At 64.3% G+C, this 97060-nt stretch carries 91 protein-coding genes (1 of these 91 running past the window's edge); 47 read left to right on the top strand and 44 right to left on the bottom strand.

All coding sequences use genetic code 11. The annotated features are described in order from the left end of the window. From NDO48_RS12700 to NDO48_RS12710, 3 genes are all read left to right on the top strand, one after another. Positions 1-354, top strand: partial view of an extracellular solute-binding protein gene (locus NDO48_RS12700; protein WP_018429239.1) — the 3' end only. Its footprint begins 669 nt before the window's first position; 354 of the gene's 1023 nt are visible here — the last part of the coding sequence; the start codon falls outside the window, past its left edge; its stop codon occupies positions 352-354. A gap of 69 nt (positions 355-423) precedes the next feature. Further along, the gene (locus NDO48_RS12705) at positions 424-1620 is read left to right on the top strand and encodes a serine hydrolase domain-containing protein (RefSeq protein ID WP_267321568.1); all 1197 of its coding nucleotides are present in this window, start codon (positions 424-426) and stop codon (positions 1618-1620) included. 32 nt (positions 1621-1652) lie between these two features. Continuing rightward, on the top strand, positions 1653-2831 hold the full coding sequence (locus NDO48_RS12710; protein WP_018429237.1) for a serine hydrolase domain-containing protein: 1179 nt from the start codon (positions 1653-1655) through the stop codon (positions 2829-2831). A gap of 71 nt (positions 2832-2902) precedes the next feature. On the opposite strand, the gene NDO48_RS12715 is transcribed toward NDO48_RS12710, so the two are convergent. Further along, a complete protein-coding gene (locus NDO48_RS12715) occupies positions 2903-3889 on the bottom strand; it encodes a LysR family transcriptional regulator (protein ID WP_267321569.1) in 987 nt (328 codons plus the stop codon). A gap of 276 nt (positions 3890-4165) precedes the next feature. Here NDO48_RS12715 and chvE point away from each other — a divergent pair, with 276 nt between their 5' ends. From chvE to NDO48_RS12740, 5 genes are all read left to right on the top strand, one after another. After that, positions 4166-5233, top strand: coding sequence for a multiple monosaccharide ABC transporter substrate-binding protein (gene chvE / locus NDO48_RS12720; RefSeq protein WP_018429235.1), 1068 nt, complete (start codon positions 4166-4168; stop codon positions 5231-5233). A gap of 101 nt (positions 5234-5334) precedes the next feature. Beyond that, the gene (gene mmsA / locus NDO48_RS12725) at positions 5335-6870 is read left to right on the top strand and encodes a multiple monosaccharide ABC transporter ATP-binding protein (protein WP_267321570.1); all 1536 of its coding nucleotides are present in this window, start codon (positions 5335-5337) and stop codon (positions 6868-6870) included. Beyond that, positions 6867-8123, top strand: coding sequence for a multiple monosaccharide ABC transporter permease (mmsB, locus tag NDO48_RS12730; RefSeq protein WP_018429233.1), 1257 nt, complete (start codon positions 6867-6869; stop codon positions 8121-8123). The genes mmsA and mmsB overlap by 4 nt, the downstream gene beginning before the upstream one ends. Before the next feature lie 153 nt (positions 8124-8276). After that, positions 8277-9272 (top strand): AraD1 family protein, encoded by a 996-nt coding sequence (araD1, locus tag NDO48_RS12735; protein WP_026227455.1) that lies wholly within the window; start codon positions 8277-8279, stop codon positions 9270-9272. Positions 9273-9285: 13 nt separating this feature from the next. Next, positions 9286-10056, top strand: coding sequence for an SDR family NAD(P)-dependent oxidoreductase (locus NDO48_RS12740; RefSeq protein WP_267321571.1), 771 nt, complete (start codon positions 9286-9288; stop codon positions 10054-10056). A gap of 7 nt (positions 10057-10063) precedes the next feature. On the opposite strand, the gene NDO48_RS12745 is transcribed toward NDO48_RS12740, so the two are convergent. From NDO48_RS12745 to NDO48_RS12765, 5 genes are all read right to left on the bottom strand, one after another. Continuing rightward, entirely contained in the window at positions 10064-11083 is a 1020-nt protein-coding gene (locus NDO48_RS12745) for an aldose epimerase family protein (protein ID WP_267321572.1), read from the bottom strand. Positions 11084-11257: 174 nt separating this feature from the next. Beyond that, positions 11258-12109 (bottom strand): formyltetrahydrofolate deformylase, encoded by an 852-nt coding sequence (gene purU / locus NDO48_RS12750; protein WP_018429229.1) that lies wholly within the window; start codon positions 12107-12109, stop codon positions 11258-11260. 107 nt (positions 12110-12216) lie between these two features. Then, entirely contained in the window at positions 12217-13443 is a 1227-nt protein-coding gene (locus NDO48_RS12755; protein WP_157632783.1) for an NAD(P)/FAD-dependent oxidoreductase, read from the bottom strand. Positions 13444-13448: 5 nt separating this feature from the next. Continuing rightward, a complete protein-coding gene (locus NDO48_RS12760; RefSeq protein ID WP_018429227.1) occupies positions 13449-13763 on the bottom strand; it encodes a MocE family 2Fe-2S type ferredoxin in 315 nt (104 codons plus the stop codon). Between the two features lie 43 nt (positions 13764-13806). After that, positions 13807-14895: a fatty acid desaturase family protein gene (locus NDO48_RS12765; RefSeq protein WP_018429226.1), complete on the bottom strand. Its 1089-nt coding sequence runs from the start codon at positions 14893-14895 to the stop codon at positions 13807-13809. 161 nt (positions 14896-15056) lie between these two features. Between NDO48_RS12765 and NDO48_RS12770 the strand changes: the two genes are divergently transcribed. From NDO48_RS12770 to NDO48_RS12825, 12 genes are all read left to right on the top strand, one after another. Continuing rightward, positions 15057-16088, top strand: a complete 1032-nt coding sequence (locus NDO48_RS12770; RefSeq protein ID WP_018429225.1) for a LacI family DNA-binding transcriptional regulator — start codon at positions 15057-15059, stop codon at positions 16086-16088. Between the two features lie 164 nt (positions 16089-16252). Further along, positions 16253-17068, top strand: coding sequence for a TIM barrel protein (locus NDO48_RS12775; protein WP_026227453.1), 816 nt, complete (start codon positions 16253-16255; stop codon positions 17066-17068). Positions 17069-17376: 308 nt separating this feature from the next. Further along, positions 17377-18312 (top strand): substrate-binding domain-containing protein, encoded by a 936-nt coding sequence (locus tag NDO48_RS12780; protein WP_018429223.1) that lies wholly within the window; start codon positions 17377-17379, stop codon positions 18310-18312. 101 nt (positions 18313-18413) lie between these two features. Next, entirely contained in the window at positions 18414-19952 is a 1539-nt protein-coding gene (locus tag NDO48_RS12785) for a sugar ABC transporter ATP-binding protein (RefSeq protein ID WP_018429222.1), read from the top strand. Between the two features lie 32 nt (positions 19953-19984). Continuing rightward, positions 19985-21028, top strand: coding sequence for an ABC transporter permease (locus tag NDO48_RS12790; protein ID WP_267321573.1), 1044 nt, complete (start codon positions 19985-19987; stop codon positions 21026-21028). A 103-nt stretch (positions 21029-21131) separates the two neighbouring features. After that, complete coding sequence (gene iolG / locus NDO48_RS12795) at positions 21132-22121, top strand: inositol 2-dehydrogenase (RefSeq protein WP_026227451.1); 990 nt, start codon at positions 21132-21134, stop codon at positions 22119-22121. 171 nt (positions 22122-22292) lie between these two features. Next, entirely contained in the window at positions 22293-24221 is a 1929-nt protein-coding gene (locus NDO48_RS12800) for a bifunctional 5-dehydro-2-deoxygluconokinase/5-dehydro-2-deoxyphosphogluconate aldolase (protein ID WP_018429219.1), read from the top strand. Positions 24222-24282: 61 nt separating this feature from the next. Continuing rightward, positions 24283-26133 carry a 3D-(3,5/4)-trihydroxycyclohexane-1,2-dione acylhydrolase (decyclizing) gene (gene iolD, locus NDO48_RS12805; RefSeq protein WP_018429218.1) on the top strand — a complete coding sequence of 617 codons (1851 nt, stop codon included), beginning with the start codon at positions 24283-24285 and terminating at the stop codon, positions 26131-26133. A 284-nt stretch (positions 26134-26417) separates the two neighbouring features. Next, complete coding sequence (gene iolE / locus NDO48_RS12810; RefSeq protein WP_018429217.1) at positions 26418-27335, top strand: myo-inosose-2 dehydratase; 918 nt, start codon at positions 26418-26420, stop codon at positions 27333-27335. A gap of 160 nt (positions 27336-27495) precedes the next feature. Then, positions 27496-27696: a hypothetical protein gene (locus tag NDO48_RS12815; RefSeq protein WP_018429216.1), complete on the top strand. Its 201-nt coding sequence runs from the start codon at positions 27496-27498 to the stop codon at positions 27694-27696. 6 nt (positions 27697-27702) lie between these two features. Further along, positions 27703-28515 (top strand): 5-deoxy-glucuronate isomerase, encoded by an 813-nt coding sequence (gene iolB / locus NDO48_RS12820; protein ID WP_267321574.1) that lies wholly within the window; start codon positions 27703-27705, stop codon positions 28513-28515. A gap of 91 nt (positions 28516-28606) precedes the next feature. Further along, entirely contained in the window at positions 28607-29413 is an 807-nt protein-coding gene (locus NDO48_RS12825) for a 3-methyl-2-oxobutanoate hydroxymethyltransferase (RefSeq protein WP_018429214.1), read from the top strand. A 109-nt stretch (positions 29414-29522) separates the two neighbouring features. On the opposite strand, the gene NDO48_RS12830 is transcribed toward NDO48_RS12825, so the two are convergent. The 5 genes from NDO48_RS12830 to NDO48_RS12850 form a co-directional block, all read right to left on the bottom strand. Then, on the bottom strand, positions 29523-31145 hold the full coding sequence (locus tag NDO48_RS12830) for a GNAT family N-acetyltransferase (protein ID WP_018429213.1): 1623 nt from the start codon (positions 31143-31145) through the stop codon (positions 29523-29525). 21 nt (positions 31146-31166) lie between these two features. Next, positions 31167-32504 (bottom strand): HlyD family type I secretion periplasmic adaptor subunit, encoded by a 1338-nt coding sequence (locus NDO48_RS12835; RefSeq protein ID WP_018429212.1) that lies wholly within the window; start codon positions 32502-32504, stop codon positions 31167-31169. Between the two features lie 12 nt (positions 32505-32516). Continuing rightward, entirely contained in the window at positions 32517-34985 is a 2469-nt protein-coding gene (locus NDO48_RS12840) for a type I secretion system permease/ATPase (RefSeq protein WP_018429211.1), read from the bottom strand. Positions 34986-35005: 20 nt separating this feature from the next. Then, on the bottom strand, positions 35006-37039 hold the full coding sequence (locus tag NDO48_RS12845) for a type I secretion protein (protein WP_267321575.1): 2034 nt from the start codon (positions 37037-37039) through the stop codon (positions 35006-35008). A 137-nt stretch (positions 37040-37176) separates the two neighbouring features. Continuing rightward, positions 37177-38997, bottom strand: coding sequence for a hypothetical protein (locus NDO48_RS12850; protein WP_018429209.1), 1821 nt, complete (start codon positions 38995-38997; stop codon positions 37177-37179). A gap of 773 nt (positions 38998-39770) precedes the next feature. Between NDO48_RS12850 and NDO48_RS12855 the strand changes: the two genes are divergently transcribed. Together NDO48_RS12855 and NDO48_RS12860 are read left to right on the top strand one after the other, a co-directional pair. Beyond that, the gene (locus NDO48_RS12855) at positions 39771-40514 is read left to right on the top strand and encodes a helix-turn-helix transcriptional regulator (RefSeq protein ID WP_018429208.1); all 744 of its coding nucleotides are present in this window, start codon (positions 39771-39773) and stop codon (positions 40512-40514) included. 7 nt (positions 40515-40521) lie between these two features. Continuing rightward, positions 40522-41004 (top strand): hypothetical protein, encoded by a 483-nt coding sequence (locus NDO48_RS12860; protein ID WP_018429207.1) that lies wholly within the window; start codon positions 40522-40524, stop codon positions 41002-41004. A 297-nt stretch (positions 41005-41301) separates the two neighbouring features. Here the strand turns inward: NDO48_RS12860 and NDO48_RS12865 are convergent, their stop codons facing one another. Beyond that, entirely contained in the window at positions 41302-41541 is a 240-nt protein-coding gene (locus tag NDO48_RS12865) for a hypothetical protein (RefSeq protein WP_051091915.1), read from the bottom strand. A 2-nt stretch (positions 41542-41543) separates the two neighbouring features. Here NDO48_RS12865 and NDO48_RS12870 point away from each other — a divergent pair, with 2 nt between their 5' ends. After that, positions 41544-41894, top strand: coding sequence for a hypothetical protein (locus NDO48_RS12870; protein ID WP_018429205.1), 351 nt, complete (start codon positions 41544-41546; stop codon positions 41892-41894). Between the two features lie 57 nt (positions 41895-41951). Here the strand turns inward: NDO48_RS12870 and NDO48_RS12875 are convergent, their stop codons facing one another. Together NDO48_RS12875 and NDO48_RS12880 are read right to left on the bottom strand one after the other, a co-directional pair. Next, positions 41952-43667: a GNAT family N-acetyltransferase gene (locus tag NDO48_RS12875; RefSeq protein WP_018429204.1), complete on the bottom strand. Its 1716-nt coding sequence runs from the start codon at positions 43665-43667 to the stop codon at positions 41952-41954. A 94-nt stretch (positions 43668-43761) separates the two neighbouring features. Beyond that, complete coding sequence (locus tag NDO48_RS12880) at positions 43762-45357, bottom strand: ABC transporter substrate-binding protein (protein WP_018429203.1); 1596 nt, start codon at positions 45355-45357, stop codon at positions 43762-43764. A gap of 325 nt (positions 45358-45682) precedes the next feature. On the opposite strand from NDO48_RS12880, the gene NDO48_RS12885 reads away from it, so the two are divergent. The 4 genes from NDO48_RS12885 to NDO48_RS12900 all read left to right on the top strand — a co-directional run bounded on the left by NDO48_RS12885 (position 45683) and on the right by NDO48_RS12900 (position 48939). After that, positions 45683-46606 (top strand): sulfurtransferase, encoded by a 924-nt coding sequence (locus tag NDO48_RS12885; RefSeq protein ID WP_267321576.1) that lies wholly within the window; start codon positions 45683-45685, stop codon positions 46604-46606. A 120-nt stretch (positions 46607-46726) separates the two neighbouring features. Continuing rightward, positions 46727-47938, top strand: a complete 1212-nt coding sequence (locus tag NDO48_RS12890) for a YeeE/YedE family protein (protein WP_018429201.1) — start codon at positions 46727-46729, stop codon at positions 47936-47938. Between the two features lie 157 nt (positions 47939-48095). After that, positions 48096-48350: a hypothetical protein gene (locus NDO48_RS12895; RefSeq protein WP_018429200.1), complete on the top strand. Its 255-nt coding sequence runs from the start codon at positions 48096-48098 to the stop codon at positions 48348-48350. Next, positions 48331-48939 (top strand): DUF6969 family protein, encoded by a 609-nt coding sequence (locus NDO48_RS12900; RefSeq protein WP_267321577.1) that lies wholly within the window; start codon positions 48331-48333, stop codon positions 48937-48939. Before NDO48_RS12895 ends, NDO48_RS12900 begins: the two co-directional genes overlap by 20 nt. Before the next feature lie 5 nt (positions 48940-48944). Here the strand turns inward: NDO48_RS12900 and NDO48_RS12905 are convergent, their stop codons facing one another. The 3 genes from NDO48_RS12905 to NDO48_RS12915 all read right to left on the bottom strand — a co-directional run bounded on the left by NDO48_RS12905 (position 48945) and on the right by NDO48_RS12915 (position 52917). Continuing rightward, complete coding sequence (locus NDO48_RS12905; protein ID WP_267321578.1) at positions 48945-50051, bottom strand: serine hydrolase domain-containing protein; 1107 nt, start codon at positions 50049-50051, stop codon at positions 48945-48947. A gap of 28 nt (positions 50052-50079) precedes the next feature. Continuing rightward, on the bottom strand, positions 50080-51675 hold the full coding sequence (locus tag NDO48_RS12910) for an ABC transporter substrate-binding protein (RefSeq protein ID WP_267321579.1): 1596 nt from the start codon (positions 51673-51675) through the stop codon (positions 50080-50082). 108 nt (positions 51676-51783) lie between these two features. Beyond that, positions 51784-52917 carry an NAD(P)/FAD-dependent oxidoreductase gene (locus tag NDO48_RS12915; protein ID WP_018429196.1) on the bottom strand — a complete coding sequence of 378 codons (1134 nt, stop codon included), beginning with the start codon at positions 52915-52917 and terminating at the stop codon, positions 51784-51786. 116 nt (positions 52918-53033) lie between these two features. Here NDO48_RS12915 and NDO48_RS12920 point away from each other — a divergent pair, with 116 nt between their 5' ends. Next, complete coding sequence (locus tag NDO48_RS12920; protein ID WP_051091979.1) at positions 53034-53657, top strand: helix-turn-helix domain-containing protein; 624 nt, start codon at positions 53034-53036, stop codon at positions 53655-53657. Positions 53658-53719: 62 nt separating this feature from the next. On the opposite strand, the gene NDO48_RS12925 is transcribed toward NDO48_RS12920, so the two are convergent. From NDO48_RS12925 to phnC, 6 genes are all read right to left on the bottom strand, one after another. Then, positions 53720-54856 carry an alpha-D-ribose 1-methylphosphonate 5-triphosphate diphosphatase gene (locus tag NDO48_RS12925; RefSeq protein ID WP_018429194.1) on the bottom strand — a complete coding sequence of 379 codons (1137 nt, stop codon included), beginning with the start codon at positions 54854-54856 and terminating at the stop codon, positions 53720-53722. Between the two features lies 1 nt (position 54857). Next, positions 54858-55565, bottom strand: a complete 708-nt coding sequence (locus NDO48_RS12930; protein ID WP_267321580.1) for a DUF1045 domain-containing protein — start codon at positions 55563-55565, stop codon at positions 54858-54860. Between the two features lie 189 nt (positions 55566-55754). Further along, positions 55755-57140: a phosphonate ABC transporter, permease protein PhnE gene (gene phnE / locus NDO48_RS12935; protein WP_267321581.1), complete on the bottom strand. Its 1386-nt coding sequence runs from the start codon at positions 57138-57140 to the stop codon at positions 55755-55757. 2 nt (positions 57141-57142) lie between these two features. Continuing rightward, entirely contained in the window at positions 57143-58090 is a 948-nt protein-coding gene (gene phnE, locus NDO48_RS12940; RefSeq protein ID WP_416377200.1) for a phosphonate ABC transporter, permease protein PhnE, read from the bottom strand. A 79-nt stretch (positions 58091-58169) separates the two neighbouring features. Then, the gene (gene phnD, locus NDO48_RS12945) at positions 58170-59081 is read right to left on the bottom strand and encodes a phosphonate ABC transporter substrate-binding protein (protein ID WP_267321583.1); all 912 of its coding nucleotides are present in this window, start codon (positions 59079-59081) and stop codon (positions 58170-58172) included. Between the two features lie 91 nt (positions 59082-59172). Further along, positions 59173-60015 (bottom strand): phosphonate ABC transporter ATP-binding protein, encoded by an 843-nt coding sequence (gene phnC, locus NDO48_RS12950; RefSeq protein WP_267321584.1) that lies wholly within the window; start codon positions 60013-60015, stop codon positions 59173-59175. 237 nt (positions 60016-60252) lie between these two features. On the opposite strand from phnC, the gene NDO48_RS12955 reads away from it, so the two are divergent. Then, entirely contained in the window at positions 60253-60597 is a 345-nt protein-coding gene (locus NDO48_RS12955) for a GFA family protein (RefSeq protein WP_018429188.1), read from the top strand. Positions 60598-60671: 74 nt separating this feature from the next. Here the strand turns inward: NDO48_RS12955 and NDO48_RS12960 are convergent, their stop codons facing one another. Continuing rightward, positions 60672-61010, bottom strand: a complete 339-nt coding sequence (locus NDO48_RS12960) for a winged helix-turn-helix transcriptional regulator (RefSeq protein WP_267321585.1) — start codon at positions 61008-61010, stop codon at positions 60672-60674. A gap of 145 nt (positions 61011-61155) precedes the next feature. On the opposite strand from NDO48_RS12960, the gene NDO48_RS12965 reads away from it, so the two are divergent. From NDO48_RS12965 to gltS, 4 genes are all read left to right on the top strand, one after another. After that, positions 61156-62070 (top strand): NAD(P)-dependent oxidoreductase, encoded by a 915-nt coding sequence (locus tag NDO48_RS12965; RefSeq protein WP_267321586.1) that lies wholly within the window; start codon positions 61156-61158, stop codon positions 62068-62070. After that, positions 62063-62470, top strand: a complete 408-nt coding sequence (locus NDO48_RS12970) for a GFA family protein (protein WP_267321587.1) — start codon at positions 62063-62065, stop codon at positions 62468-62470. Before NDO48_RS12965 ends, NDO48_RS12970 begins: the two co-directional genes overlap by 8 nt. Positions 62471-62646: 176 nt before the next feature. After that, positions 62647-63681 (top strand): Tim44 domain-containing protein, encoded by a 1035-nt coding sequence (locus NDO48_RS12975; RefSeq protein ID WP_267321588.1) that lies wholly within the window; start codon positions 62647-62649, stop codon positions 63679-63681. A 223-nt stretch (positions 63682-63904) separates the two neighbouring features. After that, complete coding sequence (gene gltS / locus NDO48_RS12980; RefSeq protein ID WP_416377198.1) at positions 63905-65110, top strand: sodium/glutamate symporter; 1206 nt, start codon at positions 63905-63907, stop codon at positions 65108-65110. A 2-nt stretch (positions 65111-65112) separates the two neighbouring features. Here the strand turns inward: gltS and NDO48_RS12985 are convergent, their stop codons facing one another. From NDO48_RS12985 to phnG, 7 genes are all read right to left on the bottom strand, one after another. Next, positions 65113-65730 carry a DapH/DapD/GlmU-related protein gene (locus NDO48_RS12985; protein ID WP_018429182.1) on the bottom strand — a complete coding sequence of 206 codons (618 nt, stop codon included), beginning with the start codon at positions 65728-65730 and terminating at the stop codon, positions 65113-65115. Then, the gene (gene phnL / locus NDO48_RS12990) at positions 65727-66434 is read right to left on the bottom strand and encodes a phosphonate C-P lyase system protein PhnL (RefSeq protein ID WP_267321590.1); all 708 of its coding nucleotides are present in this window, start codon (positions 66432-66434) and stop codon (positions 65727-65729) included. Before phnL ends, NDO48_RS12985 begins: the two co-directional genes overlap by 4 nt. A gap of 67 nt (positions 66435-66501) precedes the next feature. Further along, entirely contained in the window at positions 66502-67278 is a 777-nt protein-coding gene (phnK, locus tag NDO48_RS12995; protein ID WP_267321591.1) for a phosphonate C-P lyase system protein PhnK, read from the bottom strand. Then, positions 67275-68168 (bottom strand): alpha-D-ribose 1-methylphosphonate 5-phosphate C-P-lyase PhnJ, encoded by an 894-nt coding sequence (locus tag NDO48_RS13000; protein ID WP_018429179.1) that lies wholly within the window; start codon positions 68166-68168, stop codon positions 67275-67277. Before NDO48_RS13000 ends, phnK begins: the two co-directional genes overlap by 4 nt. After that, positions 68165-69274 carry a carbon-phosphorus lyase complex subunit PhnI gene (locus tag NDO48_RS13005; protein ID WP_267321592.1) on the bottom strand — a complete coding sequence of 370 codons (1110 nt, stop codon included), beginning with the start codon at positions 69272-69274 and terminating at the stop codon, positions 68165-68167. The genes NDO48_RS13000 and NDO48_RS13005 overlap by 4 nt, the downstream gene beginning before the upstream one ends. Position 69275: 1 nt before the next feature. After that, positions 69276-69881 (bottom strand): phosphonate C-P lyase system protein PhnH, encoded by a 606-nt coding sequence (phnH, locus tag NDO48_RS13010; RefSeq protein WP_416377199.1) that lies wholly within the window; start codon positions 69879-69881, stop codon positions 69276-69278. Beyond that, positions 69881-70351, bottom strand: a complete 471-nt coding sequence (gene phnG / locus NDO48_RS13015) for a phosphonate C-P lyase system protein PhnG (RefSeq protein ID WP_026227443.1) — start codon at positions 70349-70351, stop codon at positions 69881-69883. The genes phnH and phnG overlap by 1 nt, the downstream gene beginning before the upstream one ends. A gap of 85 nt (positions 70352-70436) precedes the next feature. On the opposite strand from phnG, the gene phnF reads away from it, so the two are divergent. From phnF to NDO48_RS13070, 11 genes are all read left to right on the top strand, one after another. Continuing rightward, positions 70437-71219: a phosphonate metabolism transcriptional regulator PhnF gene (phnF, locus tag NDO48_RS13020; RefSeq protein ID WP_267321593.1), complete on the top strand. Its 783-nt coding sequence runs from the start codon at positions 70437-70439 to the stop codon at positions 71217-71219. 90 nt (positions 71220-71309) lie between these two features. Then, positions 71310-73256: an acyltransferase family protein gene (locus NDO48_RS13025; RefSeq protein WP_267321594.1), complete on the top strand. Its 1947-nt coding sequence runs from the start codon at positions 71310-71312 to the stop codon at positions 73254-73256. Positions 73257-73642: 386 nt separating this feature from the next. Then, complete coding sequence (locus tag NDO48_RS13030; RefSeq protein ID WP_267321595.1) at positions 73643-74749, top strand: extracellular solute-binding protein; 1107 nt, start codon at positions 73643-73645, stop codon at positions 74747-74749. Positions 74750-74905: 156 nt separating this feature from the next. Continuing rightward, on the top strand, positions 74906-75892 hold the full coding sequence (locus NDO48_RS13035) for an ABC transporter permease (RefSeq protein WP_323848099.1): 987 nt from the start codon (positions 74906-74908) through the stop codon (positions 75890-75892). Then, positions 75892-76686, top strand: coding sequence for an ABC transporter permease (locus tag NDO48_RS13040; RefSeq protein ID WP_267321597.1), 795 nt, complete (start codon positions 75892-75894; stop codon positions 76684-76686). The genes NDO48_RS13035 and NDO48_RS13040 overlap by 1 nt, the downstream gene beginning before the upstream one ends. Continuing rightward, on the top strand, positions 76686-77771 hold the full coding sequence (locus tag NDO48_RS13045; protein ID WP_018429169.1) for an ABC transporter ATP-binding protein: 1086 nt from the start codon (positions 76686-76688) through the stop codon (positions 77769-77771). Before NDO48_RS13040 ends, NDO48_RS13045 begins: the two co-directional genes overlap by 1 nt. 75 nt (positions 77772-77846) lie before the next feature. Beyond that, positions 77847-79340: an NAD(P)-binding domain-containing protein gene (locus NDO48_RS13050; RefSeq protein ID WP_267321598.1), complete on the top strand. Its 1494-nt coding sequence runs from the start codon at positions 77847-77849 to the stop codon at positions 79338-79340. A 9-nt stretch (positions 79341-79349) separates the two neighbouring features. Then, positions 79350-79850, top strand: coding sequence for a CMD domain-containing protein (locus NDO48_RS13055; RefSeq protein WP_267321599.1), 501 nt, complete (start codon positions 79350-79352; stop codon positions 79848-79850). Next, positions 79847-80422, top strand: coding sequence for a peroxidase-related enzyme (locus NDO48_RS13060; RefSeq protein WP_267321600.1), 576 nt, complete (start codon positions 79847-79849; stop codon positions 80420-80422). Before NDO48_RS13055 ends, NDO48_RS13060 begins: the two co-directional genes overlap by 4 nt. Positions 80423-80459: 37 nt before the next feature. Further along, positions 80460-81068, top strand: coding sequence for a helix-turn-helix domain-containing protein (locus NDO48_RS13065; protein WP_018429165.1), 609 nt, complete (start codon positions 80460-80462; stop codon positions 81066-81068). A gap of 58 nt (positions 81069-81126) precedes the next feature. Beyond that, the gene (locus tag NDO48_RS13070) at positions 81127-82206 is read left to right on the top strand and encodes an NAD/NADP-dependent octopine/nopaline dehydrogenase family protein (protein WP_267321601.1); all 1080 of its coding nucleotides are present in this window, start codon (positions 81127-81129) and stop codon (positions 82204-82206) included. 46 nt (positions 82207-82252) lie between these two features. On the opposite strand, the gene NDO48_RS13075 is transcribed toward NDO48_RS13070, so the two are convergent. Genes NDO48_RS13075 through NDO48_RS13090 form a run of 4 tightly spaced genes read right to left on the bottom strand, consistent with a single transcriptional unit; the run spans position 82253 to position 84955 of the window. Next, positions 82253-83062 (bottom strand): anti-sigma factor family protein, encoded by an 810-nt coding sequence (locus tag NDO48_RS13075; RefSeq protein WP_267321602.1) that lies wholly within the window; start codon positions 83060-83062, stop codon positions 82253-82255. Next, positions 83059-83616 carry a sigma-70 family RNA polymerase sigma factor gene (locus tag NDO48_RS13080; protein ID WP_267321603.1) on the bottom strand — a complete coding sequence of 186 codons (558 nt, stop codon included), beginning with the start codon at positions 83614-83616 and terminating at the stop codon, positions 83059-83061. Before NDO48_RS13080 ends, NDO48_RS13075 begins: the two co-directional genes overlap by 4 nt. Before the next feature lie 19 nt (positions 83617-83635). After that, positions 83636-83968: a cupredoxin domain-containing protein gene (locus tag NDO48_RS13085; protein ID WP_018429161.1), complete on the bottom strand. Its 333-nt coding sequence runs from the start codon at positions 83966-83968 to the stop codon at positions 83636-83638. A 30-nt stretch (positions 83969-83998) separates the two neighbouring features. Further along, positions 83999-84955 carry a metallophosphoesterase family protein gene (locus tag NDO48_RS13090; RefSeq protein ID WP_267321604.1) on the bottom strand — a complete coding sequence of 319 codons (957 nt, stop codon included), beginning with the start codon at positions 84953-84955 and terminating at the stop codon, positions 83999-84001. A gap of 207 nt (positions 84956-85162) precedes the next feature. Between NDO48_RS13090 and fghA the strand changes: the two genes are divergently transcribed. Beyond that, positions 85163-85996: an S-formylglutathione hydrolase gene (fghA, locus tag NDO48_RS13095; protein ID WP_026227438.1), complete on the top strand. Its 834-nt coding sequence runs from the start codon at positions 85163-85165 to the stop codon at positions 85994-85996. A gap of 48 nt (positions 85997-86044) precedes the next feature. On the opposite strand, the gene NDO48_RS13100 is transcribed toward fghA, so the two are convergent. Then, positions 86045-86983 carry a LysR family transcriptional regulator gene (locus tag NDO48_RS13100; protein WP_267321605.1) on the bottom strand — a complete coding sequence of 313 codons (939 nt, stop codon included), beginning with the start codon at positions 86981-86983 and terminating at the stop codon, positions 86045-86047. A gap of 72 nt (positions 86984-87055) precedes the next feature. Here NDO48_RS13100 and NDO48_RS13105 point away from each other — a divergent pair, with 72 nt between their 5' ends. Then, positions 87056-88456 (top strand): MFS transporter, encoded by a 1401-nt coding sequence (locus NDO48_RS13105; protein WP_267321606.1) that lies wholly within the window; start codon positions 87056-87058, stop codon positions 88454-88456. Positions 88457-88542: 86 nt separating this feature from the next. Then, a complete protein-coding gene (locus NDO48_RS13110) occupies positions 88543-89550 on the top strand; it encodes an alpha/beta hydrolase (protein ID WP_267321607.1) in 1008 nt (335 codons plus the stop codon). Positions 89551-89589: 39 nt separating this feature from the next. Here the strand turns inward: NDO48_RS13110 and NDO48_RS13115 are convergent, their stop codons facing one another. The 8 genes from NDO48_RS13115 to NDO48_RS13150 all read right to left on the bottom strand — a co-directional run. Then, positions 89590-90546, bottom strand: a complete 957-nt coding sequence (locus tag NDO48_RS13115) for a LysR family transcriptional regulator (RefSeq protein WP_018429155.1) — start codon at positions 90544-90546, stop codon at positions 89590-89592. A gap of 52 nt (positions 90547-90598) precedes the next feature. After that, entirely contained in the window at positions 90599-92032 is a 1434-nt protein-coding gene (locus NDO48_RS13120) for an aminobutyraldehyde dehydrogenase (protein ID WP_018429154.1), read from the bottom strand. A 49-nt stretch (positions 92033-92081) separates the two neighbouring features. Beyond that, entirely contained in the window at positions 92082-93122 is a 1041-nt protein-coding gene (locus NDO48_RS13125) for an ABC transporter ATP-binding protein (protein WP_018429153.1), read from the bottom strand. A gap of 2 nt (positions 93123-93124) precedes the next feature. Next, positions 93125-93928: an ABC transporter permease gene (locus NDO48_RS13130; protein ID WP_018429152.1), complete on the bottom strand. Its 804-nt coding sequence runs from the start codon at positions 93926-93928 to the stop codon at positions 93125-93127. Next, the gene (locus NDO48_RS13135; protein ID WP_026227435.1) at positions 93921-94742 is read right to left on the bottom strand and encodes an ABC transporter permease; all 822 of its coding nucleotides are present in this window, start codon (positions 94740-94742) and stop codon (positions 93921-93923) included. The genes NDO48_RS13130 and NDO48_RS13135 overlap by 8 nt, the downstream gene beginning before the upstream one ends. 26 nt (positions 94743-94768) lie before the next feature. Further along, positions 94769-95809: an ABC transporter substrate-binding protein gene (locus tag NDO48_RS13140; protein WP_026227434.1), complete on the bottom strand. Its 1041-nt coding sequence runs from the start codon at positions 95807-95809 to the stop codon at positions 94769-94771. 42 nt (positions 95810-95851) lie between these two features. Then, positions 95852-96328 carry a DUF3830 family protein gene (locus tag NDO48_RS13145; RefSeq protein WP_018429149.1) on the bottom strand — a complete coding sequence of 159 codons (477 nt, stop codon included), beginning with the start codon at positions 96326-96328 and terminating at the stop codon, positions 95852-95854. A 525-nt stretch (positions 96329-96853) separates the two neighbouring features. Continuing rightward, positions 96854-97060, bottom strand: a 207-nt coding sequence (locus tag NDO48_RS13150) for a gamma-glutamyl-gamma-aminobutyrate hydrolase family protein (protein ID WP_267321608.1), incomplete at its 5' end; no start/stop codon positions are given.

Here is a 97060-nt window from a genome sequence, read left to right on the forward strand (position 1 = left end):
GGTGCCGGCCTGCGCATTCGCCTGGCACGCCCCGAGGTGCATTTCGGCTATCCGAAGGAAGGCTTCACCTACTGGAGCGACAACGTGGTCGTCCTGAAGGACGCCAAGAACGCCGAGAACGCCAAGCTGTTCCAGAACTTCATCATGGACCCGGAAGTGGCCGCTGGCCTGTCCGCCTTCCACCGCTATGCCAACGGCATTGCCGGCTCGGACAAGTTCATGCCAGCCGACATGAAGGATGCGCCGGAGATCGTCATTCCGGAGGAAAGCAAGGCGCATGGCAAGATGGCGCTGATGTGCTCGCCGGAAGCGGATGCGATCTACACCCGCATCTGGACCGACCTGCAGAAGTAAGCAGTTTCGACTGCGGGGTCCGGCGTTCGCGCCGGACCCCAAGCATCCCGACTGCGCGAGGGTGATGCCATGAGCTCGTACCGCAACAGCGAAAACGTGCCGCCAATCATGCAGGGCTCGCCGCCCGCAATGCCCGTGCCGAAGGTGGCATGGGACATGCCGCCATGGAATCGCTGGGCTTTCCAGCATGTGCGCGAGATGGTGCCGACGGTCGAGGTGTGGCGCGGCGAAGGCCCGGTGCGCGCCTTGCCGCGTGCGGAGATCGATCTCGACCAGCTCGCTGTGACCGACAGCGAGGGCAGGGCAACGACGCTGTCGGGCCTGCTCGATGAGACTTACACCGACGGCCTCCTAGTGCTCAAGGACGGCAAGATCGCCTATGAGCGCTACTACAACGGCATGACGCCGCGCACGCCGCATCTGTCGCAATCGGTGGCAAAGTCGGTGACGGGTAGCGTGTTCGGTATCCTCGCCGGACGAGGCATCGTCGACCCCAGGAAGCTGGTGACCGACTATCTGCCGGAGCTTGCAGCGACCGGCTGGAACGGAGCCACCATCCAGCACGTGCTCGACATGACCACGGGCGTGCGCTTCAGCGAAGCCTACACCGATCCCTATTCCGACATCGGCCAGGTCGATGTCGCCTGCGGCTGGAAGCCGGTTCCATCAGGGACCGATCCCGGCTTCCAGTGGCCGAAACATGTGTTCGAATTGATCCAGCGGCTGACAGGCACCACGCGCCCGCATGGCGCTGCCTTCGAATACCGCTCGATCGAAACCGACGTGCTTGCCTTCATCATGGAGCGGGCGACCGGCAAGCGGCTGGCGCAGCTGGTGTCCGAAGAGCTGTGGCAGAAGATCGGCGCCGAGGAGAGCGCCTATTTCACCGTCGACAGCGCCGGCTACGCGCTGGCCGACGGCGGCTTCAACGCGACGCTGCGCGACTATGCGCGCTTCGGCCAGACGATCCTCGAAAACGGCGCGGGCATCGTTCCGGCCGACTGGATCGCCGAAACGCGCAATGGCGTGCACGGCCCCAACTACAGCGCCTCGATGCCCGAGGGCAGCTACCGCAACCAGTTCTGGATCGAGGACCCGCGCTCACGCGCCTTGATGTGCCGAGGTGTGTTCGGGCAGCTGATCCATATCGACTGGGACAGCCGCATGGTGACGGTGAAGCTGTCGACCTGGCCCGAATTCACGTCCGTCGCCTATTCGGTGGCGACGCTCAAGGCCATCCACGCGATATCAGCTGCGCTCGCCTGAACGGCCGTACGATCAACAAGCAAGGACATATCATGACGACTTCCACCGCGTTCGAGCGCATGTTCGGCTTCGCCCGCAAGGATCTGAGCCTGGGCAACTGGCGCGAGCAGCCTTTCAACCGCTGGGCCTTCCAGAATGTCGCGGAGATGGTGACCAGCACGCGGATCGCGGCGCGCGAAGGCAATCTCGAGGCCGCCCCGGTCGATTTCGGCGGCCTCCTCGGCGAGACGGTCGAGATCAACGGCAAGAGCGAGACGGTCGCCGATTTCCTCGCACGCTCGTCGACCGACGCGCTGACCGTGATGAAGAAGGGGCGCTTCGTCGGCGACTGGTTCGCGCCGACCATGAAGCCAGATGCACGTCACATCATCTTCTCGATCTCGAAGTCGCTGACGGCGATCCTCGCCGGCGCGCTGGAGGGCGAAGGCAAGCTCGATCCGAACGCGCCGGTGACCGACTACGTGCCGGAGGCCAAGGGTTCTGTCTATGCCAATGCCAGCGTGCGGCATGTGCTCGACATGACCGTCGCGCTCGACTTCGAGGAGGCCTATCTCGACCCCGAGAGCCTGTTTGCGCGTTATCGCCGCGCCACGATGTGGAACCCCGGCGGCGGGGCGGAGTCGCTGCGAGAATTCCTCGTCACGCTGCAGCAGCTGAACGAACCGCACGGCCAGACCTTCCGCTACCGCTCGCCCAACTCCGACCTGCTCGGCATCATCGTCGAGCGTGCATCGGGCCAGCGCTACGCCGACCTCATGTCCGACAGGCTGTGGAAGCCGCTGGGCGCTAAGCGCGACGGCTTCGTCACCGTCGACAAGGAGGGCTCGGCGCGCGCGGCCGGCGGCGTGTCGATGGCGGTGCGCGACCTTGCCCGCGTCGGCGAGATGATGCGCCAGGGAGGTACGTCGGAAGGCGGGCGCATCGTGCCGCAGGCCTGGGTCGAGGATACGATCCATGGCGGCGATGCGGCCGCCTGGCAGCGCGGCGACATGACCAACCTGTTCGCCGGCGGCCGCTATCGCAACAAGTGGTACCAGAGCGGCAATGCTGCCCAAGCCTATTGCGGCATCGGCATCCACGGCCAGTGGCTCTATGTCGACCCGAAGGCAGAGGTGGTCATCGCCAAGATGTCGTCGCAGGCGCTGCCGGTGGACGATCCGCTCGACCTCGACAATGTGGCCTTCTTCGAGGCGCTGTGCACGAGAGTTTGAGGCGTCGGGCTTTTCGGGCCTGGTAGTCCTCTCACCGGTCACGGCTTCGCCATGCCGGTGAGGGGGCATTGTTAGGCGATCTCGCGCAGTATGTGATCGTGCAGCAGCTGCGCGGTGGGCGAGAGCGTGCGGCCACGGACGGTGATCAGGCTGTAGGGCTGGACGTTGATCTCGAACGGGATCGGCACGACCTCGATCGACCCGGCGAGGCCGTTCTTGCTGTTGACGAAATCGGCGACCTCGATGGCAATGGGCGCGATGGCGTCGGTTTGCGCCACCATGACCAGGGTGAGCAGCAGCGAACTGGTGTTGAGGACGCGGTCGGGCATGCGCACGTTGCGGCTCATGAAGATGCCCTGCATGGTCTGGCGCAACAGCGAGCCGCCCGGCTGGAACACCCAATCGTATTCGGCGAGCCTTTCCAGGTCGACGGTGCCGCCTGACGTGAGAGGGTGGCCGCGCCGGGCAATCAGACAGGCCTTTTCGACGCCGATGATGCGGCTGTCGAACAGGCGTGGATCGAGATCGTCGGGAATGCGGGCGATGATGAAGTCGTGGCGCGAAGCGAGCAGCTCGCGCGCCAGCACCGCACTTGTTTCGACCTGGACGCTGATCTCGACGCGGGGATAGCGCTCGCGGATCTTGCGGATTGCCGGCACCGCCAGTTCGATCGCTGGCGCCGTCACCGCGCCCATCGCAACCGAGCCGCCCTTGCCCGATTTGAGATCGGAAATCTCGCGGTCGACCTGCTGCATCTCGAGCAGGATGGCGCGGCCGCGACGGGCGAGCGCGGCACCATAGGAGGTGAGTCTCACGCCGCGCGGCAGCCTTTCGCAGATGTCGACGCCGATGATGCCCTCGATCTCCGCGATCATCCGCGAGGCGGCCGGCTGCGACATGTTCATGAGCTGGGCTGCGGCGCTGATCTGTCCGTGGTCGTCGAGTGCAACGACCATGCGCATGTGCCTGAGCTTGAGGCCGCTGCGCAACAGCGTCTCACTCTCGTTCAGCCGCAACTGGGCGCCGGGCACTCTGGCATCAGTGGCGAGATCGACCATGTGCGATGCTTTCCTGCAGGAGGCGATCCCACAGTCTGGCATATCGTAAATGGCATAGGAACAGCCGATATTTGCATTTGACTGTTATGGTTTCGTCCGTGAACTTGTCATCGTCGCGAGTGCGATGCCAGCCCGGTTGGCTCATCGAGCGGAGGAGACGCAGCGCTCGCGACCCTGGAGGATGACACGCAGTTCTGGCTTTGCCGCGCCATTCATGGCGAGGCCACGCGCGAGCGTTTGTGCCCGCGCGCCGGCATTTCACAAGGGAGAGAGAAGGTGAAGATCATCAAGACACTCGTCGCCGCACTCGCGGTGAGCCTCGCCGCCATGTCCTATCAGGCCCACGCCCAGGACAAGGGCGCCATCGGCATTGCGATGCCGACCAAGTCTTCGCTGCGCTGGATCAGCGACGGCAACGAGCTGAAGGCCGCGCTCGAGGCAAAGGGCTATACCGTCGACCTGCAATATGCCGAAGACGACATCCCCAACCAGCTGGCCCAGATCGAAAACATGGTGACCAAGGGGGCGAAGGCCCTGGTGGTCGCTTCGATCGACGGTACCACGCTGAGCGACGTGCTGCAGAAGGCGCATGACGGCGGCTCGATCGTGGTGGCCTATGACCGCCTGATCCGCCAGAGCCCGAACGTCGACTATTACACCACCTTCGACAATTTCAAGGTCGGTGTGCTCCAGGCCAATTCGCTGCTCAAGGGCCTCGGCTATCCCGAAAAGCCGGGTCCGTTCAACATCGAGCTGTTCGGCGGCTCGCCCGACGACAACAACGCCTTCTTCTTCTACGACGGCGCCATGAGCGTGCTGCAGCCGCTGATCGACAAGGGCGTGCTGGTGGTGAAGTCCGGCCAGATGGGCATGCAGAAGGTCGGAACGCTGCGCTGGGATGCCGCCGTTGCCCAGGCCCGTATGGACAACATCCTGTCGGCCAACTACTCGGACGGCAGCCGCGTCGATGCAGTTCTGGCCCCCTATGACGGCCTGTCGCGCGGCATCATCTCGTCGCTGCGCGGCGTCGGCTACGGCACTGCGGACCAGCCGTGGCCGATCATCTCCGGCCAGGACGCCGAGACGCCTTCGGTCAAGGCGATCATCGCCGGTGAACAGTACTCGACCGTGTTCAAGGATACGCGCGAGCTCGCCAAGGTGACCGCAAATCTGGTGGACGCCGCACTTGCCGGCGGCAAGCCGGAGATCAACGACGAGAAGACCTACAACAACGGCGTCAAGGTGGTCCCGTCCTACCTGCTCGAGCCGGTGTCGGTCGACAAGTCGAACTACGAGGAAATCGTGGTCAAGTCGGGCTACATCAAGGCCGACGACCTGAAGTGATCGTTGCGACCGGAAGGCCCTCGGGCCTTCCGGTTTCCATCCAGCCTTTGTAGGCTACAATGTCCGGCATCCGCCTGAGCTTGTCCGAACGGGAGAGGACGATGGGCCAGACCATCCTGGAGATGCGCGACATCACCAAGACGTTTCCGGGCGTAAAGGCCTTGTCGAACGTCAATCTGAGCGTCGAGGCAGGCGAGATCCATGCCATCGTCGGCGAGAACGGCGCCGGCAAGTCCACGCTGATGAAAGTTCTCTCGGGCGTCTATCCGCACGGAACCTACGAGGGAGCGATCCACTACGAAGGGCGCGAGTGCCGTTTCCACGGCATCCATGACAGCGAGCGCGTCGGCATCGTCATCATCCATCAGGAACTGGCCCTGGTGCCGCTGCTTTCGATCGCCGAGAACATCTTCCTCGGCAACGAGCAGACCCGCTTCGGCATCATCGACTGGAACATGGCGCGCCGCCGCGCCGCCGAACTGCTGCGCAAGGTCGGCTTGCGCGAAAATCCCGACACGCTCATCACCAATATCGGCACCGGCAAGCAGCAGCTGGTCGAGATCGCCAAGGCCCTGGCCAAGGAGGTGAAGCTTTTGATCCTCGACGAGCCGACGGCCAGCCTTTCGGAAAAGGACAGCGCCGCTCTGCTCGACCTGCTGCTCGAGTTCAAGCGGCAGGGCATGACCTCGATCCTGATCTCGCACAAGCTCAACGAGGTGAAGAAGGTGGCTGACCGCGTCACGGTCATCCGCGACGGCCAGACCATCGAGACCATGGGCAGGGACGAGGTGACCGAAGACCGGATCATCACCTCCATGGTCGGACGCACGATGGAAGACCGCTATCCGACGCGCACGCCAAACATCGGCGAGACCATCTTCGAGGTGAAGAACTGGACGGTGCACCATCCGCTGCACCCGGAACGCCAGGTCATCAAGGGTATCGACGTCAAGGTCGGCAAGGGCGAGGTCGTCGGCATTGCCGGCTTGATGGGTGCGGGCCGCACCGAATTCGCCATGAGCGTCTTTGGCCGCACCTATGGAACCAACATCAGCGGCGAGGTCTGGCTGCACGGCAAGAAGGCCGACACATCGACAGTGGGCAAGGCGGTCGCCAACGGGCTCGCCTACGCGACCGAGGATCGCAAGGTCTATGGCCTCAACCTCATCGACCACATCAAGCACAACGTGACCATTGCAAACCTGCCGAGCGTATCGAGGACGGGCGTCATCGACGACATGGCGGAACTGAAGGTCGCAAACGAATATCGCCGCAAGACCAATATCCGCTCGTCGTCGGTCTATCAGATCACCGGCAATCTTTCAGGCGGCAACCAGCAGAAGGTGGTGCTGTCCAAATGGCTGTTTGCCAACCCCGACGTGCTGATCCTGGACGAGCCGACGCGCGGCATCGACGTCGGCGCGAAATACGAGATCTACACCATCATCAACAAGCTGGCCGAGGAGGGTAAGGGCATCCTCGTCATCTCTTCGGAGATGCCGGAGCTGCTTGGCATCTGCGACCGCATCTATGTGCTCAACGAAGGCCGCATCGTCGGCGAGATGGCCGGGCACGAGGCGAGCCAGGAAAAGATCATGCGGGCGATCGTCCGTGGGGAGGAAAGGGCTGCATCATGAGCACTGACACCGCCGGCACGACCACCAATGCGGCCAAGGCCACGGCGCGCGATGCCATGAAGGAGAATTTGCGCCAGTACGGCCTGGTGCTCGCGCTCATGGCGATCATGGGCTTTTTCGGTGTCATGACCAACGGCATCCTGTTCCTGCCGGTCAACCTGACCAATGTGGTGCTGCAAAATTCGTACATCGTCGTGATGGCGCTCGGCATGCTCCTGGTCATCGTGGCAGGGCACATCGACCTCTCGGTCGGCTCTGTGGCCGGCTTCGTCGGCGCGGTGGCGGCCGTGCTGATGGTCGACTACGGCTTCCATCCGCTGCTTGCCGCCATCTGCTGCATCGCCGTCGGCGGCGTCATCGGCGGCGCGCAGGGCTACTTCATCGCCTATATGAAGATCCCTTCCTTCATCGTCACGCTGGCGGGCATGCTGGTTTTCAAGGGCCTGCTCTTGTGGCTGCTCGGCGGCCGCTCGGTCGGGCCGTTCCCGACCGGCTTCCAGATGCTCAGCGCCGGCTTCATTCCCGACGTGATCGGGCGCTGGACGATCATCGAGCCGCAGCTCAACGCTTCGGGCGCTGCGATCCCCAACACCGGCCTGTCGTTGCATACGACCACCCTGCTGATCGGCGTGCTGATCGTGGCGGCGATGCTGTATTTTGCGCTGCAAAGCCGCAGAAGCCGGGAGAGCCATGGCTACGAGGCCGAGCCCTTTGCCCTGTTCGTCGCCAAGAACCTGGTGATTGCAGGCATCATCATGTTCCTGATGTACAAATTCGCGTCCTACAGGGGCCTGCCCAATGTGCTGATCGTGATGGGCATCCTGATTGCGCTGTTCGTGTTCATCACCAAACGCATGACCTTTGGCCGACGTATCTTCGCCATGGGCGGCAACGAGAAGGCTGCCAAGCTTTCGGGCATCCACACCGAGCGCCTGACATTCCTCGTCTTCGTCAACATGGGCATGCTGGCAGCGCTTGCCGGGCTGATCTACGCCGCCCGCCTCAACCAGGCGACGCCCAAGGCGGGTGCGGGCATGGAGCTCGACGTGATCGCGGCCGTGTTTGTCGGCGGCGCTTCCGCCATGGGCGGCGTCGGCGAAGTGGCCGGCGCTGTCATCGGCGCGTTCATCATGGGCGTGATGAACAATGGCATGGGCATCATGGGCATCAATATCGACTGGCAGCAGGTCATCAAGGGGCTGGTGCTGCTCGGGGCGGTGGCGTTCGACCTGTACAACAAGAAGAAGACATAGGCCCGGGGAGAGGCCGAGCGCGGGCCTGCGAAAGCCGGGCGCCGCTATCTGAAAGACAAGAGTTTGAACGTGCGGCAGCTGCCGCGCGAGAAGAAGGTTTTTGCCGATCGTCGGATGCGAGGCCGGCTGTGGCGAAACGAAAGGAGTGCCGAAATGCTGATGTCCCAGATTGTCTCCGCTGACGGCAGGGGGCGGGTTGCGGTCCGTGACGGCGAGGTTGCGCGGCTGGTCAACGACGCCAAGTCGATCTATGCGCTAGCGCTCGAAGCGGTACGGGCGGGGACGACGCTTGCCGCCGTCGTTGCCGACCGCGGGCTTGGCGAAGCTGTCGATCTGGTGGCCGCGCAAAAGGCGGGGCAGCTGTCGTCGCCGGTCCGGCATCCCGATCCGGCGCATCTGCACCTCACTGGAACCGGGCTCACCCATCTCGGCTCGGCCGCGACGCGCGACAGCATGCACAAGAAGGCTTTGGCCGATGGCGAGGAACAGCTGACCGATTCCATGAAGATGTTCCGCATGGGGCTTGAAGGCGGCAAGCCGGGCCGCGGGCAGGCAGGCGTCCAGCCCGAATGGTTCTACAAGGGTAACGGCAACATGGTGGTCGATCCCGGCAAGCCGCTGGTGTCGCCGCATTTCGCGCTCGACGCCGGCGAGGAGCCGGAGATCGCCGGTGTCTATCTGGTCGGCGATGACGGTACGCCCTACCGGATCGGCTTCGCGCTGGCCAACGAGTTTTCCGATCATGTGACGGAGCGGATCAACTACCTCTATCTGGCCCACTCGAAGTTGCGCAACGCCTCCTTCGGTCCCGAGATATTGATCGGCGAGCTGCCGGCCGACGTCAGGGGCACATCGCGTATCCAGCGCGGCGGCAAGACCGTGTGGGAAAAGCCGTTCCTGTCGGGCGAGGCCAACATGTCCCACACCATTGCCAATCTTGAGCACCATCATTTCAAATATGGCGTGTTTCGCCAGCCGGGCGACGTGCATGTGCATATGTTCGGCACCGCAACGCTCTCCTTCGCCGACGGGGTGCGGGCCGAGCCTGGCGATGTGTTCGAGATCGAGGCCGAGGGCTTCGGGCTGCCGCTGCGGAATCCGCTGAAGCAGGCCAGGGCGAGCGCGCCCGTGGCCATCAGGGCGTTGTGAGGAGGCCAGGGCGATGAGCGAGAACCAGTTCGGGCGCTATCCGAGCCTCAAGGGCCGGTCGGTGCTGATCTCAGGCGGGGCCACTGGTATCGGCGAGGCGCTGGTGCGGGCATTTGCAGGCCAAGTGGCCAGGGTCGGCTTCGTCGACCTTGCGCAAGACGAAGGCGACGCCTTGGCGGCCGAACTGAACGACGGCGGCGCAACAGTGGCGTTTCGGCGCTGCGACGTCACTGACATCGAGGCCTATCGCGCCGCGATATCAGAGATCGAGGCACTGCATGGTCCCGTGCAGGCGCTGGTCAACAATGCGGCGAACGATACCCGGCACGATTGGCGCGAGGTGACGGCCGACTATTTCGACGGCCGTGTTGCGGTGAACATGCGCCATGCTTTCTTCGCCATTCAGGCCGTGGCTCCGGGCATGGCCGCCGCGGGCGGCGGCTCCATCGTCAATTTCGGTTCGATCGGCTGGATGAAGGCCTCGGGCGGCTATCCTGTCTATGCGGCGTCGAAGGCGGCCATCCATGGCATGACACGCTCCTTCGCCCGCGACCTGGGCAAGCACGGCATCCGCGTCAACACGCTGGTGCCGGGCTGGGTGATGACAAAACGCCAGCTCGATCTCTGGGTCGACGATGCCGCCAATGCCGAGATCGACAAGGCGCAGTGTCTTTCGGGACGGGTGACGCCGGAAGACATCGCGCGCATGGCGCTGTTTCTGGCGGCCGACGACTCGCGCATGTGCACGGCGCAGAACTTCGTCGTCGATGGCGGGTGGGTCTAGGCCCTGCTCACTCGACCATCGAGAAACGATATTCCGTCATCTGCGAGTAGATCTCGCCGGGCCTGAGCACGGCGCTCGGGAAATGCGGATGGTTGGCCGCGTCGGGGAAACGTTGCGGCTCGAGGCAGAGCGCGCCGTGGCGGACGCCTTCGATGCCGCCGCGCAGTGTGGGGGCGACGGGCAGGTGAACGCCGTCGTAGAACTGCAGCCCGGGTTCGGTGGTCCAGAGATCGAGACGGATGCCGGAGCGCGGTCCCTCCAGCCGGGCGGCATGCCAGGGTTCGGGCGCCGGCTGCATGGCGAGCACGAAATTGTGGTCGTAGGCTTGATGCGTTTCGTCAGGGCCGTTGCGGACGGCGCGCAGCTCGCGGAAATCGAAGAGGCTGCCGTCGACCGCCGGCACCTCGCCAGTGGGGATGCTCGCGGCATCGACAGGCGTATAGGCCTCGGCCGCGATTTTGAGGCGATGGTCAAGGATCGAGCCTGAGCCGTCGAGATTGAAATAGGCGTGGGTGGCGAGGTTCATCAGGGTGGGCGCATCGGTGCGGCCGCCGAGCGCGATGCGCAGGCGGCTCTTGTCGACCGAATAGCGGCAGGTGACGATGACTTTGCCGGGGTAACCCTGGTCGCTGTCAGGCGAGGTCAGGCCGAGCAGCACAGAGCTTTCGCTGACGTCGATAATCGTCCAGTTGCGGCGGAAGAAACCGTCCGAACCGCCATGCAAGTGGGTGCGGCCGGCTTCGTTGAGATCGAGTTGGTGTTCCGTGCCGTCGAGCGTGAAGCGGCCGCCGGCTATGCGGTTGGCCGAGCGCCCGGCGATGGCGCCGAAATAGCCGCCATGGGTCAGGTAGCCGTCGAGGCTGTCGAAGCCGAGAATGACAGAGCGCGGGCCTCCTGGCGTCGCGACGACGAGGTTGGCGAGCGTTGCGCCGAAGGTGAGCACCTTGGCTTCGATGCCCCCGGCCGCGATCGAGATGGCCTCGACCACCGAACCATCGGGCATCCTTCCGAATTCGCTGACCGGCATTTTGACACTCCTCAAGCTTGCCCCCAGAGTCGGTCCCGCGTTTCTGCGAAGCACGGATCCCACTCTGTCCTCTCAAGCAATCCGGACGGAAAACCGCTGCACGGTTTTCCTGGAATTGCTCTCGGGCAGGCAGACAGTGTCACCACTGCCGGCCGGATGCCAGTGCGGAAAGGCTTAAAACACAACGGTCCTGTGGCCGTTGATGACCACGCGGGATTCGAGGTGGTACTTCACCGCGCGGGCCAGCACCCGGCTTTCGATGTCGCGGCCGGCTGCGACGAAATCGTCCGCCGTCATGGCGTGGCTGACGCGTTCGGTCTCCTGCTCGATGATCGGGCCTTCATCGAGGTCGGAGGTGACGTAGTGGGCGGTGGCGCCGATCAGCTTGACGCCGCGCTCATGCGCCTGGTGGTAGGGCTTGGCGCCCTTGAAGCTCGGCAGGAACGAGTGGTGGATGTTGATGGCGCGGCCGTAGAGCCGCTTCGACAGGCTGTCGGAAAAGACCTGCATGTAGCGGGCGAGGATGACCAGCTCGGCGCCGGTCTCGTTGACCAGGGCCAACAGCTTGTCTTCCTGCTCGGCCTTGTTGTCCTTGGCGACCTGCCAGCAATGATACGGAATGCCCTCGATCTCGGCGGTACGGCGGCTATCCTCATGATTGGAGACGATGGCCGCGACCTCGGCGTTCAGCCAGCCGACGCGGATCTGGTAGAGCAGGTGCAGCAGGGCATGGTCGAATTTGGAGACCATGACGATGATTTTCGGCTTGCGCGCCTGATCGACGAGCGCGGTCTTCATGCCGAAGCGGTCGATGGGCGATTTCAGCGAGCGCTCGACGCTTTCACGGTCGAGCTTCTCGGGGGCGGCAAAGGCGATGCGCATGAAGAAGCGGTTGGTCTGGCGGTCCCAGAACTGGCTGCTCTCGGCGATGTTGGCGCCCATCGAGGCGAGTTCGGTGGTGACGGCGGCGACGATGCCGGGCTTGTCGTCGCAGGACAGAGACAGCACGTAGTTTCGTTCGGACATGGCTTTTCCGTAGGTTGCAGGCGGGAGAGCCGCGAAGCGAATCCGCAGCCAGGGGGCAACAATGATCTATTGGCAACGCGGCTCGATGTCAGCCGTGTGACGTCGCCTCAGAGAAGGCTTTTCAGCTTGATGGCCGATGACGCCAGGGCCTCGGGATCGGGGCTGGCCATCTTGCCGATCAGCATCTCGGCAAGCCGGATATCGCGGGCGACCGCATTGTCGGGGCCGATGCCGCTGGCGGCGACCAAGCGGCCATCGTTCTTGAGATGGAACAGGATGAAAGCACCGTCACCGAGATCGCGGCGGACAGTGCGCTCGCCTTCGTCGGGCAGGCCGGCGATCTGCAGGGTAAGGCCGTACTGGTCGGACCAGAACCACGGCACGCCGGCGTGAGGTTCTTCCGATCCGAGCATGTTGCGGGCAGCGAGTGCGCCATGTTCCTGGGCGCTGCGCCATGCTTCGAGACGGACGCGGCGGTCGCCATAGATGGCGAGCGGGAAGGAACAGCAGTCGCCGGCGGCGAAGATCTCGGCATCGCTGGTGCGCAGACGAGCGTCGACCGAGATGCCGTTGTTGAGGGCGAGGCCGGCAGTTTCGGCGAGTGCTGTGACCGGCATCGCACCGATGCCGATGACGGCGAGGTCGGCCACTATCGCGCGGCCGCTCGACAGTGTGATGCGCACGGTCTCGCCGTCGTCTTCGATTGAGGCGATGCCGTCGCCGCAGACGATCTCGACACCGGCGGCCGTGTGAGCGTCATGGACGATGGCGGCGATTTCCTCGGGCACGCCGCGCATCAGGATGCGGGGTTGTGCCTCGATGACGGTCACCTCAGCGCCGAGTTTGCGGGCCGAAGCTGCCAGCTCGAGGCCGATGAAACCGCCACCGACGATGGCCGCGTGGACACCTTGGCGAAGATGCCTGCGGATCAGGAGCGCGTCGTCGAAGGTCCGGAGATAGACCGAGCGCGGACCCATGCCTTGAAGCGGCAGTTTGCGCGGCACGGCACCGGTGGCCAGCAGAAGCTTGTCGTAGGCGAGGTCGGAACCGTCGGCGAGGCGCACCGAACGATTGGCCCTGTCGATGCAGGTGGCGTTCGTCGAGCCCTTGAGGTCGATGCGGTGCTCGGCCAGGCGCGCAGCATCGGCGATGGCCTTGAGCGAAGGCGCTTCGTCGCCCGTCATGGCTTCCTTGGAGAGCGGCGGGCGCTCATAGGGCAGGTGGGATTCGGCGCCGATGAGCGTGACCTTGCCGTCATAGCCCGCCTCGCGCAGGGCGAAGGCGGCGCGCGTGCCGCACTCGCCGGCACCGATGATCACCATTCCCGCAGTCATGTCGATCAACCCAGCTGGATGAAGACTTTGCCGCCGTCGACCTTGACCGGATAGGTCTGGAGGTTGACGCAGACGGGCGCGCCGCGAGCGGCGCCGGTCTTGTAGTTGAAGCGGCCGTTATGCTTGGGGCATTCGATGATGTCGCCCATGACCAGCCCCTGCGCGAGGTGAATCTGCTCGTGGGTGCACAGGCCGTCGGTGGCGAAGAACTCGTCTTCCGGGCTGCGGTAGATGGCGAAGCTTCTGCCCGCATGGTCAAAGCGGATCACGTCTTCCTCGTCGATGTCCTCAGTCGTACAGGCCTCGATCCAGTCACTCATGTCTCTCTCCCTGGGATTTTGGAATGCGGGGCGCCTTGGGAGGCTATTCGGCCGCAAGCGCTGCCTCGCTGTGGAACTCCTCGCGATAGGGCCGCGCCGTCGGCGGCAGCTCGCGCTTGACGAAATAGTCCTCGTTGCGGAGCTGGCGGACGAAGGCCGGCAGCATTTCGCGGTAGCCTTGCCACATGGACTGAGATGGCGCCGGCAGGTCGTGCTTGATCATCTCATGCAATTTCGGCAGTGCGTGATAGGGCACCATCGGGAACATGTGGTGTTCGACGTGGTAGTTCATGTTCCAGTAGATGAAGCGGCTGATGGGGTTCATCAGCACGGTGCGGCTGTTGAGGCGGTGGTCGACGACGTTGTCGGCGAGGCCGCCATGCTGCAACAGGCCGGTCAGCACGTGGTGCCAGGCGCCGTAAAGGCGGGGCAGGCCGACCAGCATCAGCGGCAGCCACGAGCCGAGATAAAGCGCGAGTGCCACGGTTGCCACATAGATCGCGAGCCAGATGCGGGCGATGCGGATGGCACGGGGCTGCTCGCTTTCGGGGATGAAGGTCTTCTCTTCCTTGCCGATGATGCCTGATGCGTTGCGGACCATGTCGACCATGGCGTGCCAGGCGTCGAGCAGGCCGAAGAAGTTGAGCACGACGCGCAGAAGGTCCGGCGGACGCATGACGGCGATTTCGGGATCGCGGCCGACGATGACGGTGTCGGTGTGATGGCGGGTGTGGCTCCAGCGCCAGGTCACCGGATTGCGCATGATCATGAAACAGGCGATCTGGTAGACCGCGTCGTTCATCCATGGCGTCCTGAAGGCCGTGCCGTGGCCGCACTCATGCCAGCGCGAGTCGGTGGCCGAACCGTAGAGCACGCCGTAGCAGAGGAAGAAAGGCACGCACCACCAGCTGCCCCAGAGTGCTGCACCGGCCGCACCGAAGGCGATGAGCAGGCCGAGCCAGATTGCCGTGTCGCGGATGGCCGGGCCGTCGGAGCGCTGCATCAGCTCCTTCATCTGCTTGCGCGGAATGTCGGTGTGATACCACTCGGCGGCGGCAAGGCCGCTCTCGACGGCGCGGCGCGCGCTTTCTCCCACAAGGCTGTAGTCGCGCGCCGAAGGCGTCACGGTCATGGCTCTCTCCCTGGAAGTCGGAAACAGGTCCGCGATGGGCGCCGGACATCGTTCACTGGAAGAATGGTAGCTCATGATGCGATATTTTCAATCATGCTTTGATAGTTTCTATCATTTTCTATCATGGTGCGTTAAGCTGCGACCAAATCCAGGGATTGGACATGAGCAAGCGCCCGACCATCACCGATCTCGCCCAGGCCTCGGGCGTCAGCGTCGCCACCGTCGACAGGGTGCTGAACGGGCGGCTGCCGGTACGCGAGGAAACGCAGCGTCGTGTCTATGAGGCCGCGACATCGATCGGCTATCATGCCGCCGGGCTGATCGCGCAGCGCATGCGCAAGGAGCTGCCGGTGTATCGGCTCGGCTTCGTTCTGCTGCGCCCGCAGGATGTTTTCTACCGCGCTTTCGCCGGTGAGCTGGAGAAGGCGATCGCCCAGTCGACTGGTTTTCGCGGCACTGGTGTCATCGAATTCGCCGACACGCTTGCGCCCGAGGAGATTCTGGAGAGGCTGAGACGGCTGGCGGCGACCTGCGATGCGGTGGCGCTGGTCAGTCCCGACCATCCCAGCGTGACGGCTGCCGTGGCCGAGCTTAAGGAGCGCGGCATGCCGGTGTTCTCACTGCTGTCGGATTTCGCGTCAGGCATCCGCGAGGGCTATGTCGGCATCGACAATCTCAAGGTCGGGCGCTCGGCTGCCTGGATGATCTCGAAATGTGCGCGACGGCCGGGCAAGGTGGCATTGCTTGTCGGCAGCCACCGCTTCCACGGCCACGAGTTGCGCGAGATCGGTTTCCGCGCCTTCTTCCGCGAGCATGCCTCCGAATTCACGCTGCTCGAGACCATCGTCAATCACGAGTCCCACGAGATCACGCAACAGGTGCTCGGCGATCTGCTCAAGCAGCATGACGATCTCGTCGGCTGCTATGTGGCTGGCGGCGGCATCGAGGGGGCGATCTCGGCGCTGCGGCAGGTGCGGCCCGACCCACTGCCGGCGCTGATCTGCAACGAGATAACAGCCGATACCCGCGCCGCGCTCGCCGACAATCTGGCTGTCATGGTCATTGCGACGCCGCTCGGACCGCTGTGCCGCGAGCTCGTCGCGCTGATGGCGCATTCGATCGAGGCGGGGGCGGCCAATGCGCCCGGGCAGACCTTCCTGCCGTTCGACATCTATCTGCCCGAAAACATCTGAGTGAGCCTGGCGCCGGCGTGGCTCGGCGGCGACAGCGGCCGCCGTCCATCCGAATCTATCAGCGAATGATAGATTCCGCTCAGCTTCCGGATTGACTATTCCGTTTTACGAGTAGAATGGAACGTAAATATCGAGGCCTGTCGCCCGCGGAGGAGAAATTCGGCATGACCAGCAAGCTCACATTCGCGCTGAACCATATGGTGGCTCCGGGCCTGAAGCCTGCGGCGTTCTTTGCGCTCAGCCGCGAGCTCGGCCTGAGCGACGTCGAAATCCGCAACGACCTCGCCGGCAACGCCATCGTCGACGGCACGCCGGCCGCCGCTGTCGGGGCGCTCGCGGCGGAAAATGGAATATCCATTGCAAGCATCAATGCGCTGCAGCGCTTCAACGAATGGAATACGGCGCGGGAAGCCGAGGCGATCGAACTCGCTGATTACGCGCGCGACGTAGGTGCGCAGGCTTTGGTTCTGGTGCCGGTCAATGACGGCACGGGGCAGGCGGATGGCGAGCGCCAGCGCAATCTGAGGACGGCGCTGTCGGCGCTGAAGACCATTCTCGGCGATCGTGGCGTGCGCGGCCTGGTCGAACCGCTCGGCTTCGAAATCTGCTCGCTGCGTTCCAAGCGCGAGGCCGCCGAAGCCATCGAGGATGTCGGCGGCACGGCAACGTTCCGCATGGTGCACGACACATTCCATCATCATCTGGCCGGCGAGCCCGATATCTTTCCCGGCATGACCGGACTGGTGCACATTTCGGGTGTCGATGATCCGGCCGTGACTGTGCCCGACATGCGCGATCCGCACCGCGTCCTGGTCGATGCAGCCGACCGCCTCGACAATGTCGGCCAGATCCGGGCGCTGCTTTCGGGCGGCTATCAGGGACTGCTGTCCTTCGAGCCGTTTTCGCCTGCTGTGCAGAAGCTTGCCGACCCGCGCACCGCACTTGCCGAGAGCATCGCGTTCATCCGCGAACGGCTGTAAGCCGCTGCAACGGCAGGGCGGTCCCCGTCCGGCCGGTTGCAACCGTCTGAGGTGCGCTTTTCACGCAAAGATTGATCGGCCAGCGATGGAATGCCTCTTGACGTTCACACGAAATATGGAATAAATATTTCATATACAAAAAGCACGGCCCGAACATTCTGAAATCAGGGCTGGCATCGGGAAACGGGCGGCACATTTTGCATCGCGGAGGAGCGATGGTGGCGCCCGCAGAGACGGGCCTTCGGCATGACCGCGGGCTTCCGGCACAACGGGGTGCAGCCGGACACCATTGTTGGAGGAGAGTGATCATGAAGAAATTCTTGCTCGGCGCTGCCATGACCGCGCTGATGACGGGTTCTGCATTTGCCGGCGACATCGGTGTCAGCATGGCCAATTCGGACACCTTCCTGACGGTCCTGCGCAAGGGCATCGAAAAGGCCGCAGCCGACGCCAAGCAGCCGGTCGTCATCGAAATCGCCGACGACGACGTCAACAAGCAACTCAGCCAGGTTCAGAACTTCATCGCCGCCAAGGTCGATGCCATCATCGTCAACGCCGTCGACACCTCGGCGACAGCCCCGATGACCAAGCTCGCCAACGACGCCGGCATTCCGATCGTCTATGTCAACCGCCAGCCGATCGACGTCGATGCGCTTGGCGCAAAGGGTGCGTTCGTTGCTTCGAACGAAGCCGATTCCGGCACGCTCGAGACCAAGGAAGTCTGCCGCATCCTCAAGGAAGCCGGCAAGACCGAAGCCGGCATCCTGGTGATGCAGGGCGATCTCGCCAACCAAGCAGCGCAGATGCGGACCAAGGACGTCCACGACGTCATCGCCACGCCGGACTGCTCGTTCATGAAGATCATCGACGAACAGACCGCCGGCTGGGATCCGGTCAAGGCGCAGGACCTGATGACCAACTGGATCGCCGCCGGCCACAAGCCCGACGCCGTGATCTCGAACAACGACAACATGGCCATCGGCGCCATCAACGCCATGAAGGCGGCCGGCTGGGACATGAAGGACGTCGTCGTCGGCGGTGTCGACGCCACTCAGGAAGCGCTTGCCTACATGAAGGCCGGCGATCTCGACGTGACCGTGTTCCAGGACGCGGCCGGCCAGGGCAGCGGTGCTGTCGATGCGGCGATGAAGCTCGCCAAGGGCGACAAGGTCGAAGCCAAGGTCTGGATTCCGTTCCAGCTGGTGACGCCTGCAAATATGGACCAGTTCACGTCCAAGAACTGATATGATCCACTCAATGCGCCGCCGCTCGGCGGCGGCGCATTTCCCCTGATAGACTGTGCCCCCGCGCAAGCGCCGGGCCGGGTCTGGGAGGACCGATCGCCATGAACGGCACAGGCACGATGGAAGCGGCCCCCGCAGGCGCCGCTGCGGTGAACGACGGCTATCTTCTCGAGGTCGAGAATGTGCGCAAGGAATTTCCAGGCGTGCTTGCGCTCGACAACGTCCAGCTCAGATTGAAGCGCGGCAGCGTGCATGCGCTGATGGGCGAGAACGGCGCCGGCAAGTCGACGCTGATGAAGATCGTGGCCGGCATCTACACGCCCGACACCGGCACCTTCAAGCTGCGCGGCGAGGATATCCGCCTCAAGGGCCCGCTCGACGCGCTGGAGCATGGCATCGCCATGATCCACCAGGAACTCAACCTGATGGCGCCGATGACGGTGGCCGAGAACATCTGGATCCGCCGCGAGCCGCTGACACGTCTGGGCTTCGTCGACCATGGCGAGATGCGGCGCAAGACGGCAGCGCTGTTCAAGCGCCTCAACATCGACATCGATCCCGACATCCAGGTCGGCACGCTGAGCGTCGCCAACCGGCAGATGGTCGAGATCGCCAAGGCCGTATCCTACGAATCCGACGTGTTGATCATGGACGAGCCGACATCCGCGCTGACCGAGCGCGAGGTCGACCACCTGTTCACCATCATCCGGGCGCTGCGCGAGCAGGGCAAAGGCATCATCTACATCACTCACAAGATGAACGAGCTGTTCGAGATCGCCGACGAATTCTCGGTGTTCCGGGATGGCAAGTACATCGCCACCAAAGCGTCGACCGAAGTCACCCGCGACGACATCATCCGCATGATGGTCGGTCGTGAGATCACCCAGATGTTCCCCAAGGAGGAGGTGCCGATCGGCGATGTCGTGCTGTCGGCCAAGGGGCTGACGCTCAAGGGCGTATTCTCGGACGTTTCCTTCGACGTGCGCTCGGGCGAGATACTCGGCATTGCAGGGCTCGTCGGTTCTGGCCGTTCGAACATCGCCGAAACCGTGTTCGGGGTGACGCCGTCGGACGCCGGCACGATCGAGCTGTTCGGCAAGACAGTGCGCATCGACAGCCCGGCAACGGCGATGAAGCACGGCATGGCGTTCCTGACCGAGGATCGCAAGGAAACCGGCTGCTTCCTGCTGCTCGACATCCAGGAAAACACCCAGATGGCGGTGCTGCAGTCGGGTTATGTCAAGAACGGTTTCGTCAAGCAGAAGCACCTGGCCAGGGATTCGGTCGAGATCAGCCAGCAGCTCAGGGTGAAAACGCCCGACATGGCAGAGCCGATCATCAATCTTTCCGGCGGCAACCAGCAGAAGGTGCTGATCGCGCGCTGGCTCCTGACCAAGCCGAAGATCCTGATCCTGGACGAGCCGACGCGCGGCATCGACGTCGGCGCCAAGGCCGAAATCCATCGCCTGATCTCGAAGCTGGCGGGGCAGGGCGTGGCGGTCATCATGATCTCGTCGGAGATGCCCGAGGTGCTGGGCATGAGCGACCGCATCATGGTGGTGCATGAGGGCCGCGTCACCGGCTTCCTCGACCGCGCAGAAGCCAGCCAGGTCAAGATCATGGAACTCGCGTCGCACTGATCGGCGCCAACTAGCTCAAGGGTGGAAGAACCATGTCGACGAACGAGATTGCGAGCCCCGCAAACGTCATCGGAAGCAAGAAGCGCCTGCCGCCCGAGGTCTCGATCCTGGGTGTGTTGATCGGCATCGCCATCGTCTTCGAGATTCTCGGCTGGATCTTCGTCGGCGACAGCTTCCTCGCCAACAAGCAGCGCCTGTCGATCATCATCCTGCAGGTGTCGGTGATCGGCATCATCGCGGTCGGCGTGACCCAGGTCATCATCACCGCCGGCGTCGACCTGTCCTCGGGCTCGGTCGTCGGCCTCGCGGCCATGGTGGCGGCCAGCCTGGCGCAGACATCGGTCAATCCGCGCGCCGTCTATCCCTCCTTGACCGACATATCGCCTATCTGGGCGATCCTGGCGGGTCTCGGCGTCGGTCTGATTGCGGGCACGATCAACGGGTCGCTGATCGCTCGAACAAAGATACCGCCCTTCATCGCCACGCTCGGCATGATGGTGTCGGCGCGGGGTCTCGCCAAATGGTACACGCTCGGCCAGCCGGTGGCGCTGCTCGACGACAGCTTCACCTGGTTCGGCAAGAGCTTCAACATCCTGGGCTTTCCGCTGCCTCTGCCGGTCATCGTGTTCCTGCTCGTCGCCGTCATCTTCCACATTGCACTGGGCTACACACGCTACGGCAAGTTCACCTACGCCATCGGCGCCAATCCGCAGGCGGCGCGCGTGTCGGGCATCAATATCGGCGGCCATCTGGTCAAGGTCTATGCCATCGCCGGCCTGCTTTCGGGCCTGGCAGGGGTGATGACGGCGGCGCGTGCCGCCTCCGGCCAGCCGGGCATGGGCGTGGCCTATGAGCTCGACGCCATTGCGGCGGCTGTCATCGGCGGCACCTCGTTGTCGGGCGGCGTCGGGCGCATCACCGGCACGGTGATCGGGACGATCATCCTCGGTGTCCTGACTTCGGGCTTCACCTTCCTCAAGGTCGGCGCCTACTATCAGGAAATCATCAAGGGCATCATCATCGTGGCGGCCGTGATCATCGACCAGCACCGCCAGAACAAGCGCAAGAAGGCCTGATGCAAAACCAAGGTCGCCCGGCACCCGTCGGCAGGCGGCCCTTTATCCTCCCAATTCAAGATTGCAGGCCCGGACGGCGCGGGCCAAGGAAAATGAGGTTGTCATGACAGTTCGGTTCGGTGTCCTGGGTGCAGGCCGCATCGGCAAGGTTCACGCCAAGGCGGTGGCCTCCAACCCGCAGGCGAAGCTGGTGGCGGTTGCCGATGCCTTCGAGAAGGCGGCGAACGATCTCGCCGAGGCCTATGGCTGCGAAGTGCGTTCCATCGACCAGATCGAGAAGGCGTCGGATATCGATGCGGTGGTGATCTGCACGCCGACCGACACCCATGCCGACCTGATCGAGCGCTTCGTGCTCGCCGGCAAGGCGGTGTTCTGCGAGAAGCCGATCGATCTCGATGCGGCCCGTGTCGAGAAATGCCTGGCAGTGGTCGAGAAGGCCGGCGGCACGTTGATGGTCGGCTTCAACCGGCGCTTCGACCCGCATTTTGCCGCCGTGCGCAAGGCCATCGACGACGGCGCCATCGGCAAGGTCGAGCAGGTGGTGATCACCTCGCGCGACCCCGGCCCGCCGCCGGCAGAATACATCACGCGTTCGGGCGGCATTTTCCGCGACATGACGATCCACGACTTCGACATGGCGCGTTTCCTGCTCGGCGAAGAGCCGGTGGCGGTGACGGCGACGGCCTCCGTGCTGGTCGACAAGAAGATCGGCGAGCTCGGCGATTTCGACAGCGTCTCGGTGATCCTGGTGACCGCAAGCGGTCGTCAGTGCGTCATCAGCAATTCGCGCCGCGCCACCTATGGCTATGACCAGCGCATCGAGGTGCATGGCTCCGACGGCATGGTGTCGGCCGAGAACCAGCGCGCGGTTTCGATCGAGGTCGCCGGTGCGATGGGCTACACCCGCCCGCCGCTGCACGACTTCTTCATGACCCGCTACACCGAGGCCTATGCCAACGAGATCGCGGCCTTCATCGCCTCGGTGACGAAGGGCGCAAAGATCTCGCCCGACGGCAAGGACGGCCTGATGGCGCTGAAGCTGGCTGATGCGGCGCTGAAGTCAGCCAAGGAAGGCAAGACCGTCAGGCTCTAGGCCGACGGGCAGACAGTCGCCTCGGGGCAATGGGCCTCGGGGCGGACAGTCACAATCTGTCGATGGAATGAAAATTCCGATTGACTGATTTATGGAATTGAAATTGCATTGTGTGGCCTGCGAGCGGAGCAAGCGGGCAGGCCGGCGCGGCGGAGCGACCGGGAGGACAAAATGACCGACCCCAAGAACCAGCCTACACTCGACGTCATCACCATCGGGCGCGCATCGGTCGATCTCTATGGGCAGCAGACTGGATCGCGGCTGGAGGACGTTGCGTCCTTTGCCAAATCGGTCGGTGGTTGCCCTGCCAACATTGCCATCGGCACGGCGCGTCTCGGCCTGCGCTCGGCGCTTCTGACCCGGGTCGGCGACGAACATATGGGCCGCTACATCCGCGAGCAGATGCTGCGCGAAGGCGTGTCGGACAAGGGGCTTGTCACTGACAAGGAGCGGCTTACGGCACTGGTGCTGTTGTCGGTCGAGGACGACAAGACGTTTCCGCTGATCTTCTATCGCGAGAATTGCGCCGACATGGCGCTCGTCGAAGACGACATCGATCCTGATTTCATCAAGTCGGCGCGGGCGATCGTCGTCACCGGCACGCATTTTTCGCGGCCCTCGACCGATGCTGCGCAGCGCAAGGCGATGCGGCTGATCAAGGAAGCAGGCGGCAAGGTGGTGTTCGACATCGACTACCGCCCGAATCTCTGGGGCCTCGCCGGCCACGCCGCCGGAGAGAGCCGCTACATCGCCTCCGATGCCGTCTCCAACCATCTCAAGGGTGTGCTGGCCGATTGCGACCTGATCGTCGGCACCGAAGAAGAGGTGATGATCGCCTCCGGTGAAAGCGAGCTTCTTGCAGCCCTCAAGACGATCCGCTCGCTGTCCAAGGCAACGATCGTGCTCAAGCGCGGTCCGATGGGCTGCATCGTCTATGACGGGGCGATCTCTGATGACCTTGAGGACGGCATCGTCGGCAAGGGTTTTCCGATCGAGGTCTACAATGTGCTGGGCGCCGGCGATGCCTTCATGTCCGGCTTCCTACGCGGCTGGCTGGGCGGCGAGAGCCTGGCGACTTCGGCGACCTGGGCCAATGCCTGCGGTGCTTTTGCCGTATCCCGGCTGCTCTGCTCGCCTGAGATCCCGACCTTCGACGAGCTGCAGTTCTTCCTCAAGAACGGCAGCAAGGAACGCGCGCTGCGCAAGGACGAGGCGATCAACCACGTGCATTGGGCAACGACCCGCCGACACGAGATCCCGTCGATGATGGCGCTGGCCTGCGACCATCGCATCCAGCTCGAAGACATCGCTGCCCGCACCGGCGCCGATGCGTCACGCGTCCGCGATTTCAAGGTGCTGGCGGTGAAGGCTGCGGCCAAGGTGGCCGACGGACGCGACGGCTACGGCATGCTGATCGACGAGAAGTTTGGCCGCGAGGCGATGTTCGAATTCGCCCGCCATCCCTTCTCCTGGCTTGGCCGGCCGGTGGAGCTGCCGGGCTCGCGACCGCTGCGTTTCGAGTTCTCGCAGGACATCGGCTCGCAGCTGGTGGAGTGGCCGGTCGAGCACTGCATCAAATGCCTGTGCTTCTACCACCCCGACGATCCGGCCGAGCTCAAGGCCGAGCAGCAGCAGAAGCTGCGCACGCTGTTCGAGGCGGCGCGGAAGGTGGGCCGCGAACTGCTGGTCGAGATCATCGCCGGCAAACACGGCAAGCTCGACGAGAACACCATTCCACGTGCGCTGGAAGAGCTCTACGCGCTTGGCATCAAGCCCGACTGGTGGAAGCTCGAGCCGCAGGCTTCAGCTGCCGCGTGGAAGAAGATCGAGGCGGTCATCAACACCAACGATCCCTATTGCCGTGGTGTCGTGCTGCTGGGGCTCGAGGCGCCGCTGGCCGATCTGGAGGTAGCGTTCGCCGCGACCGCGGACGCTGCGGTGGTCAAGGGTTTTGCCGTGGGGCGCAGCATCTTCGCCCATGCGGCTGAAGAATGGCTGGCCGGCCGCATGAACGACCAGGCTGCGGTCGACGACATGGCCCAGCGTTTCGAACAGCTGACCAAGGCATGGCTTGCGGCGCGCGACCGTCGGGCGGCATAAACAGACAGCCGAGGCGAGGCCGGCATCTCAGGATGCGCCGCCGAAGCGGGAGGAGAAGACGATGACCAAGACCGTTCGCCTGACCATGGCGCAGGCGCTGACGCGCTACCTGACGCGGCAGATGACCGTGATCGACGGCAAGATGGTGCCGCTGTTCGGTGGCGTCTGGGCGATATTCGGCCACGGCAACGTCGCCGGCATCGGCGAGGCGCTCTATCAGGTGCGCGAGGAGCTGCCGACCTACCGTGCCCATAACGAGCAGGCGATGGCGCATGCGGCGATCGCATTTGCCAAGGCGAATTTCCGCCAGCGCATGATGGCGGCGACGAGCTCCATCGGCCCCGGCGCGGTCAACATGGTGACGGCCGCAGCACTCGCCCATGTCAACCGTCTGCCGGTTCTGCTTCTGCCCGGCGACGTGTTTGCCAACCGCGTGCCCGACCCGGTGTTGCAGCAGGTCGAGGATTTCGGCGACGGCACGGTCTCGGCAAACGACTGCTTCCGTCCCGTGTCACGCTATTTCGACCGCATCACCCGGCCAGAGCAGATCATCCCGGCGCTGGCGCGCGCCATGCAAGTGCTGACCGATCCGGCCGAATGCGGGCCGGTGACGCTGTCCTTGTGCCAGGACGTGCAGGCCGAGGCTTATGATTATCCCGAGAGCTTCTTTGCCGAGCGCGTGTGGACGCCGCGCCGCCCGCGTCCGGATCGCGACGAGCTTGCGACTGCGGCAGAGGTGCTGAAGGCGGCGAAGAAGCCGCTGATCGTGGCGGGTGGCGGCGTGCTCTATTCCGGTGCGTCGGAAGAACTCGATCGCTTCGTCCAGGCCACGGGCATTCCTGTCTGCGAGACCCAGGGCGGCAAGTCGGCGCTGACCGATGAGCATGGGCTGAACATGGCGGCGGTCGGCGTGACCGGTACAGCGGCAGCCAACCGGCTGGCCGAGGAAGCCGACGTGGTGCTGGCCGTCGGCACGCGCCTGCAGGACTTTACCACGGGATCTTGGTCGCTGTTCAAGAACGCCGGCAAGGCCATCATCGGCCTCAATGTGCAGCCCTTCGACGCCGGCAAGCACATGGCGCTGCCGTTGGTGGCGGATGCGAGGGAAGGGCTCGTCGAACTGGGCGCCGCTGTTGCCGGCTACAAGGCGCCGGCGTCCTGGACCGAAAACGCCAAGGCAGGCAAGGCCGAGTGGCGCAAGGCTGCGGCCAAGGTGACGGCGGCGACCAATGCCGCCTTGCCGTCGGACGCGCAGGTGATTGGTGCTGTGCAGCGCACGCTGGGCAGCGACGTCATCGTGCTGCATGCGGCCGGCGGCTTGCCGGGCGAGATGCACAAGCTGTGGCAGGCGGGCGGCCCCGGCTCCTACCACTCCGAATATGGTTTCTCCTGCATGGGCTACGAGATCGCAGGAGGCCTGGGCGCCAAGATGGCGCGGCCGGACAAGGAGGTCGTCATCATGATCGGCGACGGCTCTTACCTGATGCTGAATTCGGAGATCGCGACCTCGGTCATGCTGGGGCTGAAGCTCACCATCGTGCTGCTCGACAACAGGGGCTATGGCTGCATCAACCGGCTGCAGATGGCGACAGGCGGCGCCAACTTCAACAATCTGCTGCGCGACAGCAGGCATGAGGTTCTGCCCGATATCGACTTCGTCGCGCATGCGAAAAGCTTGGGCGCCAACGCCGAGAAGGCTGCGTCCATCGCCGACCTGGAAGCCGCGCTCGACCGGGCGCGCAAGAGCGACAGGACGACGGTGGTGTTGATCGATACCGATCCGCTCATCTCGACCGGCGAGGGCGGCCACTGGTGGGACGTGGCCGTGCCTGAGGTGAGTGCGCGTGCCGAGGTGAATGCCGCCCGCAAGGGCTATGAGGAGAAGCTCAAGCTGCAACGCGTGGGCGACTAGGTGCCCGGACTTGCGAGGTCGGCGCTGCCCTTGCTTGTGATGTGCACGCTGCCCCTCACTGTCCTGCCGGACATCTCTCCCCGTGAACGGGGAGAGACCCGCTGGTCGCGCTGATTTCGCCAATCGGCACCGCTGGAAATGTTGGCGCGACGGTGGTGACAGCCACTCTCTCCCCGTCTGCGGGGAGAGATGTCCGGCAGGACAGTGAGGGGCAGCGCTACGTTGGAAGATCATGCGCCGCCTGGGGCGGGGCGCCGGAAAAGAATTGAGACTGGAGAACTGACGTGAAAGCCAAACTGGGCATGTCCCCCATCGCGTGGTGGAACGACGATCTTGCCGAACTGAGCGATGACGTGTCGCTGGAGGAGTGCCTGCGGCAATCGCGCTCGGCCGGCTTTACCGGCATGGAGCAGGGGCGCCGCTTTCCGAGCACGCCCGAGGCGATGCTGCCGATCCTGAAGGCCGCCGACGTCACGCTTTGCGGCGGCTGGTTTTCCGGCACGCTGGTCAATGAAGACCTCGCCGCCAACAAGGACCGCATCCAGCCGATGATCGACCTGTTCAAGGCGGTGGATGCGCCCTGCATCGTCTATGGCGAGGTCGGCCGCTCGATCCAGGGCGATCGCTCGAAGCCGCTGGCGACCAAGGCGGTGCTATCAGACGACGAGATGAAGGCCTATGCCCGCAAGCTGACCGAATTCGGCGAATGGTGCGCGGAGCAGGGCATGCCTTTGTCCTACCACCACCACATGGCGGCGGTCGTGCAGTTCGAGCGTGAGCTCGACGCCTTCATGAAGCATTCGGGCGAGGGCATTCCGCTGCTGCTCGACGCCGGCCATCTCGCCTTTGCCGGCGGCGATGTGCTGCGCGCCATCGACAACCACCACAAGCGCATCAGCCATGTGCATGTGAAGGACGTGCGGATGGATGTCATCAAGGCGCTCGACTGGACGAAGCAGTCGTTCCTCGACGCGGTTGCGCTCGGCGCCTTCACAGTGCCCGGCGACGGCTCGCTCGACTTCGGCGCGATCGTGCAGAAGTTCGCCGACCATGGTTATGAGGGGTGGTTCGTCGTCGAAGCCGAGCAGGACCCGAAGAAGAACCCGCCGCTGAAGATGGCTCAGGTCGGTCATGCCGAGCTGATGCGGGTGATGACGGCTGCCGGCTACACGGTCGAAACGCAAGGTTTTCCGAACGCATGACTGCGAAAATCGAAGCGGATTTTCGGACAAGACCATTCACAGGTTCAAAAAGCTACAGCATCCTTTGCGCGTCGAGGACGTGCCGCGCTGTAATGCTTGAGCCCAATGTTCCGGGCGGCTACGATCCCGAGAGTATCCGAGGCAAGGCAGTACGCGATTGATGAACGACCAGAACCATCCGTTCCTCAGGCCGCTGTGGCGGCGCGTTGCGCTCGTCGCCTTCTGTGCGGCCTGGTCTATCTTCGAGTTCGCTACCGGATCGGCCTTCTGGGGCACCTTGGCCGGCGGCATGGCGGCACTTGGCGCCTACCAGTTTCTGATCGCCTACAAGCCCGGCAACGACGCCACCGACAAGGAGTGAGAGACCATGTCGAAACTTCTCATCAAGCCGAAGCATGGCACGGGCCGGGTGACGCATGTCACGCCCGAAAGCGCTGGCTGGACCTATGTCGGCTTCGACCTGCACAGGCTGGAGCCCGGCGACACCTTCGGCGACTGGAGCAACGACCGCGAGACCTGTCTGGTGCTGGTGTCAGGCAAGGCGCATGTGCGTGCCGACGACCAGGATCTCGGCACGCTGGGTGAGCGCACGACGCCCTTCGAGGGCAAGCCGTGGTCGGTCTATATGCCGGCGGGCACGGAGTGGTCGGTACGGGCCCAGACGAATGTCGAACTGGCGGTCTGCAGCGCGCCGGGCCTTGGCGGCGGGCATGCCACCAGGGTGATCGGACCTGACGACGTCAAGCAGGAGGTGCGCGGCAAGGGCACCAACACGCGCTACGTCACCAACATCCTGCCCGAAGGCGAGCCGGCGGATTCGCTTCTGGTGGTTGAGGTCATCACCCCAGGCGGCCACACCTCGAGCTATCCGCCGCACAAGCACGACCAGGACAATCTTCCCGCTGAATCGCTGCTGGAGGAGACCTATTACCACCGGCTCAACCCGCCGCAGGGTTTTGCCTTCCAGCGCGTCTATACCGAGTTCAACGACGCCGGCCACCGTGAGATCGACGAGGCGATGGCGGTGGAGGACGGCGACGTGACGCTGGTGCCCAAGGGTTATCACCCCTGCGCTGCCTGCCACGGCTACGATCTTTATTATCTCAACGTCATGGCGGGGCCCAAGCGGACGTGGAAGTTCCACAACGCCAAAGAGCATGAGTGGCTGCTGAAGGCCTGAGGGCCCAGAGCCAATACATTCACGTTGTTAAATCCGCGCATCGTGCTTTCCGAAAACGATTTTCGGGCGATGCGCCAGAGAGGACGAAACGATGGCACGCAACAGGCCAACGGTCGCGGATCTGCGCGCGTTGAAAGGCAGACGGCAACTGTCGAAGCTGAGGGTGACGACGCTGGAGGAAGCGGAGGCCGCCGAGCGCGCCGGCATCGACCTGTTGTCGGTCACTTACGGCCTGATGCTCGATCCCCGTTTCCGCGATGCGGCACCGACCTGCTTTACCGTGCCCGGCGACGAGTACGGCATGATGGGGGCGACCTCAGACGAGATCCTGCGCACGGCGGTGAAGCTGAAGGCTGCGAGTGCGGATGCGGTCTACTGCTCGGCGAGCGCGCAAACCATTCGGCGGCTTGCCGACGAGCGCATTCCGGTGTGCGGCCATGTCGGGCTGATCCCCGTTCATTCGACCTGGACGGGTGGGTTCCGCGCCGTGGGCAAGACCGCCGAGATGGCCGAACTCGTCTGGCGGCAGGTCAAGGAGTTGGAACAGGCGGGCGCCTTCGCCGCCGAGATCGAAGTGGTGCCGGCGGAGGTGGCCGCAGCGATTTCGAAGCGCACGCCGCTGGTGATGATATCGATGGGGGCGGGGGCGGGCTGCGATGCGCAATATCTGTTCGCAGAGGACGTGCTCGGCCTCAATCGCGGTCGCTATCCGCGCCATGCCAAGGTCTATCGCAACCTGGCCGCCGAGTATGACCGCATCCAGCAGGAGCGGATCTCGGCTTTCGGCGAGTATGCCAGCGACATCGCCAGCGGCGCCTATCCGGCCGACAGCCACATGGTCGGCATCGAGGCGGAGGAACTGCGCAAGTTCGAGGCGTTTCTTGCGGCGCAAGGCTGATCAAGGCGAGTCCCGGACCTCGCAGGCAGAATCAACAAGCTCATGGCCAGATTCATCTGGCTCGGCGAAGTCCTTGTAAAGTTTGGTTTTCGCGGCCGATGTCCCCGCCCTACAGTGCCTGCATGGACGCTCGCACGGCCGGTCTCTGCAGTGGCGTGAGCACGAGGTAGTCGGAGCTTGGTTCCGGCCGCAGTTCCTTCAGCAGCGCGTCGGTGTTCGAAGCCAGGACGTTATTGCCTGGCGCTTCCTCCAGCCTGTGGTGGAGATCTTCGAGGATGTCGATTGCCTGTTCGCGCTGTCCCATGGCGGCAAGGCTCTTGCCGAGCATGAGGCGTGCGCCGGCGAAGTCCTCGTTGAGCGCCAGCGACTTGCGGAAGGCGCCAGCTGCATCGTCGTGGCGGCCAAAAGCCTGCAGGGCGGCGCCCAGCCTGAACCAGACTTTCGAGGCGCTCGGGGCGACTTCGGCGAGAGTCGCAAACAGCGCCTGCGCTTGCTGGTGGTCGCCCTTGTCGGACATCATCTGGCCAAGGCCGTAGAGTGCGCGGGCGTGCCTGGGGTCGGTGCCGAGGATCTGGCGATAGCCATTTTCGGCACGGGCAAGCTCGCCCTGCTCGTGCATGCGGGTGACCTCGGCAAAGACGCTGTCGAGCGTGCGCGGGTCGAGCCGGTCGCCCAGATTGCGGCCATCCTTGGTGGCGACGAGGGCGCAGCGGATCCTGCTTTCGGTGACGCCGAACGCCATCTTGTAGGGCTCGTCGCCGCGAAGGAAATCGTAGGTCTCCAACCCCTGTTCGATGGCCAGCCGGATGCTGTGCCCGTGCAGGATCAGGCCGACCGGGGTTGAATTCGCTGTCTCGTCGCGGCCGGAGATGTAGAAGAGCATGGCCTTCTTGACCGGATCGACGAAGCTCGCAAGCACGCCGAGCGGCCGCTCGCCCTGCCACAACACCGGCATGAACAGCGAACCGCTGTCGAAGGCCGTACGCAGGACGATGCGGTTGTGGCGGAGGATCGATTGCAGGCGGTCGCCCTTGCGGGACCCCCAGCGTGTCCGCCAGAAGGTCAGCAGCGTGTCGATGTCGCGGTCGATGGTGGTGGCATCGGCATGGGTGATCCGGAGCTGGCCTGCGTCGACCTTGCGCGTGAAGCGCTTCAGCTTCTGTCGGGTGTTGCTGCTCAGGACCGTTTCCACATAAGCGTCGAAGCTGTCGGGCAGGCTGGCTGCAAAGCAGCGGCAGTTGTTGACGTTGTCGGACTTGTTGATGCGGAGAAACTCGCGCGCGGTCAGCGTGTCCGACGGCAATTGCCCCATCATGGCCAGCAGCCGCTCCTCGGACATGTGCAGGTTCTCGAGGTGGATGCGGGTCCAGTGCATGTCGCGCAGATGGCGGCCGAAGGCCTGCATGGCGGCCACGGCAAGTTCTGGAAGGCAGACGGCCCCGGTATAGTCGGCAGCGTAGTTGCCTGCCATGTTGATCTCGTTGAAGAACTCGCCGGTCTTGATGTTCATCCGGGTCCGCAGGCGCAGGGGCATCAACGCCGCGTAGGGCGTGCCGGGCCCGCCATCGCGGGCGGCGAGCAGAAACCATGTGCCTTCATAGAGCCTGAGGTGGCGGGCCAGCCAGGTCCAGGAGAGGAAGAACTGCGCCTCGGGATCGGCCTCGTAGAGGCGGTCCCAGTTTTCCCTGAGACCGTCGAGCGCTTTCGGATCGGTGATGACGTCGACCTGCATAATGTCCCCCGGCTGGTGGTTTCAGCGCTCCATGAAGGCGCGCGACATGCTGTCTTCGATCGGCTTGGTGAGGTAGCGGAAGAAGGTCCGCTCCTGGGTCTGGAGAAGGACCTCGGCGGGCATGCCGGGCGTGGGCGTGAAACCCTGGACGCGGGCGATTTCGGTGCCTGGAAGGCTGACCCGGGCGAGATAGATTTCGCGCGGCGCCGGACCCGACATGTCGGCGATGGCGTCTGCCGAGACGTAGATGACCTTGCCGTCGAGCACCGGCGTGGTGCGGCGGTTCAAGGTGGTGAGGCGGATGGTTGCCTGCTGGCCGACATGGACGTTGTCGATGTCGGTGCGCGACACCTGCGCCTCGATGACCAGCGGCACGTCGGATGGCAGGATCTCCATGATCGGCTTGCCGCTTTCGATGACGCCGCCGGCGGTGTGGTAATAGGCGCGCACGATGGTGCCGGCGACGGGAGCGTTGATGGTGACTCGGTTGAGCACGCTGCGTGCCTGGCGCAGTTGTTCGCGGACCGTGTCGAGGTCGCCTTCGAGGTTCTGCAACTGTTCGAGGGCCTGTTGCTTGTAGGCTTCCTCCGTCTGGTTGATCTGCTGTTCGAGCTTGATGATCTCGGCGCCGGCCTCGGCGACTTCGGCGGCCAGGCGTCCGATCTGGCCTTCGGCGTCGGCCATGGCGCGCTGGATCGACTTGACCTCCGTGGCGCGCAGCAGTCCCTTGTCGAGCAAGACTTTCTTGCCGGCATATTCTTCCTTCATGAGCGCCAACTGGCGTTCGACGGCGTCGTGCTGCTGCTGGTAGCCGTCGGCGCGAAAATGGAAGGCGGCTATGTTCTGCTGCAGCAGGCCGATCTCGCTCTGCAGTTTGCCGCGTGCGGCGTCGAAGTTGCGCTGCTGGCCGTCGATGATCGGCTTGATCTCGGGGTCGCTGATATTGTCGGTGACGTCGTCGGGGAACGATATCTCGGGTGCGCGCGCCACTTCGGCATTGAGCCGGGCGGCGATGGCGTCGAGGCGCACCTGCCTTAGGAAGAGCTGCCGTTCTGTGGCCTGGGCCGCCGTTTCGTCGAGGCGGACCAGAGGCTGGTCATAGGCGACGTGGTCGCCTTCGCTGACCAGCAAGTCCTTGATGATGCCGCCCTCCAGATGCTGAACGATCTTGTTCTGACCGGAAGCGACGAACGAGCCTTGTGCGATGATTGCAGCGGCCAGTGGTGCCGTGAAGGCCCAGGTGCCGAAGCCGCCGAAGGTAATGAGGATGAGCAGCAGGCCGAGCTTGGTCTGTTTGGCAATGGAGCGCGGCACGTCGGCGTACCATTCGATGTCATGGACCTTTGCGATGTCGCTCATGGCAATACCCGCCTACTGAATCTGATGACCGAAGGAGCCGCCTTCGATGCTGAGGCCGCGCTGGGCGAGCGCCTGCAGCACCTCCTGACGGGCGCCGAACAGGGCCACCGTGCCGTTGACCAGCAAAAGGATCTTGTCGACGCTCTGCAGCAACGCCGGCCGCTGGGTGATGGTGATGACGGTGATCTTGTTGTCCTTGGCGTGCTGAAGCGCCTTGGCAAGCGCTGCATCGCCGGCCGCGTCGAGGTTCGAGTTGGGCTCATCCAGCACCACCATACGCGGGTTGCCGAAGAAGGCGCGGGCCAGCGCGATGCGCTGCTTCTGTCCGCCTGACAAGGGCGCGCCGTCGGCGGCGACGAATGTCTCGTAGCCATGCGGCAGGGTCGAGATCATCTCATGCACGTCGGCCAGCTGCGCTGCCTGGTAGATATCGGCGTCGCTGGCGTCGTCACGCATACGGGCGATGTTGGCCTTGATCGAGGCCGGGAACAGCTGCACGTCCTGCGGCAGGTAGCCGATGCTTTCGCCGAACTGGCGCTGGTCCCAGTTACGCAGGTCCATCAGGTCGAGGCGGACATTGCCCGAGGTCGGCAGGATGGAGCCGACCAGCATCTTGCCGAGCGTGGTCTTGCCGGCGCCGGAATTGCCGATGACGGCGAGCGAATCCCCTGGAGCCAGCGCGAAGGTGATGCCGTTGAGCACGACACGCTTGGTGCCCTGCGGCACGAACAGCAGGCGCTCGACATCGAGACGACCTTCCGGTCGCGGCAGGTTCAGCCGTTCGAAATTGAGCGGCGAGGTCTGGAGCAGGCTGGCGATGCGGTCATAGGCGGCGCGCGACTGGACGACGTGGTTCCAGCCCTCTATGGCGCCCTCGATCGGGCCCAGCGCGCGGCTGGCGATGATCGAAGCGGCGATCACCATGCCGCCGCTCAGGTGGCCGTCGAGCGCCAGATGCGCGCCCCAGCCGAGCATGGTGATCTGCGTCAGCAGCCGGGTCGCCTTGGACAGGGCGGCGAAGGTGATGTTGCGGTCCTGGGCGATGACCTGGGCGCGCAGCGAGTTGGCCGTGTCCTTGCCCCAGATGCGCACGGCTTCCGGGATCATGGCCAGCGCGTTGATGATCTGCGAATTCCGCGACATCGAATCGAGATGCAGGTTGGCCTTGGTCAGATGCGTGTTGGCCTCGCCGAAGGGGCCGGCGGTCGAGCGCTGGTTGATGATGGTGATGACCAAAAGGATCAGCGAGGTGGTGACGACGATGAAGCCAAGATGCGGGTGCACCAGAAACACCGCCAGCACGAACAGAGGCGCAAGCGGCGCATCGAGCAGGGTCAGCAGCGTTCCCGAAACCAGGAAGGAGCGCAGCTGCTGCAGATCGTTCAGCGTCTGGTATTCGCGGCCGTTGCTGTGGAGTGCTGCGCGGGCGGCAGCACTCAGGATCGGCGCGCCGAGCTGGGCTGCGACCTCGACGGCGGTGCGCATCAGGATCAGGCGGCGGATGGCGTCGAAGATGGTCTGCAGGATGACCGCGCCGACGATGACGATGGTCAGCATGATCAGCGTGTCGACCGAGCGGCTGGTGAGCACGCGGTCGGAAATCTGGAACAGATAGAGCGGGATCGCCAGCACCAGCACGTTGCTGGCCAGCGTGAACAGCATGACGATCAGGAGGTTGCGCTTGACGACCTTGAGGCCGGCCTTGAGCGAGGCGGAGAAATCGACCGGGCCGAGGCGCTTGTGGAAAACGCCGTCGCCGCCGCCGCCACCTCCGCCACCACCCTTTCCGCCATCGATGTCGCCGCCGTTGGGGCCCTTGGCATCAGGCAGTTTTTCACGCGCCTTGATCGGTCCGTTGTCGGCTTCGATGATCTTGCCGACCGGTTTCGACTTCATCTCGGCGGCGGGAGCCTGCGGCTCGACGATGCGCAGCTCCGGGGGCGCGACCTTCTCGGCTGCGACGGTTTCGTCCTTTGCCTGCCGGTCGGGGGCGGGAGCCTCTGACTTCTGACGTTCGGGGGCGGGAAGAGGGGCCTCCGGAGGTGCGTGCCGTGCCGGTGAGGGCGGCACGCTCGGAGCCATCGCGGCGGGGGCAGGCGCCGGGGGGCGCGAGGCCGGAATGGTCCGCTCCGGAGGGGGAGGCGCCGGCATCGCCATTGCTGGCTGGACCGGCTTGTGCGGCGTTTGGGGCGCGCCGCCTGATTTGTCTTCATGGTGCGCCTTTGCCTCGGAATGGCGCGCTGCCTTCGGCGTTTCGTGCCTGTCGCCGGCGGCATCATGCAGATCGCTGATGATGCGGTCGATGTCGCGCTCCAACAGGTCGAGCGCCTTTTCCTGATGGGCCACGGCGACCGACAGCTTTTCGTCGGGGGCTGGGCGGAGGTTCAGCGACCTCGGCCGCTCGCGCGGACCCTGGCGGTCGTCGTCGTCTTCGCGTTCGTTCTGGAGGCCGCTCCAGTCCAGTTCGCGGTCGTCGGTCATGTCGCGTCCTCCGAAACGGCTTAGCCCAGCATGTGCTGCATGACGTCGGCCGATCCGGAATCGGCAGGCTGCGGGGTGAGGTGATCAGTGTGGTGCGCGCTGCCGGTGTCGTCGGCGCCGTCGCCGAGGAAGGCGACGGCCTCGGTGACGAGAATGTCGGGGTTCTGAGCGCCGAGATGGGGATCGCTCGAGACCAGATTTGCCTGGATGAGAATTTCGTCCGAGTAGCCTTCGCCGCCGACATAGATCTTGTTGGCGCCGTCGACGTCGACGATGGTCGCATGATTGACCAGCTGGTTGCCGCCGGTCTTGATAGTCCAGTCGGCATCGTTGTTGGCGGCATACTGGTTCATGGCGAGCGCAACCTGGTCGCTGTCGCCCATGATCGTGGTCTGGTGGATATACTGCAGATTGTAGATGTCGCCGGAAATGTAGAGCACGCGCAGAAGGCCCGTGCCGGCGAAGGCCGGATCCTGGAGGATCGAGTCGGGCAGGGATTTGTTGCCGGCGGCGAGATTGTCGCCGGCGGTCCTGTAGGCGTCGGGCAGCGTCTCATAGGCGCCGGTGCCGACATTGATGATGCTCGCCTGATTCCACAGCAGGTTGTCGGCCGTGGAGATCGAGCCATGGCCCGTCGTTTCGAAGCCTGAGACGGCGCCGATCGTGTCGTTGTCGATAAGAAGGTTGAGTTGCTGGATGATGCTGGCGTCGTAGACGTGGCCGCCGACGATGATGAGGTCGTAGTTGTGGCCAAGCTCGTTGAGGTCGACGCCATTGAGTGCGGTGTTGCCACCGGTCGAAAGCATGGTGTGCACGCCCGACGAGGAGGCGATCGCGACATCGTTGTCCGTGACGAAGGCGTACTGGTTGACCCAGTTCATCATGATCAGGTCGCCGGTGACCTGGGTGACCACATAGTAGGCAGGGAAGCCGGAAGGGGCTTCGGCCGGCGTCACCTCGGCCGTCGGGTCGATGTGCTTGAACATGGCGATGTTGAAGGTCTGGTCGGCGGTGCCGCCAGGGTCGAACGGCCAGCCGCCGATGGCGCTGCCGACGCTGTCGCTGTCGCAGATCGCATTGATCTGGATGATGGCGTTGAGCGAGATGTGATTTCCCATCACCGCCATGACCGCTGACGAGGCCCAGTCGTTCACGACCACGGCGGAATTGATGACGGTGTTGCCGCCGGTCAAGATTTCGACGCTCGGGTCTGCCGTGCCGACGCCCCAGCCATGCATGAAATCGCCCGAGGTCGGTGCGGAGTGGAGGTCGAGCGGACCGTTGGGTCCTTCAGCAGTGCTGTCCTTTTCCTTCAGGTAGTCGACATAATCATCGACCTTGGGCGTGTCGGCCTCGTCGATGAGCTGGCCGTTGACATAGGTGCCCTCGATCGTCGTGCCCTTGATGCAGAAGATGTCGGCGTTGCCATGGTCGTCCGCATCGAAGCCGTCGAGCCTGGCCGCCGCGGTGGTGACGAATGTCGCCATGTCGGCCGAGTTGCCCGGTATGCCCAGGTCGTCGATGGGATTGATGTCCAATGCAGCCTGGTGAAGCGCCTGCATCTGGCTGTCGTCGACAGGAGCCGGGGTGAATTTCAATCCGCTGCCGCCGACGCTGGCATAGTCGTTGTCGGAGAGCTTGATTTCCTGGTTCAGGATGATTGCCACCGACCCCGGCGGTTCGATCTGCGGGAGGTGGAAGCCTTCAGAACCATGGATCGAGCCTGAGCCATGGTGCGTTGGTGAATGATATTGCGCGCCATGGTGGGGTGGAACGTCTATGGGCCGGAAGTGGACATTTGAAATGACCGATGTCGTTTCGACGTTCCACTTGAGGGGCAGGTAGGGAACACGCGGGTCGAAGTCCTCCATCTGGTGTGAAGCGTCGACCTTGACGGGCTGCGTTTCGTGGTCGGCAAGTTTTGGGTCGGCCTTGTGTGCGGCCCGGAACTCCGCATAAGCCTGCTTCAAGCTGGCATCTTCGCTCGCAACCTCGAAGAGCCCGACGAAATGTGCAATCGCCTCGGTGACCTTACCGAAATACGCCGAATACATGGTCTTGCCTCCGCCCGGAGTTCAGACACGATGAGGCATGGTCTTCGTCCCACCGGCCAGTAAAGACTGCGCGGGGGAGACGCCCCGCGCAGCCTGCGCACCCGGCTTCGCCGTGGCGAAGCCGGGGCTGTTGTCAGCTAGAGATTGCTGTGGTCGGTCGAGTCTTCGCCGGTCAGGATGTGATGGTAGTCGCCACCCACCACGGTCATGTTGACCGTGTTGCCCTGCAGGTTGGCACCCATCACGATCTGCTGGTTGAAGGCGCTCGGGTCGATCGTGACGTCGGAATGCGCAGTGCTCGTGCCGGTGACGTAGCCGTCATGGCCATTTTGCGAGCCCCACATGCCGCCATCGCCGCCATCGCCGCCATAGCCGGTTGTCGCCGTGCCGCCGGCACCGCCGGCCGCACCCGCGCCGCCCCATGCGAGGCCGCCCGTGGCGTCGCCGCCATTGCCATCGGCCCAGGCGCCGCTCAATGCGCTGCCGCCCACGCCGCCCCAGGCGCCTGCGAGACCGCCCGTGCTGGCGCCGCCGGTCGCGTTGCCGTTGGTCGCGTCGCCGCCGGTGCCGTCACCGCCGCCGCCGCCGCCACCACCGCTGCCGGTGCCTTCGCCGGTGCCGGAGCCGGTGCCCGAACCGGTGCCGCTGCCTGCGCCGCCTGTAGAGGAGGCCGCGCCGCCGGTCGCATCAGCTGCGCCCGAGGCCGCGTCCGCAGAGCCGGTTCCGCCGCCACCGCCACCGCCGCCGCCACCGCCGGTGTTGCCGGCGTTGCCGCCATCGCCTTCAGCATCGCCGCCGAAGCCGAAGTTAAGGATGGGAACGATCGGGACGAATGCGTCGATGCCGTCGCCGCCATCGCCATTGGCGTTGCCGCCTTCGGAATCACCGCTGTTGCCGCCGTCGGCGCCATTGCCGCCGTCGCCGCTGTCGGCCTTCGCGTCGCCGCTGTCGGCCTTGGCATCGCCGCCGTCAGACTTGGCATCGCCGCCGAGGCCGGCGCCGAGACCCAGGCCGAGCCCGAGACCGAGACCGAGGCCCACGCCGTCGCCACCGCGACCGCCGTCGCCGCCGTCGCCCTTGCCGCCGCTGGCGTCATTCTTGCCATCGCCGCCGTCGCTGTCGCCGCCATCGGCCTTGACGTCACCCTTGGTGTCGCCGCCGATCGCTGCGCTGAGCGCCGTGCCGCCGGTGCCGTCGCCGCCATCGGCCTTGCCGCCATGAGCGTCGCCACCATCGCCGCCGCCGCCGCCGTCAGCCTTGGCGTTGCCGCCACCGCCACCGCCGCCACCGCCGGCATTGATGCCGTCGCCAGCCGAGGCGTAGCCGCCCTTGGCGTCGAAGTCCTGCTTGAAGGAGCCGGTATTCTGGACGGTCGCACTGCCGAGAGTGTCGTTGTCCGTCATGTTGGCGACCTGGTTCATGACGAAGGCGGTGTTGTTGCCCTGGCCATTCAGCGAGTTGTTCAGCAGGTCCTTGAAATTGATGTCGTCGCCCGGATCGTAGGAGACCGTGCTGTCCTTGGCGATGATCATGTCGTTGATGTTGCCGCCGCCGGTGTCGATGTCGGCGAAATCGTTATCAGAGTGGTTGTCGCTCGGCGCCAGGCCTTCGTGCTGAAGGTCGACCTTGACGTCTACGTTGACGTCTACCTTGGTCTCGTTCTTGTTTTCGTTGGTGTTCTTGTTCTCGGATTTGTTCTCGTTTTCATTCTGATTCTTGTTGTCGGATCTGTTCTCGTTTTCGTTCTGGTTCTTGTTGTCCGAGTCGTTCTTGTTTTCATTCTGGTTCTTGTTGTCGGAATCGTTCCAGTTGCCGTTGTCGTTATTCGAGTCGTTCTTGTTTTCGCTCTTGTTTTCATTCTCGTTGGAGTTTTCGTTCTCGCCACCGCCGAGATCGAATTCGTTGCCTACGAATTGCAGGCCAAACGTATTGATGTTGTTGCTGTTGCGATCAGACATCGTCTTGTCCTCATTTGGGACCGCGCCTGCCGGACCGTCTTCATCTCTCACACGGCCTTGAGCTCAGCGCGGACGCTGCTTCTATTCGCTTGTTGTCTGGATGCGTGGATCTGGTGGCCGAGGGGACTGAAGGCCAAAGATCCCTGCTCGTGACTGGATGGCCATTGCCTCCCTTGGTTTCTGGGGCAGGGCGGATCCGATCTCTTCACAAAGACGTGATGATGGTGCTTGAAGCGGCCGCCATTGTACGATGTGGGAAAACCGGTTGCGCCGCGCCCTCGCTTTGCGGAACCATGAAAGTCTGTGGCTGGGCCGGTGAAATTGTAAGCTGACAGTTCGCGCTAGGCTGTTCGGGCGATCCAGAGCAAGAATTGGCAGTGTCGATCTAGACAGTCGATCGAGGCCATCAGGGCTATTTTTCTACGGCTGCGCCCGAGCAACAATTGCATTGCATTTGCAAGAGGAAAGCAGATCAGCGCGAAGTGCTTTCGGGCGCAACCATCATATTCCAAATGATGTATCAGAGCGCGCTGGGGGCAGATCGAACGAGCGGTTTTGCAAGCTGTTGCAACGCTTCGATCACAGGCCGGAAGAACTAGCGGCAAGATGGAATAGCTCGTCTTGCTTATACCGAAGCGTTAATAGCTGGTATATGATCCAGAAATAGTTGTCGGGAAGCGGCGCCCGGCGCTGGTCGCATTAGCGATTGGAGAGCGGGAGTTCCAATGTACCGAGTAGCTGTTTCCAGCTCTCGCCGCGCGTCTGCAAGCGGCGTGTCCGAGCAAAAAGCCTGCAAGACCCTGTTGATCGTTGCCCCTGCCGATTTCGTGTCGGAGACGCTGGTCTTTGCGATCGAGCGTGAATTCCCATGGCTCCGGGTGGAGTGCGTGGGCGAGTTGGAGCAGGCCTGCGCATCCTTCGAATGCCCGGTGCCACTGATCCTGCTCGAAGCCCAGCAGTTGCCAGATGTTGCTCTGTACTCCGATCGGATCCATCGCCTGCATCCAGCCGCACAGATCATGCTCATCCAGGAGGATGGGCGCCATCAGGTGGCGATCCGCGATGTGGTGACGGCCCGCAACGTGCGCGGGGTGCTGCCGATGAACCTCAAGCTCGACGTGTGGCTTTCGGTGCTCCGGCTGGTGCTGCGCGGCGGGGAGTATTTCCCGTTGTCGCTGTTCGAGCCGATCATCGCGCCTGAGCGCAGCGATGTTGCGGTCGAACTCGGCGAGGCGCCAAGGCTGCGCAATCGGCCGGAAGGCGAGGCCGACGATTTCTACGAGCTGACCGACCGGGAACTGCAGATCCTGGGCATGGTTGCGCGGGGCCTGCAGAACAAGCTGATTGCAGCGGCGCTCGGCCTTTCGGAGCACACGGTGAAGATTCACCTTCACAACATCATCACCAAGCTCGGCGCACACAACCGCACGGAGGCGGCCGCAATCTATCATGCACGTCGCGACCTGGGCGAGCGCGGCCCGAGCGAGACGTCCAAGCTGCACCAGCTGCCGGCATGAGGCCTAGATGCCACGCTTTCAGGACGTGCTGCTCGCCGTTGGCCAGCTGAACTACACCTGGACCAACACCGAGAGCCTGCTCATCCATCTGATCGCCGGGCTGGCCCGCGTCGACAAGGAAACGGCGATCATCATCTTCCTGACGCTGAACACGACGCGGGCGCGCCTTGATCTGGTCGAGCGCCTCGCCAAGATGGCGGGAACCTCGCCGGTCTGCCGCAAGGCGGTGCTGGCCGTGTCTGAACAGCTGACCCACCAGGGCAAGCTGCGCAACAAATACAGCCACTGTATCTATTCCTTCGATGAGACGGGCACACGTGCCAGTACCCAGCTCATGCGTATCTTCGACAGCAAGGATTCAGTGCGCTACGGCAAGCATGAGGAGCTGGACGACGACGAGATGCAGCGCATCGGCGCTTCGATCGAGGCGATCAGGGGCATCAATCGCCAGATCTGGCAGATCGTCGAGGACAATTCCTTCCCGCATTGAATGCAGCTGGCGAAAGGTCCCGGCATGCGACCGGCCCGAGCGCGGCCGACCGAGTGATGCGGCTGCGCGACTTCAACGTGCCGTCCGCTTTCTCCTGAGGGGCGCCGCCAATTCATTACATTAGAGCTAGATAAATCAACCGATGCGGGAGTTGATTGCACCTGATGTGAATGGGCGTATGCTTAACAAAGTGTTTCCGACGCGGAGACATTTGATCATAGCGCCAGTTTGGGGACGGGCGCATTTTTTCCCTCAGGAGGAAGAAATGACGACGTACCCGACCTGCGCACGCAGGATTCAGACGATTCTGCTGCTTTCATCCGCCTTTGCGGCCTTCAGCTTCACAGCACCGGCGTCTTCCCAGGAAATCCGTCCGCGGATGACGGCTGCACAATGCCAACCGCTTACCCAAGGCAACTTCGAGATGTGCTGCATCGCCATCAACCGGGGCAGTCTGATGTCGTCCGGCCAGTTGGCGCAATGCCCGCCCATCACGACATCGCTGATCGCCGCGGTCCTGGCCGGCAGCGAGAACAACAATGGAAATGATGGAAGCACTGGCGACGGCAACGACAATGGCGACGGCACGCCTGGTGGCGGCACCCCGGGCGGTGGTGGCACTCCCGGTGGTGGTGACACCCCCGGTGGTGGTGGAACCCCCGGTGGTGACCCTGGCGACAGTGGCGGTGCTGGCGGAGCTGGCGGCGCCGGTGGTGGTGGAGGCGGAGGCGGCGGCGCTGGTGGTGGCGGTGCTGGTGGTGGCGGAGGCGGCGGTGGCGGCGGTGCTGGTGGTGGCGGCGGTGCTGGCGGAGGCGGTGGTGCCGGCGGAGCTGGCGGAGCAGGTGGTGCCGGTGGCTGAGCCCGATTTCGCCAAATCGATTTCGCGATGAGTTCTGCCGGGCGGCCTTGCCGCCCGGCATTTTGTCGTCAGCCTGTCGGGCCGGCGGTCATTTCGGGGCCGAGTGGGGCGCCGTCGCCAGAGCGGCACGATTGGCAACGGCCTTCGCAAAAGTCGCATCGATGGCAAGTGCCCTGTCGAAGCAGGCCAATGCCTCGGTCCTACGGCCGAGTTCCCGCATCACCACACCCATGTTGTTGTGGGCTTCGACAAAACCGGGTCGCAGGGCAGTTGCCCGTCCATATGCAGCCAGTGCTTCATCGTGACGCTTCAGCGCGCGCAAGGCGTTGCCGTGGTTGTTCTGGGCGACAGCATGCGTGGGATCGGTTGCGAGGGCACGGCGCAGATATTGTTCCGCCGCATCGAATTCGCGGAACTGAAGGCAGGCGATGCCGAGCATGAAGTTGGCGCCGAAATGATGGCGGTTCTTGTCGAGTATCGCCACGTAAAGCCGGGATGCTTCGAGCGCATTGCCTGTGCGATGGAGATCCTGCGCGCGGGCGAACTGGATGTCGGGATCGCCGGCCATGTCGTCATGCAACGCGGCCAGCAATTCGGTTGCTTCAACATGTTCCGGCGCGAGCTCCAGTATCTGCCGGCAGCCTTTCTCCGCCAGTTCGAACCTGCGCTCGGTGCGCAACCGCTTCACCCAGCCAAGAGCTGCCTGCGTGGTCCTGGGATCGAGGCGGCCACCGAGATTGCTGCCGCTTCGCGTCGATATCCTGGTGCCTTCGATGCGATGTTCTTTCGATCCGAAGCTGTATTTGTAGGAAAAATCGCCTGTTCCCAGATCATAGACGGTGAAGCCGTTGGCTATCGCCCAGCGCAGCGTAAAGGCATGGAGCACGAAGCCCGGCGGCGGTTTCCTGATAGAGCGGTCACGTCCGACAAGGAAGCAGATCAGCCGCCGCTTTGCCTTGTCGATGAAGGCGATATGGACGCCGACCTGCTTGTCGCCTTGCCAGAGCACCGGTGCAAAGAGGCAGCCATCCGCAAGGCAGGGCGGCAGCATCTTCCGGCAGTTGTCGACGATGCCGCGGGCATATCCTTCGCTCTTGGAATACCACTGCTCGAGCCAGAACCGCATGAAGGCATTGAGGTCGCTCGCAGCAGTGGTGGTGTCGGCTAGAGTAATCCTGAACTCGTCGCCCGCGTCGGTCTTGCGCAGAAAATACCTGACATCGCGCCGGATCTTCGGGCCAAGCCTGGTGTCGAGAAACGCCTCCCAATCGCCGGGCAGATCGACATAGACGTAAGTGTCGTGATCGATGTCGTCGCCGGCGGCCGTGACGTGCCGCCGCCGCTCGATTTTCTCCGCTGAGAAGACATCCGGCTCGAAATATCCGGCGAAAGCCGCACGCCGCCTGTCCGACATGAACAGGTCGTCGAGATGAAATCTTCGCCAGTTGAGGGCCTTGATGCGTTGGGCGAAAGCCGGCAGGGCTGCTGCCTCCGCGTCGGGTGCGCAGAGCAAGCCGGTGTAGACGGCGAAATAGGAACCGCCCATGCGGATGCTGTTGTAAAAGCCGGTCTTCTCGTCCAGTTCGACGCGGATCTGCAGGGGCAGGAAAGCTTCGTAGCGGCCCGGACCGTCAGTGGCCCTGACTGCCAGCACCAACCAGCTGAAATTCGCCTGGTGCAGCCAGTTGGACATCCAGGTCCACGACAGAAAGAAGTGGGCTTCCGGATCCGCGCCATAGACGCGCTCCCAGTCCTCTCGCAGCGGTTCAAGCTTGTCGAAGCTATCGACCACATCGACCTGCATGCGCCGTCCCCTCCCGGTGGAGTGCGGTTCTGCCTGCTCGTACGATATTTGGCCTGTTTATCCGGCACTGCGCAAGCGCCGGGGCGAAGGTGCTTCAGAAGGGCTGCTTCGACACGCCCCAATAGCGGTCGTCGGAGAAGGTCGTGCCCATGGCAAGGCCCTTGATCCGGGCGCTGATGCCGATCTTGCGGACCTCCTGGAACATCAGGATGAAGGGCGAGGTGTCAGTATGCACCTTCTGGATGGCCTCGTACATGGCCTTGCGCTTGCCGGTGTCCTGCTCGCGAACGGCGGCCATGGCGTCGGGAGACAGGCTGCCTGCCTTCCAGCCGAAGCGATCGGCGAGGCTGTCGGAGCCGTCGGGCGCATCCTGCTTGTTGACCGCGAAGGCCTTGGCATTGGAATGCGGGTCGGGGTAGTCCGGTCCCCACAGGCCGAGCCAGATGTCGAGGTCGTGGTTGCGATAGCGCTTCAGCCATTCGCGTCCGTCGACGATTTGGAGGTTGAGGTCTATGCCGGCGGCGGCCATGTTCGCCTTGATGGCCTTGGCGAAGTCGGTGAAGGGCAGGGTATCCCACACCACCATGTCGAGCGAGAATTCGCCGCTGACGCCACCTTCGGCAAGGAGCGCCTTGGCCTTTTCGACGTCGAAGCTGAACGGCCTGTAGGCGATGGCGCCGAGGAAGCCATTGGGCACCAGCGTCTGGTGCACTTCCATTGTGCCGCGCGACACGGTGTCGGCGATGCCCTGGTAGTCGACCAGATACTTCATCGCCTCGACCACCTTGGGATTGGCCAGGTACTGGTTCCTGACGTTCAACCCCATGTAGTAGATGTTGCCCGAACGTCCGTTGACGACCCTGAGTTTCGGGTTGCTGGAGATCTGGTCGAAATCGTTGGGAGCCAGGCGGTTGGCGATGTCGATATCGCCTGCTTCGAGCAGGGCGCGCTGGGCCGAGCTTTCGGCGACGTGCCGGATCAGGATGTGCTCGACGCTGGGAGCGCTGCCCCAGTAGTTGTCGTTGCGCTTGAGCAGGATCGACTGCTTCGGCTGCCATTTGCTGAGGACGAACGGGCCGGAGCCGGCAGAGTTGTCTGCCTTCAGCCAGTTGCTGCCGTAGTCGCCGTCGACCTCGTGCTGCTTGACGATCTTGCTGTCGACGATGCCGCCAATGTAGGACGACAGGCAATAGAACAGGAAGCTCGGCGCATAGGTGTCGGCGACCTGGATGACCAGTGTGCTGTCGTCGAGCGCCTTGATGCGGTCATCGACGTTCTCGGGCGAGAAGCCGAACTGGCCGATGATGAAGGCCGAGCGCGATTTGAGGTGGATGACGCGGCGCAGCGAGTATTCGGCGTCCCAGGCGGTGACGGGGTTGCCGGAAGCAAAACGCGCCTTCGGGTTCATCTTGAAGGTGAAGGTGCGTCCGTCAGGCGAAATGGTCCAGCTTTCGGCGAGCAGGCCCATGATGCGGGTCGGGTCGTCGACATCGAAGGTGACCAGCGACTGGTAGATCTGGCTCGAGGCAAGCACGCCGCCGACCTCGCCCACTTCGTTGGGGTCCAGCGTCATGACGTCGTCGATGGCGTCGGCGACAACCAGCGTGTCCTTGGGCGTCTCGGCGATGGCTGAGGACAAGGCAAGGGCGAAGCCGAACGCGGCGACGGCTATGGCCTTGAGCAAACGCATACCGATGTCCCCTTGCATTCTTTTGTCACGGCGCGGGCTTGATGCCCGCGCGCTGGGCGCCGTCGTTTTTCGCCTGTCGGCTGGCGGTTGCGGCGCCGTTGAGAAAATCCTCGCAAAGGACCGATTTGTGAAGAGGTAATATTGTTTTTCCGAGGTCGTTGAAGCCGCAGGCGGATTGGAATGAAATTCCACACTCTTGGCGATAGAGAGAATTGCCTTCCGAAACAATCCGGAAATTAGCAGCGGCTTACCGTGCTCGGCGGTGCTGGCCATCCTATAAAGGCTACCGACTGTTGTATTTGGAATCTTTTTTCAGGAGTGGCCGATGCGCTTTTCCCTCGTTGCTGCGGCTCTGGGTGCCGCACTTGCCTTTGCCACCGGTGCCCAGGCCGAGCGCCTGACCGACCAGCCGCTGGTCGACGCCGCCTGGCTCAAGTCGCATCTCGGCAACAAGAGCCTGGTCGTGATCGACGTGCGTGACGCGGCCAAGGATGGCGCCAATCCCTATGCCAAGGGTCACGTTCCGGGTGCCGTCAGCGCTCCTTATTCGACCGCCGGCTGGCGCGCCGAAGTGAACGGCGTTCCCGGCATGCTGCCGCCGCTGGAGACCATAACCAAGACCATCGGCGACCTTGGCGTCGGCAATGACAGCCATGTCGTCATCGTGCCGAACGGCACCGACTCCTCCGAATTCGGCGGCGCCACCCGCGTCTACTGGACCTTCAAGGTTCTGGGCCACGACGCCGTGTCGATCCTCGACGGCGGTGCGCGGGCCTGGGAAGCTTCCGGCGGTGAAGTCGCGACCGATGTCGCTAAACCCGCCGCGGTCGCCTTCAAGGGTGAGCTGAAGAAGGAACTGCTGGCCACGACTGCCGATGTCGAGAAGGCCCGCGCCGAAGGCATCAAGCTGATCGACGGCCGCCCGGCCGCGCAGTTCAAGGGCGAGGCCAAGAGCCCGGTCGTCCGCGTTGCCGGCACCATCCCCGGCTCGAAGAACCTCGAAAACACCAAGCTCTATGACGCCGACAAGGCTTCGTTCGCCTCGAAGGAGACGGTCGGCAGCCTGTCGCAGTCGGTCGGCCTTGGCAAGGACGAGCAGAACATCGCCTTCTGCAACACCGGCCACTGGGCTTCAGTCGTGTGGTTCGGCCTGAGCGAGGTCGAAGGCAACAAGAATACCAAGATGTATGACGGCTCGATGGCCGAGTGGGCAGCCGATCCGGCACGTCCCGTGCAGCCCGGCAACTGATTGCCTGAAGGGCCGGCCCGAATTGCGGATGTCCAGGAGCAATCCTGGACATCTTCGTTTGAAGCGGCCACGCTTGGCCCTCCGGATTTTCCCATATCGACCTGAAATGACTGGCCTGAAATGACTGAGATAAATGCCACCGCGCCGGCGTCTGTCGCTGGCGTCAATCTCGACAAGGGCCCCGTCGTCTTTGTCGGGCTTGCCTTGATCCTTGGTGCGCTCGCCATCGGCCAGGCGATCGACACGCGCCAGGCGTTGCTGTTCGCGATCGGCGGCCTGCTCGGCCTGACGCTCTACCATGCCTCCTTCGGCTTTACCGGCGGGTGGCGCCGCTTCGTCGTCGAAAAGCGCGGTAATGCCATCCGCGCCCAGATGCTGATGATCGCGGCGGCAGCGGTCGTGTTCATCCCGCTTCTGTCGCTCGGCAGCTTCAACGGCCAGGCGCTTGTCGGCGCCTTTGCGCCGGTCGGCGTGTCGGTGCTGGTCGGGGCCACAATGTTCGGACTTGGCATGCAGCTCGGCGGCGGTTGTGGTTCGGGCACGCTGTTTACCGTCGGCGGCGGCAGCTCGCGCATGCTGGTGACGCTGGTCTTCTTCATTGTCGGCGCGGTCATCGGCACCGCGCATTTGCCGTGGTGGCTGGCGCTGCCGGCGCTGCCAGAGATCAGCCTCGGCAGGACACTTGGCGTGCCGGGCGGGGTGACAGTGACGCTCGTCGGTCTTGCCGCCGTCGCCGGTCTCACCGTGCTGGTCGAGCGCCGGGCCCATGGCAGCATCGAGAAGACAAAGCCCGCGCCGCGCCAGGGTATCGCCCGCTTGCTGCATGGCCCGTGGCCGCTGATCGGAGCGGGGCTTCTGCTCGCCGGGCTCAACATCGCAACGCTGGTCACTGCAGGCCATCCCTGGTCGGTGACCTTCGGTTTCGGCCTGTGGGGCGCCAAGGCGGCGCAGGCGGTCGGCGTTCCGGTCGAGACCTGGGCGTTCTGGAACTGGCCGGGGCCGGCCAAGGCGCTGGGCTCCAGCGTGCTCGCCGACGTCACCTCGGTGATGAATTTCGGAATCATCCTGGGTGCGGCACTCGCCGCAGGCCTCGCCGGCAAGTTCGCGCCCAAGGTGCATGTGCCCTTCGCCTCGTTCCTCGCGGCTGCCATCGGCGGCGTGCTGATGGGCTACGGCGCGCGGCTGTCCTTCGGCTGCAATGTCGGGGCGCTGTTTTCGGGCATCGCCTCGGGCAGCGTGCATGGCTGGCTGTGGTTCGCCTCCGCCTTTGTCGGCAGTCTTGGCGGTGTCGCGCTGCGTCCGCTGTTCGGTCTCGATGGGTTCAAGAAATGAGCGCGCGCAATACCCTCCTGTTCGGCACGGCTTTTCTCGCCGCCACGTCGGCCGTTGCGGTCGACCATTATCGTTTCGCTGCGGCCAAACCGGCACCGGCGGCGAGCGCGCCGGCAACGCCTTGCGCGGCTGGAAATCCGGGCGCGGCTGGAAATCCGTGCGCGGCCAACTCGCCCTGCGCTGCGGCGGCGCCCTGTTCGGCTGCCTCGCCCTGCGCTGCGGCGGCGCCATGTGCCGCGTCGCCATGTTCGGCGGCTTCTCCATGCTCGGCGGCTCCTGCCCCGGCCGCCGCCGCACCTTGTGCCGTAGCTTCGCCCTGTGCTGCGGCACCGGCGGCCTCACCTTGCGCGGCTCAGCCGCAATAGGCCAAGTTACGGCCCTGGAGGCTCGCCATGGACGTCAACAGATCTGAAGCCGCCCGGCAGGCGCTGTTCTGCGAGCATGTGCTGGCCAAGTCGGGCAGCAACGTGCTGCTCGAGACGCTGCGCGACGCCAAGTCCGTTGCCGTCTGGGAGCACTTTCCCGCGGGCGACGTGTTCGATCCGGAGACGGGCGCGCAATGGTACTACCACAGCCATCCGCCGCAGGAAGGTCTGGCCGAGCATGGGCATTTCCATTGCTTCGTGCGACCCAACGGAGCGGGCGGGCCGGTTCATCACCTCGCGGCGATCGGTGTCGATCCTTATGGCCGCCTGCTCAGGCTGTTCACCGTCAACCAGTGGGTGGTCGGCGATGAGTGGCTCGATGCGGAGGGCACGATCGCGCTTTTGCCGCGCTTCGACCCGCATTTCGCCCGGCCGTCCTATCTGGTCAATCGCTGGCTGGCGGCGGCGTTCGCGCTGTTCCGCGACGAGATCGCGACGCTGATCCACGCACGCGACGAGGCGATTGCCGCGCACCGGCCGGCAAATGAAGCTCCAGCGCGCGAAGACCGCGCGCTGGAGGTGACATCCGAGCTGGTCATCGACCTGCGCCAGGTGGCCGCCAGCCTCGGCGTCTGAACGTCCTAGATTTCCTGCAGGATGATCCCGATGGCCCGGTCGACGACCGGGTGGATGCCACTGGCATAGAAGGACAGCCTGTTGCCCGAGCCGGCATTGCTGGTCATGGCAATGGTCAGCCGGGACACGGGGTCATGTTCCATGACGGTGACGTAGCCCGGGATGCTGCCCTGGTGGCCGAGAACGAGGCGCCCGGCATATTCGCTGGCGATGAGCCCGGCGCCGGTTTCGCGCAGGCGCGTGCCGGGATAGCTCACCTTGGTGCGGCCGTCCTTCATGGTGACGAGCAGCGGAGCAGGCAGCAGCCGGCCGTCGAACAGCCCTTTCATGAAGCCGACGAGATCGCTTGGCGTCGCGGCCATGTCGCCGCAGCCATAGGCGCCCGAGTAGGGGAAGCTGTCGGAAGAATCCTGCAACGCGTCGGAATAGGGCAGCACGCCGTCCATGCGCCACATCTCGCCGCCCTCGGCCAGTGCCGAGCTGGCGCCCGTGGCTGGCTTCGGCCGATGGTAATAGCCCCTGACCATGCGCGCTTCCGGGAAGCTTTCCGTTGCCGGCGACCAGGTGTCCTTGAGGCCAAGCGGCTCGAGCACTTTCCTTCGCACATATTCGCCCAGCGTGAGGCCCGATGCCGCCTCGATCAGCATGCCGGCCAGCACATAGCCGGTGTTGTTGTAGACGGCAGGGCCGCCCGGGGCCGTCTGGCCGCCGACGCCGAAGGCAAGCTCGACCAGCTGCGCCGGCGTCCAGCTGCGGCTCGGGTCCATCGGGATGTCGTATTCGAATTCCGGCAGGCCACCGCGATGGTTGACCAGTTGAAGCACCGTCACTTCGCCCGATCGCGGCAGGTCGGGGAACCAGCTCGATATGGGTGCATCGAGTTCGGCCTTGCCGTCCTCGACCAGCTTCATCAGTGCTGCCGCCACGAAGGTCTTGGTGCAGCTGCCGATCTTGAACAGCCGGTCCGGCGTGACAGGCGCGCCCGTCGCCCTGTCGGCAAGACCCGACGTGACGGTGATCGTGTCGCCATCGCCAAGCGAGAAGGCGAGGGAGGCGCCTACCGCGCCATCGGCGCGGTAGGCTTCGAGCAGACGGTTCAGTTTTTCAAGCATTACGGTCTGCCCTCCGGTTCCTGTCGCCTTATTCGGCGATGTCGACGGCGGCGAAGTTCTGCCGGCCGAACGGATCCATCACGTAGTTGAGCACGCTCTTGCGCACCGGGATCGAGACCACCGAGTGGGCGATTGGCGCTTCCGGCACCTCGGCCTTCAGGATCGCCTGCGCCTTGCGGTAGATTTCGGCGCGCTTCTCGGGGTCGGACGTGACGCGGCCGGCCGCGAGCAGCTTGTCGAACTCGGGGTTGCACCAGCGCGAACGGTTCGAGCCGCCCTTCACGCCGTCGCAGGCAAACGAGAAGGACAGCATGTTGTCGGGATCGCCATTGTCGCTCGAGCCGCCGAGCAGATAGGCGTCGTGCTCGCCCTTGCCGGTGCGGGTCAGATACTCGCCCCACTCGAAGGTGACGACCTCGGACTTCACGCCGACGGCGGCCCAGTCGGCCTGGATCATCTCGGCCATGCGGCGGGCGTTGGGGTTGTAGGGCCGCGAGACCGGCATGGCCCAGAGCTTGATGTTGGTGCCGGCGTCGAGGCCTGCTTCCTGAAGCAGCTTCCTGGCGCCTTCCGGATCGTAGTCGATGGCCGCATCAGTGACCGCACCCAGCTGCATCGGCGGCACCATGCTGCCGGCGAGGCTGCCTGCGCCCTGGTAGACCGCCTCGACGATTGCCTGCCGGTTGATCGCCTTGGCAAGTGCGGTGCGCACGCGCACGTCGCCCAGCGGCTTGTGCTCGGTGTTGAAGCCGACGGAGCCGATGTTCTGGCCCGGCTGGCTGAGAATGTCGATGTCGGGATTGTCCTTGAGTTCGGCAAGGGCTGCCGCCGGCGGCGGGGCCGCGACCTGGCACTCGTTGGCCTTGACGCGGGTGACGCGGACGACCGGCTCCGGCGTGATGGCGAAGATCAGCGTGTCGATCTTGGGGGCGCCGTTCCAGTAGTCCTTGTTGGCGACATAACGGATCTGGGCGTCCTGCTGGTAGGCCTGCAGGATGAACGGACCGGTGCCGACCGGGTGCTGCTCGATGACATCGGGCGTGCCGGCGGCGACCATCTTTTCGGTCTGTTCGAGCGACAGGATGGAGAGGTAGTCGAGCGCTATGCCTGCGAGGAAGGTGACGTTCGCCTCGTTCAGTGTGAAGCGCACCGTGTAGTCGTCGACCTTCTCGATGTTTGCGATCATCGAGCCCATGCCGAGACCGTTGAAGTACTCGTAGGTGCCGTTTGCCAGCTTGTGGTACGGATTGTTGGCGTCGCGCTGGCGGTTAAAGGTGTAGAGCACGTCGTCGGCGTTGAAGTCGCGGGTCGGGGTGAAAGTCTCGTTGAAGTGGAACTTCACGCCCTTGCGCAGATGGAAGGTGTAGACCTTGCCGTCTTCCGACACGTCCCATTTCTCTGCCAGCGCGGGCCCGACTTCAGTGGTGCCCGGCTTGAACTCGACGAGGCGATTGAAGATCGTCTTGGCTGCGGCGTCCATGGTCGAGTCCGCCACCGTCAGCATCGGGTTGAAAGTTTCGGGGCTCGCCTCCGAGCAGTAGACCAGCGTCTTGGCATAGGCCTGGCCGGCGAAAAGGATGGTCGAGGCGACAAGCGCCGTACGCAAAATACCCAAGGATTTCATCGCGGAGTTTCCTGATGGTGTTTCAAGTTGACGTAACCGCGCGGTGGTTCTCCTCCCCCGCGCCAACCGATTGCGGAATGGATCGTGTCAAACCTCGTGGCGTTTCCGCTACGCATGAGGTGCCTGCAGGAACCGCTCCGGCGACAAGGCGCCGTAGCTGATGCCGAGATCGGCCAGGTCGGCGGGGATGGGCTCGCCGTGCATCAGCGACGACGACAGCCGTGCCAGCGTCAGCGATACCTGGAAGCCGTAGCCGCCCTGGCCTCCGAGCCAGAAGAAGCCGGGCAGGCGCGGATCGAAGCCGGCCACCGGGCTGCGGTCGGGCGAGAAGGTGCGCAAGCCGGCCCAGGGCGTCTGCGGGCGGCCGACGGCCAGTCCTGTGGCTTCCTCGATGTTGTAGGCGGCGGTGGCGATGTCGATGTCCTCTGGATAGGCATCGCAAGGCTCGGTGTCGGTCTCGTCGGCAAGCGAGCCGATCAGCCGTCCGGCGTCCGGCTTGAAATAGAAGCGTTCGTGCAGGTCGACCACCAGCGGCCATTTGCGGGCGTCGATGCCTTCGGGCGGGTCGAACAGGAAGGCGGTGCGGCGCTTGGGCTTGAAGCCGAGGCCTGACAGTCCCGAACGTTCGGCAATGACGTCGACCCAGGCGCCCGCGGCGTTGACGACGATGTCGGCCTCATGGATGCCTGACGCGGTGACGACGCGGAAGCCATCAGGCGTGCGCTTGATTTCGAGCACGTCCGCGCCGGTGACGATCCTGCCGCCGGCTGCCTTGAGGGCCGTGGCCTGGGCCTGCACCATCTTGCCGGTGTCGATGTCCTTGGCGTCGGGCTCGAACACGCCGCCGCAGGTGAGCTCGGGGGCAATGGCGGGAACGAGCGCGCTGACCTCGGCGGGGCTCAGCCGGCGCACGCTCGGCACCAGGGCGCGTTGCTCCTCGGCCATCCGGTCGATGGTCTCGCCATCGTCGGGGCCGCCGAAATGCACGGCGCCGCGGTCGTGCTCGACAAAGCCGCCGTCGATGATCGCCTGGCGGCTTGCGACCGACAGCGCCCGCACCAGCGCATTGCCGTAGGTCTCGGAAAACAGCGCCGCGGAGCGTCCGCTGGCGTGGTAGCCGAGCTGGGTTTCGCGTTCGATCACCGTGACTTCGGCCCATCGCTGCACGCAGGCAGCGAGGGAGAGGCCGGCGATGCCGCCGCCGATGACGATGACTTTTTTGGCTTGGGAGTCTGACTGCATAGCCATTCGTAAAATCAATTTCCGATACGGTCAATATTTAGCGTATAGGAAAATTCTTGGTGATTGTTGCGATGGCTGTGGAGTTGGAATAGCTAAGGCAGATGATGGAGACGTCCATGTCGGAACAGCCCAATCTCGGCGACTGCCTTCGAAGCCTCAGAAAACAGCATGGTTGGACGCTGCAGGATGTCAGTCACCTGACCGGCGTTGCGGTTTCGACCCTGTCCAAGGTCGAGAACGACCAGATGTCGCTGAGCTATGACAAGCTGCTGCAGATATGCAGCGGGCTGGGCATCCATGTGACCGAGTTGCTGAGTGGAGCAGTCCGGCAACCAATGGCGCGCACGCGCCGCTCGGTCACATCAAAGGCCAACACGCTGCGCCAGCTGACCCGCAACTACGACTATTATTACCTCGCCACCGATCTGGTGAAAAAGCGCATGGTGCCGATCCTGGCCAATGCCAGGGCACGTACACTCGAAGAATTCGGGCCACTGACCCGCCACGCCGGCGAAGAGTTCCTGATCGTGCTCAAGGGCGAGATCGAGCTCCACACCGACCAGTATGCGCCGCTCCGGCTCAAGGAAGGCGAGAGTGTCTACATCGACTCGACCATGGGCCATGCCTATCTGTCGGTGGGCGAGGGCGATGCCGAGATGCTGTGCATCTGCTCGGGCGAGGAGCCCGACATGGAAAAGACGCTGATCGGCCTCAACGACGTCGAAGCGCTGGGCTCGTAGGCGAAAACGCAGCGCATCCGGGCGGATGCACTGCGTCTTGTTCGTTGAACGGCAGCTGAAAATCAGGCGACGCGGCGGCCTTCGCGCCAGACGGTGCGGACCACAGGCACATGCTCGTCGACGCGGACGCGCACCAGGTCGGCGCGGCGGCCGGCCTCGATCACGCCGCGGTCGGTGAGGCCCACCGCATCGGCCGGATTCTTGGACACCATGGCGACCGCCTGCGGCAGCGAGATGCCCTCGACGACTTCGCCGAGGAAGAAGGCCGACTGGATCAGGCTGAAGGGGATGTAATCCGACGACAGGATGTCGAGCAGGCCCTGCTCGGCGAGCGTGCGGGCCGAGACGTTGCCCGAATGCGAGGCGCCGCGCATGACGTTGGGCGCGCCCATCAGCACGCCGAGGCCGGCGCCCTTCGAAGCATTGGCTGCCTCGAGCGTGGTCGGGAACTCGGCGACGCGGATACCCTGCGCGATCGCCTCGTCGACATGGGCGGAGGTGGCGTCGTCATGGCTCGCCAGAACGATGCCGCGCGCATGGCAGGCTGCCGAGATGGCATTGCGGTTGGGTGACGAATTGCGGGCCGAATCACCCATGCGCTTGTCGCAGAACGCCTGGAATTCGACGTCGTTGAGCTTCAGCTTGCGCTGGTAGTAGTAGGCGTAGGTCTCGAGATCGACGAACTGGCGCTGGCCCGGTGCATGGTCCATCAGCGAGGCGAGCCTGACGCGGTCGTCGCCGTCGAAATGGGCGAAGCCGGCGAGGCAGTCGGCAGCGGAGACTTCGCAGCGCAGGTGGATGAAGTGGTCGGCGCGGACGCGATCGGCGCGCACGCTGTCTTCGATGGCGTCGGCCAGCTTGCGCATGTCGGCCGCTCCCATCTCCGCATCCTCGTCCATGCCGACGCGCAGCGCGTCGAAGACAGTGGTGATGCCGGCGGTCGCCACCTGGGCGTCATGGGCGAGCACCGAGGCGATCGGATTCCAGCGCACGCGCGGGCGCGGCGCGTAATGGCCTTCGAGGTGATCGGTGTGCAGCTCGACAAGGCCCGGGATGACGAAATCGCCGCCCATGTCCTCGCCGATGGCGCTTGGGCCGGTCGAGATTTCGGCGATCTTGCCGTCGCGGACGACGATGGAGCCGTCGATCACCTCGTCGGCGAGCACGATGCGGGCGTTTTTCAGTACAAGGTCGGTCATCTCAGGCGGTCTTTCTCTCGGCTTGCTTGCCCAGGGCGTGGTAGCTCAGCACCTCGAAGGGGGCGCCGGCGGTCGGCTCGACGAAGATGGCGAGCCCGGCGACGGGCACCGGCTTGTCGAGCACGTTGCCCAGGCATTGTTCGATGGCGGCACGGACGCGTGGAGCCTCTTCGGCGGCGACGCGGCCGGTCATGGTCATGTGAAAACGGAAGGCGTCGAAGACGTATGGATAGCCCCACTGGCTGAGATAACGGCATTCCTGGGGCGTCAACGCATCGGGGTTGCGGCGGGCAAGCTCGGCGTCGGACAGCGGCGCGCGGTGCGGTTCGAAGGCTTTTACCACTTCCGCTGCGAAATCGTTCAGTTCGGGCAACTGCTCTTCCGGGACGAGGGCGAAGAAGCCGTCGATCTGGGTGAGCTTCAGGCGCGGAATGTCGAAGGGTTCGGTGCCGGCGGAAAAGGCGTCGACCGCATCGACCAGCGCCTTTTCGCTGACGCCGTCGGCAAGCCGGAACGGCGCCTTCAGCGTGGCGTGGAAGCCGTAGCGGCGCGCGGCGGCGGTGTGGAACGCAACCTCGGCGGCCGACAATTCGCCATGCGCCTTTGCGGGAATCGCCGCGCCTCCAAACGCATCGCGTCCGAGCCAGCCAGCTGCGATACGGCACAGCGGATCGTCATGCTCGGGCGTGAAATAGATGGCGTAGCGCATGGCGCGATTTCCTCCTGCCCATTTCGCTCGAAATGGGCTGAACCTTATTGTTGGAGCATGATCTGATGCGAAAACCGTCCCCATTTTTCGGGATCATGCTCTCGACGACAGCCCGATAGATGATTTGCGTGACAGTTTGACGAAGTAGTGGCCGACTTTCGCAGTTTTGCAAAGGCCGGCCACAGATGTTCAGTGGCTGGCCTTGGTGCCGATCAGCCGCTGGCGCAATGCGGTGGAAATATTGTCGAAGATGAACACGACCACCAGAATCAGCAGCACCATGTAGGCGACGTTCTCCCAGTCGGAGTTGGTGCGCATGGCCTCCCACAGCTTGAGGCCGATGCCGCCGGCGCCGACGGCGCCAATGATGGTGGCCGAGCGCGTGTTCGATTCCCAGAAATAGAGCGACTGGCTGACCAGCACCGGCAGCACCTGGGGCACCACGCCATAGCGCTGGACCGAGGCGGGCGAGGCGCCGACCGAGCGCATGCCTTCGCGCTGCTTGTCGTCGATGTTTTCCAGCGCCTCGGAGTAGAGCTTGCCGAAGGTACCGGTATCGGTGACGAAGATGGCCGAGATGCCGGCGATGGGGCCGGGGCCGAAGGCGCGGGTGAAAAACAGCGCCCAGATCAGCATGTCGACCGAGCGCAGGAAGTCGAAGAAGCGCTTGGTCACCTGATTGACGAGGCTGTTGCGGGTGATGTTGCGGGCCGCCATGAAGGCGAGGGGGAAGGCGAGCAGGCTTGCAAACAGCGTGCCGACGAAGGCCATGACGATGGTCTGGGCAAGCTTCAGCCAGACATCGCCATGCTGCCATTCCGAGTTGTTGACTATGTTGTCCCAGGCGAGCGCGGCGTTCGACATCTTGGGATCGATGCGGTCATTCGACATGACCAGCGACCAGACTTCACCCGTCGACTTGCCCCAGAAGGGCGAGTTGGCGTCGAAGAAGAAGTTTTCCCAGCCGAGGAAGCGGTGGCGGATCTTGACGTCGTCGGCGTCGATCTGGACGCTGCCGGTAAAGCCGAAATCGGCGACGATCTTTGCGCCCGGCGTCTTCTGGACGGCCCATGAGGGCAGGGTGCCGGTGACGGTGATGCTCTGAAGCGGCACCACGGCCACGTCGAGCGTTTCGCCGCCATGGCTGACCACGATACGCTCAGGCGCGATGTCGATTGCCGTGCCGGAGCCGATATGGGCAACGACGCGGTCGGCAGGCGCCTTGTTGCCTGTCACGGTGGCGCTGGCAGGTTGGGTGATGTCGAGCCAGTCGGGGTGGCGGTCGGCGCGGTAGGACGAGAAGCGCGGATAGCTGACGTCGAGGCGATCAGGACGGAAGGTGACCTGCGGCCGCACCTCGTAGCTGACCCAGTCGGCCAGATAAGTGCCGGCGATGCCCCAGTTGCCGCCGGCAAGCACCGCGCCGACGGCGAAAAACCACCAGGCGAAGACGAGATAGGCGACGATGCCCGCGCCCACGGCCCAGCCGATCAAGCTCTTGCGCCAGGAACCCGAGAAGACGCCGGGATGACGGTCGGCGATTGCCTGCATTTCGGTCATGGAAAGGGTGGTCATGATTATTCTCCGCGACCGAAGGCGAAGGCCTGTTCGCCGACCAGCTTCTTGCGCAGCCAGGCCGAGAACTGGTCGACCGCAACGATGGTGCAGAACAGGAGGATGATGATGGCGATGGTCTTGGCTTCGTGGTTGCGGCTGATCGACAGGCGCAGCGCCTCGCCGATGCCGCCGCCGCCGACAGCGCCGATGATGGTCGAGGCGCGGACGTTGATCTCGAGGCGCAGCAGGCCATAGCTGAGGAAGTTGGGCATCACCTGCGGCACGATGCCGAACCAGACGCGCTCGGGCCAGTTGCCGCCGACGGCGCGCAAACCTTCATCAGCCTTCATGTCGGCGTTCTCGACCACTTCGAAGAACAGCTTTCCCAACGCGCCGATGGTGTGCAGGGACACTGCGATGATCGCCGGGATCGCGCCCATCGAAAGCACCGCCAGGAAGAAGCCGGCAATGACGATCTCGGGAAATGCGCGGAGGATTTCGAGGAAGCGGCGGACGAAGAAACGCAGCCAGCGCTGGGTGACGAGGTTGGACGCGGCCAGGAAGCAGAGCAGGAAGCCGAAAGCGAAGCCGATCAGCGTCGAGACCAGCGCGATGTTGATCGTCTCCAGCATCTTGTAGACGTATTCGGGCAGGTAGAACGAGCCGAACAGGTACATCCGGCCATCGGGGTAATCGAACTTCAGGCTGCCGTCGGCATAGGGCGAGGGCAGGTCGAACATGGCGCGCCAGACTTCGAAGCCGTCGCGCGGGATCAACTGGTCGACGAAATCGAACAGATGCGGCAGCCGGTCGAGGAATTTGCCGGCATTGGACTCGTTCGCAAACCACAGCGAGCCGGAAAGGGCGAGGAACAGCAGGATGAGGCCGCCGATGGTGTGCAGGCGGCGACGGCTGGCGAGCTCGCGCCAGTGGCGCTCGACCGCGAGGCCGGCTTCCGTGAGTGGCATTGTCATGGGGTTCCGTCCGATTCCGGATAAAAAGGGACGCGCCGCGAGACCTCGCGGCGCGTCCGTGTTGCCTTGTGGCTTAGCTGCCGATCTGCGCCTTGCGGGCGTCGATCACGGGCTGGTAGAACTCGGGGGTGACTTCGGTGAAGCCCTTGAAGTCGCCGCCCTGAATGGCCGAGAAGCAGGCCGGATCGGTCTGCGGCAGCTTCATCATGTAGTCCTTGAACTTGGTCTTGACGTCGGCGTCGAGCGAGGTGCGAACGACGATCGGGCCGTTCGGGATCAGCGGTGACTTCCAGACTTCGACCAGGTCGTCCATGTCGAGGATGCCCTTGTCGACCATCTTCTTCAGGTTGCCCGAGGTGTAGCCATCCTTGAATTCGCCGACGCCCGAGCCGAAGGTCGTGCCGGCATCGAAGGTGCCCTTGAGCACTTCGAGGACGAGGTTCTCATGGCCGCCGCCGAAGCCGGTCTCGGCGAAGTAGTCCTTCACGGCGACGCCGCCGAGGTCCTTGGGCAGCGAGGTGACGGGGATCAGGTAACCCGAGGTCGAGTCCGGATCGGCGAAGCCGAGCTTCTTGCCCTTGAGGTCTTCGAGCTTGGTGATGCCCGAGTCCTTCTTGGCGACCATGATGGAGTAGTAGCCGGTGGCGCCGTCGGTCTGGACGGTGGTCAGGATCGGCTCGACCGCGTCCTTGTTCTGCAGGTAGATCTTGGCATAGCCCGAAGCGCCGAGCTCGGCGTAGTCGAGAGTGCCGCCGAGAAGGCCCTGGATGGTGCCGTCATAGTCGGCGGCCGGGAACAGCGACACCTTCTCGACGCCGATGGCCTTGGGGAGCTGGTCGACGAGGCACTGGAAGTTGCGCAGGCGGTCGGCTTCGTTCTCGCCACCGATCAGGCCGATGCGGAAGTCCTTGAGTTCGGCGGCATGAGCCGAGCCGATTGCCAGGACTGCGAGCGAAACGGCGCCCAGAAGTGCTTTCTTGAACATGACATGTCTCCAGATTGGCCCAGCACCTTGCTGGGTCATTTCGGTTGCTGATTGCCGGCCCTTGACGCGGGCAAGACGACCGCTGATGGCCTCAGACCGGGGCGTATGCCGGTTCGAGAGGGGCGGCGGATGCGGGAACCCTGACCTTGACAGGGCGGATGCTGGTCGAGGTGATGGCTTCGGAAATCTCGGCGCCGTCGGCATCGGCGCCGTAGACGAGGCGAACGGCCTCGATGGTGAGGTCTTCAGGCGCGCCGTCGAAGACCACCGTGCCGCCCTGCATGCCGATGATGCGGTTGCAGTAGGTGCGGGCGGTGTCGAGCGTGTGCAGGTTGGTGATGACGGTGATGCCTTCGCGCAGGTTGATGTCCTGCAACGCGTCCATCACTACCTTGGCGTTGAGCGGGTCGAGCGAGGCGATCGGCTCGTCGGCGAGGATCAGCTTGGGTTCCTGCATCAGAGCGCGGGCGATGGCGACACGCTGCTGCTGGCCGCCCGACAGCGTGCCCGCCGGCTGGAGTGCGGTGCGGGCGATGTCGAGGCGCTCGAGTGCGGCGATGGCCCGGATGCGCTCCTCGCGGGAAAAGATGCCGAGCAGGTTGAGCCCGGTCGAGCGATGGTTGAGGCGGCCGAGCAGCACGTTGGTAAGCACGTCGAGGCGCGGCACCAGGTTGAACTGCTGGAAGATCATGGCGCAGTCGCGCTGCCATCGGCGCAGCTGGGCGCCGCGCAGCGACGACACTTCGGTGCCGTCGAAGGAGATCGAACCCTCGCTCGGGTCGATCAGGCGGTTGATGGTCTTGAGCAGCGTCGACTTGCCGGCACCGGAGCGGCCGATGATGCCGACCATCTGGCCCGGCTTGATCTGAAGGTTGACACCGTTCACGGCGACATTCTTGCCGAAGCGGCGCGTGACGTTGCGGATTTCGAGCATCGTGGCTTCCCTGTCCCGTCAGGGCTTTTTCGCCCTTGTCTCAGATCGGCCTAGACCCGTGAGATGAAGCTGAAATGTCGGGACCATGTCAGTTTTGTTACGAAGCACAGGCTGAAGCGGCCCAAACGGCAGGAAAGTGCGGCATTCGCCTCGAGAGGGGCTTTGGCGGGGTGCAATTGTTTCGGCGTGGTCGCGCCTGTAACGTGTGCCTGCAATCCATCAGGGGGAGGTCATCAGATGGCCAAGGGAAGCTGTCACTGCGGAAATGTGTCGTTCGAGGTGGAGGGCGAACCGGCAAGCGCCATCGAATGCAATTGCTCGCATTGCAGTCGCAAGGGCTATCTTCTGTGGTTCGTGCCGCGCGAGAAACTGACCGTCACCACGCCCCCGGAGCGGCTTGCGACCTACAAGTTCAACAAGCACGTGATCGACCACATGTTTTGCTCGAACTGCGGCTGCGCGCCTTTCGGCATGGGCGTCAGCCCAAGCGGCGAAAAGACCGCGGCGATCAATGTGCGCTGCATTGAAGAGATCGATCTTGCGAGCTTGAAGCGCATTCCGTTCGACGGCCGCAGCCGCTGAACGCTTCGGCGCAGCGGAACCCTCTTGCAACCGGGAGCAGGCTGGTCGCCGGCCTGCTATGATCGGCGCCTTTGTCAGGCTGCCTGTCGCTGGTCCTTCCAGCTCTCGTGCTGCTTTCCCCATGTCGACATCGCCGTCACGGCATCGTTCAGGCTCAGGCCCAGCGGCGTGATCGAATATTCGACGCGTGGCGGCACCTCGTCATAGGCGTGCCGGCTGATGAGCCCGTCGGCCTCCATCTGGCGCAGTTGCTGCGCCAGCATCTTCTCGCTGACGCCCGGCAACTGCCGGCGCAGTTCGGCAAAGCGGTGGGGCCGCAGGTGCAGTTCCCACAACAACGCGATTTTCCACTTTCCGCCGATGGCCTGCATCGCGGCAGCAAACCCGCAGCTGTCTGGTTCCTTGCGCCTCATTTGGCAGCTCCTGTCATGATGCCTGTCGCTTACTTCAAGGTGCGTACTTCTCAACGTGGTGACAGTACATATGTTCGGACCGAGCGCGCGCCAAACATAAACCCGGCCCTCGTTGCGAGGGCATTCGCCTGTCGGAGAAATCATCGTGAAATCAAACGTTTGCGTGCTCGGCGCGGGCCGCATGGGCTCGTCCATCGTCCGTACATTGCTCGACCGGGGCTATCCCACATCGGTCTGGAACCGGACTGCTGCAAAGTCAGAACCCTTGGCTGCCCTGGGAGCAAAGGTGGCCGCTTCGGTGGAGGACGGTGTCGGGGCGGCCGAGGTCGTGATCGTCAACGTCCTTGATTATGCCGCCAGCAAAACGTTGCTCAGGTCCGACAATGTCGCTTCGGCACTGGTCGGTAGAACCATCGTCCAGCTCACCTCCGGGTCGCCGCGTCTGGCCCGGGAGGAAGCGCAGTGGGTAGAGGCACGTGGCGCCGGCTATCTGGACGGGGCAATCATGGCGACCCCGGATTTTATCGGCAGGCCGGAGACGACATTGCTCTATTCCGGCTCCCGCGAGGTCTATGACAGGCACGAGCCTTTGCTTCTCGAACTCGGCGGCGGCACAGGCTATGTCGGGGAGGTGGCGGGTCAGGCTTCGGCGCTCGACACGGCGTTGCTCACCCAGATGTGGGGCGGGCTCTTCGGCACGCTGCAGGGCATGGCTGTCGCCGAGGCCGAGGGGCTCGATCTGCTGACCTTCAGGGGGCATCTCGCGGCGTTCAAGCCGGTTGTCGATGCCGCGCTGTTCGATGTTGTCGACCGGACCAAGGCGCACCGTTTTGCCGGCGACGAGGCGACGCTTGCCTCATTGGGTGCCCATTACAGCGCCTTCCGGCACCTGCTCGAAGCGTGCGAGGAGCGCGGCCTCAGCGCGGCCATGCCGCGCGCCATGGATCAGATTTTCCAGAAGGCGCTTTCGCTGGGGAGCGGGACGGACGATTTCGCATCGCTTTTCCCGCTGTTTCAAAATGGCTCCGTACGGCAGGAGGGGAAGCCGGCGCATGCATGACGGCGAGAGGATACGCACCGCGGCCTGCTCCTGCCGGAACGTGAGACTCGGCCTCGCCGGGGAGCCGCGCCGCGTCTATGCGTGCAGCTGCATGGAGTGCCAGAGATGTACCGGGGCCGCATTCTCCTACAGGGCGATCTATGCGGATTCAGCTGTCGTCAGCCAAGAAGGCGAGACCAGATCCTGGCGGCGAACCGGCTCGTCGGGACAATGGTTGGAGCAGACATTCTGCACCACCTGCGGATCGGTCGTCTTCATGCGGGCCGAAGCACTGACGGGCGCGCTTTCGGTGTCGGTCGGTTGCCTGGAGGACCAGGAGTTCCCGGCCCCGACGAAGCTCCATTGGCCCGGCCGAAGGCACAGATGGCTTTGCCTGGAAGGCGTGAGCGAAGCCCCTTGAAAGGCCGCCAGGCGGCTTGCCGGGTAAATGATCTGCAATCGGGCCGCGGTTAAAATCGTTTTGATTCAACGTTTTGGCGGAATCTCGCAAGATTCCGCCAAAACTTGACGCCCGAACCCTGACACTACAGTTGTTAGACATTATATGAGGACGGACATCACTTTGAGGAGCCGCCGATGAAATTGTCCCGAACGACCCGCTTTGCCACTCTTTTCGCGGGCCTGTTCCTTGCGTTCTCGATGGTCGCGGTCGACCACGCCGATGCCCGCCGTGGCGGCAGCTTCGGCAGCCGGGGAACGCGCACCTTCCAGTCGGCGCCGCCGACGCGCACCGCGCCGCAGCCGACCGCTCCGGTGGAACGCTCGATGACGCCGAACACCGGCCAGGCGACCAACCCGGCTGCCACCAATGCCGCCCGTCCTGGTGCGGCCGCGCCGCAGCGTCCCGGTTTCCTGGGCGGTTTCGGCGGCGCGATGATCGGCGGCCTGTTGATGGGCGGCCTGTTCGGCATGCTGATGGGCCAGGGCTTCGGCGGTCTCGCCGGCCTGTTCGGCATGCTGATGCAGGTGCTTTTGATCGGCGGCGCCATCTGGCTGGCTCTGCGCTTCTTCCGCTCGCGGCAGGCTACCAATTCCGGTCCGGCAATGGCTGGTGCGGGGGCTGGCGCTGGTGGCGGCAACTTCAGCTATCGCGATGCGTCACCGTCCGAGGACGGCGGCAAGGCCAATGGCGGCAGCCGCTCGTTCAGCATTCCGAACATTGGCGGCAGCCGCGCCAACGCAGCACCGCAGCAGCCCGTGAGCCAGGAGATCACTGTATCCGGCGACGATCTCGACACCTTCCAGCGCCTGCTGACCGAGGTGCAGGAAGCCTTCGGTCGCGAGGACCACAAGGCGCTGCGCCGCCTGGTGACCCCCGAGATGGTGTCGTATCTCTCGGAAGAACTGGCCGACAACGCCCAGAACGGCGTGCGCAACGACGTGACCGACGTCCAGCTTCTGCAGGCCGACATTGCCGAAAGCTGGAGCGAGGGCGATCGCGACTATGCGACCGCTGCGCTGAACTATCAGTCGATCGACGTGACCCGCAACCGCACCACCGGCGAGGTTGTGGAAGGCGATGCGAAAGAGCCGACCGAGACGACCGAACTGTGGACCTTCGTGCGCCAGAATGGCGGCGACTGGCAGCTTTCGGCGATCCAGCAGGCCTGAGTTTTTTTCAAGCTGCCGGAGTTCTTTCCGGCTGAATGACGCCCGCGGTCTTGCCCCTTGAAGGGGCGGCCGCGGGCGTTTTGTTTTGAAAGGTGGCCTCCTCTCTGGCGCCGCAATTCCGATTGCTCTCGAAATTATTCTAGGCAAGGTTGAGGGCCAGGGGAGATCGGGATCGTCCGACCCGGCACCGGCCGCCCGGTGTCCAAGCGAAGCTCGGATGGCCATGGCCGACAATGTTCTCGTTTCGCCCGATTTCCTGACGCTCACGCTCGGCATCGTCGTCTACTTCGTCGGCGTTCTGCTCAACCGCCACGTTGCCTTCCTGCGCAACTACAACATCCCCGAGCCGGTCACCGGCGGGTTTCTGGCGGCCGCGGCCGTGTGGGCGTTTTACAAGCTGTCGGGGATGGAGATCGTCTTCGAGATGACCACGCGCGACAGGCTGCTGGTCATTTTCTTTGCCACAGTCGGCGTCAATGCGCGGCTGGCCGACCTTTGGGTTGGCGGGCGGGCTCTCGCGGTGCTGTGCGTGCTGACGGTGCTTTTCGTGTTCCTGCAAAATGGCGTCGGCACGCTCGGGGCCTGGCTGTTCGGACTGCCTTCCGCCGCAGGCGTCATCATGGGGTCGATCGCCTTTGTCGGCGGCCATGGCACCACGATTGCCTGGGCGCCTGCGATCGCGGCCGAACACGGCTTTCCGGCCGCGCTGGAAGTCGGGACCGCTGCTGCGACGCTAGGGCTGATCGTCGCCAGCGTCCTTGGCGGTCCTGTGGCAAAATTCCTCATCGAGCGCGGCAAGCTGACAACGCGCAATAGCGGGCCTGACGCGGAAGCGGCTGTCGCTCAGGCGGAGGCTGTACCTATCGACAAGTCGAATTTCATGCAGGCGGTTCTGCTGGTCAACATAGCCGTGGTGCTCGGTTATCTGGTTCACGGGCTGGTCACGGCGATGGGCGTGAAGCTGCCGCTGTTCGTGCCGTGCCTGATCATGGGGGTGGTTCTGTCGAACACGATCCCCTACCTGTTTCCGCGCCTGCCCTGGCCGGCGCGTTCGCCGGCGATGTCGTTGATCTCGGACTATTCGCTCTCGGCCTTCCTCGCCATGTCGCTGATGAGCATGCAGCTTTGGACGCTTGCCGGGGTCGCGGGCCCGCTGTTGGTCGTGGTCGCCATGCAGGCGCTGCTCGCGGTCGCCTTCATCCTGATCGTGCTGTTCCCGCTTTTGGGCCGGGACTATCAGGCGGCGGTGCTGAGCGCCGGCTTCACCGGCCTTTCGCTTGGCGCCACGCCCACCGCGATTGCCTCGATGACGGCGGTGACGAAGCACTATGGCCCGTCACCGAACGCCTTCATCATCCTGCCGCTGGTCTCGGCGTTTTTCGTCGACCTGGTCAACATGATCGCGATCCAGTTCTTCCTGGCGGGGTGAGCTCAGCCGTCGTGCTTTTCCAGAAATTCTTCCGCTGAGAGATTGCGGAAGTCGTCGAGGGCGACGCGCAGTCTGGCATGATCCCAGTCCCACCAGGCGAGCGCCTGGAAGCGCTCGGCGGTCTTACGGTCGAAGCGTTCGCGCAGCGGCCTGGCTGGCACGCCGGCGACGATGGTGTAAGGCGCAACGTCCTTGGTGACGACCGCGCCCGAGCCAACCGCAGCACCGTCGCCGACGGTGACGCCCGGCAGCACCGTCGAGCCATGGCCGAGCCAGGTGTCATGGCCGATGGTCACCGCGTTGGAACGGCGCCATTCGAAGAACTCGGTCTCGTGGCTGGCGTCCTCCCAATAGTCCGACGCGCGGTAGGTGAAGTGGTGCAACGTCGGCCGCCAGGTCGGGTGGTTGGTGGCGTTGCAGCGCACCGCGGCTGCGATATTGGAGAATTTGCCGACCGTGGTGCACCACAGGCTGCAGTCCTGCATGACGTAGGAATAGTCGCCAAGCGAGCTCTCGCTGATGCGGGTGCGCTCGGAGACCTCGGTCCAGCGACCGAGCGTCGACTGCGTCACCTCGGCCGACGGATGGATCCAGGGCTGTTCGGACAGCTTGCGGCTCATGCTGCAACCTTTCCGGCGGCGAAGGCGGTGACGTCGATGATGCGGTCGGCGACCGCCTCGCGCACGTCGGCGTCGTGGAAGATGCCGAGCAGGGCTGTGCCCTTCAGCTTCTTCTCCTCGATCAGGCCGATCACCACCTCGCGGTTGGTGGCGTCGAGCGAGGCCGTCGGCTCGTCGAGCAGGAGCACCGGATGGTCGGTGATGAAGCCGCGGGCGATGTTGACGCGCTGCTGCTCGCCGCCGGAGAAGGTGGCCGGCGGCAGGCTCCACAAGCGTTCCGGCAGGTTCAGCCGGCCAAGCAGTTCCGAGGCGCGGGCATGTGCCTCCGAGCGTTCGGTGCCGCGGGCAACCAGCGGCTCGGCGACGACGTCGAGCGCCGAGACGCGCGGCACGGTGCGCAGGAACTGGCTGACATAGCCGATGGTGTCGCGGCGCACCGAAAGCACCGTGCGCGGATTGGCGGTGGCGAGATCGACCAGCTGGCCGTGGTGCTCGACGATGATCTGGCCCTGGTCGACGCCGTAGTTGCCGTAGACCATCTTCAGGATCGAGCTCTTGCCGGCGCCCGACGGACCGCCGAGCACGGCGCATTCGCCTGCCCGGACCGAAAACGAGACATTGGTGACCACGGGCAGGCGGATGCCGCCGCGCAGGTGCATGGTGAAGGCCTTGGCGACCTCCGAGACGATGAGTGGCGTGGCCATGGTTACAGCCTTTCCTTTGAGAGCATGATCTTGTCCGAAAACCGGGAACCACTTTTCGGGATCATGCTCAGACCTGAAGGATGGAGGAGACGAGGAGTTGGGTGTAGGGCGCGCGCGGATCGTCGAGCACGCGGTCGGTGAGACCGGCTTCGACGACGTGGCCGTCCTTCATCACCATCATGCGCTGCGACAGAAGCCGGGCGACAGCGAGGTCGTGGGTGACGACGATGGCCGCCAGCCCGAGATCGGTGACCAGCCCGCGCAAAAGGTCGAGCAGGCGCGCCTGTACCGATACGTCGAGACCGCCGGTCGGTTCGTCCATGAACACCAGCCGCGGGCCGGTCACGAGGTTGCGGGCGATCTGCAGGCGCTGGCGCATGCCGCCGGAGAAGGCGCGCGGCTCGTCGTCGATGCGCTGCTCATCGATCTCGACGCGGCCGAGCCAGTCGATTGCGGTTGCACGGATGTTGCCATAGTGGCGGTCGCCGATGGCCATCAGCCGTTCGCCGACATTGGCGCCGGCCGACACCGTCATGCGCAACCCGTCGGCCGGGTTCTGGTGGACGAAGCCCCAGTCGGTGCGCATCAGGAAGCGGCGCTCTGCCTCGCTCATGCGGTAGAGGTCGCGCCACTGGCCGTCGCGCATGCGGTAGCTTGCAGTGCCCGACGTCGGCAGCAGCCGCGTCGACAGGCAGTTGAGCAAGGTGGTCTTGCCCGAGCCCGATTCACCGACGATGGCCAGCACTTCGCCGGGCCAGAGGTCGAAGGAGATGTCCTCGCAGCCGATGCGCGAGCCGTAATATTTGGACAGCGCCGTGACGCGCAGAAGCGGTTCGTCGGTCATTGTGCGGGCTCCAGGATTTCAGGCGAGAGGTGGCCGCGGTGGCCGCAGGCCTGGCGTGTCTCGCAATGGTCGGTGTCGGAACAGACGAACATGTGGCCGCCCTTGTCATCGAGGATGACCTCGTCGAGATAGACCTGCTCGGCCCCGCACAGGGCGCAAGGCTGGTCGAAGGTCTGGATCTCGAAAGGATGGTCCTCGAAGTCGAGGCTGACGACCTTGGTGAAGGGCGGCACGGCGTAGATGCGCTTCTCGCGGCCGGCGCCGAACAGCTGGAGTGCGGGCGACATGTGCATCTTCGGATTGTCGAATTTCGGCGTCGGCGAGGGGTCCATCACATAGCGGCCCTCGACCTTGACCGGATAGGCGTAGGTCGTGGCGATGCGGCCGTGCCTGGCGATGTCCTCGTAGAGCTTGACGTGCATCAGGCCATACTCCTCGAGCGCGTGCATCTTGCGCGTCTCGGTCTCGCGCGGTTCGAGGAAGCGCAGCGGCTCGGGGATCGGCACCTGGTAGACCAGCGTCTGGCCCTCGGTCAGCGGATACTCCGGAATGCGGTGGCGGGTCTGGATGATCGTCGCCTTGGCCGTCTCGGTGGTAACAGCGACATCGGCGACCTTCTGGAAGAAGGCGCGGATCGAGACCGCATTGGTGGTGTCGTCGGCGCCCTGGTCGATGACCTTGAGCACGTCGTCGGGACCGATGATGGCGGCCGTCACCTGCACGCCGCCGGTGCCCCAGCCATAGGGCATCGGCATTTCGCGGGATGCGAACGGCACCTGGTAGCCGGGAATGGCGATGCCCTTGAGGATGGCCCGGCGGATCATCCTTTTGGTCTGCTCGTCGAGATAGGCAAAGTTGTAGGTTGCGATGTCTGGTGCTGCGGTGGTCATTCTGCCGCCTCGCGCTGGTCGGTGTCGGTTGGTTGGTTGCGCTTTTCGTGCTCCGAGCGCATGCGGCGGACGAGGTCGAGCTCGGCCTGGAAGTCGACATAGTGCGGCAGCTTCAGGTGCTCGACGAAGCCGGTCGCCTGGACGTTGTCGGAGTGCGAAATGACGAACTCCTCGTCCTGGGCCGGTGCGGTGATGTCTTCTCCCAACTCGCCGGCGCGCAGCGCCCGGTCGCACAAAGACATCGCCATCGCCTTGCGTTCCGACTGGCCGAAGACCAGGCCATAGCCGCGGGTAAACTGCGGCGGCGCCTTGGCCGAGCCCTTGAACTGGTTGACCATCTGGCACTCGGTGACGCGGATGCGGCCGAGCGTGACGGGGAAGGGCAGTTCCGGCACGTCGAGTTCCAGCTCGACCTCGCCGATGCGGACCTCGCCGACGAAGGGATGGCTGCGGCCATAACCGCGCTGGGTCGAGTAGCCGAGCGCAAGCAGAAAACCCTCGTCGCCGCGCGACAGCGCCTGCAGGCGGATGTCGCGTTCCATCGGGAATTCAAGCGGCTCGCGGGTGATGTCGCCGGTGAGGTGGTCCTCGGGCAGCTCGCCATCGGCCTCGATCAGGCCTTCATGGGCAAGGATCTCGGAGACGCGCGCCATGCGCTGGCCGTCGCCCTCGCGCTGTTCGGGCTCAGCGATTGTGGGATCGTTTGCCAGTTCCGGGTCGAGCAGGCGATGGGTGTAGTCGAAGGTCGGGCCGAGCAGCTGGCCGCCGGGCAGGTCCTTGTAGGTGGCCGACACCCGGCGCTCGACCTGCATGGCGGCAGTGTCGATCGGCCTGGTGTAACCGAAACGCGGCAACGTCGTGCGATAGGCGCGGACGAGGAAGATCGCCTCGATCAGGTCGCCGCGCGACTGCATGACGGCAAGGGCGGCAAGCTCGCGGTCGTAGAGCGAGCCCTCGGCCATGACGCGGTCGATGCCGAGCGCCAGCTGTTCGACGATCTGGTCGATGCGCAGCGCGGGCACCGAGCGGTCGCCGCGGCGACGGTCGGCGAGCAGGCGATGGGCATTGGCGATGGCTGTTTCGCCGCCTTTGACAGCAACATACATATCAGGCCTCCATCGTCTTGATGCTGGTGGTTCGGGGCAGGCAGGCGACCGCATCGGGCGCCGCCAGGATGACGTCGACGCCGCGTGGGAAGCGGGCGCCGTTCTGCTTCCACTGCTCGACGAAATGGCGCGGCAGTGGCGTCGGCGCGATCGTGGCCGTCGTCTCGATGCCGGGGCCTTTGAGCTGGAGCGGCTCGCCTGCGGTCAGGCTTTCGACCTGCAGGATCAGCGTCGTCGACCGATCAGGATATTCCTGCGTGCCCTGAGCAAAGTTCTCGAAAGCGATCAGCGTCGCCGGATTGGCGACGAGGGCGAAATGCGCATCCGCTGCCGTTGCCGCCAGCGGCGCGCCGCTGTGGAAGGCGAGCCAGGATCTGGCCGCCGAAGCCTGGAGGCCGGTGTCGAGCCAGAGCGGCGCGTCGTGGTCGCACAGGGTGAGCGCCACAGCGCCCGCAGTCGCCGACAGCGGCGCTGGCGGCTGGGCCAGTGCCGCAACCGGCTGGATCGTGCCCGGTCGCGCCATGGCGTCCATGACGGCGCGGAAAACCGTCTGCGCGTCGAAAACGGGAGCGGTAAAACCGCCGTCGATAACGTCCATCTGTTCCATCAATCCTCTCCGCGAACCATGGTGAAGAAGTCGACCTTGGTGGCCGCCGTCTCGGCGCGCCGCGTGGCATCGGCCTCGATCTGGGCTGCACGCAGGGGGGCAAGAATCTTGTCCTCGACCTCGGCGCGGCGGGCCGGGTTCTGCCAGAGCGCATCGGTTATGGCCGAAAGCCTGGCCTTCTCCTTGTCGCGGCCGAGCGCATAGGCATGGCCGATCTCGCCGGTGGCCAGGCGCACCGTGGCGCGGGTCACGGTTGCCTCGCCGAAATTGAAGGGCGCGCCGCCGCCGCCGATGCGTCCGCGCACCGACACCAGGCCCGTCTCCGGCCCGCGCAGCATCTCGGCTTCGCCTGAAATGCCGGCTGCCGCGCACAGCCGCTTCAACTCGTCCACTGGCGCCAGCGAAAGCGCCGCCATGGCAGCCTTGCGCTGAGCCTCCAGTTCTCTTTCTTGCCGTCGGTCCATCTTCATCGCCGCTCCGTTCGTGTATTTGTCTATTGTTCTATACAAACGAACAACATACAATGGGCTTGTAGCGACGCTCCGTGACGGGCACATGACAGGTGGCAAGGCAGGGACGGCGGATTTGATCGGGCAGGGACAAAAACAGGCGGTGACGCGCAAGAGCGGGGTGGCGCTGTGGCGCCAGATCGCCGACCAGATCAGACAGGCGATATCGGCCGGCACCTTGGGCGCCGACGGCAAGCTGCCGCCTGAAATGGTCCTGTCCGAGCGCTTCGGCGTGAACAGGCACACACTGCGCAGCGCCATTGCGGCACTGGTGCAGGAAGGTGTGCTCAGGGCCGAGCAGGGCAGGGGCACCTTCGTCGAAAGCCGCCAGAAGCTGTCCTATCCGATCTCGGCGCGCACCCGCTTCTCCACCGGTCTGCGCGGCCAGACGCGCGACCGGCGCAGCAATCTTCTCGCCCATGCGGTGGAGCCGGCGGCGCGGCGTGTGGCCGAGGGACTAAGCCTCGCCGAGGGCGCGCCGGTGGTCCGGCTGGAGACGCTGAGCGAGGCCGACGAACGCCCGGTGTCGCGCGCCACCAGCTGGTTCGACGCGGCGCGGTTTACCGGCTATGCCGAAACCTATGCCGAAACCGGCTCGATCACGCTCAGCTTCCAGCGCTATGGCATCGAGGACTATTTCCGCAAGTCGACGCTTGTTTCGGCCCGCCATGCCGACGCCGCCGACCTCGCCGACCTCAAGCTATCTGCCGGCGCCATCGTGCTCGTCGCAGTCGCCGTCAATGTCGATGCCGAGGGCGTGCCGATCCAGTATGCCGAAACCCGCTTCGCCGCCGACCGGGTCGAGCTGAGCGTCTCGACCGAGGCGTGATCGGTTTGGCTCCGGCAGCTGACTGTCGTTGCTGCCAAGCCTGGGGCGCGCTATCAACACGGGGTCGACTGCCAGGCAGAGAAATCTGTGATGCAATATCGTCCCGAGGTTGACGGCCTTCGTGCTGTCGCCGTGCTGCCCGTACTGTTTTTCCATGCCGGTTTCACAAGTTTTTCGGGCGGCTTCATCGGGGTCGACGTCTTCTTCGTCATCAGCGGATATCTGATCACGTCCTTGATCGTCGAGGACATCAAGTCCGGTTCCTTCTCTCTTCTTGGATTCTACGAGCGGCGGTTCCGCAGGATTTCGCCGGCGCTGCTGCTTGTCTGCATGGCGACGATACCATTTGCCTGGGTGTGGATGGCGCCGCGCGAGTTCAATGACTACGGCCAGAGCCTGTTTGCGACCAATCTGTCAGTGTCCAACTTCCTGTTCTGGAGGGAGGCGAACTACTTTGGTGCCGATGCTGAGCTGAAGCCGCTTCTGCACACCTGGTCGCTTGCAGTCGAAGAGCAATTCTACCTGCTTGTTCCGCTTCTGCTGATGGCCTGGCGCGGACGCAGCAGCCTGATTTGGACTGTTGGCGCCATTGTCGTTGCAAGTTTCGCGCTGACCCACATGCTGGCAAGCCGTGCTCCGACTGCCAATTTCTATCTGTTGCCGACCCGGTTCTGGGAGCTTGGCGTCGGCACCTTGCTGGCTCTTGCCAGTTCCGATCGCCAGTGGCTTCAGGGTTTGGGTGCGCAGGCGCTCTCCCTTGCCGGGCTGGTCCTCGTGGTCGCTTCGATCTTGCTGCTCGATGGCAACAGGCCGTTCCCCGGCTGGTGGGCGCTGCCGCCCGTTGCTGGAACAGCACTGGTCCTTGTCTTTGCAAGATCGGGCACGCTCGCCGCCAGCATATTGTCATGGCGGCCGCTCGTTGCGGTCGGTCTCATCAGCTACAGCGTCTATCTTTGGCACCAGCCGCTGTTCGCCTTCGCCCGCATTCGCATGTTTGGCGAGGTGACAATGTCAATCTACCTGCTGCTGATCGCGCTGACATTGCTCCTGTCATATTTGTCCTGGCGGTTCGTCGAGCGCCCCTTCCGCAACCGTCGTCTCGTCAGCGGCAGGCAATTGTTTGCAACGATCGGGGTGATAGGAGGCGGGTTGATCATCTTTGGCGTGATCGCCGACCAGACGAACGGCCTGCCACTTCGTCATCCAAACAAGGCGTTTGCCAGCGCTGTCAACGAGCGCATGCGCATCAATTTCGGATTGAGCGATGGCTGTGAAGGCAAACTGCCTTTGCCACAGGCTTGCATGACGAGCGACAAGCCGGAGGTCATCGTGTGGGGCGACTCTTTTGCCATGCATCTCGTGGCAGGCATCGTGCAGTCCAAGCCCGATGTAGCCCTGGTGCAGTTCACCAAGAGCGACTGTGGTCCCTTCATCGACATCGCGCCGATCATGCCGCCCAAATATCCGGCAAGCTGGCCCGCAGACTGCCAGGCGTTCATCGATGGCGTGAAACGCTACGTCGAGAGCACACCGTCGATACGCTATGCCGTGCTTTCTTCGCCATTCGGCCAATATCTGGATGGCGTGCCTTTCGTCCTCTACGGAGGCAAGGTCGTGCAGGCCAGTCCAGAATTCATACGAGAGCGAATGAGGGCGACGCTCGAATGGTTCGTGAGCCACGGCATAACCCCGGTGATCTTTGCGCCGCCGCCCCGCGACGGCAGCGAAATAGGTGCCTGCCTGGCGCGGTCCAGATGGCTGGGGAGCGGTGCCGAGAACTGCCTGCTCGATCGGGCCGAGGTGAGGCGCTTCGGCAGGCAGGTGAACGAATTCCTTGACGATCTGAAACGAGACTATCGGGTCGTCGATATCGGCGATTTTCTGTGCGACGACATTGCCTGCAAGGTCGAGGACGGCGACGTGCTGATCTATCGCGACCGTGGGCACCTGTCATACGAAGGCTCTCGTTTCCTCGGCGAGAAAATGAATTTCTATGACATCATAACGGGGCACTCGGGCCGGCGCGGCAACGGGTGATTTTTGAATTCCGGCATCTGAATGCCAGCTATTTGTCGTCGACCTTGGCCCCGCTGCGCCGTACGCATGTGTATTTCATCCACAGCTACTATGCGGTTGCCTGCCATGAAATGTTGGTGGGCAAACAGATTTTTTCTAACAATGCTTGACAAGCGTCCGGTTTACAGAAAAATTCCAGTTTAGCGGAATTTGCGGACGGCATGTCGGAATTCAGAGCCGGTTGAGTGGAGGAATAAACACCGGCTCCAAAACGCTCCGTAGATCATCGCTGAACATACAGCTTCGCCGGCTTGTCGGTCGCATTGCCCATCGGCTTTGCGTGGCGGCCTCTTATTGTGCGGTCTCGGCCGCGCGCAATGAAATACAGCTTTCGAATGGGGAACATAATGAACAAGATTATCACCAGCCGCCGTACAGCGCTCAAGATGCTTGGCGGCGGCGCTGCCGCTCTTGCGATGCCGCATATCATCCGCCCGATCCCGGCCTGGGCCCAGAACGGCGTGCTGAACATCACCACCTACGACAAGTTCCTGCCGAAGGAATTCCTCGATAAGTTCCAGAAGGACACCGGCATCGAGGTCCGCATCCGCCTCACCGACGACCAGGGCAAGCAGTACAACCTGCTGACCGCCGAAGGCGCCAATCCCTCGACCGACATCGTCACCGTCGCCGGCCATCGCTATTCGCAGTTCATCAGCGCCAAGCTGCTGCAGCCGCTCGACACCGGCAAGATCGCCAACTGGAAGAACCTCAACACGGCCTACCAGGACGCTCCCTGGGCGCGCGTCGACGGCAATCTCTGGGGCCTGCCGATCCTGGCCGGTTATGAGGGTCTTGCCCGCAACGTCGACTATGTGAAGGACGCGCCGAGCTGGGACGTCATGTTCGACCCGCAGTACAAGGGCCAGACCTCGTACATCGTCAGCGACTTCATGACCATCGTCATGCAGTATCTCGGCCATGACGGCGACTTCGTCAGCTATGTCGACAAGGCCGACGTGGCGCAGAAGGCGACCAACGAGGCGCGCGACTTCCTGATCAAGCAGAAGGACATGGTCCGCAAATACTACGAGGCCGGCTCGGAAGTGCAGCAGATGTTCATCAACGAGGACATCTACCTGGCGCACTCGTGGTCGGGCCCGGCCGCCAAGCTGATCATGGACGGCCATCCGATCCAGCTGTCGGTGCCGAAGGAAGGCACGTTCGGCTTCTGCTACACACTCAACATCGTCAACAACGCGCCGAATGCCGAGAACGCCTACAAGCTTCTGAACGCCGTTCTGGAGACCCCGGAAGTGGGTGCTGCGATGACGCGCCAGTCGGGCTACAGCTCGACCATCAACGGCGTCGGCGACCTGCTCAACGATCGCGAGAAGCTCGCATCGACCCTGCCGCAGGAAGAGATCGAACGCATCATCTTCTTCTCGTCGGTCAACCGCGACATGAAGAACGAGATGATCGACCGCGCAACCGCCGAGGTGAAGGCGGCCTAAGGCTGCCTGGCCCCGATGCCGGAGCCTGTCCCGGGACGCTGCGACGTTCCGGGACAGGCGGCGGGGCCGCGCTTGTCCGAACTCTGCAACGCGCAATGACCGGCGACCGGCCCCACCGGCCGTCGCCGGTCGGCTTGCGCCCAACGAGATGGTCAGATGGTGACTAGCAACACGACTGCCGGATACGGCGCGCCGCGGGATGCGGCAGTGCCACGGTATTCAACCCGTATCGCCAAAATCGTCAATTCGAGCCTCTACCGCCACACGCTGGGGGCTGCGGTCGAGTCGCGCTGGGGGCGGCTGATCCTGCTCGCCGGCGTGCCGCTGGTCTGGCTGATCGCGCTCCATATCGGGCCGATCTATCAGATGCTGAAGATCAGCCTGCTGTCACACTATCCGGTGCAGCCGGGCGTCGAATCCCAATTCACGCTCGCCAACTACCGGCTGTTCTTCAGCGAGGCGCTGTACTTCTCGCCGCTGATCAAGAGCTTCATATTCGCGACCCTCGCAACGGCTTCCACGCTGATCGTGGTCTATCCGGTTGCCTATTATGTCGCCAAGGTCGTGCGGCCCGAGGGCCGCTCCAAGGCGCTGCTGCTGCTGCTGGTGCCGTTCTGGGCAGGTGAGCTGATCCGTACCTTCTCGGTCATCATGCTTCTGGCCAACCGCGGTGCGGTCAACGTGCTGCTGCGCGAGATCGGACTGATCGACCGGCCGATCCCGATGCTCTACACCTCGTTCTCGCTCGGCTTCGGCCTGGTCTATCTCATCTGCCTGTACATGCTGTTGCCGCTGTATTCGGCGATCGAGAAGATCCCCACCCAATATCTCGACGCTGCCGCCGACCTCGGCGCCGGGCCGTTCACGCGCTTCCGCAAGATCATCCTGCCGCTGTCGAAGGACGGCATCGTGTCGGGCTGCTGCCTGGTCTTCCTCACCTGCATCGGCGTCTTCGCCACCCCGATGATGCTCGGCGGCCCCAACACGGTGCTGTTCCCCGAAACGATCAGCGGCTTCTTCCACGGCGCCAGCGACAAGTGGCCGGTGGGCGCTGCCTTCGCGCTGATCATGCTCGTCACCGCGCTGATCGCAGCCGGCATCTTCATGCGCCTCGTCGGCGGACGCAAAAGGAGTGCAATCTGATGCGCAACATATTTGCCGATGCCCCGCGCGCGTCGCTGACCGCGGCCTACTGGGCCTTCATCCTCTATCTGCTCCTGCCGCTCACGCTGATGATGGCGATGAGCTTCAAGGGCGCCAATTACATCGCGTTCCCGATCGGCGAGTGGACGTTCGACTGGTACGTCCAGGTGATGCAGGACAAGCAGTTCCTGGACGCCTGCCTCTATTCGATCATGATCGCGGCGGCGACTACGGTTGCCGCAACCACCCTCGGAACCTGGATCGCCATGCTGATCGTGGCCGAGGGCATTCGCGGCCAGGTCGTCATCTTCGCCATCGCTTGCCTGCCGGCGGTCGTGCCGGGCATGATCTCGGCGATTTCGCTGCGCATCTTCATCTCGACCATCGACATGCCGACGGGGACGATGGCGATCATCCTGGGGCACACGGTGCACGCCGTGCCCTTCGTCGTGGTGATGGCGCTCACCCGCCTGCGCACGATGCCGGGCAATCTGGTCGACGCCGCCCGTGACCTCGGTGCCGACAGCGTCGTCGCCTTCTTCCGCGTGACGCTGCCCTATCTGTGGCCGGCGCTGTTCGGCGGTATGATCTTCTGCGTGCTTTTGTCGATCGATGACTTCGTCCGCACCTTCTTCCTGGGCGGTTATCGCCCGACCCTGCCGATGCTGATCTTTGCCAAGGTGCAGGGCGGCATGTCTCCCGAAATCAACGCCATGGCGACGCTCGTGCTGGTGGTTACCGCCGCCGTCGGGCTCTACGCCGAATACATGACCCGCCGCGCGAGGACCCGCTGATGGAACCCGTCGTCAAGTTCGACAACGTCACCAAGAGCTACGGCAAGCACGTTGCCGTCGAAAACCTGAACCTGAGCATTGAGCGCGGCAAGTTCGTCACGCTTCTGGGACCGTCCGGCTGCGGCAAGTCGACCTCGCTGCGCATGCTCGGCGGCTTCGAGACGCCGAATGCGGGCCGCATCCTGCTCGGCGGCAAGGACGTGACCCGGCTGCCGCCCAACAAGCGTAACGTCAACATCGTGTTCCAGGACTATGCGCTGTTTCCGCATATGAGCATCGCCAAGAACATCGCCTTCGGCCTGGAGCTGCAAGGGCACGACAACCAGCACATCCATCGCCGGGTGTCGGAGCTGCTCGAACTGGTGCAACTGCAGGATTTCGCCAAGCGCCTGCCGTCGGAGCTTTCGGGCGGCCAGCGCCAGCGCGTGGCGCTGATGCGGGCGCTGGCGCCGGATCCCGAGGTGCTGCTGCTCGACGAGCCGCTGTCGGCGCTCGACGCCAAGCTGCGCCAGCAGATGCAGATCGAGCTCAAGTCGATCCAGGAGAAGACCGGCAAGACCTTCATGTTCGTGACCCACGACCAGGAAGAGGCGCTGACCATGTCCGACACCATCGTGGTGATGAACAAGGGCAAGATCGAGCAGATGGGCGACCCGAACACGCTCTACGGCAAGCCGGGCAGCGTCTTCGTCGCCAACTTCATCGGCGAGACCAATCTGTTGCGCAGCACGGTGCTGGGCACCGAGGGCGATGTCGCGGCGCTGAACTGGAACGGCATCACCATCAAGGCCGAGCAGGGCGGGCTCACGCCCAAGGCTGGCGACCATCTTTATGTGGTGCTCCGCCCCGAGGCGATCCACTGCTCGACGGCGGAGCCGACCAGCGTCAACCGCATCAAGGGCAAGATCCGTCAGCGCGTGTTCAAGGGCAACCACACATCGCTGTCGATCGAGGTCGGCGACGGGGCTGTGCTCAACACGCTCGTGCATCCGTCCGACGTCGCGCAGATCTCCGGCGAGGACATCTGGGTCGGCTGGAAGGCCGAGAGCACGACGGTCATCCCCGATCGCCACGCGGTCAACTGAGGAGGGACGGCCGCACTGATCAGGTGCGGCCATCACGGGACAATGCCAAACGATGACCTCGAGGGAGCGGTGACCATGGCTTACGACGTACAGGCGCCGCTCAAGGCCGCAGCTGCCAATCTGGCAGAGCTGGAACAGCGGGTGCGCGACGATCTCGCCTGCATGTGCTATCCGCCCGCCAACTGGGTGGCGCCGACCAAGGCCGATGAGACGGTCCACGACGTCGTCGTCATCGGGGGCGGAATGTGCGGAATGGTGGCCAGCTTCGCGCTGCTCGCCGGCGGCATGCGCAACATCCGCATCTTCGACCGCAGCCGCGAGGGTTTCGAAGGGCCGTGGCTGACCTATGCGCGCATGGAGACGCTGCGTTCGCCCAAGCAGTTGGTCGGCCCAGCCTATGGCATGGCGTCGCTGACCTTCCGCTCCTGGTACATTGCCCAGTTCGGCAACGAGGCCTGGGCCGAGCTCGACAAGATCCCGCGGCCGATGTGGATGGACTATCTCCGCTGGTACCGGAAGGTGCTGGAGCTGCCGGTCGAGAACGGCGTCGAGGTCGACAAGATCGTGCCCGAGGGCGAGCTGATGCGCCTGACGCTGAAGGGCGAGGGCGCGCGCGAAAAGTCGGTTCTTGCCCGCAAGGTGGTGATGGCCACGGGACGCGACGGCATGGGCCATCCCAGCATTCCCGGCTTCGTCGCCGGCCTGCCGCGCAGATGCTGGGCGCATTCGTCCGACGCCATCGACTTTGCCGCCCTGCGCGGCAAGCGGGTCGTCGTCGTGGGCGTCGGTGCGTCTGCCGTCGACAATGCCGCCGAAGCACTCGAGGCGGGTGCTGCCGAAGTGCGCCACCTGGTCCGCCGCAAGCAGATGCCCACCGTCAACAAGCTGATGGGCATCGGTTCGTTCGGCTTCACGGCGGTGTTCCCGAAGCTCGATGATGCCAGGCGCTGGCAGATCATGAACTATTCGCTGCGCACCCAGACGCCGGCGCCGCGCGGCTCGACCATGCGCGTCAGCCGCCATCCGAACGCCTATTTCCATTTCGATGCGGCAGTCGAGAAGGTCGAGCTCGACGGCGAAGAAATCGTCATCACTACGCCTTCGGGCAAGACGGTGCGGACCGATTTTCTCATCCTCGGCACCGGCTTCACGGTCGATCCGCTGGCACGCAAGGAACTCGACGGCTACGCCGACAAGATCGCGCTCTGGCAGGACCGCTACACCCCGCCTGTCGGCGATGAGAATGGCGATCTGGGCAAGTTCCCCTATCTCGCCGACGACTTCACCTTCACCGAGCGCGAGCCTGGTACCGCGCCGTGGCTGTCCAACATCCACAGTTTCAATGCAGGCGCTGCCGCCAGCCTCGGCAAGATGAGCGGCGACATCCCCGGCATCAGCGAAGGTGCGGCCCTGCTCGCCCGCGAGATCGCCGCCAAGCTCTACCACGAGAATTTCGGCCAGCATTGGCAGCGGCTGCTCGACTACGACACGCCGGAACTGCGCGGCGACGAATGGACGCCGTCGTCGCTGCCGGACGACGAGCGGGTCGCTGCCCGCAAGCAGGCATAGGAGGAAGGCATGGCCGAAACGAAAGACGTGATCGCCGAGATCGTCGGCATCGAGCCGGGCAGCACGCTGGCGCAGGTGGTGGCGGGCCGGGCCGACATCATGGCGCTGACCCAGCAGACCCATGACGGCGCGCTGATGCCGGAAACGCCAGGCGGGCTGTCCCATGCCGAGCGCGCCGCACTCGCCTGCCGCATCGCCAAGATCAACGACGAGAGCGCGTTCGAGGCGCATTTCGAGGCGCTGATGGACGAGGCCGGCGCGTCCGACGCCACGGCCCGCATTGCCGACATCTGGTTCGACGGTGGCAGCGACGCAAGGCTCAAGGCGCTGATCCGCCATGTCGATCTCGTGGCGCATGCGCCCAAGGATGCGACCCGGCGCGACATCGAACTGCTGCGCGAGGCCGGCATTGCCGAGCCCGACATCGTCCGGCTGGCGGAGCTTGTCGCTTTCGTCAGCTATCAGATCAGGGTTGCCGCCGGGCTGCGGTTGATGCGGGGGCTGGCATGAGCAGGATCGTCCACGAATTCACCACCGACATCCCGGTCTGGAAGCCCTATGTGAAGCCGCTCGACCTTACCGAGGCGAGCCCCGAGCAGCTCGATGCGCTGAAGATCACGCCGTCCAATACCAAGGTATCGGACTATGTGCTGGTGCTGGCGCATGATGTGGAGACGCTGAAGCACCGAACGCCGCTGTTCAACGGCGTCATGTACAACAAGGGCGGCCTGTCGCGGGCCGAGCGCGAGATCGGCGCGGTCGGCGCCTCGATCGTCAACCGCTGCATCTATTGCGCTGCCGTGCATGCCGGCCGCTACAACCAGCTGACCAAGGACGAGACGGTTATCGACGCGATCTTTGCCGATGGCGTCGATGCCGAGATCGAGCCGCGGCTCAAGGCCATCCTCGATTTCTCGGTCAAGCTGTCCAAGTGTCCGCAGGACGCCAACGAGGACGACATGCAGGCACTTGTCGATGCGGGCCTCGCCAGGGACGAGATTCTCGACCTCATCTTGTCGACGGCGTTGTTCGGCTGGGCCAACCGGCTGATGCACACGCTCGGAGAACCGATCGCGGAATAGGCGCTGCCGCTGGGCACGGAGGAGGAAGGGGGAGCAGATGAACATAGCCAGTCCACCCGAAATCGGGCCGCGCCTGCAGGCGTTCCGCAAGGAGCGCAAGCTTACGCTCGCCGATCTGTCGATGATGTCGGGTGTGTCGCGCTCGGTGCTTTCGGAGATCGAGCGCGGCAGTGCCAATCCAACCTATGGCACGCTGTGGCACCTGACGCGGGCGTTGGATGTCGATCTCAACAGCCTGATGAGCGGCGCCTCGGAAGAGCGTGGCGACCGCATCGATCTGCAGCCGGAGAATTTGACGCCGACCATCAGGAGTGTCGACGGCAGCTGCACGCTGCAGATCCTGTCGCCGGCCGGAATGGTGCCGTTGATCGAATGGTACCTGCTCGATTTCGAGCCGCATGGCAGGCTCACCAGCGAGCCGCACGGAACTGGCACGGTCGAGCATCTGCACTGCACCGAAGGCGAGATCGTGGTGCGCAGCGCCACCTCGGAGATGATGGTGCGCTCGGGCGAGACGGCGCGCTACGCCGCCGACGTGCCGCACTCGCTGACCAGCGTCGGGCCGACCGCTGCCAGGGCATTCCTGGTCGTGGCATCAGCCGATGTCGGCAGCAGCGCGACGCGAGCCCTGTCGCGCCAGAAATGAACGTGCGGGTGCCGTTGCGCATCCGGGAAATGTTTTTGACCAGAAAGGATTGTTTGAAATGCGGGTAGGTATTGTCGGTGCGGGCTCGATCGCCTTCGGAACGGCGGCGTTTCTCGAACAGCAGGGCCACAAGGCGACTCTGTGGTCGCCGTCGGGCGAGCGCACCAAGGCATTGGCCAGGGGCGAAGCCCTGGTCGCACAGGGCGCGGTCGAAGGCACGTTCCACCCCGCTGCCGCTGAAAGCGCCGAGGCGCTGGTTGCCGGCGCCGAGGTCATCGTGATCGCGCTGCCGGCCTATGGCCACAAGGCGGTGCTCGATGCAATCGCGCCGTACATCCGCCCCGACCAGACCATCGTCATCAGCTCGCACGCTTCGTTCGGCGCGCTCTATCTGTCGCGCCTGCTCGCCGCGCGCGGCGTGGTCGCGCCCATCGTCGGCTGGGGCACAACAGTTGTTTCCGGTCGCCAGCTCAGCCCGACCTCGGTCAACGTCAACACGGTGCGCAAGAAGATCGACCTGTCGACGGTGCCGGCCTCGCGCAGCGCCGACGGCCTCGCCATCTGCCAGGCGCTGTTCGGAGACCGTTTCGTCGATCGCGGTAGCCTGATGGCCATCGCCCTGTCCAACCTCAACCCGCAGAACCACATGGGCATCGCGCTCGGCAACATGACGCGCATGGAGCGTGCCGAGACCTGGAGCCAGGGCCAGAACGTGACGCCGAACGTCGGCCGCCTGCTCGAGCAGCTCGACGAGGAGCGCATTGCGATCGCCACCAAGCTCGGCCTCGAAGTGCGCAACATCTTCCAGCACTTCCATCTGTCGTTCCACGTGCCGATGAGCTCGATCTCGCAGATGAACCAGGAGATGCATGAGGCCGGCAATGGCGGGCAGGGACCGACCACGGCCGACAGCCGCTACGTCACCGAGGACGTGCCGTTCGGCCTGGTGATGACCGCCAAGATCGGCCGCCTCGCCGGCCATCCGGCGGAACTGCACGAATCCGGCGTCAGGATTTTCTCGGCCATGTATGGCCGCGATTTCAATGCCGAGAACGACCTGCTTGCAGCGCTCGATCTCGATGCGATGTCGCTGGCCGAACTCAACGGCCTCTGCCGTGACGGATATGCGGTAGCTTAAGGTCTGGGTACCGCGGGTGCGGCGGCCTGGCGGCCGCTGCACCCTACTATTTCGGTGGCGCAGCAGACGTCGCTGCCGCGCGGAAACGGTCGGCGAATTGCTGCAGCTCGTCGCGTCCGATGTCCGAAACTGCCCAGTAGGAAAATGTGCCGTCGCTCCACTGCACAATCGGGAAGCCACCGGCGGAAAGGTCGGGCGTGCCGGCCTGCGGCGCTGGCTGGTCCTGCGGTATCGCGATCAAGGTGATCAGGTGCTTGCGTAGCTGGTAGACCAGCGCCGGCACCGGCTTGCCATCGATCACTTCGACACGACCGCCAACCAGCGCATATCCAACCGCCGACAGGTCGACCGCGGGCGGGGACACGCCGATCCGCGCATCGAGCCAGGGCTTGACCGTGTGACGGTCTGAGGATGCGACATCGACTGCGCTTGCCGCGAGCAGGCTGCGCCTGTGGCTGCCGGCGATTTCGGACGCGAAGCCCTGGGGTGCTGGACCTTGCGTCGCCCAATAGGTCGCGCTGCTCGCCAGGAAGGCCGTGACCAGGATCGAGGCGGCGAGCGCCCGCCAGTCGAAGGACTGATCGCTACGCCGCGCAGGCGCTGCCAAGGGCGTCCCTGCGTGATGCAGTTCTTCGATCCTTGCCAGCAGCTGCGGGCTCGGCTGTTGCGGCGGCAGGGCCTGAAATGCCGTTTTCAGCGCGACGATACGTGCATGTTCAGCCGCGAGGGCAGGGTCGCTGGCCATCTGTCGTTCGAGGGCGAGTGCCGTTGCCGCATCAAGTTCGCCATCGGCCAGCGCATGCAGCAGAAGCCTGATGTCGGGGGGATCGGTGGATATGGTGCCCGGCGTGGTCATTTGAGGTCCCCGAGTTCGGCGATCAGCAGGGCGCGCGCCCTGGAAAGGCGCGACATCACCGTGCCGATCGGCAGGCACAGCATGGTGGCGATCTCGCGGTAGCTCAGGCCGTTGACGTCGCGCAGCACCACCACCTCGCGGAACGGATGCGGCAGGCCGGAGATCGCGCCCGCAAGCGCTGCCGCATCGGATTTTGCAATCAGCGCTGCTTCCGGGGTCGCGTCATCCTGCCCGTCATTGCCGGCAAGGCCGTCGAGATCGGCGAGGTCGCCGGCCATGACAAGGCTGTGCGGGCGGTTCCTCGCCAACCAGCTGTATGAGCAGTTGCGCACGATGGCGAGCAGCCAGGCGCGGGCGCTGCCGCCGGCATAGGTCGAGATGCCGGCATAGGCCTTGAGGCACGCGTCCTGGACGACGTCCTCGGCATCGTCAGAACTGCCGGTAAGCCAGCGGGCCAGCGCCAGCGCGTCGCCGAGATGCGGCAGCACCACTTCGCCAAAGCGTCCGGCCGGTGTGTCTGTGTTCGGCACGACCTTGCCGGCCGGCGCGCTCATTTGGGCCTGCCGGCCGCCTTCATGGGCTGACGGTGATCTTGCCCTGCATATGCGGGTGGATGCCGCAGAAATAGGGAAAGTCACCAGAACTCGCGAATGTGAAGGCATAGGTGTCGCCGGTGTCAAGCGCCTTGGATCGGAACGACCCGTCCGCGGCCACGACCAGATGCGGAATGTCGTCGTCATTCTCGAAGACGACCGTCGTTCCCGCCTTGATCGCCAGGTCCTGAGGCGTGAAGGCGAAGTTCTCGATCTTGACGCGAACCGGGTCCGCGGCGCGCAGCGGCATGGGCATCGCTGCCGCGCCCAGGGCGACGAAGATCGCCAGCAGTGAAAGCCTGTTGGACGGCATGGCATTTTCTCCATAGGGCGGCATCGCCATTCATGCCCCGGCCAGGGTGGTGTCGATGATGGCAAGCTCGGTCTTGCCTTGCTTGACTGCGACATCGGTGATGCCGAGCAGGCTGCGCAGCTGTCCGGCCGGAACCGTCATCGGTCCGGGGGCGGGGGCTGTTCCGGGCGCGGGCTGGGGGAAGGCCGTCGAGCGCGCCGTGTGGAAGGTCACATTGCCTTCGACCTTCTGCATGATCTGATGGATGTGCCCGTTGAGCACGGTGACCGAGCCGAAACGCTTGAGCAGCGCCAGCGCCTGGGTCGAGTCGTCGGTGCCCCAGCCCCATTCGGGATAGATCGTCCACAGCGGGATATGGGCGAAGACGACGATCGGGGTGGAGGCGCTGACCGGTTTGAGGTCGTCGGCAAGCCAGGCGAGCTGTTCGGCACCAAGATTGCCCAGGCCACCGGCCTTGAGATTGACGACATTGACCAGGCCGACGAAATGGATGCCGTTCTGGTCGAAGGAAAACCAGCCTGCGCCCTTGGTGTTCTTGCCGTAGCGGTCGAGATAGGTGCGGCCGTTGTTCTCGTCGATGACGTCGTGCTCGCCCGGCACATAGTGCACGTCGAAGCCGGCGCCGCCGATGATCTCGCGGGCGGTATCGAATTGCTCGGCCTTGGACAGGTGGGTGATGTCGCCGGTGTGGATCAGGAAAGAAGGCTTGACAGGCAGGGCATGGATCTTGCCGATCGCCTCTTTCAGCGTGTCGATCGCATGCGGGTTGGCGGCCTTGTCGAAGCCTATGTGGCTGTCGGAAATCTGCAGGAAGGTGAAGCCGCCTGAAAGCGCTGAAGCGGCCTCGGCTTCGCCGAGCAGGTTGAGCGAGACGGGCACGCCGCCCGAGACGGTCCAGAGCACGCCGGTGCCGGCCCAGAGCATGCATTCCAGTGCATGGCGGCGGGTGATGCTGTCGCCGTCGGTGTCATCGCGATGGGAGGTCATGTCGGTCTCCTCCGCGCCATCATGGCGCATGCATGAAGGACCGCGGTGCGGCCGGGTTTATTCCCGGCGGGAAGCGGCCGGGGCTTCACAGCAGCGTGATGGCCGGCATCCGGCATCAGGCGACATCCGATGTCTCTCTTTGAGTTGCGGCCTCATCCGTCTGCGGCTATGCCGGATCCGAGTTTGCAGGACGAGAAGGCAGATCAGATGAAGACCGTTTCCACGTCGAAGTCGCATGGCGGCATCCAGGGTGTCTATTCGCATGCCTCCGAGGCCTGCGCCTGTGACATGACCTTTGCCGTATTCGTGCCGCCGCAGGCCAAGGACGGTCCGGTGCCGGTGCTGTGGTACCTGTCGGGCCTCACCTGCACCCATGCCAACGTCATGGACAAGGGCGAGTACCGGCGCCTGGCGGCCGAACTCGGCCTGATGATTGTCTGCCCCGACACCAGCCCGCGCGGCGAAGGCGTGGCCGACGAGAAGGACAACTGGCAGTTCGGTTCGGGCGCCGGCTTCTATGTCGATGCCACGCAGGCGCCGTTCGCCGCGAACTACCGCATGTACTCCTATGTCACGGAGGAACTGCCTGCGCTGATCGCCGCGAACTTCCCCGCCGACATGTCGCGCCAGGCGATCTTTGGTCATTCGATGGGCGGGCATGGCGCTTTGACCATCGCACTCAAGAACCCCGAGCGCTTCAAGAGCTGCTCGGCCTTTGCACCGATTGCCCAGCCATCGACGGCCGGCTGGTCGAAGCCGGCGTTGGAGAAATATCTCGGCCCGGACGAGGCCGCATGGCGCGCCTATGATACGACGCTGCTGATCGAGGACGGCAAGCGCTTCCCGGAGTTCCTGGTCGACCAGGGTTCCGCCGACGGTTTCCTCAACGACGGCCTGCGCCCCTGGCTGCTCGAGGAGGCGTGCGGCAAGGCCGGCATCGGCCTCTCCCTGCGCATGCAGGACGGCTATGACCATTCCTACAACTTCATCTCGACCTTCATGGACGACCACCTCAAATGGCACGCCGAACGGCTGCGCTGAGACGCGGCTGATCAAGCTTTAGTGCCGTACGGACTGGTCGTGCGGTACCTAAAGAAGCGCTCCGGTTTCGCGCGTGAAGGTGTCGATCAGAAGACGCACGCCCGGCAGCATGCCGCGGTTGGCAGCATGGACAAGCGAAATATCCAGGCTGGGGCCGGCCCAGCCGGGCAACACGTGGATGGCGGTTCCCTCTGCGACCATCCTGCGGCCGACGAAAGTCGGCAACCGGCCAATGCCGAGCCCGGCTTCGATGGCCTCTGCGATGGCACGCACGCTGTTGGCTGACATGCGCGGCTTGAACTCGATTTTCACCGGCTTGTGGGCGTCGTGATGAAGTGCCCAGGTCTGGCTTTCGCTCGGGGCGATCTGCTCGCCGATCAGCGGGCAGCCGGCGAGTTCGCCTGGGCGTGACGGCATGCCATGCGCAGCGATCAGGGACGGGGCGGCAAACATCGATGCCTCCGTGCTGCCGATCTTGCGGCGGATCAGCGAGGAATCCTTGAGCTTTCCGACGCGCACGGCAAGGTCGTACCCTTCGGCGACGAGATCGACGTAACGATCGGAAACGTCGATCTCGCAGCGCAGCTTCGGGTTGGCGGCGACGAAGCGCGCCACGATCCTGCCGAGGCCGGCCTCGACCAGCACCGACGACATGGTCAGCCTGAGCCGCCCGGAAGGCTCGGCCACCGCATGGGCTGCCTCGTCGGTTGCCCGCTGCAGAGCGTCGACGATCAGCCGGCCATGAATGAGGAAGCGCTTGCCCGGCTCGGTCAGCGACGAGCGCCGTGTCGTCCGCGCGATCAGCCTGACGCCGAGATGCTCCTCCAGCTCGGCCACCCGTTTGCTGACGGTCGCCAGCGGAACACCCATGGCGCGAGCCGCTGCGGTGAAGCTGCCCGTCTCGGCAACGCGGGTGAAGATGACGACGGCCTCGACCGGCGGAAGGCGTTCAACGGTCGGCCCCGGCGTTTTTTCATTATCTACCATTGTAGATACTCATTCCAGTTTGACCAAATTATCGCGCATGTCGGGATAATCTATCTTCTCCCCATGAACCAGATGTTTTCACACTCCTCACCCGAAGCCGGCACGCCGGCACAATCCGCGCGGCTGATGCTGGCAATCATCTGCGGCGCCCAATTCCTGGTGGTCATCGACGCCGTCGTCCTGATGGTTGCCGGCCCGGCGCTGGCGCAAGCCCTCGGCGCCAACGAACGCGACCTGCAATGGGTCTTCAACGCCTATGCGCTCACCTTTGGCGGGCTGCTGCTCCTGGCGGGCAGGGCGGGCGACCGCATCGGCCACCGCCGCGTTTTCGCCGCCGGCGCGCTGGTCTTCGCGCTGTCTTCGCTCATCGGCGCCTTCAGCCAGTCGATGGCGATGCTGATCGCCGCAAGGGGCCTGCAGGGTGTCGGCTCCGCCATGCTGGCGGCCAATTCGCTGGCTCTGCTCACCTTGCACTTCCTCGCCGGCCCGTCACGGTTGCGCGCGCTCGGGCTGTTCGCCTCGTCGGCGACTGTCGGTGTTGCGTCCGGCACCTTGCTCGGCGGCCTTCTCACGAACTATTTCGGCTGGTCGTCGGTGCTGCTCGTCAATGTACCGCTCGGCCTCGCCATGGCCTGGGCCACGAGCAGGACGAAGGGGCAGTCCGAAACCGAAGCGGCGTCCGCAGCTGGCTTGGACTGGGCCGGTGCGGCCACGGCAACCCTTGGCTTCGCTGCCCTTACTCTTGGCATTGCCGAGATGGCGGCGCCGACCCCCATGACCTTGGCTATCCTGGCTGCTGCCATGGTGCTGCTCGGTGCCTTCGTCGCCATCGAGCGTCGCAGCGCCGCTCCGCTGCTCGACCTCGGCGTGCTCCGTCTCCGTCCTGTCGCGGCCGGCAACGCGCTGATTTTCGTCCACTCCGCCGGCCCGCTGGTCATGCTGTTTTTCGGGTCCCTGTACTTCCAGCAGGTGCGCGGTCTGCAACCGCTCGAAACCGGGCTGCTGTTCCTGCCAATGGCGCTTGCCTCGATCGCCGGGGCGCGTTTTGCTCCCGCCGCCATGGGGCGCCTTGCCCCGCGCATCATCGTGGCGCTCGGCTTTGTCTTGATGGGTGTCTCGGCCCTCATCCTGTCCTGGTTGCCGGCGGCGCCCGAGCCCTTCATCGCTGCGTCATCCGTGGCCTTCGCCATCGGCGGCTTCGGCTCGGCGCTTTCCTTTGTCTGCCTGACGGAAGCCGCAACCTCGTCGGCCAGAAAGGGCGAGGCAGGTATGATCTCGGGGCTGGTCAACACCTCGTTGCAGATGGGCGGTGCGTCGGTCCTCGCTTCGACCCTTGTCATTGCGGCAGTGGGCTCGTCCGCTCCGCTCGACGTTCATTCCAGTGCTTTCACCGCCGCTGCCGCTATCCTGCTTGCAGGCGCTGCCGCTGGCTTCTTCCTGCTCCCAGGCAAGTCCGGGCGGGCAGGGGCCTAGACATCGACAAACCCTCACAAACTTCCAGGAAAACCATCATGCGCCTCAACCGCAGGGAACTCGCCGCCATGTCTTTGTCCGCCCTCATGTTCGCCGCCGATGCCAGCGCCGAGACCGCCGCACCGGCGCCCGGACAACCAGCGCCGACGATCACCGACCCGCTTGGTCTCGTCGATCCCGAGCTTCGCCCGATCCTCGACCGGATCCCGCCGCTTCATCTCGGCATGGACAATCTGCAGGCGGTGCGCGGCACCCAGTTCCCTCCGGCCTTGCCGCTGCCGGCCATCCAGCCCGAGGACCGGTTCATTGCCGGCGGCGAGGGCAATTCGAAGCTGCGGATCGTCGTCCTCGATCCTGCCCCGGAGCGTTCCGCCAAGCCCGCGATCCTGCATATCCATGGCGGTGGTCTGGTCGTCGGCAAGCCGGAGGTCGCGATACAGGAACTGCAGCACCTGTCGGCCGAACTCGGCGCCGTCGTGGTGTCGGTCGACTATCGCCTCGCGCCCGAATATCCGTTTCCGGCCGGCCTGAACGACGCCTATGCGGCGCTCGCATGGCTGCATGGATCGGCGGAGGAGCTTGGTATCGATCCGCAACGCATCGCCGTGATGGGTGAAAGCGCGGGCGCGGGGCTGGCGGCAGCCGTCTCGCTCCGGGCACGCGACCGGAAAGAACTCCCGATCCGCTTCCAGCTGTTGCGCTACCCGATGCTCGACGACCGCACCGCTCTGCGCACGCCGCCCGCCCATGTCGGTACTTTCATCTGGAACTGGCAGTCTAACCTCTTCGGCTGGACATCTGCGCTTGGCCGCAAGCCGGTCATGGACGACGCGCCCGCGGAGGCCGTGCCGGCACGCGCAACCAGTTTCGGTGGCCTTCCGTCCACCTGGATCGGGGTGGGCACGCTCGATCTGTTCGCGCAGGAATCGATCGGTTTCGCGGCGCGACTGATGGAGGCCGGCGTGCCGGTCGAAATGTCGGTGGCGCCGGGTGCATACCACGGCTTTGACAGCATGGTTCCGCAGGCGCGCATCTCCGCCGCCTTCGCAGCCAGCTGGAAATCCGCCCTCGGGCGCGCATTGGGCGTCGACTAAGTCACGACAGGCCTGAGCCCACCGGTGGCTGTCTTACGTCTAGCCCTGGGCAGCCGCGCTGACGGCGGGTGACGTATCAACGGTCCAGGCGGTGCCGGGGCGCGAGCGGGCACAGAAGGCGCTGGCGCTCTGGCGGGCATATTCGGCAACCAGCTGAATGATCTTCTGGTGGGTGGACGACTGGTAGGTGGCGACGATCGGCATGGGCGGGAACCATTTCGCCACGTCCATCTGGTGCAGCAGCCCCAGCTTGAGCTCGCGTTCGATGGTGACGGTGGGAAGTGCGGCCACGCCGAAGCCGTCGATCAAAAGGTTGATGATGGCGAACAGCGAGTTCGAACTGGTCATCTTCGAGGCCAGCACGCGCTCGTCCTGGAAGTAGGGCGCGATCTGGCGGTAGGGCGGGGTGTCCTTGGGAAAGGTCACGATCGGCATGCGCGCCAGCTCGTCGACGCTGTAGGTCTGGCCTTGCTGCACCAGCTTGGGCGAGCCGGCCCAGGTCATCTGCCAGACGCAGGCGATGAAGCTGCGGAAGCCGTCGCCGATGGCGGGGTCGAGGCAAAAGATCAGGTCGAACTTGCCGCGTTCCATATGATGGACGAGGTCGGACGTGGCCTCGACGGTCAGCTCGATGCGGAGGTTGGGTGCTTCCTCGCGCAGCGTCTCCACCAGCTGCGGCATCCAGGTCGAGGCGACCGAGTCGATGACGCCGATGCGGATGGTGGTGGTGGCGGCGCGGTAGCCCTGCTTGAGCTCGCCGCGAAGGTCCTGAAGGTTCTCGATGACGCCCTGGAACACTTCGAGGGCGCGTTCGCCCTCCGGCGTCAGCCGGAATTCGCGGTCGCCACGATGCACCAGCCGGCAGCCGAACTCGGCTTCGAGCGCAGCCAGCCTGGTTGAAATGGCCGGCTGCGTCGTGTTCAGCTCCTGGGCTGTGCGCCCGAAGTGGCGGTTGCGCGCCAGCACGAGGAAAGTGTTCAGGTCGAGGATACGCATGGCGTATCTTCTACCAGAAAAGCGTGCCGGCACCATGATGCGACCCGATGGCTCAGGCCTGGGTCATGACGTGGCGAACCTGCGTGTATTCGAGCAGCGACTGCATCGACAGGTCGGAGCCATAACCAGAGTTCTTCATGCCGCCATGTGGCATCTCGGTGGCGAACGAGCCGTGGGTGTTGACCCAGGTGACGCCGTATTCGAGCCTGTCGGCAACGGAAGCCGCCGTTGCCAGGTCGCGCGACCAAACCGACGAGGCGAGGCCGTATTCGGAGGCGTTGGCCCAGTCGAGCGCGGTCTCGACGGAATCGACAGGCGTGATTGTCAGCACCGGCCCGAACACTTCCTTCTGCACGATCTCGGCCTCGAAGGGGGCTGCGACCAGCGTCGGCGCGTAGAAGAAGCCGGGCTGGTCGGGCACGGTGCCGCCGGCGATGATGTCGCAGCCATTGTCGTGGGCGCGCGAGACGAAGCCGGCGACCCGGTCGCGCTGGCGGGCGGTGATCAGCGGACCGAATTCGACGTCGTCACGTTCGGGCGCGCCGTAGACCAGCGTGCCGATCATCGCGGCCAGCCGTTCGGTCAGCTCGTCGGCGATGTCGCGGTGGGCGAGCACGCGGCAGGCGGCGGTGCAGTCCTGGCCGGCATTGTAGAAGCTCGCCTCGCGCAGCGTCTCGACCAGGCTGTCGAGATTGGCGTCGGCGGCGACGATGACGGGCGCCTTGCCGCCGAGCTCGAGATGGGTGCGCTTGATCATGTTGCCGGCTGCGGCGCGCAGCACGGCGCGGCCGGTGCCGACATCACCGGTCAGCGAGATCATGCGGACGAGGTCGTGCGAGATCAGCGTGTTGCCGATGTCGGGACCATTGCCGCAGACGACGTTGACGACGCCGGCGGGCAGCAGTTCGGCGAAGATTTCGGCCAGCGCCAGAAGGCTGAGCGGGGTGTGCTCGGACGGCTTGATGACCACGGTGTTGCCGGCGGCGATGGCCGGCGCGATCTTCCAGGCAGCCATCAGCAGCGGATAGTTCCACGGTGCGATCTGGGCAACGACGCCGATCGGATCGCGGCGCATGACGCTGGTGCGCTGGGCGTTGCGATAGTTGCCGGCGGCGGTGGCCGGCATGTTGCGCACGGCGGTGGCATAGAAACGGAAGACGTCGGCGACGTTGGCCAGTTCGCCTGCATGAACGTAGCGCAGCGGCTTGCCGGCATTGCGCGACTCGATCGGCGCCAGCAAATCTGCCCGTGCCTCGACGGCGTCGGCAATCGCAAAGAGGGCGCGGCTGCGCTCCTTCGGCGTGGTGCGCGACCAGCCCTTGTAGGCCTGGCCGGCGAAACGCACCGCTTCGTCGATCTGTGCCGGCGTGGCCGACCTCACCGAGGCCAGCGGCTTGCCGGTTGCCGGCTCGTAGGCCTGCTCGGCCTCGCCCTGACCTTCGACGAACTTGCCATTGATGAATAAACGCGTTTCAAACCCGCTCATAGTCGGCTCCATTTTCCGTCTTGTCTTTGGGTTGGTCTGCTGGGGGCGATCAGTCCGCGATGACGCGGATGCGCGCCGGATCGATCGACAACGACACTGCCTCACCGCTGGCGAAAACGTGATCGTTGCCGCTGAGCACCCTGACCGGCTGTCCCGCCAGCACCATCACGTAGCGGTTGCGCGCGCCGAGATAGACGCGGGTGCGCACTTCGCCTTCGATGTCGCCTGACTTGCCGATGGCGAGGTCCTCCTGGCGCAGCACCAGCCGCGCCGGGCCGCGCACCGCCTCGCTCTGCGACAGTTGCAGGCGCTGCCGGTCTGCAAGCACGGCCACCGGGCCGGTGTCGGTCGATTCGATGGTGACGGGGATGATGTTGGCCGAACCGAGGAAGTTCGAGGCGAACTCGGTCGCGGGGCGGCTGTAGATTTCGGCCGGGCTTCCCTGCTGCTCGACGCGGCCGCCATTCAGCAGCACGACGCGGTCGGACAGGCTGAGCGCCTCTTCCTGATCGTGGGTGACGAACAGCGTGGTCAGGCCAAGCCGCTTGTGGATCTCGATGAGCTCGACCTGCATGTCCTCGCGCAGGCGGGCGTCGAGATTGGACAGCGGCTCGTCAAGCAAAAGCACCTTGGGCTTGGAGACGATGGCGCGGGCCAGCGCCACGCGCTGCTGCTGGCCGCCCGAGAGCTGGCGCGGCTTGCGCTCGGCGAGGTGGCCGAGCTGCACGGTCTCGAGTGCGGCCTTGACGCGTTCGGCCTGCTCCTCGCGCGAGCCGATGCCGCGCATCCTGAGCGGAAAGCGGACGTTTTCCGAGACGCTGAGATGCGGCAGCAGTGCATAGGACTGGAACATCATGGCGATGTCGCGCTTTTCGGGCGGCAGCTCGGTCACGGTCTGGCCGTCGATGGCGACCGAACCTGAGGTGACGCTTTCGAGGCCGGCGACTGCGCGCAGCAGGGTGGTCTTGCCGCAGCCGGAGGCGCCGAGAAGGCTGACGAATTCGCCGGACGCGATGTCGAGCGTGATGCCATGCAGCACCTTCACATTGCCGAAGGATTTCTTGATGTCTTCAAGCCGTACGTTGGCCATGGTCAAGCACTCGCGAATTTCTTGATGCCGAGCAGCCGGTCGATGACCAGGATCAGCACGATGGTCAGGGCGATCATGATCGAGGACACTGCGGCCACGGAAGGATCGGGGCTGAATTCCAGCTGCCCGTAGATCTGCACCGGCAGGGTGGTCATGCCGGGCTTGCGCAGGAACAGCGACAGCACGGCCTCGTCAAAGGAGATGTTGAAGGCGAAAAAGGCGCCGGCCGCCAGGCCCGGTGCGCATTGCGGCACAACCACAAGCCACAGGCGCTGCATGCGGTTGGCGCCCATGGTCCGCGCCGCCTCCTCGAGGAAGGGATTGGATTCCGACAGCACGGCCAGCGTGGTGCGGATGACATAGGGCATGGCGATGACGGTGTGGCTGATCCACAGAACAGGCAGCGACACGGGGCCGACGACCGCGCTCCAGAACATCAACATGCCGATGGCGTAGATGATGGTGGGCAGCACCAGCGGCGACAGGAACAGCGAGGCCAGAACCTGCGAGCCGGGCAGCTGCTTGCGATGAATGGCAATGGCTGCAGCACCGCCGACGAACGTGGCCGTCACCGTCACCAGCAGGGCGACGATCAGGCTGACCAGTCCGGAGCTCAGATATTCCGGCGACGACAGCACCTTCTCGTACCACATCAGCGACAGGCCCTGCGGCGGGAAGCTGACGAACTGGTTGGCGGTCAGCGATGCGCCGACGACCACGATCAGCGGCGCAAGCAGCAAAAGGGCGGTCAGGGCGACGAAGACGATTGCCGCGATGCGGATCGAGGTGGGGACAGCCTTAACCATCGGAACGCCCCGTAAGCTTGATGTAGGGGATCAGCACCAGGATGACGCCGACGAAGAGGATGACGGCCTGGGCGGCGGCGAAGGGCCAGTCGAGCGTCTGGGTCACCGAATTGTAGATCGAGGAGGCGAGAACCTGGATTCGGGCGCCGCCGAGAAGGTTTGGCGTCACGAACGAGCTGGCCGAGAGCGTGAAGGCAAGCAGCGAGCCGGCGACGATGCCGGGCAGCGACAGCGGCAGCACGACCGAGCCGATGGTGCGCAGGAACGAACAGCCCATGGTGCGCGCGGCTTCCTCGAGGCGCGGGTCGATGCGGGTGATGACACCGAGGATCGACAGCGTCATGAAGGGCAGTAGCACCTGGACCATGCCGATGACGACGGCGGTCTCGGTCTGCATCAGATTGAAGCTGCGGCCGGCGAGGCCGAGATCGCGGAAAAGCTGCGGAATGAGGCCCGAGCGGTTGAGCAGCACCATCCAGCCGAAGGTGCGGACGACCACGCTGGTCATCAGCGGCAGGATCACCATGATCACCAGCCACAGGCGCAGCGACGGGCCGACGCGGGCCATGATGTAGGCGAGCGGAAAGCCGATGACGGCGCAGACGGCGGTGATGATCAGCGCCAGCTTCACGGTGCGCCAGAGCACGCTGAGATAGAAAGGATCGCCGAGGAAACGGGCGAAGTGTTCAAGTGTCGGGCCGCCAGGGCCCGACACCGAAAGCGCCAGCATCTGAAAGATAGGGAGGAAGAATGCCAGCGCGAGGAGGAGCAGGCCCGGGAGGACCAGTAAGAGGTTTTCAGTACGGTCGCTCACGGTGCCCGCTCTCCTGACGTCGAATGTTACTTGGCGATGGCCTTGTTCCAGGCCTCCACCCAGGCGGCGCGGTTGGCCTCGATCTTGGCCGGATCGAAGCGGATCAGGCCCTTCACGCCTTCTTCGCCGTAAGCGACGTCGGCTGCAACCTCAGGCGCAAGCTTGGCCTTCGAATTGGTGGGCGTGTAGCGCAGCGCTTCGGCAAAGCAGGTCTGGGCCTCGGCCGAGATCGACGTGTCGATGAACTGCAGCGCCAGGTCCTGGTTCGGGCGGTTGGCGACGAGGTTGGTCGTGATGTAGCTGGCCGGGGTACCTTCGGCGCCCTGGACGAACTTCGCCGGCAGTCCGGCAGTGCGCAGGGTGAAAGCGTAGTCCGAAGCATAAGGCGCAAGCCAGGCGTCGTTCTGGGCGAATTCCTGCTGGATCTCGGGCGACTTGGAGACGACGATGGCGCCGCCCTCGAGAAGCTTGCCGACGGCATCGAGACCCGGCTGGATGTTGTCGAGGTTGCCGCCCTCGACCTGATTGAGCATCAGGAAGCCGAGCATGCCGTAGCCGTTGGAGATGTCGGTGAGCACGAGATGTTCGCCGACGGCCGGATCGAGCAGGTCCTTCCAGCTCGACGGCGCCTTCGGTGCCTTGTCGCTGTTGTAGACCAGGCCGATGGCGGCGATCGAGTAGGCCGGGCCTTCGCCCTTGGCGAGGTTGGCCTTGGCGAAGTCATAGAGGTCGCCGGCGTTCTTCAGCTTGGTGGCGTCGATCGGGGCCAGCAGGCCTTCCGAAGCACCGACGATTTCCTGGCCGCCGGAGAAGTTGATGATGTCGAACTGGGGTGCCGCCTTCTGGGCGCGCAGCTGGGCGAAGGCATCGGAGGAGTAGGCGGTCACGATCTGGACCTTGGCGCCCGTCGCCTTCTCGAACGGCTCGATGATGCACTTCTTGTGGGCGGCCTCATAGGCGCCGCCGAAGGAATTGATGACGAGCGTCTTGTCCTGGGCACTGGCAGCACCTGCCGCCAGTGCAAGGATGGACGTGCTGAGCACAGCGATACTGAACCTGGATTTCATTGTAGTTCCCCTTCGGATTTAAGGTTGCAGTTAGAGGGTCGATCAGGCCAGGCGGCCGATTTCCACGACCTTGGCGCCTTCCGTACGGATCAGGCGGCACTGGGCGGCAATGCCCTCGAGATTCTCGGTCATCTTGCCGAAATAGGTGCAGGATATCCATCCGGTCGGGCCGAAGGTGCGGCCGCCGACGCCGTAGAACAGGCCGATCTCCCAGAACTCGGTCGGGTCGATCTTGAAGAAGTTCTTCGGCTGGTAGAACCACAGCAGCTCGCCGACTTCGGGCAGCACGGTCTGATTCTCGGGCGGAATGGTGGTCGGGTCGAAATTACGGGCTTCCTCGGGCAGGCCCATCATGATCTCGGGGCCGGAGAACATGGCGTGCGTTGCAGGCCACTGGATCGGCTTTTCCAGCGCGCCCCAGAGAGCCTTACAGGTCTCAGGAGCATTCTCCCAATAAAGCGTAATGATACCCGTCACGTCGGAATCGACGAATTTCAGGTATAGTTTGCGGTCGGTCATTGCGGCTCCTGTACGCTAAGAATGCCGTATTTCCGCGTTTTCGAGGTCCGATGTCCAATCGTCATTCGAAATTTGCCAGATAAAGAATTTTTATCGATGTAGGCTCGCCGGGGCATTTTTGTTCATTCGCTGCGGCTGGGGCGCAATAATATGCGCGGCGGCTTCAGTAGCTGACGTCAGGGCAACCGGAGCAGCCGCCAGTCGAGAGGCAAGCCGAAAGAACAGGATGAGCTGAGGAGGTGGCTTTCTGCGTTGGCGAGGCCGACAAGCTTGCTTTGCGCCAATGCGCCTTCATCGGTTTGCCACGCAAGCCACCTCTCCGCCATTTCATGGGGGCGAGGAAACGCCGATCGCCGACGCAGCACCCATAGCTGAGCAGTTGCTGCGATGTTGACGTGCGACCTCACAGAACTTGGGGTCCTCGCCCCCACGGAGTGGGGGAGAGGTGGCGCGGCGAAGCCGTGACGGTGGGAAACGAAGCCCGCTGTCGGTGGTCGCGACGGTGAGGAAAGGCTGGAGCGGATTTTACTCCGCAGCAGCCCTTGCCGCCTGACGCGCCACCGCATGGGCCCGCACGGCATCGCCAAACGCCTTGAAGATGCGCTGCGAGACATCGTCCGACTTGACCCAATATTCGGGGTGCCACTGCACGCCCACGGCAAAGGCCCTGGAATCGCGCACCGACACGGCTTCGACCGTGCCGTCGGGCGCGATGGCCTCGACCTGCAGCTT

This window comes from Aminobacter sp. MET-1, assembly GCF_026521175.1.
Lineage (GTDB): Bacteria > Pseudomonadota > Alphaproteobacteria > Rhizobiales > Rhizobiaceae > Aminobacter.

Excerpts from the sequence above, each read along its gene's own strand:
- NDO48_RS12705 (WP_267321568.1), top strand. The coding sequence starts at position 424 with ATGAGCTCGTACCGCAACAGCGAAAACGTGCCGCCAATCATGCAGGGC.
- NDO48_RS12710 (WP_018429237.1), top strand. The coding sequence starts at position 1,653 with ATGACGACTTCCACCGCGTTCGAGCGCATGTTCGGCTTCGCCCGCAAG.
- NDO48_RS12715 (WP_267321569.1), bottom strand. The coding sequence starts at position 3,889 with ATGGTCGATCTCGCCACTGATGCCAGAGTGCCCGGCGCCCAGTTGCGG.
- mmsA (WP_267321570.1), top strand. The coding sequence starts at position 5,335 with ATGGGCCAGACCATCCTGGAGATGCGCGACATCACCAAGACGTTTCCG.
- mmsB (WP_018429233.1), top strand. The coding sequence starts at position 6,867 with ATGAGCACTGACACCGCCGGCACGACCACCAATGCGGCCAAGGCCACG.
- araD1 (WP_026227455.1), top strand. The coding sequence starts at position 8,277 with ATGCTGATGTCCCAGATTGTCTCCGCTGACGGCAGGGGGCGGGTTGCG.
- NDO48_RS12740 (WP_267321571.1), top strand. The coding sequence starts at position 9,286 with ATGAGCGAGAACCAGTTCGGGCGCTATCCGAGCCTCAAGGGCCGGTCG.
- NDO48_RS12745 (WP_267321572.1), bottom strand. The coding sequence starts at position 11,083 with ATGCCGGTCAGCGAATTCGGAAGGATGCCCGATGGTTCGGTGGTCGAG.
- purU (WP_018429229.1), bottom strand. The coding sequence starts at position 12,109 with ATGTCCGAACGAAACTACGTGCTGTCTCTGTCCTGCGACGACAAGCCC.
- NDO48_RS12755 (WP_157632783.1), bottom strand. The coding sequence starts at position 13,443 with ATGACTGCGGGAATGGTGATCATCGGTGCCGGCGAGTGCGGCACGCGC.
- NDO48_RS12760 (WP_018429227.1), bottom strand. The coding sequence starts at position 13,763 with ATGAGTGACTGGATCGAGGCCTGTACGACTGAGGACATCGACGAGGAA.
- NDO48_RS12765 (WP_018429226.1), bottom strand. The coding sequence starts at position 14,895 with ATGACCGTGACGCCTTCGGCGCGCGACTACAGCCTTGTGGGAGAAAGC.
- NDO48_RS12770 (WP_018429225.1), top strand. The coding sequence starts at position 15,057 with ATGAGCAAGCGCCCGACCATCACCGATCTCGCCCAGGCCTCGGGCGTC.
- NDO48_RS12775 (WP_026227453.1), top strand. The coding sequence starts at position 16,253 with ATGACCAGCAAGCTCACATTCGCGCTGAACCATATGGTGGCTCCGGGC.
- NDO48_RS12780 (WP_018429223.1), top strand. The coding sequence starts at position 17,377 with ATGAAGAAATTCTTGCTCGGCGCTGCCATGACCGCGCTGATGACGGGT.
- NDO48_RS12785 (WP_018429222.1), top strand. The coding sequence starts at position 18,414 with ATGAACGGCACAGGCACGATGGAAGCGGCCCCCGCAGGCGCCGCTGCG.
- NDO48_RS12790 (WP_267321573.1), top strand. The coding sequence starts at position 19,985 with ATGTCGACGAACGAGATTGCGAGCCCCGCAAACGTCATCGGAAGCAAG.
- iolG (WP_026227451.1), top strand. The coding sequence starts at position 21,132 with ATGACAGTTCGGTTCGGTGTCCTGGGTGCAGGCCGCATCGGCAAGGTT.
- NDO48_RS12800 (WP_018429219.1), top strand. The coding sequence starts at position 22,293 with ATGACCGACCCCAAGAACCAGCCTACACTCGACGTCATCACCATCGGG.
- iolD (WP_018429218.1), top strand. The coding sequence starts at position 24,283 with ATGACCAAGACCGTTCGCCTGACCATGGCGCAGGCGCTGACGCGCTAC.
- NDO48_RS12815 (WP_018429216.1), top strand. The coding sequence starts at position 27,496 with ATGAACGACCAGAACCATCCGTTCCTCAGGCCGCTGTGGCGGCGCGTT.
- iolB (WP_267321574.1), top strand. The coding sequence starts at position 27,703 with ATGTCGAAACTTCTCATCAAGCCGAAGCATGGCACGGGCCGGGTGACG.
- NDO48_RS12825 (WP_018429214.1), top strand. The coding sequence starts at position 28,607 with ATGGCACGCAACAGGCCAACGGTCGCGGATCTGCGCGCGTTGAAAGGC.
- NDO48_RS12830 (WP_018429213.1), bottom strand. The coding sequence starts at position 31,145 with ATGCAGGTCGACGTCATCACCGATCCGAAAGCGCTCGACGGTCTCAGG.
- NDO48_RS12835 (WP_018429212.1), bottom strand. The coding sequence starts at position 32,504 with ATGAGCGACATCGCAAAGGTCCATGACATCGAATGGTACGCCGACGTG.
- NDO48_RS12840 (WP_018429211.1), bottom strand. The coding sequence starts at position 34,985 with ATGACCGACGACCGCGAACTGGACTGGAGCGGCCTCCAGAACGAACGC.
- NDO48_RS12845 (WP_267321575.1), bottom strand. The coding sequence starts at position 37,039 with ATGTATTCGGCGTATTTCGGTAAGGTCACCGAGGCGATTGCACATTTC.
- NDO48_RS12850 (WP_018429209.1), bottom strand. The coding sequence starts at position 38,997 with ATGTCTGATCGCAACAGCAACAACATCAATACGTTTGGCCTGCAATTC.
- NDO48_RS12860 (WP_018429207.1), top strand. The coding sequence starts at position 40,522 with ATGCCACGCTTTCAGGACGTGCTGCTCGCCGTTGGCCAGCTGAACTAC.
- NDO48_RS12870 (WP_018429205.1), top strand. The coding sequence starts at position 41,544 with ATGGAAATGATGGAAGCACTGGCGACGGCAACGACAATGGCGACGGCA.
- NDO48_RS12875 (WP_018429204.1), bottom strand. The coding sequence starts at position 43,667 with ATGCAGGTCGATGTGGTCGATAGCTTCGACAAGCTTGAACCGCTGCGA.
- NDO48_RS12880 (WP_018429203.1), bottom strand. The coding sequence starts at position 45,357 with ATGCGTTTGCTCAAGGCCATAGCCGTCGCCGCGTTCGGCTTCGCCCTT.
- NDO48_RS12885 (WP_267321576.1), top strand. The coding sequence starts at position 45,683 with ATGCGCTTTTCCCTCGTTGCTGCGGCTCTGGGTGCCGCACTTGCCTTT.
- NDO48_RS12890 (WP_018429201.1), top strand. The coding sequence starts at position 46,727 with ATGACTGAGATAAATGCCACCGCGCCGGCGTCTGTCGCTGGCGTCAAT.
- NDO48_RS12900 (WP_267321577.1), top strand. The coding sequence starts at position 48,331 with ATGGACGTCAACAGATCTGAAGCCGCCCGGCAGGCGCTGTTCTGCGAG.
- NDO48_RS12905 (WP_267321578.1), bottom strand. The coding sequence starts at position 50,051 with ATGCTTGAAAAACTGAACCGTCTGCTCGAAGCCTACCGCGCCGATGGC.
- NDO48_RS12910 (WP_267321579.1), bottom strand. The coding sequence starts at position 51,675 with ATGAAATCCTTGGGTATTTTGCGTACGGCGCTTGTCGCCTCGACCATC.
- NDO48_RS12915 (WP_018429196.1), bottom strand. The coding sequence starts at position 52,917 with ATGCAGTCAGACTCCCAAGCCAAAAAAGTCATCGTCATCGGCGGCGGC.
- NDO48_RS12920 (WP_051091979.1), top strand. The coding sequence starts at position 53,034 with ATGTCGGAACAGCCCAATCTCGGCGACTGCCTTCGAAGCCTCAGAAAA.
- NDO48_RS12925 (WP_018429194.1), bottom strand. The coding sequence starts at position 54,856 with ATGACCGACCTTGTACTGAAAAACGCCCGCATCGTGCTCGCCGACGAG.
- NDO48_RS12930 (WP_267321580.1), bottom strand. The coding sequence starts at position 55,565 with ATGCGCTACGCCATCTATTTCACGCCCGAGCATGACGATCCGCTGTGC.
- phnE (WP_267321581.1), bottom strand. The coding sequence starts at position 57,140 with ATGACCACCCTTTCCATGACCGAAATGCAGGCAATCGCCGACCGTCAT.
- phnE (WP_416377200.1), bottom strand. The coding sequence starts at position 58,090 with ATGCCACTCACGGAAGCCGGCCTCGCGGTCGAGCGCCACTGGCGCGAG.
- phnD (WP_267321583.1), bottom strand. The coding sequence starts at position 59,081 with ATGTTCAAGAAAGCACTTCTGGGCGCCGTTTCGCTCGCAGTCCTGGCA.
- phnC (WP_267321584.1), bottom strand. The coding sequence starts at position 60,015 with ATGCTCGAAATCCGCAACGTCACGCGCCGCTTCGGCAAGAATGTCGCC.
- NDO48_RS12955 (WP_018429188.1), top strand. The coding sequence starts at position 60,253 with ATGGCCAAGGGAAGCTGTCACTGCGGAAATGTGTCGTTCGAGGTGGAG.
- NDO48_RS12960 (WP_267321585.1), bottom strand. The coding sequence starts at position 61,010 with ATGAGGCGCAAGGAACCAGACAGCTGCGGGTTTGCTGCCGCGATGCAG.
- NDO48_RS12970 (WP_267321587.1), top strand. The coding sequence starts at position 62,063 with ATGCATGACGGCGAGAGGATACGCACCGCGGCCTGCTCCTGCCGGAAC.
- NDO48_RS12975 (WP_267321588.1), top strand. The coding sequence starts at position 62,647 with ATGAAATTGTCCCGAACGACCCGCTTTGCCACTCTTTTCGCGGGCCTG.
- gltS (WP_416377198.1), top strand. The coding sequence starts at position 63,905 with ATGGCCGACAATGTTCTCGTTTCGCCCGATTTCCTGACGCTCACGCTC.
- NDO48_RS12985 (WP_018429182.1), bottom strand. The coding sequence starts at position 65,730 with ATGAGCCGCAAGCTGTCCGAACAGCCCTGGATCCATCCGTCGGCCGAG.
- phnL (WP_267321590.1), bottom strand. The coding sequence starts at position 66,434 with ATGGCCACGCCACTCATCGTCTCGGAGGTCGCCAAGGCCTTCACCATG.
- phnK (WP_267321591.1), bottom strand. The coding sequence starts at position 67,278 with ATGACCGACGAACCGCTTCTGCGCGTCACGGCGCTGTCCAAATATTAC.
- NDO48_RS13000 (WP_018429179.1), bottom strand. The coding sequence starts at position 68,168 with ATGACCACCGCAGCACCAGACATCGCAACCTACAACTTTGCCTATCTC.
- NDO48_RS13005 (WP_267321592.1), bottom strand. The coding sequence starts at position 69,274 with ATGTATGTTGCTGTCAAAGGCGGCGAAACAGCCATCGCCAATGCCCAT.
- phnH (WP_416377199.1), bottom strand. The coding sequence starts at position 69,881 with ATGGAACAGATGGACGTTATCGACGGCGGTTTTACCGCTCCCGTTTTC.
- phnG (WP_026227443.1), bottom strand. The coding sequence starts at position 70,351 with ATGAAGATGGACCGACGGCAAGAAAGAGAACTGGAGGCTCAGCGCAAG.
- phnF (WP_267321593.1), top strand. The coding sequence starts at position 70,437 with ATGACAGGTGGCAAGGCAGGGACGGCGGATTTGATCGGGCAGGGACAA.
- NDO48_RS13025 (WP_267321594.1), top strand. The coding sequence starts at position 71,310 with ATGCAATATCGTCCCGAGGTTGACGGCCTTCGTGCTGTCGCCGTGCTG.
- NDO48_RS13030 (WP_267321595.1), top strand. The coding sequence starts at position 73,643 with ATGAACAAGATTATCACCAGCCGCCGTACAGCGCTCAAGATGCTTGGC.
- NDO48_RS13035 (WP_323848099.1), top strand. The coding sequence starts at position 74,906 with ATGGTGACTAGCAACACGACTGCCGGATACGGCGCGCCGCGGGATGCG.
- NDO48_RS13040 (WP_267321597.1), top strand. The coding sequence starts at position 75,892 with ATGCGCAACATATTTGCCGATGCCCCGCGCGCGTCGCTGACCGCGGCC.
- NDO48_RS13045 (WP_018429169.1), top strand. The coding sequence starts at position 76,686 with ATGGAACCCGTCGTCAAGTTCGACAACGTCACCAAGAGCTACGGCAAG.
- NDO48_RS13050 (WP_267321598.1), top strand. The coding sequence starts at position 77,847 with ATGGCTTACGACGTACAGGCGCCGCTCAAGGCCGCAGCTGCCAATCTG.
- NDO48_RS13055 (WP_267321599.1), top strand. The coding sequence starts at position 79,350 with ATGGCCGAAACGAAAGACGTGATCGCCGAGATCGTCGGCATCGAGCCG.
- NDO48_RS13060 (WP_267321600.1), top strand. The coding sequence starts at position 79,847 with ATGAGCAGGATCGTCCACGAATTCACCACCGACATCCCGGTCTGGAAG.
- NDO48_RS13065 (WP_018429165.1), top strand. The coding sequence starts at position 80,460 with ATGAACATAGCCAGTCCACCCGAAATCGGGCCGCGCCTGCAGGCGTTC.
- NDO48_RS13070 (WP_267321601.1), top strand. The coding sequence starts at position 81,127 with ATGCGGGTAGGTATTGTCGGTGCGGGCTCGATCGCCTTCGGAACGGCG.
- NDO48_RS13075 (WP_267321602.1), bottom strand. The coding sequence starts at position 83,062 with ATGACCACGCCGGGCACCATATCCACCGATCCCCCCGACATCAGGCTT.
- NDO48_RS13080 (WP_267321603.1), bottom strand. The coding sequence starts at position 83,616 with ATGAGCGCGCCGGCCGGCAAGGTCGTGCCGAACACAGACACACCGGCC.
- NDO48_RS13085 (WP_018429161.1), bottom strand. The coding sequence starts at position 83,968 with ATGCCGTCCAACAGGCTTTCACTGCTGGCGATCTTCGTCGCCCTGGGC.
- NDO48_RS13090 (WP_267321604.1), bottom strand. The coding sequence starts at position 84,955 with ATGACCTCCCATCGCGATGACACCGACGGCGACAGCATCACCCGCCGC.
- fghA (WP_026227438.1), top strand. The coding sequence starts at position 85,163 with ATGAAGACCGTTTCCACGTCGAAGTCGCATGGCGGCATCCAGGGTGTC.
- NDO48_RS13100 (WP_267321605.1), bottom strand. The coding sequence starts at position 86,983 with ATGGTAGATAATGAAAAAACGCCGGGGCCGACCGTTGAACGCCTTCCG.
- NDO48_RS13105 (WP_267321606.1), top strand. The coding sequence starts at position 87,056 with ATGTTTTCACACTCCTCACCCGAAGCCGGCACGCCGGCACAATCCGCG.
- NDO48_RS13110 (WP_267321607.1), top strand. The coding sequence starts at position 88,543 with ATGTTCGCCGCCGATGCCAGCGCCGAGACCGCCGCACCGGCGCCCGGA.
- NDO48_RS13115 (WP_018429155.1), bottom strand. The coding sequence starts at position 90,546 with ATGCGTATCCTCGACCTGAACACTTTCCTCGTGCTGGCGCGCAACCGC.
- NDO48_RS13120 (WP_018429154.1), bottom strand. The coding sequence starts at position 92,032 with ATGAGCGGGTTTGAAACGCGTTTATTCATCAATGGCAAGTTCGTCGAA.
- NDO48_RS13125 (WP_018429153.1), bottom strand. The coding sequence starts at position 93,122 with ATGGCCAACGTACGGCTTGAAGACATCAAGAAATCCTTCGGCAATGTG.
- NDO48_RS13130 (WP_018429152.1), bottom strand. The coding sequence starts at position 93,928 with ATGGTTAAGGCTGTCCCCACCTCGATCCGCATCGCGGCAATCGTCTTC.
- NDO48_RS13140 (WP_026227434.1), bottom strand. The coding sequence starts at position 95,809 with ATGAAATCCAGGTTCAGTATCGCTGTGCTCAGCACGTCCATCCTTGCA.
- NDO48_RS13145 (WP_018429149.1), bottom strand. The coding sequence starts at position 96,328 with ATGACCGACCGCAAACTATACCTGAAATTCGTCGATTCCGACGTGACG.